The 113,105-nt window shown below is 70.0% G+C and carries 108 protein-coding genes, 1 tRNA gene, 2 pseudogenes and 1 riboswitch (1 of these 112 running past the window's edge); of the genes and pseudogenes, 55 read left to right on the top strand and 56 right to left on the bottom strand.

What is annotated here, in order from left to right; all coding sequences use genetic code 11:
* Positions 1-34 carry the 5' end (the start) of a fatty acid biosynthesis transcriptional regulator FasR gene (gene fasR / locus OO70_RS41375; RefSeq protein WP_043683852.1) on the bottom strand. The gene continues 1,172 nt to the left of window position 1, outside the view, so 34 of the gene's 1,206 nt are visible here — the first part of the coding sequence; it begins with the start codon at positions 32-34; its stop codon lies beyond the left edge, outside the window.
* A gap of 214 nt (positions 35-248) precedes the next feature.
* On the opposite strand from fasR, the gene OO70_RS41370 reads away from it, so the two are divergent.
* A complete protein-coding gene (locus tag OO70_RS41370) occupies positions 249-899 on the top strand; it encodes a pirin family protein (protein ID WP_106971857.1) in 651 nt (216 codons plus the stop codon).
* Here the strand turns inward: OO70_RS41370 and OO70_RS41365 are convergent.
* The gene (locus OO70_RS41365; RefSeq protein WP_043683850.1) at positions 896-1,711 is read right to left on the bottom strand and encodes a serine hydrolase domain-containing protein; all 816 of its coding nucleotides are present in this window, start codon (positions 1,709-1,711) and stop codon (positions 896-898) included. The genes OO70_RS41370 and OO70_RS41365 overlap by 4 nt on opposite strands.
* A gap of 19 nt (positions 1,712-1,730) precedes the next feature.
* Positions 1,731-2,198, bottom strand: a complete 468-nt coding sequence (locus OO70_RS41360) for a GNAT family N-acetyltransferase (RefSeq protein WP_043683848.1) — start codon at positions 2,196-2,198, stop codon at positions 1,731-1,733.
* 97 nt (positions 2,199-2,295) lie between these two features.
* On the opposite strand from OO70_RS41360, the gene OO70_RS41355 reads away from it, so the two are divergent.
* On the top strand, positions 2,296-2,757 hold the full coding sequence (locus OO70_RS41355) for a MerR family transcriptional regulator (protein WP_043683846.1): 462 nt from the start codon (positions 2,296-2,298) through the stop codon (positions 2,755-2,757).
* Complete coding sequence (locus tag OO70_RS41350; RefSeq protein ID WP_043683843.1) at positions 2,754-3,770, top strand: aldo/keto reductase; 1,017 nt, start codon at positions 2,754-2,756, stop codon at positions 3,768-3,770. Before OO70_RS41355 ends, OO70_RS41350 begins: the two co-directional genes overlap by 4 nt.
* 70 nt (positions 3,771-3,840) lie before the next feature.
* On the opposite strand, the gene OO70_RS41345 is transcribed toward OO70_RS41350, so the two are convergent.
* The 3 genes from OO70_RS41345 to OO70_RS41335 all read right to left on the bottom strand — a co-directional run bounded on the left by OO70_RS41345 (position 3,841) and on the right by OO70_RS41335 (position 6,698).
* Positions 3,841-4,689: a DUF4429 domain-containing protein gene (locus OO70_RS41345; RefSeq protein WP_043683842.1), complete on the bottom strand. Its 849-nt coding sequence runs from the start codon at positions 4,687-4,689 to the stop codon at positions 3,841-3,843.
* A gap of 75 nt (positions 4,690-4,764) precedes the next feature.
* Positions 4,765-5,979 carry an alpha/beta hydrolase gene (locus tag OO70_RS41340; protein ID WP_043683840.1) on the bottom strand — a complete coding sequence of 405 codons (1,215 nt, stop codon included), beginning with the start codon at positions 5,977-5,979 and terminating at the stop codon, positions 4,765-4,767.
* An 83-nt stretch (positions 5,980-6,062) separates the two neighbouring features.
* Positions 6,063-6,698 carry a TetR family transcriptional regulator gene (locus tag OO70_RS41335; RefSeq protein ID WP_043683905.1) on the bottom strand — a complete coding sequence of 212 codons (636 nt, stop codon included), beginning with the start codon at positions 6,696-6,698 and terminating at the stop codon, positions 6,063-6,065.
* A gap of 83 nt (positions 6,699-6,781) precedes the next feature.
* On the opposite strand from OO70_RS41335, the gene OO70_RS41330 reads away from it, so the two are divergent.
* Entirely contained in the window at positions 6,782-8,401 is a 1,620-nt protein-coding gene (locus tag OO70_RS41330; RefSeq protein ID WP_043683838.1) for an MFS transporter, read from the top strand.
* A gap of 270 nt (positions 8,402-8,671) precedes the next feature.
* Complete coding sequence (locus OO70_RS41325; protein WP_043683836.1) at positions 8,672-8,959, top strand: DUF4190 domain-containing protein; 288 nt, start codon at positions 8,672-8,674, stop codon at positions 8,957-8,959.
* Here the strand turns inward: OO70_RS41325 and OO70_RS41320 are convergent.
* A complete protein-coding gene (locus OO70_RS41320) occupies positions 8,942-9,703 on the bottom strand; it encodes a potassium channel family protein (protein ID WP_043683834.1) in 762 nt (253 codons plus the stop codon). The two genes, OO70_RS41325 and OO70_RS41320, sit on opposite strands and share 18 nt — an antisense overlap.
* Before the next feature lie 101 nt (positions 9,704-9,804).
* Positions 9,805-12,552 carry a pyruvate dehydrogenase (acetyl-transferring), homodimeric type gene (aceE, locus tag OO70_RS41315; protein ID WP_043683833.1) on the bottom strand — a complete coding sequence of 916 codons (2,748 nt, stop codon included), beginning with the start codon at positions 12,550-12,552 and terminating at the stop codon, positions 9,805-9,807.
* Between the two features lie 362 nt (positions 12,553-12,914).
* Between aceE and OO70_RS41310 the strand changes: the two genes are divergently transcribed.
* The 6 genes and pseudogenes from OO70_RS41310 to OO70_RS41285 all read left to right on the top strand — a co-directional run bounded on the left by OO70_RS41310 (position 12,915) and on the right by OO70_RS41285 (position 17,318).
* Positions 12,915-13,352: a DUF3052 domain-containing protein gene (locus OO70_RS41310; protein WP_019060358.1), complete on the top strand. Its 438-nt coding sequence runs from the start codon at positions 12,915-12,917 to the stop codon at positions 13,350-13,352.
* A gap of 138 nt (positions 13,353-13,490) precedes the next feature.
* Positions 13,491-13,949: a peroxiredoxin gene (locus tag OO70_RS41305; RefSeq protein WP_043683831.1), complete on the top strand. Its 459-nt coding sequence runs from the start codon at positions 13,491-13,493 to the stop codon at positions 13,947-13,949.
* A 113-nt stretch (positions 13,950-14,062) separates the two neighbouring features.
* Entirely contained in the window at positions 14,063-14,638 is a 576-nt protein-coding gene (locus tag OO70_RS41300) for a TerD family protein (protein ID WP_019060360.1), read from the top strand.
* Positions 14,639-14,782: 144 nt separating this feature from the next.
* Complete coding sequence (locus tag OO70_RS41295; protein WP_043683830.1) at positions 14,783-15,361, top strand: TerD family protein; 579 nt, start codon at positions 14,783-14,785, stop codon at positions 15,359-15,361.
* A gap of 102 nt (positions 15,362-15,463) precedes the next feature.
* Positions 15,464-16,474, top strand: a pseudogene (locus tag OO70_RS41290) (DUF475 domain-containing protein); the annotation flags it as partial.
* 109 nt (positions 16,475-16,583) lie between these two features.
* Positions 16,584-17,318 (top strand): TerD family protein, encoded by a 735-nt coding sequence (locus tag OO70_RS41285; protein ID WP_043683829.1) that lies wholly within the window; start codon positions 16,584-16,586, stop codon positions 17,316-17,318.
* Between the two features lie 71 nt (positions 17,319-17,389).
* Here OO70_RS41285 and OO70_RS41280 read toward each other — a convergent pair whose 3' ends face one another.
* Positions 17,390-18,187 (bottom strand): TerD family protein, encoded by a 798-nt coding sequence (locus OO70_RS41280; RefSeq protein WP_043683828.1) that lies wholly within the window; start codon positions 18,185-18,187, stop codon positions 17,390-17,392.
* Between the two features lie 176 nt (positions 18,188-18,363).
* Here OO70_RS41280 and OO70_RS41275 point away from each other — a divergent pair, with 176 nt between their 5' ends.
* From OO70_RS41275 to OO70_RS41265, 3 genes are read left to right on the top strand one after another with little or no spacing between them, the layout of a single operon-like run.
* Positions 18,364-19,530 (top strand): HpcH/HpaI aldolase/citrate lyase family protein, encoded by a 1,167-nt coding sequence (locus tag OO70_RS41275; protein WP_043683827.1) that lies wholly within the window; start codon positions 18,364-18,366, stop codon positions 19,528-19,530.
* 14 nt (positions 19,531-19,544) lie between these two features.
* Positions 19,545-22,106 carry a phosphoribosyltransferase gene (locus tag OO70_RS41270; protein ID WP_043683825.1) on the top strand — a complete coding sequence of 854 codons (2,562 nt, stop codon included), beginning with the start codon at positions 19,545-19,547 and terminating at the stop codon, positions 22,104-22,106.
* Complete coding sequence (locus OO70_RS41265; RefSeq protein WP_043683823.1) at positions 22,106-22,921, top strand: HAD family hydrolase; 816 nt, start codon at positions 22,106-22,108, stop codon at positions 22,919-22,921. The genes OO70_RS41270 and OO70_RS41265 overlap by 1 nt, the downstream gene beginning before the upstream one ends.
* A 62-nt stretch (positions 22,922-22,983) precedes the next feature.
* On the opposite strand, the gene OO70_RS53110 is transcribed toward OO70_RS41265, so the two are convergent.
* Positions 22,984-23,199, bottom strand: a complete 216-nt coding sequence (locus OO70_RS53110) for an FmdB family zinc ribbon protein (protein ID WP_078651753.1) — start codon at positions 23,197-23,199, stop codon at positions 22,984-22,986.
* A 481-nt stretch (positions 23,200-23,680) separates the two neighbouring features.
* Between OO70_RS53110 and OO70_RS41260 the strand changes: the two genes are divergently transcribed.
* Positions 23,681-29,752 (top strand): RHS repeat-associated core domain-containing protein, encoded by a 6,072-nt coding sequence (locus OO70_RS41260; RefSeq protein WP_158711578.1) that lies wholly within the window; start codon positions 23,681-23,683, stop codon positions 29,750-29,752.
* 1 nt (position 29,753) lies between these two features.
* A complete protein-coding gene (locus OO70_RS41255) occupies positions 29,754-29,936 on the top strand; it encodes a hypothetical protein (protein WP_043683821.1) in 183 nt (60 codons plus the stop codon).
* Between the two features lie 47 nt (positions 29,937-29,983).
* Here the strand turns inward: OO70_RS41255 and OO70_RS56320 are convergent, their stop codons facing one another.
* From OO70_RS56320 to OO70_RS41215, 8 genes are all read right to left on the bottom strand, one after another.
* Positions 29,984-32,074, bottom strand: a complete 2,091-nt coding sequence (locus OO70_RS56320; RefSeq protein ID WP_043683819.1) for a mannosyltransferase YkcB-related protein — start codon at positions 32,072-32,074, stop codon at positions 29,984-29,986.
* A 56-nt stretch (positions 32,075-32,130) separates the two neighbouring features.
* The gene (locus OO70_RS41245) at positions 32,131-33,204 is read right to left on the bottom strand and encodes an NlpC/P60 family protein (RefSeq protein WP_043683817.1); all 1,074 of its coding nucleotides are present in this window, start codon (positions 33,202-33,204) and stop codon (positions 32,131-32,133) included.
* A gap of 44 nt (positions 33,205-33,248) precedes the next feature.
* Positions 33,249-33,731 (bottom strand): poly-gamma-glutamate biosynthesis protein PgsC/CapC, encoded by a 483-nt coding sequence (locus OO70_RS41240; protein WP_043683815.1) that lies wholly within the window; start codon positions 33,729-33,731, stop codon positions 33,249-33,251.
* Positions 33,728-35,188, bottom strand: a complete 1,461-nt coding sequence (pgsB, locus tag OO70_RS41235; RefSeq protein WP_043683813.1) for a poly-gamma-glutamate synthase PgsB — start codon at positions 35,186-35,188, stop codon at positions 33,728-33,730. Before pgsB ends, OO70_RS41240 begins: the two co-directional genes overlap by 4 nt.
* A 15-nt stretch (positions 35,189-35,203) precedes the next feature.
* Positions 35,204-37,450 (bottom strand): HAMP domain-containing protein, encoded by a 2,247-nt coding sequence (locus OO70_RS41230; RefSeq protein WP_043683811.1) that lies wholly within the window; start codon positions 37,448-37,450, stop codon positions 35,204-35,206.
* A gap of 300 nt (positions 37,451-37,750) precedes the next feature.
* Entirely contained in the window at positions 37,751-39,094 is a 1,344-nt protein-coding gene (locus tag OO70_RS41225; protein WP_234337055.1) for an alpha/beta hydrolase family protein, read from the bottom strand.
* 306 nt (positions 39,095-39,400) lie between these two features.
* Complete coding sequence (locus tag OO70_RS41220; protein WP_043683809.1) at positions 39,401-40,810, bottom strand: hypothetical protein; 1,410 nt, start codon at positions 40,808-40,810, stop codon at positions 39,401-39,403.
* A 71-nt stretch (positions 40,811-40,881) separates the two neighbouring features.
* Positions 40,882-41,679 carry a DUF4097 family beta strand repeat-containing protein gene (locus OO70_RS41215; RefSeq protein ID WP_043683807.1) on the bottom strand — a complete coding sequence of 266 codons (798 nt, stop codon included), beginning with the start codon at positions 41,677-41,679 and terminating at the stop codon, positions 40,882-40,884.
* A gap of 238 nt (positions 41,680-41,917) precedes the next feature.
* Here OO70_RS41215 and OO70_RS41210 point away from each other — a divergent pair.
* A tRNA-Val gene (locus tag OO70_RS41210) sits at positions 41,918-41,992 on the top strand.
* A 14-nt stretch (positions 41,993-42,006) separates the two neighbouring features.
* On the opposite strand, the gene OO70_RS51460 is transcribed toward OO70_RS41210, so the two are convergent.
* On the bottom strand, positions 42,007-42,750 hold the full coding sequence (locus tag OO70_RS51460; RefSeq protein WP_158711577.1) for an HAD family hydrolase: 744 nt from the start codon (positions 42,748-42,750) through the stop codon (positions 42,007-42,009).
* An 86-nt stretch (positions 42,751-42,836) separates the two neighbouring features.
* Here OO70_RS51460 and OO70_RS41200 point away from each other — a divergent pair, with 86 nt between their 5' ends.
* Complete coding sequence (locus OO70_RS41200; protein WP_043683805.1) at positions 42,837-43,253, top strand: hypothetical protein; 417 nt, start codon at positions 42,837-42,839, stop codon at positions 43,251-43,253.
* A gap of 102 nt (positions 43,254-43,355) precedes the next feature.
* Entirely contained in the window at positions 43,356-43,730 is a 375-nt protein-coding gene (locus OO70_RS41195) for a hypothetical protein (RefSeq protein ID WP_043683803.1), read from the top strand.
* 88 nt (positions 43,731-43,818) lie between these two features.
* Here OO70_RS41195 and OO70_RS41190 read toward each other — a convergent pair whose 3' ends face one another.
* The 3 genes from OO70_RS41190 to OO70_RS55560 form a co-directional block, all read right to left on the bottom strand.
* Positions 43,819-44,214, bottom strand: a complete 396-nt coding sequence (locus OO70_RS41190) for a nuclear transport factor 2 family protein (RefSeq protein ID WP_043683801.1) — start codon at positions 44,212-44,214, stop codon at positions 43,819-43,821.
* A gap of 48 nt (positions 44,215-44,262) precedes the next feature.
* Complete coding sequence (locus tag OO70_RS41185; protein ID WP_043683799.1) at positions 44,263-44,619, bottom strand: hypothetical protein; 357 nt, start codon at positions 44,617-44,619, stop codon at positions 44,263-44,265.
* A gap of 79 nt (positions 44,620-44,698) precedes the next feature.
* Positions 44,699-44,914, bottom strand: a complete 216-nt coding sequence (locus OO70_RS55560) for a hypothetical protein (RefSeq protein ID WP_199827506.1) — start codon at positions 44,912-44,914, stop codon at positions 44,699-44,701.
* 213 nt (positions 44,915-45,127) lie between these two features.
* Here OO70_RS55560 and OO70_RS41180 point away from each other — a divergent pair, with 213 nt between their 5' ends.
* Both OO70_RS41180 and OO70_RS41175 read left to right on the top strand, forming a co-directional pair.
* Positions 45,128-45,568 carry a VOC family protein gene (locus OO70_RS41180; protein ID WP_043683797.1) on the top strand — a complete coding sequence of 147 codons (441 nt, stop codon included), beginning with the start codon at positions 45,128-45,130 and terminating at the stop codon, positions 45,566-45,568.
* Between the two features lie 49 nt (positions 45,569-45,617).
* Positions 45,618-46,118, top strand: a complete 501-nt coding sequence (locus OO70_RS41175; RefSeq protein ID WP_043683796.1) for a GNAT family N-acetyltransferase — start codon at positions 45,618-45,620, stop codon at positions 46,116-46,118.
* A gap of 9 nt (positions 46,119-46,127) precedes the next feature.
* Here OO70_RS41175 and OO70_RS41170 read toward each other — a convergent pair whose 3' ends face one another.
* Complete coding sequence (locus OO70_RS41170; RefSeq protein WP_043683794.1) at positions 46,128-47,033, bottom strand: ketopantoate reductase family protein; 906 nt, start codon at positions 47,031-47,033, stop codon at positions 46,128-46,130.
* A 122-nt stretch (positions 47,034-47,155) separates the two neighbouring features.
* Here OO70_RS41170 and OO70_RS41165 point away from each other — a divergent pair, with 122 nt between their 5' ends.
* Positions 47,156-47,380 carry a DUF2277 domain-containing protein gene (locus tag OO70_RS41165; protein ID WP_043683896.1) on the top strand — a complete coding sequence of 75 codons (225 nt, stop codon included), beginning with the start codon at positions 47,156-47,158 and terminating at the stop codon, positions 47,378-47,380.
* 216 nt (positions 47,381-47,596) lie between these two features.
* Here the strand turns inward: OO70_RS41165 and OO70_RS41160 are convergent, their stop codons facing one another.
* Positions 47,597-48,190, bottom strand: coding sequence for a DedA family protein (locus tag OO70_RS41160; RefSeq protein WP_106971860.1), 594 nt, complete (start codon positions 48,188-48,190; stop codon positions 47,597-47,599).
* A gap of 267 nt (positions 48,191-48,457) precedes the next feature.
* Here OO70_RS41160 and OO70_RS41155 point away from each other — a divergent pair, with 267 nt between their 5' ends.
* Positions 48,458-49,012, top strand: a complete 555-nt coding sequence (locus tag OO70_RS41155; protein ID WP_043683791.1) for a superoxide dismutase family protein — start codon at positions 48,458-48,460, stop codon at positions 49,010-49,012.
* Here the strand turns inward: OO70_RS41155 and OO70_RS41150 are convergent.
* From OO70_RS41150 to OO70_RS41140, 3 genes are all read right to left on the bottom strand, one after another.
* On the bottom strand, positions 48,984-50,903 hold the full coding sequence (locus OO70_RS41150; RefSeq protein ID WP_043683789.1) for an FAD/NAD(P)-binding protein: 1,920 nt from the start codon (positions 50,901-50,903) through the stop codon (positions 48,984-48,986). The genes OO70_RS41155 and OO70_RS41150 overlap by 29 nt on opposite strands.
* 86 nt (positions 50,904-50,989) lie before the next feature.
* Entirely contained in the window at positions 50,990-52,618 is a 1,629-nt protein-coding gene (locus OO70_RS41145) for an alkaline phosphatase D family protein (RefSeq protein WP_043683787.1), read from the bottom strand.
* A gap of 96 nt (positions 52,619-52,714) precedes the next feature.
* Complete coding sequence (locus tag OO70_RS41140; protein WP_043683785.1) at positions 52,715-53,359, bottom strand: HNH endonuclease family protein; 645 nt, start codon at positions 53,357-53,359, stop codon at positions 52,715-52,717.
* A 366-nt stretch (positions 53,360-53,725) separates the two neighbouring features.
* On the opposite strand from OO70_RS41140, the gene OO70_RS41135 reads away from it, so the two are divergent.
* Positions 53,726-54,307 (top strand): TMEM165/GDT1 family protein, encoded by a 582-nt coding sequence (locus tag OO70_RS41135; protein WP_043683783.1) that lies wholly within the window; start codon positions 53,726-53,728, stop codon positions 54,305-54,307.
* A 205-nt stretch (positions 54,308-54,512) separates the two neighbouring features.
* Positions 54,513-55,172 carry an HAD-IA family hydrolase gene (locus OO70_RS41130; RefSeq protein WP_043683781.1) on the top strand — a complete coding sequence of 220 codons (660 nt, stop codon included), beginning with the start codon at positions 54,513-54,515 and terminating at the stop codon, positions 55,170-55,172.
* A 259-nt stretch (positions 55,173-55,431) separates the two neighbouring features.
* On the opposite strand, the gene OO70_RS41125 is transcribed toward OO70_RS41130, so the two are convergent.
* Positions 55,432-56,412 (bottom strand): peptidoglycan-binding domain-containing protein, encoded by a 981-nt coding sequence (locus tag OO70_RS41125; RefSeq protein WP_043683779.1) that lies wholly within the window; start codon positions 56,410-56,412, stop codon positions 55,432-55,434.
* Between the two features lie 157 nt (positions 56,413-56,569).
* Here OO70_RS41125 and OO70_RS41120 point away from each other — a divergent pair, with 157 nt between their 5' ends.
* The gene (locus OO70_RS41120) at positions 56,570-58,651 is read left to right on the top strand and encodes an MDR family MFS transporter (protein WP_043683777.1); all 2,082 of its coding nucleotides are present in this window, start codon (positions 56,570-56,572) and stop codon (positions 58,649-58,651) included.
* Here OO70_RS41120 and OO70_RS41115 read toward each other — a convergent pair.
* The gene (locus OO70_RS41115; RefSeq protein ID WP_043683775.1) at positions 58,644-59,135 is read right to left on the bottom strand and encodes a GNAT family N-acetyltransferase; all 492 of its coding nucleotides are present in this window, start codon (positions 59,133-59,135) and stop codon (positions 58,644-58,646) included. The genes OO70_RS41120 and OO70_RS41115 overlap by 8 nt on opposite strands.
* A 129-nt stretch (positions 59,136-59,264) precedes the next feature.
* Here OO70_RS41115 and OO70_RS41110 point away from each other — a divergent pair, with 129 nt between their 5' ends.
* The 5 genes from OO70_RS41110 (at position 59,265) to OO70_RS41090 (ending at position 62,493) form a co-directional block, all read left to right on the top strand.
* A complete protein-coding gene (locus tag OO70_RS41110) occupies positions 59,265-59,984 on the top strand; it encodes a helix-turn-helix transcriptional regulator (RefSeq protein ID WP_043683773.1) in 720 nt (239 codons plus the stop codon).
* Between the two features lie 77 nt (positions 59,985-60,061).
* Positions 60,062-60,463, top strand: coding sequence for a nuclear transport factor 2 family protein (locus OO70_RS41105; protein WP_043683771.1), 402 nt, complete (start codon positions 60,062-60,064; stop codon positions 60,461-60,463).
* A gap of 91 nt (positions 60,464-60,554) precedes the next feature.
* On the top strand, positions 60,555-61,187 hold the full coding sequence (locus OO70_RS41100) for a hypothetical protein (RefSeq protein ID WP_043683769.1): 633 nt from the start codon (positions 60,555-60,557) through the stop codon (positions 61,185-61,187).
* Positions 61,188-61,192: 5 nt separating this feature from the next.
* Positions 61,193-61,918 carry a hypothetical protein gene (locus OO70_RS56315; protein ID WP_234337054.1) on the top strand — a complete coding sequence of 242 codons (726 nt, stop codon included), beginning with the start codon at positions 61,193-61,195 and terminating at the stop codon, positions 61,916-61,918.
* Between the two features lie 182 nt (positions 61,919-62,100).
* Positions 62,101-62,493 (top strand): FHA domain-containing protein, encoded by a 393-nt coding sequence (locus OO70_RS41090; protein WP_043683768.1) that lies wholly within the window; start codon positions 62,101-62,103, stop codon positions 62,491-62,493.
* Between the two features lie 34 nt (positions 62,494-62,527).
* Here the strand turns inward: OO70_RS41090 and OO70_RS41085 are convergent, their stop codons facing one another.
* On the bottom strand, positions 62,528-63,199 hold the full coding sequence (locus tag OO70_RS41085) for an O-methyltransferase (protein ID WP_043683767.1): 672 nt from the start codon (positions 63,197-63,199) through the stop codon (positions 62,528-62,530).
* 53 nt (positions 63,200-63,252) lie between these two features.
* Positions 63,253-64,410 carry a DUF2330 domain-containing protein gene (locus tag OO70_RS41080; protein ID WP_051742074.1) on the bottom strand — a complete coding sequence of 386 codons (1,158 nt, stop codon included), beginning with the start codon at positions 64,408-64,410 and terminating at the stop codon, positions 63,253-63,255.
* A 220-nt stretch (positions 64,411-64,630) separates the two neighbouring features.
* On the opposite strand from OO70_RS41080, the gene OO70_RS41075 reads away from it, so the two are divergent.
* Complete coding sequence (locus OO70_RS41075; protein WP_043683765.1) at positions 64,631-66,691, top strand: bifunctional glycosyltransferase 87/phosphatase PAP2 family protein; 2,061 nt, start codon at positions 64,631-64,633, stop codon at positions 66,689-66,691.
* Here OO70_RS41075 and OO70_RS41070 read toward each other — a convergent pair.
* A complete protein-coding gene (locus tag OO70_RS41070) occupies positions 66,645-68,276 on the bottom strand; it encodes a glycosyltransferase family 87 protein (RefSeq protein WP_043683763.1) in 1,632 nt (543 codons plus the stop codon). The genes OO70_RS41075 and OO70_RS41070 overlap by 47 nt on opposite strands.
* An 89-nt stretch (positions 68,277-68,365) precedes the next feature.
* On the bottom strand, positions 68,366-68,953 hold the full coding sequence (locus OO70_RS41065) for a hypothetical protein (RefSeq protein WP_043683760.1): 588 nt from the start codon (positions 68,951-68,953) through the stop codon (positions 68,366-68,368).
* 173 nt (positions 68,954-69,126) lie between these two features.
* Between OO70_RS41065 and OO70_RS41060 the strand changes: the two genes are divergently transcribed.
* Together OO70_RS41060 and OO70_RS41055 are read left to right on the top strand one after the other, a co-directional pair.
* On the top strand, positions 69,127-69,978 hold the full coding sequence (locus OO70_RS41060; RefSeq protein WP_324604901.1) for a hypothetical protein: 852 nt from the start codon (positions 69,127-69,129) through the stop codon (positions 69,976-69,978).
* Between the two features lie 6 nt (positions 69,979-69,984).
* Positions 69,985-70,284 carry a hypothetical protein gene (locus OO70_RS41055; RefSeq protein WP_043683757.1) on the top strand — a complete coding sequence of 100 codons (300 nt, stop codon included), beginning with the start codon at positions 69,985-69,987 and terminating at the stop codon, positions 70,282-70,284.
* Positions 70,285-70,294: 10 nt separating this feature from the next.
* On the opposite strand, the gene OO70_RS41050 is transcribed toward OO70_RS41055, so the two are convergent.
* Positions 70,295-70,711, bottom strand: coding sequence for an ATP-binding protein (locus tag OO70_RS41050; RefSeq protein ID WP_043683754.1), 417 nt, complete (start codon positions 70,709-70,711; stop codon positions 70,295-70,297).
* 92 nt (positions 70,712-70,803) lie between these two features.
* On the opposite strand from OO70_RS41050, the gene OO70_RS41045 reads away from it, so the two are divergent.
* Together OO70_RS41045 and OO70_RS41040 are read left to right on the top strand one after the other, a co-directional pair.
* A complete protein-coding gene (locus OO70_RS41045) occupies positions 70,804-71,643 on the top strand; it encodes a helix-turn-helix domain-containing protein (protein WP_043683751.1) in 840 nt (279 codons plus the stop codon).
* Complete coding sequence (locus tag OO70_RS41040; RefSeq protein ID WP_043683749.1) at positions 71,609-71,878, top strand: DUF397 domain-containing protein; 270 nt, start codon at positions 71,609-71,611, stop codon at positions 71,876-71,878. The genes OO70_RS41045 and OO70_RS41040 overlap by 35 nt, the downstream gene beginning before the upstream one ends.
* On the opposite strand, the gene OO70_RS41035 is transcribed toward OO70_RS41040, so the two are convergent.
* Positions 71,862-72,749 carry an SDR family oxidoreductase gene (locus OO70_RS41035; protein WP_043683746.1) on the bottom strand — a complete coding sequence of 296 codons (888 nt, stop codon included), beginning with the start codon at positions 72,747-72,749 and terminating at the stop codon, positions 71,862-71,864. The two genes, OO70_RS41040 and OO70_RS41035, sit on opposite strands and share 17 nt — an antisense overlap.
* A 139-nt stretch (positions 72,750-72,888) precedes the next feature.
* On the opposite strand from OO70_RS41035, the gene OO70_RS41030 reads away from it, so the two are divergent.
* Together OO70_RS41030 and OO70_RS41025 are read left to right on the top strand one after the other, a co-directional pair.
* Positions 72,889-73,773, top strand: coding sequence for a LysR family transcriptional regulator (locus OO70_RS41030; protein ID WP_043683743.1), 885 nt, complete (start codon positions 72,889-72,891; stop codon positions 73,771-73,773).
* A complete protein-coding gene (locus OO70_RS41025) occupies positions 73,770-74,315 on the top strand; it encodes a hypothetical protein (protein WP_043683740.1) in 546 nt (181 codons plus the stop codon). The genes OO70_RS41030 and OO70_RS41025 overlap by 4 nt, the downstream gene beginning before the upstream one ends.
* 123 nt (positions 74,316-74,438) lie before the next feature.
* Here the strand turns inward: OO70_RS41025 and OO70_RS41020 are convergent, their stop codons facing one another.
* A complete protein-coding gene (locus tag OO70_RS41020; protein ID WP_043683737.1) occupies positions 74,439-75,608 on the bottom strand; it encodes a steroid 3-ketoacyl-CoA thiolase in 1,170 nt (389 codons plus the stop codon).
* A 229-nt stretch (positions 75,609-75,837) separates the two neighbouring features.
* Here OO70_RS41020 and OO70_RS41015 point away from each other — a divergent pair, with 229 nt between their 5' ends.
* Entirely contained in the window at positions 75,838-77,073 is a 1,236-nt protein-coding gene (locus OO70_RS41015) for a cytochrome P450 (protein WP_043683736.1), read from the top strand.
* Positions 77,074-77,139: 66 nt separating this feature from the next.
* Here the strand turns inward: OO70_RS41015 and OO70_RS41010 are convergent, their stop codons facing one another.
* From OO70_RS41010 to OO70_RS40975, 8 genes are all read right to left on the bottom strand, one after another.
* Entirely contained in the window at positions 77,140-77,724 is a 585-nt protein-coding gene (locus OO70_RS41010) for a TerD family protein (protein ID WP_043683733.1), read from the bottom strand.
* 67 nt (positions 77,725-77,791) lie between these two features.
* A complete protein-coding gene (locus tag OO70_RS41005) occupies positions 77,792-78,496 on the bottom strand; it encodes a YoaK family protein (RefSeq protein ID WP_043683730.1) in 705 nt (234 codons plus the stop codon).
* Positions 78,497-78,565: 69 nt separating this feature from the next.
* Positions 78,566-78,982 carry an aggregation-promoting factor C-terminal-like domain-containing protein gene (locus tag OO70_RS41000; protein WP_043683727.1) on the bottom strand — a complete coding sequence of 139 codons (417 nt, stop codon included), beginning with the start codon at positions 78,980-78,982 and terminating at the stop codon, positions 78,566-78,568.
* 338 nt (positions 78,983-79,320) lie between these two features.
* Entirely contained in the window at positions 79,321-80,127 is an 807-nt protein-coding gene (locus tag OO70_RS40995; RefSeq protein ID WP_043683724.1) for an ECF transporter S component, read from the bottom strand.
* Positions 80,124-81,821: an ABC transporter ATP-binding protein gene (locus OO70_RS40990; RefSeq protein WP_043683722.1), complete on the bottom strand. Its 1,698-nt coding sequence runs from the start codon at positions 81,819-81,821 to the stop codon at positions 80,124-80,126. The genes OO70_RS40995 and OO70_RS40990 overlap by 4 nt, the downstream gene beginning before the upstream one ends.
* Positions 81,818-83,014, bottom strand: coding sequence for an energy-coupling factor transporter transmembrane component T (locus OO70_RS40985; protein ID WP_043683719.1), 1,197 nt, complete (start codon positions 83,012-83,014; stop codon positions 81,818-81,820). Before OO70_RS40985 ends, OO70_RS40990 begins: the two co-directional genes overlap by 4 nt.
* On the bottom strand, positions 83,007-83,627 hold the full coding sequence (locus tag OO70_RS40980; RefSeq protein WP_043683716.1) for an SCO2322 family protein: 621 nt from the start codon (positions 83,625-83,627) through the stop codon (positions 83,007-83,009). Before OO70_RS40980 ends, OO70_RS40985 begins: the two co-directional genes overlap by 8 nt.
* The gene (locus tag OO70_RS40975; protein ID WP_043683713.1) at positions 83,624-84,883 is read right to left on the bottom strand and encodes a prenyltransferase/squalene oxidase repeat-containing protein; all 1,260 of its coding nucleotides are present in this window, start codon (positions 84,881-84,883) and stop codon (positions 83,624-83,626) included. The genes OO70_RS40980 and OO70_RS40975 overlap by 4 nt, the downstream gene beginning before the upstream one ends.
* 117 nt (positions 84,884-85,000) lie before the next feature.
* Positions 85,001-85,131: riboswitch (cobalamin riboswitch) on the bottom strand.
* Positions 85,132-85,170: 39 nt separating this feature from the next.
* Between OO70_RS40975 and OO70_RS40970 the strand changes: the two genes are divergently transcribed.
* Both OO70_RS40970 and OO70_RS40965 read left to right on the top strand, forming a co-directional pair.
* Complete coding sequence (locus tag OO70_RS40970) at positions 85,171-85,902, top strand: phosphotransferase (protein WP_043683711.1); 732 nt, start codon at positions 85,171-85,173, stop codon at positions 85,900-85,902.
* A gap of 81 nt (positions 85,903-85,983) precedes the next feature.
* The gene (locus OO70_RS40965) at positions 85,984-87,021 is read left to right on the top strand and encodes a glutamate ABC transporter substrate-binding protein (protein ID WP_234337053.1); all 1,038 of its coding nucleotides are present in this window, start codon (positions 85,984-85,986) and stop codon (positions 87,019-87,021) included.
* Here OO70_RS40965 and OO70_RS40960 read toward each other — a convergent pair.
* Positions 87,009-87,874, bottom strand: a pseudogene (locus OO70_RS40960) (helix-turn-helix domain-containing protein). The gene OO70_RS40965 and the pseudogene OO70_RS40960 sit on opposite strands and share 13 nt — an antisense overlap.
* Positions 87,875-88,049: 175 nt before the next feature.
* Here OO70_RS40960 and OO70_RS40955 point away from each other — a divergent pair.
* Positions 88,050-88,775 carry an alpha/beta fold hydrolase gene (locus OO70_RS40955; protein ID WP_043683708.1) on the top strand — a complete coding sequence of 242 codons (726 nt, stop codon included), beginning with the start codon at positions 88,050-88,052 and terminating at the stop codon, positions 88,773-88,775.
* Positions 88,776-88,833: 58 nt separating this feature from the next.
* On the opposite strand, the gene OO70_RS40950 is transcribed toward OO70_RS40955, so the two are convergent.
* Complete coding sequence (locus tag OO70_RS40950) at positions 88,834-89,874, bottom strand: PP2C family protein-serine/threonine phosphatase (RefSeq protein WP_234337056.1); 1,041 nt, start codon at positions 89,872-89,874, stop codon at positions 88,834-88,836.
* 211 nt (positions 89,875-90,085) lie between these two features.
* Between OO70_RS40950 and OO70_RS40945 the strand changes: the two genes are divergently transcribed.
* Positions 90,086-92,200, top strand: a complete 2,115-nt coding sequence (locus OO70_RS40945; protein WP_051742072.1) for an ATP-binding protein — start codon at positions 90,086-90,088, stop codon at positions 92,198-92,200.
* Here OO70_RS40945 and OO70_RS40940 read toward each other — a convergent pair.
* Both OO70_RS40940 and OO70_RS40935 read right to left on the bottom strand, forming a co-directional pair.
* Entirely contained in the window at positions 92,194-92,640 is a 447-nt protein-coding gene (locus OO70_RS40940; protein ID WP_043683703.1) for a nuclear transport factor 2 family protein, read from the bottom strand. The two genes, OO70_RS40945 and OO70_RS40940, sit on opposite strands and share 7 nt — an antisense overlap.
* Before the next feature lie 59 nt (positions 92,641-92,699).
* Complete coding sequence (locus tag OO70_RS40935; RefSeq protein WP_043683700.1) at positions 92,700-93,725, bottom strand: MBL fold metallo-hydrolase; 1,026 nt, start codon at positions 93,723-93,725, stop codon at positions 92,700-92,702.
* 116 nt (positions 93,726-93,841) lie between these two features.
* Between OO70_RS40935 and OO70_RS40930 the strand changes: the two genes are divergently transcribed.
* Both OO70_RS40930 and OO70_RS40925 read left to right on the top strand, forming a co-directional pair.
* Positions 93,842-95,299, top strand: coding sequence for an aldehyde dehydrogenase (locus OO70_RS40930; protein ID WP_043683697.1), 1,458 nt, complete (start codon positions 93,842-93,844; stop codon positions 95,297-95,299).
* A 7-nt stretch (positions 95,300-95,306) separates the two neighbouring features.
* The gene (locus tag OO70_RS40925) at positions 95,307-95,540 is read left to right on the top strand and encodes a ferredoxin (protein ID WP_043683694.1); all 234 of its coding nucleotides are present in this window, start codon (positions 95,307-95,309) and stop codon (positions 95,538-95,540) included.
* A 22-nt stretch (positions 95,541-95,562) separates the two neighbouring features.
* Here the strand turns inward: OO70_RS40925 and OO70_RS40920 are convergent, their stop codons facing one another.
* Both OO70_RS40920 and OO70_RS40915 read right to left on the bottom strand, forming a co-directional pair.
* Entirely contained in the window at positions 95,563-96,186 is a 624-nt protein-coding gene (locus tag OO70_RS40920) for a maltokinase N-terminal cap-like domain-containing protein (RefSeq protein ID WP_043683692.1), read from the bottom strand.
* A gap of 7 nt (positions 96,187-96,193) precedes the next feature.
* Positions 96,194-96,820, bottom strand: coding sequence for a TetR family transcriptional regulator (locus tag OO70_RS40915; protein ID WP_043683689.1), 627 nt, complete (start codon positions 96,818-96,820; stop codon positions 96,194-96,196).
* Positions 96,821-97,042: 222 nt separating this feature from the next.
* Between OO70_RS40915 and OO70_RS40910 the strand changes: the two genes are divergently transcribed.
* From OO70_RS40910 to OO70_RS40900, 3 genes are read left to right on the top strand one after another with little or no spacing between them, the layout of a single operon-like run.
* Positions 97,043-98,515, top strand: coding sequence for a glycosyltransferase family 4 protein (locus tag OO70_RS40910; protein WP_043683686.1), 1,473 nt, complete (start codon positions 97,043-97,045; stop codon positions 98,513-98,515).
* Entirely contained in the window at positions 98,509-99,252 is a 744-nt protein-coding gene (locus OO70_RS40905; RefSeq protein ID WP_043683683.1) for a class I SAM-dependent methyltransferase, read from the top strand. The genes OO70_RS40910 and OO70_RS40905 overlap by 7 nt, the downstream gene beginning before the upstream one ends.
* Positions 99,249-100,316 carry a prenyltransferase/squalene oxidase repeat-containing protein gene (locus OO70_RS40900; protein WP_043683680.1) on the top strand — a complete coding sequence of 356 codons (1,068 nt, stop codon included), beginning with the start codon at positions 99,249-99,251 and terminating at the stop codon, positions 100,314-100,316. The genes OO70_RS40905 and OO70_RS40900 overlap by 4 nt, the downstream gene beginning before the upstream one ends.
* Positions 100,317-100,440: 124 nt before the next feature.
* Here the strand turns inward: OO70_RS40900 and OO70_RS40895 are convergent, their stop codons facing one another.
* Complete coding sequence (locus OO70_RS40895; RefSeq protein ID WP_043683677.1) at positions 100,441-100,734, bottom strand: hypothetical protein; 294 nt, start codon at positions 100,732-100,734, stop codon at positions 100,441-100,443.
* A gap of 126 nt (positions 100,735-100,860) precedes the next feature.
* On the opposite strand from OO70_RS40895, the gene OO70_RS40890 reads away from it, so the two are divergent.
* Complete coding sequence (locus OO70_RS40890) at positions 100,861-101,439, top strand: hypothetical protein (RefSeq protein ID WP_043683674.1); 579 nt, start codon at positions 100,861-100,863, stop codon at positions 101,437-101,439.
* On the opposite strand, the gene OO70_RS40885 is transcribed toward OO70_RS40890, so the two are convergent.
* From OO70_RS40885 to OO70_RS40875, 3 genes are all read right to left on the bottom strand, one after another.
* Complete coding sequence (locus OO70_RS40885; RefSeq protein WP_043683672.1) at positions 101,436-102,440, bottom strand: LLM class F420-dependent oxidoreductase; 1,005 nt, start codon at positions 102,438-102,440, stop codon at positions 101,436-101,438. The two genes, OO70_RS40890 and OO70_RS40885, sit on opposite strands and share 4 nt — an antisense overlap.
* A 119-nt stretch (positions 102,441-102,559) precedes the next feature.
* Entirely contained in the window at positions 102,560-103,342 is a 783-nt protein-coding gene (locus OO70_RS40880) for a DUF5336 domain-containing protein (RefSeq protein WP_199827505.1), read from the bottom strand.
* An 86-nt stretch (positions 103,343-103,428) separates the two neighbouring features.
* Positions 103,429-104,370, bottom strand: a complete 942-nt coding sequence (locus OO70_RS40875; RefSeq protein WP_078651750.1) for an N-acetylmuramoyl-L-alanine amidase — start codon at positions 104,368-104,370, stop codon at positions 103,429-103,431.
* Positions 104,371-104,489: 119 nt separating this feature from the next.
* On the opposite strand from OO70_RS40875, the gene OO70_RS40870 reads away from it, so the two are divergent.
* Positions 104,490-105,467: an alpha/beta fold hydrolase gene (locus OO70_RS40870; protein ID WP_043683666.1), complete on the top strand. Its 978-nt coding sequence runs from the start codon at positions 104,490-104,492 to the stop codon at positions 105,465-105,467.
* A gap of 2 nt (positions 105,468-105,469) precedes the next feature.
* On the opposite strand, the gene OO70_RS40865 is transcribed toward OO70_RS40870, so the two are convergent.
* Both OO70_RS40865 and OO70_RS40860 read right to left on the bottom strand, forming a co-directional pair.
* The gene (locus OO70_RS40865) at positions 105,470-106,120 is read right to left on the bottom strand and encodes a class I SAM-dependent methyltransferase (protein ID WP_043683663.1); all 651 of its coding nucleotides are present in this window, start codon (positions 106,118-106,120) and stop codon (positions 105,470-105,472) included.
* 116 nt (positions 106,121-106,236) lie between these two features.
* Entirely contained in the window at positions 106,237-107,970 is a 1,734-nt protein-coding gene (locus OO70_RS40860) for an MFS transporter (protein WP_043683661.1), read from the bottom strand.
* Positions 107,971-108,191: 221 nt separating this feature from the next.
* Here OO70_RS40860 and OO70_RS40855 point away from each other — a divergent pair, with 221 nt between their 5' ends.
* The 5 genes from OO70_RS40855 to OO70_RS40835 form a co-directional block, all read left to right on the top strand.
* Positions 108,192-109,388 (top strand): lipid-transfer protein, encoded by a 1,197-nt coding sequence (locus OO70_RS40855; RefSeq protein ID WP_043683658.1) that lies wholly within the window; start codon positions 108,192-108,194, stop codon positions 109,386-109,388.
* Between the two features lie 64 nt (positions 109,389-109,452).
* Entirely contained in the window at positions 109,453-111,048 is a 1,596-nt protein-coding gene (locus OO70_RS40850; protein WP_234337052.1) for an MFS transporter, read from the top strand.
* A 51-nt stretch (positions 111,049-111,099) separates the two neighbouring features.
* A complete protein-coding gene (locus OO70_RS40845; protein WP_043683652.1) occupies positions 111,100-111,648 on the top strand; it encodes a SigE family RNA polymerase sigma factor in 549 nt (182 codons plus the stop codon).
* A gap of 29 nt (positions 111,649-111,677) precedes the next feature.
* The gene (locus OO70_RS40840; protein WP_234337051.1) at positions 111,678-112,481 is read left to right on the top strand and encodes a hypothetical protein; all 804 of its coding nucleotides are present in this window, start codon (positions 111,678-111,680) and stop codon (positions 112,479-112,481) included.
* A gap of 240 nt (positions 112,482-112,721) precedes the next feature.
* Positions 112,722-113,105 (top strand): class I SAM-dependent methyltransferase (locus OO70_RS40835; RefSeq protein ID WP_234337050.1); only part of this gene is annotated, 384 nt, incomplete at its 3' end.

Raw genomic sequence — 113,105 nt, 5'->3', positions numbered from 1 at the left:
GGGCTGAGGGTCTGGTGGTTTCGGGTTCGGGCACGGCACAAGACTGCCCTATCCGGGCAGGGGTGTGCGGTGCGGGTGTCTGGGCCGGGGTTTCGGTCGCCGTCCCCGGGGGCTCCGCCCCCAGACCCCCATTTCCCACCCACCTGTCCGAATCGGTGGGCTCAGAGGTGGGCCACGGGCAGACTCGGCGGACCGAGAGGTGCACCAGCGCTCGACCCGGTGTCCGCAGGGCTACCGTTGTGGGCGTGATGGACGTACGGCGCTCCGCCGAGCGCTACCCCGGAGGGGACCCCGAAGCCGGTATCGAGTCCTGGCACGCCTTCTCCTTCGGCCCGCACTACGACCCCGACAACCTCCGGTTCGGCGCGGTCATCGCCTGCAACGAGGAGCAACTCGCCCCCGGCGCCGGTTTCGGCGAACACCCGCACAGCCACACGGAGATCATCACCTGGGTCGTGGAGGGGGAGTTGAGCCACCGCGACTCCACCGGCCACCTCACCCACGTCCGCCCCGGTGACGTCCAGCGCCTCAGCTCGGCGGCCGGCGTACGGCACGTCGAGCGCAACGACACCGACTCGCCCCTGACCTTCGTGCAGATGTGGCTCGCCCCGCTGGAGCCCGGCGGCGAACCGTCGTACGAGATCGTCCACGGCATCGCGGACTCCACGCCGTACGCGGTGCCGGAGGCCGGCGCGATGCTGCACGTGCGGCGGCTCACCGCGGGCGAACGGACGGCCGTACCGGACGCGGTGCATGTGTATGTGCATGTGGTGCGCGGTGAAGTGCGCCTGGGCGGGGAGAAGTTGGGGCCGGGGGACGCGGCGCGGATCACGGACGCGCGGGACCTGGCGGTGGAGGCGGTGACCGGGGCCGAGTTGCTGATGTGGGAGATGCTCTAGAGCTCCGCGAGTACCGCGTCCGTGAACGGCGGCCACGCCTCCACCGCCCACTCCCCGAACGCCCGGTCCGTCAGCGCCACGCACCCCACCCCCGCGACCGGGTCGATCCACAGGAACGTACCGGACTGCCCGAAGTGGCCGAACGTGCGCGGGGAGGACGAACTGCCCGTCCAGTGGGGGGACTTGGAGTCGCGGATCTCAAAGCCGAGGCCCCAGTCGTTGGGGTTCTGGTGGCCGTAGCCCGGCAGGACGCCCTTGGTGCCGGGGTACTGGACCGTCATCGCCTCGGCGACCGTGCGGGGGTCGAGGAGGCGGGGGGCCTGGAGTTCGGCCGCGAAGCGGAGCAGGTCGTCGACCGTCGAGACGCCGTCCTTCGCCGGAGAGCCGCTCAGGGAGGTCGAGTTCATGCCGAGGGGGTCGAGGACCGCCTGGTGCAGGTACTCCGGGAACGGGATCTCCGTCGCCTTCGCGAGGTGGTCGCCGAGTTGCTCGAAGCCCGCGTTCGAGTACAGGCGGCGCTGTCCGGGCGGAGCCGTCACGCGGTGTTCGTCGAACGCCAACCCCGAGGTGTGGGCGAGGAGATGGCGGACCGTGGAGCCGGGCGGGCCCGCCGGTTCGTCCAGTTCGATCGCGCCCTCCTCGTACGCGACGAGGGCCGCGTACGCCGTGAGCGGCTTGGTGACCGAGGCGAGCGGGAAGCGGTGGCCGGTCGGGCCGTGGGTGCCGAGGACGGTTCCGTCGGCTCGTACGACACCTGCCGACGCGGTCGGCACCGGCCAGTTCTCGATCAGCGCGAGGCTCTGCAAGGACATGCCGTCGAGCCTAAGTGGTTCAGAGCGTCAGCCCCATCATGGGGTCGGGCTTGCGGGTGAAGCCGAGGGCGGCGTAGAGCGGCTCGGCGTCGGGGGAGGCGGTGAGGAGGACCTGGCCGGCGTCGCGCTCGCGGAACCACTGGAGCAGCTCTTCCATGCACGCGCGCGCGTACCCCCGGCGCCGTGCGTCCGGGTCCGTGGCCACGCTGAAGACGAACCCGACCCTGCCATGCGGGTTCTCCGCCTTCCCGATCCGGTAGTCGACTGTCCCGACCACCAGCGCCGCCAGCGTCCCCGGCCGCTCCGGATGGTCGACGACGAAGGCCCCGAAGTCGTCGTCCGCGTCGAGCCGGTCCCGTAGCGTCGGCAGGGACGCGGCGTGCCAGTCCGCGGAGAAGTCCGAACCCGGCAACGCGTCGATCATCACCTGGCGCAGTCGCAGCAGTTCGGCGGCGTCATCGGGAGTTGCCCGTCGTACGAGACTCATGACCCGCACGCTATCCAGCGCGCCCCGGCCCCGTCCTGCCGATTTCTTACCGGTTCCGCTTGCTTCGAGTGCACTCCAAGGCCATAGCGTGGTGGTCATGACGGTGATGGAGACCACGGGTACCAGGACCGACAGCTGCGCGGGCCCGCCGCAGGCCGAGCGGCGTCCGGACGGCGCGGACAGCTACACCATCAGCGAGGTCGTCGCCTTCACCGGCCTGACGGCACACACCCTGCGCTGGTACGAGCGCATCGGGCTGATGCCGCACATCGACCGCTCGCACACCGGCCAGCGCCGCTACAGCAACCGCGACCTCGACTGGCTCGACCTCGTCGGCAAGCTCCGCCTGACCGGCATGCCGGTCGCCGACATGGTCCGCTACGCCGAGTTGGTGCGCGAGGGCGACCACACCTACGGCGACCGTTTCGAACTCCTGGAGGCGACCCGACGGGACGTCCTGGCCAGGATCGCCGAACTGCACGACACCCTCGCCGTGCTCGACCGGAAGATCGCCTTCTACGGCGACGCCCACGCATTCGAGAAGGAGAAAGCCGGATGACCGACAGCACGATCCCGACGGACCGCCTGGGCACCGACGGCCCCGAGGTCGGCGTACAGGGGCTCGGCTGCATGGGCATGAGCTTCGCCTACGGCCCCGCGGACGCGAAGGCGTCGCGGGCCACCCTGGACCGGGCGCTGGAGCTCGGCGTGACCTTCTACGACACGGCGGACGTGTACGGCGTGGGGGAGAACGAGCGGTTCCTGTCGCCGTTCTTCAAGGCGCACCGCGACGAGGTCGTCATCGCCACCAAGTTCGCCATGTCCGTCCCGCCCGGCGAGCCCACCCGGCGCGTCATCCGCAACGACCGCCCGTACATCCGCCAGGCGGTCGAGGCGAGCCTCGAGCGACTCGACATCGACGTCATCGACCTCTACTACATGCACCGCCGTGACCCGGCCGTCCCCATCGAGGACACCGTCGGCGCGATGGCGGAGCTGGTCCGCGAGGGCAAGGTCAAGCACCTCGGGCTCAGCGAGGTCACCGGCGCGGAGCTGCGCGCCGCACACGCCGTGCACCCGATCACCGCCGTGCAGTCGGAGTGGTCGCTCTTCAGCCGTGACGTCGAGATCAGCCTGGTGGGCGCGGCCGTCGACCTGGGCGTGGCGGTCGTCCCGTACTCACCGCTGGGCCGAGGCTTCCTCACCGGCTCCTTCACCAACGCCGAACAGGACCTGACCGAGGGCGACTTCCGCCGCAACCAGCCCCGCTTCACCGGCGAGAACGCGGCCGCCAACGCCACACTCCTGGACCCGATCCGCACGGTGGCCGAAGCCCACGGCGCCTCCCTGGGCCAGATCGCCCTCGCCTGGGTCCAACAACGCGCCCAGGTCCACGGCCTCCCGGTGATCCCCATCCCAGGCACCACAAAGCCCACCCGAGTGGAGGAGAACACAGCGGCGACCCGCATCATCCTGACGGATGACGAGCTGACCCTCCTGGAGCCGATCGCGGGGAAGGTTGCGGGCGACCGCTACCCGGACATGACCTTCGCGTCGACGAGCCGGGAGTAGTAACTCCGTGGACTGCAGCGCCCCGTCAGGGGCGCGGGGAACTGCGCGAGCAACCCCCACCGGCCCGCAGTCAAAGCTCTGCCAGCAGCTCCGCTTTCTTCACGGCAAACTCGTCATCCGTCACCAACCCCGCCTGATGCAACTCCCCGAGGTGACGAATCCGCTCAGCAATATCCGCAGGGTCGCGCCGAGCAGCCGGAATCACAGCAGAGGGACGGGCCGAGCGAACCGCAGAAAGCACCGCCGCCGCGAACGGCAACGACTCATGGACCGGCCCGTACCCCAACCCGAACACCACAGCCGCGGGATCCTGATCAACAGGCAACGGCGGCGCAGCCCCCCGCAACAGCCGTAGATGCCCCTCAAAAACCTCGGGCGACCGCCACTCGACCCCGTTCAGGCCGGCGACCGGAAAGCTCTGGTCGCCGGCCTTCCACTTCGCGGACGACGCTCCCGTCCAGAACCACCGGAAGGACACCGTCTTCCCGTCGAAGGTCGCCTTCCCGTCGTACGCCTTGAACCGCAACGGCACCTCGGGCGCGGAAACCAGAAACCGCTCGGCAGGCCCATCGGCCCGCTTCAGCTGCGCACGCAACTCGTCGGCGTAGTACTCGGCGAGGGTCTCGCGCTCGGCGGGAAGCACCAGGCGATAGGGGTCGCAGGCTTCCTTCAGCTGACCGGCGGCGGCCTCCATCAGGGGGTCGGCCCCCGCCCGGGGTTCCGCGCGGAGCACGACCGTGCCGCGCTTGCCGGGGGCGAGCGTCACCGTCTCGATCGCCTCGAAGGGGATCCGGCGTTCGCCGAGCGCCTGGAACAGCTTGGGTGTTCGTATGCCCCGTTCGTAGCGGATGAGCACAGAGTCGGACTCGAACTCCCAGGCGGCATGAAATCCGGCCAGTACGTCACCCATGCGGCTCATCGTAGGCGGCACACGCTCCTCCGTCCCATCCCCGCGCAGACCGCACTTCCTGCTGTTTCTACGCGCGTCCGGCTCCTAGGTGCCGGACAGACCCTCCCGGCAGGTGTCGCCCTCGTGCGCGCATGTCACCGAGCGGTACGCGCCAACCCCGATGTCGGCGAAGTTGGTGAGGCTGTCCGTGCCCGTTACGAAATACCCGGTGTGGCCCTCGGCGTCCTTCGCGGACAGAACCCGCGCGCCGAACGCGTTCGACACCGGGTCCTCGCCGTGGCCGAGGCCGCCGACCTCCATGTACGGCACGTCCTGGATCCAGTCGTCGGCGTCCCGCATCGCCCATACCCGGGCAGTGGTGTGCAGGTGGGAGGCCTTCGAGGTCCGCATACCGGGGCTGCCGGCCACCGCTATGTCGGTCACCCGCGACGGCAGCGCGTGCGCGGCGACCCCGCACACCACCGAGCCGTAGCTGTGGCAGAACAGGGCGACCTGAGAGCGGCCGGGCAGCGCCCGCAGGAGCGCGTTCAGTCGTACGGCGCCGGCCTCGGCGCGCCCCGCGGTCGCGGAGTCGATGCCCAGGCCGCCGGGCGCGGTGTAGTCGGCCCAGGCGATGACGGCCGTCCGCGTGCTGGTGGTGTCCGTCGCGGACTTCGCCGTGTTCTCGGCCGCGTACAGGTTCTGGGCCATGCCGACCGGCGCCGAGTAGTTCTTGTTCGTCTTCTGGAAGGTCAGCAGGTCGGTGTCGACACCGGGGACGATGATCGACACGCGCTGCGCGGTGTCCAGGTCGCCGAAGACCTCGGCGATGCGGCCCGAGCCCTCGGGGTCGAAGGACAGGATGTGGCGGTCCCCGCTCATCAGCGCCTCGAAGCGGTGCATGAGACGGCCCGCCTCCTGCTTGCCGTAGGGCGTCAGGCGGCTGTCGTGCATGCGCTTCTTCTCGACCTTGCGGGCCTGGTCGAGGGCGATGTGGTTGGCGCGGTAGCGCAGCGAGACCGGGGCGCCGTTCATGTTGCCGACCGCGAGGGGATAGCGGTGCGCGAGGCGCGTGCGCTGCTGCGCGGTGAGCGAGGCGAAGAAACGGGCGAGCCGGCCGGCGGAGGTGTCCGCGTCGGGCAGCTCGCGCCCGTCTATATGGCCGTGCTCCCATGCGGACAAGGAGGCCTGGAGCGCCGTTTTCCCCGGGTGGCTGCGGACCGCCGTCCAGCCGGTGGTCGCCAGCATCACGAACACCACGGCCAGCGCGAGCAGTGCGCGCCAGGCGTTCAGCGTGGGGGAGGAGTCGAAGGAAGTCACTGGGAGGACACACTAGGAGAACAAGAGGGTCTCGCGTTAACCGAGTGACGGGGATCACGTTTCAGCGGTACGTGATGAGGAACTCAGTACGACTGACTCGCGCGCCAGTTCCCGGCGAGCGCCGGTCCGACCCCGTCCAGGTGGGCGGCCGTCAGCTCCCGCATCGCCTCGATGCTGAGGTCGTCCCCCGCGATCCACATCCGCTCCACCACCCGCATCACTCCGCCGAACACGGCCACGACCAGCCGCGGCCGATGATCCGTGTCCACGTCGAGCCCCTCACGCCCGGCGACGATCCGCGCCAGCTCCTCCTCCAGCTCCATCGAGCGTCGCAGATGCGCGGCGAGCAGCGCGGGCGTCGACTCGATCACCCGGTAGGTGCGCATGTGCAGCTCCAGCGGTACGACCTGCTGGATCGCCTCGTTGATGGTGTCCCAGCTCTCCAGCACGGCCCGGCGCAGCGCCTCCAGCGGGGCCTCGTGCGGCGGGCGGGCGCGGACGGCCTCGACGAAGTGGGTCTCCGTGAGCCGGGGCACGAAGAACGCGGCCTCCTCCTTGCTCGCGAAGTAACGGAAGAAGGTGCGCTGCGAGACGTCGACGACCTCGGCGATCTCGTCGACCGTGGTCTGTTCATAGCCCTTGGTCGTGAACAGCTCCAGGGCGGCGTGCAGCAGCGCGTCCCGCGTACGGGCCTTCTTGCGCTCGCGCAACGTCTCCATGCTGTTCTCCTCGTGATTGTTGACAGTGGCCGACATCTGAATCTGTTTGTCAACTGTCAGCGGCTGACATTAGCCTCGAACGCATGACTAGTCAGACCACCATCAGCGCGACGGGGCCGGGGGACAAGGCACCAGCCGCCCCGTCCGACCCGACGCCGCCGCAGGGGCTGCGCGGCCACCCGTGGTTCACCCTCATAACCGTCGCCGTCGGCGTCATGATGGTGGCCCTCGACGGCACCATCGTCGCCATCGCCAACCCGGCCATCCAGAAGGACCTCGGTGCCAGCTTCGCCGACGTCCAGTGGATCACCAACGGCTACTTCCTCGCCCTCGCGGTCTCCCTCATCACCGCCGGCAAGCTCGGTGACCGCTTCGGCCACCGCCAGACCTTCCTGATCGGCGTGAGCGGCTTCGCCCTCGCGTCCGGCGCCATCGGCCTCTCCCACAGCATCGCGTTCGTGGTCACCTTCCGCGTGCTCCAGGGCCTGTTCGGCGCGCTGCTGATGCCGGCCGCGCTCGGCCTGCTGCGGGCCACCTTCCCCGCCGAGAAGCTCAACATGGCCATCGGCCTGTGGGGCATGGTCATCGGCGCCTCCACCGCGGGCGGCCCGATCCTCGGCGGCGTCCTCGTCGAACACGTCAACTGGCAGTCGGTGTTCTTCATCAACGTGCCGGTCGGCGCCATCGCGCTGATCCTCGGCCTGCTGATCCTGCGCGACCACCGCGCGGAGAACGCCCCCCGCTCTTTCGACATCCTCGGCATCGTGCTGCTCTCCGGCGCGATGTTCTGCCTCGTCTGGGCCCTCATCAAGGCGCCCACCTGGGGCTGGGGCTCCGGCACGACCTGGACGTTCCTCGCCGTGTCCGTGCTGGGCTTCGCCCTGTTCGCCTTCTGGGAGCAGCGGGTGAAGGAACCCCTCATCCCCCTGGGCCTGTTCCGCTCGGTCCCGCTGTCCGCGGGCGTCGTGTTGATGGTCCTGATGGCGATCGCCTTCATGGGCGGCCTGTTCTTCGTGACGTTCTACCTCCAGAACGTGCACGGCATGAGCCCGATCGACGCCGGTCTCCACCTCCTCCCGCTCACCGGGATGATGATCGTCGGCTCCCCGCTCGCCGGCGCCGCGATCACCAAGCTCGGCCCCCGCATCCCGCTCGCCGGCGGCATGGCGGCCACCGCGATCGCCATGTTCGGCATGTCCACCCTCACCTCGGACACCGGCAGCGCCGTCATGTCGATCTGGTTCGCCCTGCTGGGCCTGGGCCTCGCCCCCGTGATGGTCGGCGCCACCGAGGTCATCGTGGGCAACGCCCCCATGGAGCTCTCCGGCGTCGCCGGTGGTCTCCAGCAGGCCGCGATGCAGATCGGCGGCAGCCTCGGTACGGCCGTCCTCGGCGCCGTCATGGCCTCCCGCGTCGACAGCGACCTGGCCGGCAACTGGACGGACGCGGGCCTGCCCAAGCTCACCCAGCCCCAGCTCGACGCGGCCGCCGAGGCGGTCCAGGTCGGCGTGGCCCCGATCGCCCCGAACACCCCGGAGGCCATCGCCGCGAAGATCACGACGGTCGCCCACGACACGTTCATCTCCGGCATGAGCCTCGCCTGCCTCGTCGCCGCCGGCGTCGCGGTGGTCGCGGTGTTCGTCGCACTCCTCACCAAGCGCGGCGAGAACGCGGAGGCGGGCGCGGGCGCCGCGCACATCTGACGGCCATGCACATCTGACCCTGATTCAGGGCGAGTTCGCCTATCAGGGTGACTGCGCTAAAGATTCCTGGCGCCCGGTACGCGCCGCAGGTCACAGTGGGTCAAGTCCTCCGCAGGGCAGGGAGGACGAGTGGTCTGCGGCGCGCTGCCGGAGGGGGGCAGCGCGCAAGCAGGCTTTTTTCTTGCGTACGCGGGTATCCGATCGTCGTAACCGAAATTGGCCGCACCAGCTGAACCGGCCGAACTGGCATGGACGCCCAGGGAGTTGACGATGACGGGCTTCGGCAACGGAACGCGCAGGAACCCCCGCTCGCGTGGCCGCATGGGGCAACGGAACGGGCCGGACCGCGCGACCCTCGCCATCGTCGGACTGGTCTGCGCGATCGCGGGCTTCTTCCTGGCGGGGAACCTGGGGATCGTCCTCGGCCCGATCGCGGTGATCTGCGGCTGGCTGGCCATGGGCCGCAGGTGGACGGGCTCACGCCGGGTGATGGCGTTGGTGGCCCTCGTCCTGGGCGCGATCGACACGGTGGCGGCGGTGCTATGGACGTTCTTCTGAACCGCGGCTGACCAGGCTCGGCGCCCCCGACAGGGCGGCCACCTCCGCCCGCAGCGCCCGCACCTCCGCCGTCAGCGCCTCGATCGCCTGCGTCTGGCGCCGCTCCTCCACGTCGTCCTTCTCGAACCGGGCGATGAACCACGTGGCGATGTTCGCGGTGACGACACCGAGCAGCGCGATGCCGGACAGCATCAGCCCGACGGCGATCATCCGCCCGAGCCCGGTGGTCGGCGCGTGGTCCCCGTACCCCACCGTCGTCATCGTGGTGAACGACCACCACACGGCGTCACCCAGCGTCCGGATGTTCCCGTTGGGCGAGTCCCGTTCGACGGAGAGCACCGCGAGCGAGCCGAACATCAGCAGCCCGATCACCGCGCCGGCGACATAGGTCGTCAGCTGGATCTGCGAGGCCATCCGGGCGCGCCGCCCGACGAGTATCAGCGTCGACACCATGCGCAGCAGCCGCAGCGGCTGGAGTATCGGCAGCACGACCGCGCACAGATCCATCCAGTGCGTCCGCACGAACCGCCGCCGGTCCCGCGACATCGCGAGCCGCATCAGATAGTCGACGGCGAACGCCGCCCACACCACCCACTCGACCGCCGTGCACACCGCCGTCAGTGAATGCCCGGCGGTGGTGTCCACGATCGGCACGGCATAGGCAACGGCAAACCCAACGGCGAGCGCCAACAACGGCCGCTGAGTCCGCTGCTCCCAACGGACTTGCGCCGACAGTTCGTTCATGCCCGCATGGTAGGGCGCTTAAAGGCGCCCCGAAGGGGCCGCCTTTAAGGGGCGCGGGGAACTGCGCGACCAGCCCCCACGCACCCGCACCCGAAAAACGACTATGCGTCCCCGCCAGCCGCACCCGGATCAGCCGAAGCGACATCCAGCAACTGATACCGATCGATCGCCTGCTTCAACACAGACCGATCAACCTTCCCCTCCCGAGCCAGTTCCGTCAGCACAGCCACCACAATCGACTGCGCGTCAATGTGGAAGAACCGCCGAGCAGCCCCCCGAGTGTCCGCGAACCCGAACCCATCGGCCCCCAACGACTGATAAGTCCCCGGCACCCACCGAGAAATCTGGTCAGGAACCGACCGCATCCAGTCGGAAACAGCCACGAACGGCCCCTCCGCCCCGCTCAACTTCCGCGTGACATAAGGAACCTGCTGCTCCTCCTCGGGATGCAGCAAGTTGTGCCGCTCCACCTCGACCGCCTCGCGCCGCAGTTCGTTCCAGGAGGTCGCGGACCACACATCGGCCCGCACATTCCACTCCTCGGCGAGAATCCGCTGCGCCTCGATCGCCCACGGCACAGCGACACCCGACGCCATGATCTGCGCCGGAACCGTCCCCGCCGCGCCCCGACTGATGCGGTGGACGCCCTTGAGGATGCCCTCGACGTCGACGTCCGCGGGCTCGGCCGGGTGCTGGATCGGCTCGTTGTAGACGGTGAGGTAGTAGAAGACGTCCTCCCCGTGCGGGTGTTCCGCGTCCGAGCCGTACATCCGCCGCAGCCCGTCCTGCACGATGTACGCGATCTCGTACGAGTACGCCGGGTCGTAGGCGACACAGCCCGGGTTGGTGGACGCCAGCAACTGCGAGTGTCCGTCCGCGTGTTGGAGACCCTCACCGGTCAGAGTCGTACGTCCGGCGGTCGCGCCCAGGACGAATCCGCGCGCCAACTGGTCGGCCATCTGCCAGAACTGGTCACCGGTGCGCTGGAAACCGAACATCGAGTAGAAGACGTAGACCGGGATGAGCGGTTCGCCGTGCGTCGCGTACGCCGAACCCGCCGCGATCAGCGAAGCGGTACAGCCCGCCTCGGAGATGCCGTCGTGCAGCATCTGCCCGGTCGGCGACTCCTTGTACGCGAGCAGCAGTTCGCGGTCCACCGACTCGTACTGCTGGCCCAGCGGGTTGTAGATCTTCGCGCTCGGGAAGAACGAGTCCATGCCGAACGTGCGGTACTCGTCCGGCGCGATCAGCACGAACCGCCTGCCGATCTCCTTGTCCCGCATGAGGTCCTTGAGCAGCCGTACGAACGCCATGGTCGTGGCGATCGACTGCTGACCGGAACCCTTCTTCACACTCGCGTACGTCTTGTCCTCCGGCAGGACCAGCGGCTTCGAGCGGACGACACGCGTCGGGACGTAGCCGCCCAGCGCGTTGCGCCGGTCGTGCATGTACTGGATCTCCTCCGAGTTCCGGCCCGGGTGGAAGTACGGCGGCGCGCCGGACTCCAGCTCCTGGTCGGTGATCGGGAGGTGCAGCCGGTCGCGGAAGCCCTTGAGGTCGGCGACCGTCAGCTTCTTCATCTGGTGCGTGGCGTTGCGGCCCTCGAAGTTGGGGCCCAGCGTCCAGCCCTTGACCGTCTGGGCGAGGACGACGGTCGGCTGGCCCTGGTGCTGCTTGGCCGCCTCGAAGGCCGCGTACACCTTCTTGTGGTCGTGCCCGCCGCGTCCCAGGTGCAGGATCTGGTCGTCGGTCATGTTCTCGACCATCGCGCGCAGCCGGTGGTCGTGCCCGAAGAAGTGCTCGCGGATGTACGCGCCGGTCTCCGTGGCGTACGTCTGGAACTGGCCGTCCGGCGTGGTGTTGAGCTGGTTGACCAGCACGCCGTCGCGGTCCTGGGCCAGCAGCGGGTCCCAGGTGCGGTCCCAGACCAGCTTGATGACGTTCCAGCCGGCGCCCCGGAACTGCGACTCCAGCTCCTGGATGATCTTGCCGTTGCCGCGCACCGGCCCGTCGAGCCGCTGGAGGTTGCAGTTGACGACGAAGGTCAGGTTGTCCAGACCCTCGCGCGCCGCGATCGACAGCTGGCCGAGCGACTCCGGCTCGTCCATCTCGCCGTCCCCGAGGAACGCCCACACGTGCGACCTGGAGGTGTCCGCGATGCCGCGCGCCTCCATGTAGCGGTTCATCCGCGCCTGGAAGATCGCGCCGAGCGGGCCGAGGCCCATGGACACGGTCGGGAACTCCCAGAAGTCCGGCATCGACCGCGGGTGCGGATACGAGGACAGCCCGTACGGCGCCTTCGACTTCTCCTGGCGGAACGCGTCGAGCTGCTGCTCGCTGAGCCGGTCCAGGAGGAACGCGCGGGCGTAGATGCCCGGCGAGGCGTGCCCCTGGAAGAAGATCTGGTCGCCGCCGTCGCCCTGGTCCTTGCCCCGGAAGAAGTGGTTGAAGCCCACGTCGTAGAGCGAGGCGGAGGACGCGAAGGTGGCGATGTGGCCGCCGACCCCGATACCGGGACGCTGGGCCCTGGACACCATCACCGCGGCGTTCCAGCGGGTGGCGTTCAGGATGCGGCGCTCGATCTCCTCGTTGCCGGGGAAGAACGGCTCGTCCTTGGTGGCGATGGTGTTGACGTAGTCCGTGCTGCGCATCTCGGGCACGGCCACGCGCTTCTCGCGGGCCCGCTCGATCAGCCGGAGCATCAGATAGCGGGCCCGCTCACGGCCGCGCTGGTCCACGGCGGCGTCGAGCGAGTCGAGCCACTCCTGGGTCTCTTCGGGATCGAAGTCAGGAACCTGACTCGGAAGGCCGCCAATGATGATCGGATTGCGATCGGATCCGGAAGCCACGCTGTTCCTTACCTGTCAGAGGGAGCTGGGTGAGGGGGCTGCACCGTTCCCCATGGTCTACCGCAGGGCGGCAATCGTCATCTCTACCGTGAGGTAACCGTGACTCGTTTAGCAAAGCCATTCGAGTCGCGTACCCTCGGAGGGTTCTCAAACGTGCAAACCGGGCAGAACGCTGTGGTGTACGTCACCGGCGGCCGCGATAGCGTGCCTGGAGTTGCGGCGACACGGCCAGGATCGTCACCGTTTCGGCGTTCCGAATCGCCGGGTACTTGCGCGATCCGGCCCGTCCGTGTGGACTACGGCCAATGCTTCGCGCACGCGCGTGGCTGGACATTCATCAAGACATGATCAGGAGGCAACCCGTGAGCGCGACCGCGGACCACGCGGAGGAGCGGACGAACCCTGCCGTCAGGCTGGGGTTCCAGCCCGAGCAGGTGGTCCAGGAGATCGGCTACGACGACGACGTAGACCAGGAACTCCGCGAGGCCATTGAAGAAGTCATCGGCAGCGACCTGGTGGACGAGGACTACGACGACGTCGCCGATGCCGTGGTGCTGTGGTTCCGCGACGAGGACGGCGACCTGACCGACGTGCTGGTGGACGCCATCTCGTACGTCGAGGAGGGCGGCTCGATCCTGCTGCTGACGCCGAAGACCGGCCGTGACGGCTACGTCGAGCCCAGCGACATCTCGGAAGCCGCCACGACCGCGGGCCTTTCCGCGGCCAAGAGCGTCAGCGTGGGCAAGGACTGGAGTGGCAGCCGGCTGGTGACGCCCAAGGCAGCCAAGTCCAAGAGGTAGTCCACGGAGGTACCTCGATCGTCGAATCACCGGACGGGCTGGCCACGCCAGCCCGTCCGTCCGCATGCGGTGATCGCTGCGTAGGGTGGTCGCAGGGTGGTCTCACCCGAACAGCCCCACCGAAGGGATTCAGGACGAATGGCGATCCAGGTCGGCGAAAAGGCCCCCGATTTCGAGCTCAAGGACAACCACGGCGCCACCGTGAAGCTCTCCGACTTCCGGGGCGAGAAGAACGTGGTGCTGCTCTTCTACCCCTTCGCCTTCACCGGCGTCTGCACCGGCGAACTGTGCTCCCTGCGCGACAACCTGCCGCAGTTCACCGACCGCGACACCCAACTCCTCGCGGTCTCGAACGACTCCATCCACACCCTGCGCGTCTTCGCCGAGCAGGAGGGCCTGGAGTACCCGCTGCTCTCCGACTTCTGGCCGCACGGCAACACTTCGCGCGCGTACGGCGTCTTCGACGAGGACAAGGGTTGCGCCGTGCGCGGAACCTTCATCATCGACAAGGAGGGCGTCGTGCGCTGGACCGTGGTCAACGGCCTGCCGGACGCGCGCGACCTGGGCGAGTACGTGAAGGCGCTCGACACCCTCTGATTGTTAGGTTCCAGGGCCTGCGAGGGTCGGGAACCCGTCACTAGGATCGAGACGTTGATCCGATACCGACGCACTACGGGGCATCCCCGCCCCTGGACACCAATGGAGGACTCGTGGGAGTCAGCCTCAGCAAGGGCGGCAACGTTTCACTGACCAAGGAGGCCCCGGGCCTGACCGCGGTCATCGTCGGTCTGGGGTGGGACGTCCGCACCACCACCGGTACCGACTTCGACCTCGACGCCAGCGCACTGCTGCTGAACAGCGCGGGCAAGGTCGCGAGCGACGCCAACTTCGTCTTCTTCAACAACCTCAAGAGCCCCGACGGCTCCGTCGAGCACACCGGTGACAACACCACCGGTGAGGGCGAGGGCGACGACGAGGCGATCAAGGTGAACCTCGCGGCGGTCCCGGCCGACGTCGACAAGATCACCTTCCCGGTCTCGATCTACGACGCCGAGAACCGCCAGCAGTCCTTCGGCCAGGTCCGCAACGCGTTCATCCGCGTGGTGAACCAGGCGGGCGGCGCCGAGATCGCCCGCTACGACCTCTCCGAGGACGCCTCGACCGAGACGGCCATGGTCTTCGGCGAGCTGTACCGCAACGGCGCGGAGTGGAAGTTCCGCGCCATCGGCCAGGGCTACGCCTCGGGCCTGCGCGGCATCGCCCAGGACTTCGGCGTCAACGTCTGACGTACGAAGTCCGACGTACGGACATCTGCCGTACGACAGCTTCACCGCCCGGCGCCGCACGGTTCGCGTGCGGCGCCCGGGGGGTCCCCCGCTGGGGGAGCGCACGACAACCAAAGAAGCATCGCCTCGGGGAGGACCAGCACTATGGGCGTCACGCTCGCCAAGGGGGGCAATGTCTCCCTGTCCAAGGCCGCACCGAACCTCACGAACGTACTGATCGGGCTCGGCTGGGACGCGCGTTCCACCACCGGAGCCGACTTCGACCTCGACGCCAGCGCACTGCTGCTGAACAGCGGCGGCCGGGTGCTCGGGGACGAGTGGTTCGTCTTCTACAACCAGCTCAAGAGCCCGGAAGGCTCGGTGGAGCACACCGGCGACAACCTCACAGGTGAGGGCGAGGGCGACGACGAGTCGATCCTGGTCGACCTCCTGAAGGTGCCGGCCAACTGCGACAAGATCACCTTCCCGGTCTCCATCCACGACGCCGACAACCGCGGCCAGACCTTCGGACAGGTCAGCAACGCGTTCATCCGCGTCGTCAACCAGGCCGACGGCCAGGAGCTGGCCCGCTACGACCTCTCCGAGGACGCCTCCACCGAGACGGCCATGATCTTCGGCGAGCTCTACCGCTACCAGGGCGAGTGGAAGTTCAGGGCGGTCGGTCAGGGGTACGCGTCCGGACTGCGGGGCATCGCGATGGACTTCGGGGTCAACGTCTCGTAAAGGGCGCTGGTCCCGCCCGGCTGTCCCGGCCGGGGGAGTCTCCCTCTAGACTCTGTGCTCGAAGTCAAATTTTAAGTAAAGCCGAGTACGGCGCGGGGGAGCAACGCGGTGGTCAACGCCGGGATCCTGAAGAAGATGTCCGCCTTCTGGCAGAAGATCTTCCTCACGGTGGGCGTCCTGATCGCCGTCTTCGGCATGCGGCTGGTGTTCCCTGTCGTGATCGTCGCCGTCACCGCCAAGATCGGCCCGATCGACGCGGTCGACCTCGCGCTCAACAACAAGGACCACTACCAGCAGCTGGTCACCGACGCCCACCCGGCGATCGCGGCCTTCGGCGGCATGTTCCTGCTGATGATCTTCCTCGACTTCATCTTCGAGGACCGTGACATCCAGTGGCTGCGCTGGATCGAGCGCCCGCTCGCCAAGCTCGGCAAGGTCGACATGCTGTCGGTCTGCATTGCCCTGATCGTCCTGCTGATCACCTCCTTCACCTTCGCGGCCCACGCCCACCAGCACGGTGGCGCCCACGCCGACAAGGCGCAGACGGTCCTGATCGCCGGTATCTCCGGACTGATCACGTACATGATCGTCGGCGGACTCTCCGGCTACTTCGAGGACAAGCTCGAGGAAGAAGAGGAGCGGGAGCACGAGGAGGAGGAAGAGGCCGCGCGCACCGGCAAGCAGCGCTCGGCGGTCGTCCTCGCCGGCCAGGCGGCGTTCTTCATGTTCCTGTACCTGGAAGTCCTGGACGCGTCCTTCTCCTTCGACGGCGTGATCGGCGCCTTCGCCATCACCAACGACATCGTCCTCATGGCCCTGGGCCTGGGCATCGGCGCGATGTACGTCCGCTCGCTGACGGTCTACCTGGTCCGCCAGGGCACCCTCGACGACTACGTCTACCTGGAGCACGGCGCCCACTACGCGATCGGCGCCCTGGCCGTGATCCTCATGGTCACCATCCAGTACCAGATCAACGAGGTCATCACCGGCCTCGTAGGCGTCATCCTGATCGGCTGGTCCTTCTGGTCCTCGGTCCGCAGGAACAAGGCCCTGGCGGAAGCCGAGGGAAAAGCAGGCTCGGACGAGAAGACTGAGGTCTCGTCCGGGGTGTGACAAGCTCCCTGGTAAGGGAACGCTCTGTTCGGGGCGGCAGACAGAGGACATGCCCTCGGTCCGCCGCCCCGACAGCTTTGTCGTGAGTCATGTGGACGTGGGGGCGGGAATGGGCTTCTTCGACGGAATCTGGCGGCGCGAGATCGACTTCGACTCGGGCAGCGCCGCCAGCAACGCGATCGAACTGACCAAACGGCACCACCAGGTCTCGCTCACCAAACAGGGCGCGGCCACCGGCAACCTGCGCGTCAACCTCACCTGGCGGATGCGGACCTCCGACATCGGCGGCCTCCAGCGGGAAAGCCTGCTCCGGCACCCCTTCAAGGCCCTCAAGCCCCCCGAGGTCATGGGCCACAGCCAGAGCATGGTCAACGTCGACCTCGACCTCGGCTGCCTCTACGAGCTCATGGACGGCACCAAGGGCGTCGTCCAGCCCCTCGGCGGCCTCCTCGGCGACGTCAACTCACCGCCGTACGTGAAACTCAGCGGCGACGACCGCTTCGGCTCCGCGTCCGGCGAGACGATGTACGTCAACCTCGACCACCGCGACCAGATCAAGCGCCTCCTGGTCTTCGTCTACATCTACGACCAGACCCCGGCCTTCGACCGCACCCACGCGATCGTCACCCTCTACCCCAGCAACGGCCCCCGCATCGAGATAGGCCTGGACGAACGCCACCCCCAGGCCCGCTCCTGCGCGGTAGTGATGATCGAGAACGTCAAGGGCGAGCTGGTAGTCCGCCGAGAGGTCAAGTTCGTCTACGGCTTCCAGGCAGAACTGGACAGGCTGTATGGGTGGGGACTGCAGTGGGGGCGGGGCTACAAAACAAAGGTCGAGCGATAGTTTTTTAGGGGCGCGGGGAACTGCGCGACAAGCCCCCACCGGCTCGCACCGAACGAACTACCGACCCCACGTCAGATGAACTGCGGCCCCTGCGGAGGCAACCGAAAATCCGGATCCGGCGCGGCAGCCACAGGCACCGGTTGCGGATACCCATACGTCCCGGCGGCAGCCGCCTGCGGATACCCGTACGCCGGCTGAGTCGCAGGCTCCTGCGGATACCCGTACCCGGACTGCACAGGAACCGCCGGAGGCAACTGCACAGGAACCGCCGGAACCGCCGGAGGCAACGGCTGGGCAACCTCGGAAGTCGCGGGCGCAGACGTCTCCGACTCGTCCACCGTGATACCGAAGTCCATGGCCAGCCCACGCAGCCCGTTCGAATACCCCTCGCCGAGCGCCCGGAACTTCCACCCCTCACCGCGCCGGTACAACTCGCCGCAGATCAGCGCGGTCTCCTCACCGGTCTCCGGCTTGATGTCGAAATACAGCAGCGGCTCACCCTCGGCGACGGCCGCGTCGTACAGCAGGATGCGCAGGCCCTTTACGCGGTCGAAGGTGACCTCGTCCGCCGAAGCGACCACGAGAATCCGGCTGACTTCGGGCTCGACACCGGCGAGATCTGTCTGGATCGTGTCGGTGGGGCCCTCCGCGACACGCTTCTTGCCGAGCCACCAGACCTTCCCGGAGGGGTGTCGGGGCTGGTTGTAGAAGACGAAGTCCTCGTCGGAACGCACCTGACCGGCGGGGCCGAGGAGCAGAGCCGAGGCATCCACGTCCGGGACCCCCTGCCCGGGCGTCCAGCGCAGCACGGCACGTACCGTGGTGGCCTCCAGCGGGACGTTCGACCCCTTCAGCATCGCGTGCGTCATGCGGTCATCCTGCCCTCTCGGTCCTGGTCACGACAACGTGGGGGTTCGGACACCGACACGGCCGAGTTACCTGAAGTTCATGCCCGGCGGGAACTCCTGACATGGATTTGTACGTACTATTACCGGCCACCTATCGAAAATATTCACGGACCACATCGTCACCACGGGGGAGCTTTATGCGTCATTTCGGGCACATTGCCCCTGAGGTACGGCAGCGTCTCTTCTTCCAGGAGCCGTGCGAGTTCGACGCGGACTCACCGGCCCGGCTGCTCGCCGCGGCCCTGGGCGCGACGCTCTACAGCCCTGCCACCCGGCCCCGGCTCGCCGACGACATCGTCAAGCTGGCGGCGCGCGGTGTCGTGTCGATGGTGCTGTGCCTGGAGGACTCGATCGGCGACGAGGACGTACCGGCCGCCGAGGAGAACCTGGTCCAGCAGTTCACCGAGCTGGCCGCCCGCCCGGACACCGAGCTCCCACTGCTGTTCATCCGGGTCCGCGTGCCCGAACAGATCCCCGATCTCGTACGCCGCATGGGCCCGGCCGTAAAGCTCCTCTCGGGCTTCGTGATGCCCAAGTTCACCGAGGAGAGCGGCACACCCTTCCTGGAGGCGCTGGCCGCCGCGGAGGCGGCGAGCGGCCACCGGCTGTTCGGCATGCCGGTCCTGGAGTCGCCCGAGCTGCTCTACCGCGAGTCGCGCGTCGAGACCCTGGAGGGCATCTCCCGCGCGGTCGACAAGTACCGCGACCGCGTCCTCGCCCTGCGCTTGGGCGTGACGGACTTCTGCTCCTCCTACGGCCTGCGCCGCGCCTCGGACATGACGGCCTACGACGTCCAGATCGTCGCCAGCGTGATCGCCGACGTGGTGAACATGCTGGGCCGCGCCGACGGCACCGGCTTCACGGTGACCGGCCCGGTGTGGGAGTACTTCCGGGTCCAGGAGCGCATGTTCAAGCCGCAGCTGCGCCGCAGCCCCTTCCTGGAGGGCCAGGCCGAGGAGCTGCGCGAGGCGCTGATCGAGCACGCCATGGACGGACTGCTGCGCGAGATCGCCCTCGACCAGGCCAACGGGCTGATGGGCAAGACCTGCATCCACCCCACCCACGTGCTGCCCGTGCACGCGCTGTCCGTGGTCAGCCACGAGGAGTTCTGCGACGCGCAGGACATCCTGCGGCCCGAGCGGGGCGGCGGGGGCGTGCTGCGCTCGGCGTACACGAACAAGATGAACGAGGTGAAGCCGCACCGCGCCTGGGCCGAGCGGACCATGCTGCGCGCCGAGATCTTCGGCGTCGCACGCGAGGACGTCGGCTTCGTGGAGCTGCTCGCCGCCGGAATCCCCGGCTGAATCGCAAGGGACGTATGAACAAGGCAGTGAACGACGGGGTCTGGTCGGGCAGTTGGGTCGCGGAGCGACTCGGCGTCGAACTCCTCGGCGACACCGAACTGACCGACCTGCTGGGGCTCGCCTTGCGGCGCAACCCAAAGCGGGCCCACCTGCTGGTGTCGAACGTGCTCGGCAAGCACGTCCCCCAGTCCCCGTCGATCGTCTACGGCTACGGCTTCACCCTGGGCCGCAGAGTCCGCGACCTCCTGGGCCCCGACGAGTCCGCTCGTGCAGTGGTCCTCGGCTACGCGGAAACCGCCACGGGTCTGGGCCACGCGGTCGCCGACGGCATCGCCGTCGCCCCCTACCTCCACTCCACCCGCCGCCCCGTCCCCGGCGTGGCCACGGCGGGCGGCTTCGAGGAGTCCCACTCCCACGCGACGTCCCACCTGCTCCTCCCGGAGAACCCCGAACTCCTGGCCGGCGAGGGCCCGTTGGTCCTGGTGGACGACGAGTTCTCCACCGGCAACACGGTCCTCAACACCATCCGCGACCTGCACGAGCGCTATCCGCGGGACCGGTATGTGGTGGTCGCCCTGGTGGACATGCGTTCCCCTGCCGACGCGGGCCGTCTGGACGAGTTCGCGGCGGAGATAGGCGCGAGGGTGGACCTGGTGGCGGCGGCGTCGGGCACGGTGCGCTTGCCGGAGGGGGTGCTGGAGAAGGGGCAGGAGTTGGTGGCGAGGTACGAGACAGGTCGTGATTCGTCTGCAGCGCCGTCGGGGCTGGTCGCGCAGTTCCCCGCGCCCCTGAAAGACGAGGGCATCGCAGTCGACCCGAGCCTTGAAACTGCCCCGAACCCCCACCCCCTAGGGGCGCGGGGAACTGCGCGACCAGCCCCCACCGCCCCGCACTCGACCCACAACCGAACCACCCGAGTCGAACTCCGCTGGCCCCGAAACCTCCCCGACGGCGGACGCCACGGCTTCACCCCCCACCACCGAATACGCCTCGAAGCCGCCCTCCCCGCAATGGCCGCCCGCCTCGCCGAAGCCCTCCCCTCAAAAGCGCACCGCGTGCATATCCTCGGCTTCGAAGAGCTGATGTACGCCCCGCTGAGACTCGCCCGCGAGCTGGAGCAGGTAGTAGACGCCGACGTCACCTACTCGACCACCACCCGCTCACCCGTCCTCGCGGTGGACGACCCCGGTTACGCGATCCGCACCCGCCTCACCTTCCCGGCCCACGACAACCCCGCAGACGGCCCGGGCGACCGCTACGCCTACAACATCGCCGGCGCCGGCTTCGACGCGGTGGTCGCGGTCGTCGACTCCCGCGGGGACACTCCCGAACTGCGCGGCCTGCTGGAGCAGTTGGCCGCGCACACCCCGCACGTCGTCCTCGCGGTGATCCCCTCGTACGTCCCCGAAAGGCCCCCCATGCTCCCCGAGCCCCTCCGCGGCCCCGCCTTCTCCTCGTACGCGCCGGAAGAGGTCGGCTGGCTGCTCCAGGACCTCTCGGACGTGACGCTGGAGGCGCCGACCGAGGAGCGCGAGGAGGCGATCCAGAGCGGTGGGGCGCACTACGCGGAGTCGTTGCCGGTGGAGTACCAGCCGAGCGAGCAGTACCAGGAGCTGTTCCACACCGCGCTGGACGAGGCCGCCGGACGTCTCGCGCTGGCGGTGGGGGCGGTCACCGAACTCGTCCTCGCCGAGCGTTCACCGCACCCCGTGCTCGTCTCCCTCGCCCGCGCCGGCACCCCCGTCGGCGTCCTGATGCGCCGCTGGGCCCAGTACCGGCACGGTCTCGACCTGCCGCACTACGCCGTGTCGATCGTGCGCGGTCGCGGTATCGACGCCAACGCGCTGCGCTATCTCGCCGCCCACCACGACCCCGCCGACGTCGTGTTCGTCGACGGCTGGACCGGCAAGGGCGCCATCACCCGCGAACTCGCCGACGCCATCAAGGAGTTCGAGGAGTCCGACGGCATCACCGGCTTCGACCCGGAGATCGCGGTACTGGCCGACCCCGGCTCCTGCGTGAAGACGTACGGCACCCGTGAGGACTTCCTCATCCCCTCCGCCTGCCTCAACTCGACGGTGTCGGGGCTGATTTCGCGTACGGTCCTGCGCTCCGACCTGGTCGGCCCGCACGACTTCCACGGCGCGAAGTTCTACCGCGAACTCGCCGGCGCGGACGTCTCGGTGGACTTCCTGGACGCCGTGGCCGCCCGCTTCCCGGAGGTCTCGGACGCGGTGACCGTCCTCGCCAAGGAACTGCTGGCCGCCGACCGCACCCCAACCTGGGAGGGCTGGGCGGCAGTTGAGCGGATCAGCGAGGAGTACGGCATCCATGACGTGAACCTCGTCAAGCCCGGCGTCGGCGAGACCACCAGGGTGCTGCTGCGCCGGGTGCCCTGGAAGATCCTCGCGCGGGCCGGTGCGGGTGCCGACCTCGACCACGTCAGACTGCTCGCCGAACAGAGAGGCGTACCCGTCGAGGAGGTCGCCGAACTGCCGTACACCTGCGTGGGGTTGATCCACCCCAAGTACACGCGCGGCGCGACCGGTGCCGACGGCAAGGCGGTGGCGGTCTGATGCCGGTACTCGTCGCGAGCGACCTCGACCGTACGCTCATCTACTCCTCGGCCGCCCTCGCCCTGACCATGCCGGACGCGCGGGCGCCCCGGCTGCTCTGTGTCGAGGTGCACGAGAGCAGGCCGCTGTCCTTCATGACGGAGACGGCGGCCGGACTCCTCACCGAACTCGGTGACGCGGCCGTGTTCGTCCCCACGACCACCCGCACCCGCAAGCAGTACCAGCGCATCAGCCTGCCCGGCCCGGAACCGAAGTACGCGATCTGCGCCAACGGCGGCCACCTCCTCGTCGACGGCGCGACCGACGAGGACTGGCACGCCGCAGTACAGGCGAAGCTGGCCGCCGAGTGCGCCCCGCTGGAGGAGGTCCGGGACCATCTCGCGGCCTCCGCCGACCCGGCCTGGGTACGCAAGCACCGCATCGCCGAGGACCTCTTCGCCTACCTCGTCGTAGAGCGCGAACTACTCCCCGAGGAGTGGGTGAAGGAGCTCGCGGTCTGGGCGGAGAACCGCGGCTGGACGGTGTCGTTGCAGGGCCGCAAGATCTACGCCGTACCGAAGCCCCTCACCAAGAGCGCGGCCATGCGCGAGGTGGCCCACCGCACCGGCGCCACCCTGACCCTGGCTGCGGGAGACTCCCTCCTGGACGCCGACCTACTGCTCGCCGCCGACAAGGGCTGGCGCCCGGGCCACGGCGAACTGGCAGACGAGGCGTGGACGGCCCCACAGGTCACGGCCCTACCTGAGCGGGGAGTACTGGCGGGCGAGCGCATCCTCCGGGAGTTGTTGAAAGTGACGCGAACCCCAACCCCCTAGGGGCGCGGGGAACTGCGCGACCAGCCACAGCGCACCCGCACCCAACAACGCACAGGGCATGCCTAGCCGCAGCACCCGCCACCGCAACACCCGCCCCCGCCGCCAGCTGCTCCGGTCGCGGGGGCAGCGGACGTACCCCCCACCGCCACGGCAGACAGCAACTTCACCGTGTCGTCATGCCCGGAGGGGCACGCAGCCGGCGCGGAGGACTCCGCCATGGGGCGGCTGACTTCGAAGGTGTCTCCGCACGTGCGGCAGCGGTACTCGTAGCGAGGCATGAGGACAGGCTAACGGGAGTGACGGGCACGGCATGCGGCCGCTCAGGACCAGCCCATGGGGCGTCTTTGCCCGAACATGACCTGATGGCGATTCGCCCTTGGTGTCGAGCGTGCATTTGTGACCCTGTGCGACCGAATACTTTGGATTTTGTTTCCATCCGAGTGCGCATATGAGTTTAGCGCTCAGTTTTCGTCATAATTGCTCGGCTTTGGCGGCCTGAAATAGGTCTAGACCGTAAAGTTTCCGGCGGGTATCTCTTGTGTGATCATGGGCGCCGCCTGCGCCCTGACATACCTGAGGAGTCCCGTGAGGACCAGTCGCACAGGCCATTTCCGAAGAAGCGCAAGCCATTTCCGAAGAAGACCGAACGGCGGACCCCTGTCCGTCTCCCCTCGGCAGCTGGCAACGGCAACGACACTGGCACTGTTACTCGTCGCCGAAGCGGCCGTAACGCTCTCGACCACTGGTCAAGCCTTCGCCGTGTCCACCCAGAAGGCGCGCACCCCCTCGGCGGCGAAGCCCCGCCCCGCCACCACCGGGCCGCTCTCGGCTCCTGACGCGGCGTCGGCATTCGCCACGGCGCGACTGCGGAAACGCAAGGTCGAGATTCTCGACCAGCTCACGGACAAGACCACAACCTGGGCAAACCCGAACGGCTCGCTGACCACCCGGTCGTATGCGGCGCCGATCCGCTTCAAGCGGGCCGGGAAATGGGTTGATGTCGATACAACCCTGCATATGAATGCCGATGGCGCCGTGACGCCCAAGGCCCAGCCGAATGGCCTGGTTCTCGCGCCCGGTGGCAAGAATGCCGTGCTCGCCGGCATGGGATCGGGCAAGCATCGGGTAGCGGTCGGCTGGAAGGGCACGCTTCCCAAGCCGTCCCTCAAGGGCACCACCGCCACCTACGCGAACGTCACACCGGGCGCGGACGTGACCGTAGAGGCGACCCGGACCGGCTTCGAGGAGAACGTGATCCTCAAGTCGCGCCCCAAGGCCGGTTACACGGTGACCATTCCCGTCTCCGCGAAGGGGCTGACGGCCAAGCAGCTCAAGAACGGCTCGATCACCTTCACCGATGCCCACCACAAGGTCGTCGGCACCATACCGGCGCCGATGATGTGGGACGCGCAGGTCGACGTCAGATCCCTGGAGCACCCCAACCGCGCCCGGCTGAAGATGACGATGTCCCAGTCCGGTGACACCGTGAATCTCACCCTGACCCCGGACGCGAAGTTCCTGGCCGACCCCAACACGCAGTACCCGGTCACGGTGGACCCCTCCACGAGTCTTTCGCCCCTGCTGGACACGTGGGTGGAGAACACCGACACGGCCCCGGAGTACACGTCCACCGACCTGAAGCTGGGCACCTACGACAGCGGCACCGACGTAGCCCGCTCGTTCCTGGAGTTCCCGGTCCTCCTGCTCGACAACACGCAGATCCTGTCCTCGTCACTGAACCTGTACGAGTACTGGGCCGGCGGCTGCGTCCAGTCGCCTTGGGAGCTCTGGGAGTCCGGAGAGTCCTCCACGGACACGGTCTGGTCGAACCAGCCGGTCTGGAAGGCGAAGTACGCCACGACCTCCCAGACCAAGGGCTACTCCAGCGACTGCACCACCTCCAGCGCGGAGGGCTGGGTCTCCATCGACCCCTCGACCTTCCTCCAGTACGCCGGTGACAACGGCTACGACGTCGCCTACCTGGGCCTGAGGGCGTCCGACGAGACGGACAGCAACAGCTGGAAGCGTTTCTACTCCGCCAACGCCTCCGCCAACGTGCCCTACCTGTCGGCGACCTACAACTCGTACCCGATGCCGTCCGCCCCCACAGTGGCGCCCGGTGTCTCCTCGGTCTCCGGCTCCACCACGACGCTCTACACCAACACGACCACCCCGCAGCTCCAGTCGACGGTCACCGACGCCGACGGCGGCAACGTGATGGCCCAGTGGAACGTCTACGACACCACCGGTGGCGCCAGCACCAAGGTCATCTCCAACCTCAACGGCAGCTGGACCGCCTCCGGAGGTATCTCCAGCGCGTCCGTCGCCGCCGGAACACTGGTGAACGGTCACACCTACACCGCGTGGCCCTACGGGTACGACGGTTCCCTGTGGTCGCGGCAGACCGTCCCGAACGGACTGGTCTTCACGATCGACACCACCAAGCCCGGCGCGCCGACGGTCGCCTCCACGGACTACCCCTCCGGTGGCTGGGCCAAGGGCGCCGGACAGAGCGGCGCGTTCACCATCACCCCGCCCTCCGGCGGCACGGACACCTCCGGCGTCGTCTGGCAGCTCGACTCCGGGGCCCAGAACTCCGTGGCGACCAGCGGTGGCGCCGTGAGCGTCGGCGTCACCCCGGCCGCGGACGGCCCGCACACCCTGACCGTCGCCACCCGCGACAATGCCGGCAACCTGTCCGCGTCGACGGTCTACAGCTTCAACGCGGGCAACGGCGCCGTCACCTCGCCCACCGACGGCACCAGGACCGCGCGGCGTGTCACGCTGACCGCCGCCGCGGCGGCGTCGACGTGGCAGTCGGTGAAGTTCCAGTACCGGCGATCCGCCACGGACAGCTGGACCACCATCCCGGTCGCCGACGTGACGTCCGGCGGCAATGCTGTCAGCAGCTGGCCGGTGGCCGTCACCAGCGGTGCCAACTCCCCGCTCGTCTGGGACGTTTCCAGCACCTTGGGCGACGACGGCTCGGTCCAGGTCCGTGCCGAGTTCACGGACACTTCCTCGGCGAGCCACGACACCTCCGCCGTCACCGCCACCCTGGACCGCGCGGCCACCCAGACCGCCACCGCCGCGGTCGGCCCGGGCACGCTCAACCTGTCGACCGGCAACTACACCCTGTCCGGCCCGGCAACCTCCGTCCTCGGAATGTCGGTCGGCCAGACACTCGATTCCCGCACCCCCCAGGCGACCCCGCCGGCCGGTCAGACCGCGCCCTTCGGGCCCGGCTGGCAACTGGCGGGCGCTTCCGCGACGGCGCTGACGGACTTCACCGAGATCCGTCCGGTGACCTCCACCGCCGTGCAACTCGTCGGGGCAGCCGGCACACAGGTCTCGTTCACCAAGACCAGCAGCGGGTCCTGGACTCCGGAGCCCGGCGCTGAGGCATACACGCTCAGCTACAGCAGCTCCGCGGACACCTATACGCTGACCGACACCTCGGGAACGACGACGGTCTTCGCCAAGTCCGCCACCACGGCGGGAGTGTGGGCCGTCGCTTCGACGAGCCCGCCGGGCAGCGGCACCTCGGTGCGCTACCGCTTCGACTCCGTGACCAGCGGCAGCACCACCACGATGCGCCTGGCCCGGATGGCCGCTCCCGTGTCCGCGATCTCCGACACCAACGCGTCCTGCCTCACCCCGACGACGCCGGCGGTGGGCTGCCGGGTCCTGCAACTGAGCTATGCCACCGCGACCACCGCGACGGGTACGACCAGCGGTACCTTCGGTGACTACACCGGCCAGGTCAGCATGATCAGCATGTGGGCCACCGACCCGGCCACGGGTACGGAGACGTCCAAGGTCGTCGCCCAGTACGCGTACGACTCCACCGGCGCCCTCCGCCAGGAGTGGAACCCGCAGATCACGCCCAGCCTCGTGACCGCGTACACCTACACCTCGGCCGGCCGGGTGGCCACACTCACGCCTCCGGGCCAGCTCCCCTGGACGTTCACCTACGGCACCGCGGGCACCAACGGCGACACCAACGCGGGACGCCTGCTGAGCGTCTCCCGCCCGACCCTCACCCCGGGCTCCGCGTCGACGACCAACGGCACGGCGACCACCACCGTCGTCTACGACGTGCCCCGCACCACCGCGGCGGGCGGCCCCTACGCGATGGGCGCTTCGGACGTGGCCTCGCTGGCTCAGGCCGACGCGCCGACCGACGCCACGGCGATCTTCCCCGCCGATCAGGTTCCCACCTCCAACACCGGGTCCGGGAACCTCACCTCCAGCTCCTACACCCGCGCCGACATCCACTACCTGGATGTCAACGGGCGCGAGTCCAACACCGCCACTCCCGGTGGGCACATCACCACCGTCGACTACGACGCTCTCGGGAACGCCGCTCGCCAGCTCAGCGCCGCCAACCGCGAACTCGCCCTGGCCGCGAGCACCAACACCGAGCTCAACGTGCTCGGACTGGCAGCGATGACCACCGCGCAGCGTGCCAACCTGCTGTCCACGGTGAACGTCCGCGACAGCAGCGGTCAGCTCCTGACCGACATGTACGGCCCGCTGCACCAGGTCACTCTGGAGCACGCGTTGGCCGCCTCGGGTACCAGCGCCGCCCGTGCGGCCGGCTCCGTCGTCGCCGCCCGGACACACATCCACAACACCTACGACGAAGGCCGTCCCACCGACGGCTCAGCGAACGCGTCCGGCCTGGTGACCACAGCCGTCACCGGCAGCACCATCGCGGGCTACGCCACGGACGCGGACACGCGCACCACCAAGACCGTCTACGACTGGACGCTGGGACAGGCGACCAGGACCACGGTCGACCCGGCAGGCCTGGCGATCACCACCGCGACGGGGTACAACTCCGCCGGCAAGGTGATATCCAACTCCCAGCCGTCCTCCACCGGCTCCGACGCCGGTGCCACCACGACCACCTACTACACCGCTACCGGAAGCAGCCCCTGCGGAGGCCACCCCGAGTGGGCCGACCTGGTCTGCCAGACCGCTCCCGCCGGCGCCATCACCGGTGGTGGCTCCAACCCGAGCCAGCGGACCACCACGACGACCACGTACAACCTGTACGGCTCGCCGAGCACGGTGACCCAGACCGCCAACAGCGTCACCCGTATCAGCACCACCACCTACGACGCGGCGGGCCGCAAGAGCACGGTCGCGGTCTCCGGCGGTGTCGGCCAGGCGGTGCAGACGACGACCACGGCATACAACGCGAGCAACGGTCAGCAGTCCAAGGTCTCGACGCCGGACGGCGCCTCGAACACCTGGAGTTACGACCAACTCGGCCGCGGCATGTCGTCGACCGACGCGGACGGGAACACCGTCGCGGTCCAGTACGACGCACTGGACCGCCCCACGCAGACCACCGACACGGCACCGTCGACCACCACCTACACCTACGACACCAGCAAGGACCCGCGCGGTGTGCCGACGACGCAGACCGACTCCAACGCCGGGGCCTTCGGCGCCACTTATGACGCCGACGGCAACCTGACCACGGAGTCCCTGCCGGGCTCGATCACCCTCAAGACCACCACGGACGAGACCGGACAGGCCACCTCCCGGGTCTACACCGACGCGAACGGGAACGTGCTGCTCTCCGACCAGGCGGGGTACTCCGGAGCCGGGCTGGAGGTCAGCCGGGCCCAGTCCACCACCGGAGGCCTCGGCGTCAACAACACGTACGCCTACGACGCCGCGAGTCGCCTCTCGGACGTCAGTCAGACCGTTCTCACCACCAGCGCCACCACTGGCGCGACCAGTACCTGCACCACGCGGCACTACGCCTTCGACAAGGACTCCAACCGCACGGGTCTGACCACGGCCGTCGGCGCCGCCAAGGCGGCCTGCCCCACCAGCGGTGGAACCACGGTCAGCCACAGTTACGACAGTGCCGACCGTCTGGTCGACAGCGGGTACACCTACGACGCCTTCGGCCGCACGACCGCTGAGCCGAGTGGGACGACGACCGCGTACTACGCCAACGACCTGGCCTATCAGCAGACCTCCGGCACCAGCCGCGTCACCTGGCAGCTGGACCCCGCAGGTCGCATCCGGTCCTCTACGTCGGAAACCAATACGTCCGGCAGTTGGACCCAGAGCGCGGCCCGCACCAACCACTACGACGGAACCTCGGACTCGCCCGCCTGGATTCGCGAGAGCACGAGCGCCTACACGCGCAACATCAACGACATGGCCGGAGACCTCAGCGCCATCTACTCCTCGGCGACGGGGCACTTCCAGCTGCAACTCACCAATCTGCACGGTGACATCAACATGGTGCTGCCCGTCAACGACAGCACCACCCCGGTCCTGGTGATGGCGGCCGACGAGTACGGCAACCCGCTCACCGGTACCAGCACCTCGCGTTACGGCTGGCTGGGCGGCAAACAGCGCTCCAGCGAGACGCCCACCGGAGACATCCTCATGGGCGCCCGCCTCTACGCGCCGACCACAGGGCGGTTCCTTTCCACCGACCCGGTCTTCGGAGGCAGTGCCAACGCCTACGACTATGTGGGCCAGGATCCGGTCAACGCCCTTGACCTGAACGGCTTGTTCAAGATCTACAAGAGCAAGCCGTACATCTCGGTGGTCCTGAACAAGGCCGACCAGCGTGCGATCGCGCAGGGCGCGGTCTGGGGCATCGCCGGAGGGGTGGCATCCAAAACCGGGCTCCTCGGCGCCATCATCGCGGGCATCGTCGCGGGCGTCCTCAGCTCGTACATCGGCGACAACTGGTCGCCCCGGCAGAAGGTGTTCATCTTCAAGTACGGGACTCATCGCAAGTGGGGCGTTTCCTGGCCCTACATCTTCCTCGTCTACTACGGATACTGGTGACGTGACGATGACATCCAGTGCTGGACGCATCCTGCTCTTCGTACTGGCCGGTGTCTGTGGCGCTCTGGTCGAGGGCTTCATCACCCACAGGGGACTGCCGTCGACGCGGTCGCTCCTCGTGTGCCTGTGCGGCGGCGCGGTGGCGGGCGGCGTGGCGGAGCTGATCCGTCACCTGCGTAGTTGACCGGGACGGCCCGGGAAGATCTCGTCTTCCCGGGCCGTCCTCGTTGCTCACCCTTGAGGCCTGCAGTCGTAGAGCGTGAAGCTCCCGCCGGTGCGGCGGCCGTAGGAGGCCGGCGGGATGCGCGTGCAGTTGGACTTCACCCAGGTGGTCGTGGCGGTGGTGGGGCGCTGGGTGGTGAGCAGGGCGTAGCGCAGCTGGTGGTTGGTGACTAGGCCGGCGAGCTGCGGTGTGGTGGGGAAGGGGGTGTTGCCGGTGAAGCCGCCCATGACGAGGACGGGTTCGGACTTCGCGCGCAGCAGAGGCTCGGCGCCGTAGGCGGTCTGCGTGGCGAGCAGGTACTTCTCGCCGTGGCGGTGCGTGGTGAGGTAGTCGAGCAGTGCGGTGTCGCGGGCGCTGGGCCGGTCGAGCCCTATCCGCCGCGGAGAGTGGTGTTCACGGAGGCTGTTGTAGTACGCGTTGCCGACCGGACCTGCGATCGGCGCGGTGGAGGCGCCCGCGTAGAGCGGGTCGAGGCTGGAGACGGCCCAGCCTGCCGGTACGACCAGGGTGGCCGCGATCCCGGCGGCGAGGGCGCCCTGGACCTTCCTCGGGGAGGTGCGCGGCCCGCGGCTCCACAGGCCCACCACTCCGCACAGTGCGAGCATCACGGCGATCGGCAGCAGCCAGTCGACGAACCGGGTCGGCCAGTCGAGCACCAGCGCCCACACCACCGTCAGCACGATCGCCGCCGGCAGCGCCCTGTGCCGTCGGTCGCCCGACTTGTCCTCCGACGTGTTCTCCGATTCGTGCTTCGCTTCGTTCGCCGACCAGGGCTCCGACGGGTGCGCCGACACGTACGGCGACCAGGGCTCCGGCTCGTGTTCCGGCTCCGGTTCCGGGTCCGGCTTGTGCTCCGGCTCGTGTTCCCGCTCGTGTTCCCGCTCGTGTTCCGGGCTGTGCGCCGACTCGTACTCCGATCGGAAGAGCGCGAGTCCGCCGCCGGTCAGCGCGGCGAGCGCCGGGGCGATGACGGCCATGTAGTAGGCGTGGTTGCCGTTCGAGGCGCTGAACACCAGGGCGTGCACGGCCAGCCAGCCGCCCCACAGCAGAAATCCCGCGCGCAGCATGTCCGTTCGCGGTTGCCGGGTGCGCCAGACGACGCCCAGGACCGCGGCGAGTACGGCGAGCGGCAGGAACCAGGCGACCTGCGGGCCGACCGTGTCGTTGATCAGCATGTTCCAGCCGGTGTTGCCGGTGGTGCGGCTGTTGGCGGTGCCGGCGACGGCGCCGAACGCGGTGGAATCGCTGCTGAAGCGGCTCAGGCCGTTGTAGCCGAAGACCAGGGCGAACGGATTGTTGTCGGACGTCCCGTCGAGGTACGGGCGGTCGGCGACCGGTGTCGCCCAGGCGATCAGCACCCAGAAGCAGGAGACCGCCAGCGCGACCGCACCGCCCAGCAGAAAGCGCAGCGCCCGCTTCAACGGCGTGCCGGGCGCGGCGATTTGGTACACGACGGCGAAGACCGGCAGCACCAGCCACGCCTGCAGCATCTTCGCCTGGAAGGCGAGCCCGACCCAGATCCCGCAGGTGATCAGGGGCAGCAGCCGCTCGGTGCGCACCGCCTTCTGCAGCGCTCCGGCGGCCGCCACCAGGAGCAGGGTGAGCGCGGTGTCCGGGATGGTGGCCCGGTTGAGGACCACGGTGACCGGGGTGAGGGTGAGGGTCAGCGCGGCGATCAGCGCGGCGAACGGCCCGGCCCAGGCCCGTACGATCCGGTGCAGCAGCCATACCGTCAGCACGCCCTCGACGACCTGGGGAAGAGCGGCCGCCCAGGTGTGCGGGCCGAAGATCCAGACGGAGACGGCGTCGGGCCAGAAGGCGCCGGGGAGCTTGTCGATGCTGATCGAACCGCTGGTGTCGAGCCCGCCGAAGAAGAAGGCACGCCAGCCGCCGGCCATCGAACGTATCGCCGCACCGTAGAAGGGGTGGAGCGCGGCGTTCCCCATGCCCCAGGAGTACAGCACCGTGGCGACGGCCAGCACCGCGGCGAGCGCCGGGCGCTCCCAGCGTGGGGCGTCTTCCGGCAGGCCGGATCGGCGGTTCGCCGCCCGGCGGCCTCGGTGCGCTCCGGTGGGCCGGGCGGCGGAGATGGCGGTCATGGCAGTGGTCCTCGGATCAGCAGGTCAGGTGGAGCTGCGGTGCACTGGTGGCGGGATCACAGGCGGCGGGCCGACCGGAAGCCGCGGGCGTAGAAGTCGGTGCCGTCCAGCAGCGCGTGGCCCGAAAGGTCGCCCATGGTCGGGCCGTTGGCGGCGGAGCGGCTGGAGTAGAAGCGGTGGCGACCCTGGTCGTCGAGGCCCATGTAGATGCCCACGTGGTCGATGAAGTCCGGCCGGTCCTTGATGATGGCGAAGAAGACCAGGTCGCCGGGTTGCAGGATGCTCAGGTCGGTGGCCTGCTTCGTGCCGGTGTGGGGGATCACCACTTGGCCGGGACCGTAGGCGGCGATGGCGTAGGCGCGGCGCGGCAGACCGGTGCCCTTGGTGTTGGTGTTGTGCATGGGGAAGCCCATGCGGTAGCCCCACACCAGACGCTGGAAGCCGGAGCAGTCGACGCAGCCGTAGCGGGCCTGCTCCGGCTGCACGCGCGTGCCGTCGAAGTCCCAGGGAACGCCCAGATAGTCGTAGAAGTCGGACTGTTCGTCGTAGTAGGCGAAGTCCAGCGGGTTGGCGACCTTGGAATTGCGCGGGCCGAAGTGCGCGGTGCCCGCGTAGCGCACGTCGTCGGCGTTGTGCTTGGCGGGCGCCCCGGCGCTGCTGTACTGGAACGCCACCGCGAAGACGTCCGCGCTGGTGTCGCCGAGCGTCTTGCCGAACCAGCTCTTGAACCAGGCGGACTTCTCCATGCCCTGCTGCCATGTGTGCGGCAGCACCCGCACCCAGGCGTCCGTGGTCACCTTGGACTCGGTGGTCCGCCGCTCGCTGAAGGTGCGGGTGGGCCCGGTGAGTACGGCCGTACGGGCTCCGTCGGTGAACGTGGCGAGCGTGCCGCCGTCGGAGCCGCGGACCACGGTGCGGTCGGGGGAGGACAGCCGCTCGAAGGTCTGCTTCCCGGTGTTCGAGCCGGTGCCCGCGCCGTCGGCGGTCGTGCCGCCGTCGTCGCCGCTGTCGTGGCCGAGCCGGTTCCAGGCGTACCCGCCCGTCGCCCCGACGGCCGCCACGCCCGCGATCGTCCCGAGCAGGGCGCGGCGGGTCGGGCGGCTGCTTCTGCCGGCGGAGTGGGAGTGCATGGCCGATCCTCCTGGAAGTACGGGGTGAGAGCGCGGTGGGCGGGTCAGCCGGTGGGCAGGACGCCGATCAGGAGACCGGAGACCAGTACCACGTACGTGGCCAGCGTCACCGCCGTGGTCGAGATGAGCGTGGCAGCCATCGGCTGACGGACCATCTGGTAGGAGACCAGACCGGGGACGATGAAGCCAAGGGTCTGTGAGGTGTACAGCAGCGGGAACTCGTGATTCAGGGCGAGCATCACGGTGGTCTGTATCAGCACCGCGGTCAGCACCACGGCGGCGAACAGCCGTTTGCCGTAGAGAATCACCGTGCGCTGGAGCAGTTTCGTCGTGAAGTACGTGAGGGTCGCCACACAGACCATCAGCCCGGCCAACTGCACGTCGGTGACGAGCGTGAGGGCGATCCAGCCCGGGGTGATCATTCCGCCCGGGGAGAGGTTGGTGGTCAGATAGCAGACGAGCGAGAAGACCAGCCCGAGGGCGATCCCGAGTGCGGCGGTCTGTGCGGTGAGGTCGGCGGGGATCACGGGTTCCTCGTGAGCTGGGACGGATCGTAGGAGTTCTGCGGGTCGCCTTCGGCGTGCTGGCCGTCGGGCCGCCCGTGGCGGGCGGCGAAGCGGCGGGCGAGTTCGCGCTGCTCCGGGATGTGGATGCTCTGGGTTGTCTCCAGCGGTGCCACCCAGCTGTACGGCTCCGGCTCGGGCGGCCGGCCCATCGCGACCTGTGGCCGGACCAGCACGATCTGCATCGTCTCCTGGTCCAGGCCGTCGCCGTGCGGAACGGCGTCGAGCGATTCCTCGGGGTCGTCCAGCGGCAGCCCGGCGAGGCATTCCAGGAACAGCTCGCCCTGGCCGTGGATGTTGCCGATCGCCACCAGCGAGGAGGACGGGCCGAGTTCCGCGAGGATCGCCTCGGTCACCTCCTCGGGGTCCCGGCGGTCGCCGCCGAGATCCACCACCCGCCCGGTGAAGCCGGCCGGAATCGCGTCGCGGGCGCTCTTGGTCGGGTGGCCGATCAGGAACACCGTCTCGGCGGCGAGGGCGGGCACGATCGCGCCCATCTGTCCATTGCGCTCGACCCGGTCCGGGCGGCAGTTGATGACGACGTTGACCGGCTGTCGGATCGCGCCCAGCTCCTCCAGCTGCCGGACGTTCATCAGCGTCGACTCGGGGTCGTTGGCCGCGAAGACGTTGGCGAACCGCAGCCGCTTGCCCTCGGGGGTGACATAGCGTTCCACCGACAGCACGCCCGGGTCGGGCGGCGCGTCCCACATGCCCTGCATCGCGGTCTGCCGCTCCACGCCGAGCAGTTCGGCGACGGCGAGCGCGATCGCCACGTTCTCCTTGAAGGTGAACCAGCTGAAGCCGCGCAGCTCGGAGTCGGTCACCGACTCCGGATCGACCGCGATCAGACGGCAGTTCCGCTTGTCGGCCTCCTCCTGGAGGATGTGCAGCCGGTCCTTCTCCGCCGTCACGCACACCCCGCCCACCGGCATCGAGCGGGAGAGCGAGCGGGCGACATCGTCCAGCGTCGGCCCCATCTCCTCCAGATGGTCCTCGCGGACATTGCACAGCACGCCGATCGTGGAACGGATCAGCTTCTCCTGATTGATCTCCTGCAGCGCGGGCATCACCGCCATGCACTCGATCACCAGCGCGTCCGGCCGGTAGGTCGCCGCCCGCCGCACGATGCCGATCTGCTCGACGATGTTGGCCAGCCCGAACTTGCGGTACACCGGCTCCTCGGTGGCATCCGGATGGATGAACCGGGCCGCGGTGCCGGTGGTCTTGGCCACCGTGACCAGGCCGCCGCCGCGCAGCGCGCCCGCGCAGAGCCGGGTGATCGAACTCTTGCCGCGGATGCCGTTGACCAGCACCCGCGTCGGTATCTGCTCCAGCGAGGCGAAGTGCCGCCGCTGCTCGACGATTCCGGCGACCCACAGCCCGCCGCAGCACAGCAGGACTATGACATAGAGGAAGAGCACGCCGATTCCGTCCTTCTACCGCTGGAGGGTGGTCTGACGCAGGGACGGGGAGGGCCCGGCGGCGTGGCCGGATCTGGCCATCCGGTCGCGTTCCGCCAGGGCCTGGCGGATCAGTTCCAGGCTGCGGGTGACCGAGCCGACCTCGTCGTGGTTGACCGGATGCAGCACGGTACGGCGGTCTCCGCCGGCGAGCCGCTCGACGAGCACCGCGACCGAGCGCAGCGGCCGGATCACCACGACATACAGCCAGCCCAGGCAGGCCGAGCCCAGGGTGAGGCCCAGGATGCCCGCGAGCGTGGTGCGCTGCTCGGCCTGCACCGCGGGAATTTGGAGCGCGGCCGCGGGTTCCGCGGTCACCACGTGCCAGCCGAGGTGGGCCGTCGGGCCGCTCTGTGCCAGCGGCGCGGCGGCGTCGACCGACGGCCCGGAGGACGTACGGAGTACCCGCGAGGTCGCGGTACCCGCGGTCCCCGGGGCGCCCTGGGTGGCGCGGGCGAGACGGCTCAGGCCGGAGTCGGGCAGTGACTGGAAGGCGCGGTAGCCCACACTCGCCGCCAGCACCTTGTCGTCGCCGTCCGTCACCCAGACGCTGCCCAACTTCGGCCTGGGCAGTATGGAGTTGAGGGCCTTCACGTCGATCTCGCCGAACAGGACCACACCGGCCGCCGGGGCCTTGCCCTTGGCAGCCCCCACCTGGGCGTAGGCGGCGATCGCCGGGATCCGGCCCGAGGTGTTGACAGTGGTGATCCCGCCGCCGTCGGGCACGTGGACGAGGGTGCGCAGCGGTGTGCCGCCCACGCGCAGCGTGATGTCGCCCGAGCGGTCCAGGAGATACAGCGAGCGGAACTGCTTGTGGTCGGCGAGGGTGTTCCGCAGCACCTTGGTCTGGGCGGCCCGGCTCGTGCCCGGCAGACTCGCGGTCACGTCGCTCAGGTCTGTATACAACTGGTCGAGGGACTGCCGGATCCGGTTCGACGCGATTTCGGTGCGCGTCTGCTGGACGGCGAGAACCGGAGCCGGAACCGCGGTAGTTGTGTCCGCCCGGTTCAACACGAAGATCATCGGTACGGTCCAGCAGACCACCACCAGCACGCCGACCCAGGCCAGCGCCCGGTAGCCCGGTCCGCGCCGGACCGGGAACTCCTGCGGGCCGCTCTCGCCGAGCAGTTGCCGGCGCAGTGACTCCAACGCCCGCCCGGTCCGGGCCAGTTCACCGATGCCGTTCACCGGCACCGGCCGGGACAGCTCCTCCCACGCGGTCGGCCCGTCCTCGGTCGCGCCCCGGGCCAGGCGGCCGGCGGACAGGTAGAGCCACAGCAGCGGCCGCTGCAGGAAGAAGTGCAGCGCGAGCCCGAGCAGCAGCGCGAGCACGACCAGCGCCCCCGCGGCCTGGAGCGCGAAGCCCGAGTAGTCGACGGCGGTGGTCGTGAGGGGCACCGCGCGGAAGGTGAGCACCACCAGACCGAGGTCGTCGGTGTCGCCCGGACCGGTCGTCGAAGCGACCTGGGCCCAGCCGGCCACCGTGCGCCGGCTGTCCGTGGCGGCGCCCAGCAGGCTTCCCGAGGCGTCGCTGTCACTCCCCGACCCCTTCGCCGCGCGGGTCGCCGCCGAGGGCAGACCGCTGTCGGCTGCGGCCGGCGACGCCGTGCCGTGGGTCGTGGTGGCGAGCGCGGTGCCGCTCGCGTCCAGCACTCGGGCGGTGCGTCCGTCGCCGTACACCGTGGGGGTGGGGAGCGCCTCGGAGACCACCAGCAGCCACTGCCGTTGGGTCGAGACCTGGTTCTGGTCCTGGTTGGCGTCGTCCTGTTGCGCGGGCAGCGTGACCCTGGCGAAGTACAGCAGTTGCCGCGTGCCGCTCGACGTCACCAGCCGGGCCGGGATCGCCCCGTGCCCGGACGCCGTCCTGACGACGTTCACGCCGGCCAGCTGCACGGTCCGCCCGCCGGCCGCCAGCAGTTTGCCGGTGTGCGGGTCGAGCAGCGCACTGCCGAGGATCGCCTTCCTGGCGGAAGTCAGTCCTTTGAGCGCGTTCGCGGGGGTCGATGCGCCTGTCGCCGGGTAGGCGTTGGCCGTACGGCGTACCGTGCGCGCCTCGGCGTCGATCGTGGTGCGCAGCGACAGTGCGGTGTCCGCGGCGATCTGCTGCTCCCCGTCGGACACGGCCTGCGGGACCCGTCCGGCGTGGATGCCGTCGAGGCTGATCACGGTCAGGGCGGCGACCACCAGCAAAAGTACGACGAGTGCGGCGACCGGCGGGCGCACCCCGCCAAGTATCGGCATATCGGCGCGGCGGCGGATGCGGTGTCGGCGCGGCGCCCGGGGGGCGGAGGGCAGGGCGGGGGATCCTTCCTCAACTGGCACCGGGCGCCCGATTGTTCGATAAGTCGAACGTTCTAGCCTTGCGCCCTGGCGCCGTCACATTACCATCACACAATCACCCCAGTGTCGTACGTGTGAACGGGCCACTGGGCGGCCGGGAGGTGCTGGGGCACCACTCCCGACACGTCGAAGGGCGGACCCGTGAACGGGAACCGCCCTTCGGATGTCCGATCGGTCGTCCGGTCAGGGGACGAACGAGATCTCCGGGTACTTGCTGCTGGTCCCGTCGAGCAGGGTGCTGTGCTTCTTGAGCAGCTCCTGGTCGAAGAAGGCCGCGAGATAGACGCGTTGGACCGCGATCGCGCGGGTCGGGTCGATCGTGCCGTACTGCTGCTGGAGCTGCGCCTGGGAGAGCCCGAGCAGGCGCGCCTCCTGGGTCACCATCCACTCGTTGTCGCTGAAGGACAGGTGCGCCGCGCCCTTGAGCTTGATGTCGACCTTGTATCCCTTCAGGTGCGACCACAGCGTGCGCCACGACGCGTCGTTGTTGCGGTTGTGGGTGCCTGAGCTGAAGAGCATGAAGGGGCGCTTCAGGTCCTTGCTCGGCGCCGTCCCGAAGAACTGGCCGTCCAGGTTGGCACCGGCGGCGATACGGCTGTCGAGCTGCATGGCGGTGTCGACCGCCGCGCCGCCCAGCGACCAGCCGAACATCCCGATCTTCGTCATGTCGACGTCCTTCGCCAGCCCGGTGGGGAGCGTGGCGTGGCCGGCGTCCGGGTTGCCGCCCGTGCTGAGCGTCTTGAGCTGGTTGATGACGAACTTGATGTCGGCCGCGCGCACCTTGAGCGTGTCGGAGGAGTGCGTGCCCGCCGGCATCTTGTTGACCTCGAGCCGGTTGCCGGGGAACTGCACCTCGTTGGCGTCATGCGTGTGGTCGACGGTGACGACGAGGTAGCCGCGGCTGGCGAGATCCTGGACGAGCGCGGTGCCCGTCGCACGGTCCGAGTGCAGCCCGGTCGAGTAGAGCAGGACGGGCAGCTTGCCGAGCGCGGTGTTCACCGGGGCGAGAACATGACCCGCCGTGGCCGGCAGGGTCACCAGCTGCGGCGACAGCCCGCGCGAGGCGAGGAAGTGGGCGCCGGAGATCGACGGCATCCACGGCGCCTGGTAGTGCCCGGACGTGGACTTGGCCGGATACCAGAGCGAGACCATGAGCTCGCGGGACGTGCTGCCGGACACATACGGATCCGGACGGGACTTGTCGACGAGGTGCAGGCCGACCATGCCCACGCTGTACTTCCCGCTCGGTGCGGGGATCTTGAGCTGCAGAGCGGCCGAGGCCGTGCGGCCGGCCGCGAGCGTCTTCGGGTGTACGGTCTTCTGGTTGCCCAGCGGCTTCTCGTCGTTCTCGGGCGCCCAGGGCGTGGTCGGGGCGGACGAGGACGCGGTGGGCGCAGGCGTGGCGGACGACGACCCGGAGGCCATCGCCGAGGTCAGTCCCACACCCAGCAGGACGGCCAGCGCACCCGCCGAACCGACCGATATGGCGATCAGTCTGCGACGGTGGCGCGGGCGGCGGTGAATCATGAAACCCCCTTGGTGGTCAGCGATCGCAGAACGGGCGATCGACTGCCGCACACCGTACCGTGCCGGCGATCGACCGATCCGCGCGCCCCGGACGACCTCGCAGTGACCCCGCGCGGCGGACACCGTACACTCGGCCCCGACCCCAACTGGCCTCTACAGCAGCCGAGTTGACGGCAAGTTGTGGCTGACCACCATACCGACGCGGACCGAGAACAACACCGTGTCCGCCCTGCACGACGACCCCGTCTCCTGCGGGAGTCCGCCGACACCACTGCGGGAGGTACTGGCAGTCGCGCTCGGACGACCTCAGTGCCCGGCGGCGGTCCCGCGCTCCTCGCGGATCTGGCCGACCACCCGCGCCACGGACTGCCGTACGGCCTCCGTCTCCGTCAGGAAGTGCCAGTAGTCGGGGTGGCGGCCCTCCAGCGTGGTGATCGCGCGGTCGAGGCGGGCGACGGCGTCGTCGAGGGGGCGGGCGTGGCGCGGTTCGGGGGTGGTGCGGCCCGTCATCGCGAGGCGTTGGGCGTCGCGGATCGCGAAGCGGGTGCGGTCGATCTCCTGCTGGGGGTCCTTCTGTACGGCGTTCAGTCGGCGCAGCCGGTCACCCGCGGCCGACACGGCCTCGTCGGTGGTGTTCAGCAGCGCCCGTACGGTCGACAGCAGTGACGTGGCGTCCGGCCAGCGCTGCGCGTCCCGGGCCGCCTGCGCCTCCTTCAGCTTCGCCTCGGCCTGCCGTACGTTCTCGCCGGCCTGGTCCGGGACGTGCTGGAGGTCCTGCCAGCAGGCGGCGGAGAAGCGCCGCCGCAGCTCGCTCAGCACCGGGTCGACCTGGCCGGCGCGGGTGGTCAGCGCCTGGGCGCGGGTCCGCAACGACACCAGCCGGTGGTCGATCTCGGCGGCCCGCTCGGGCAGCCCGTCGGCCTCGGCCCTGATGGCCTCCGCCTCCCGGGCGACCTGCGTCGCCCGCTCCAACGTCTGCGGTACGCCGTGCTGCCCGGCGCCCTGGTTCAGCTTCGTCAGCTCGGGGCCGAGCGCGGCGAGCCGGGCGGCGAGCGCGTCGGCCCGCAGCCCCGATGCCCGTACGGCGTCCAGGGCGTTGCTGGCGGCGAGCAGTGCCTGCCGGGCCCGCTCGACGGCCGGTGCCAGCCGGGCCAGCTGGGTCTCCGCCTTGCCGAGCAGCGGCCCGAGCCCGCTCTCGAACCGGTCCAGCTCCTGCTTGACCTGGCCCAACTGGTCCTTGGCGGCGGTCAGTTCGGTACGGGCGCGGTTCGCGGCGGCGGCCTCCAGGTCATCGCGGTCGAGGTCGTGCGCGTCGACGGCGTTGATGTACCGCCCGCTCGCCTCGTCGATGCGCCGGCCCAGCGCCTCGAAGTCGGTCACTGCGCGCCGGGCGGCCGGCGAGTCGTCGACCGCGGTGATGGTGTCTATCGAGATCCGCAGATCCCGCTGGGCGGTGTCCAGCTCGTAGAACGCGGCAGCCGCCGCGTCCTTCGCCGCCTGCGCCTCGGCCCGCTGGCTGTCCGCCCGCCCGCCGAACCAGCGCCGGGTGCCACCGCCCGCGAACGCGGCGGGCAGCGCGAGCACACCGACGAGCAGCGGGAGGCCCATCACCGTGAGGGTGTCGAGAACGGCCCTGGTCGTACGGGCACGCTCGGCGGCGGAACCGCGCCGGGGCCGTGTGAGCGGCGAATACGGCTGCGCTGGTGTCGCCGTCACATCCCTCTCCCGTGTCTTTCGTCCTGACCGCTGTCATTCTCCCACCGGTAGAGGACGAACACACGGGCCGGTCAGTTCGCGTTCCGCACCGTGACTTTCCCGTCGCCCGTGTGGGCGGTCACCACATGAGAACTCGACGAGTCCCGAGGCACGGACACATCCACCCCTCCGTCCCCGGTCTTGGTCGTCACGCGGTACTTGGCCGCCCCCTTGGGCAACGCGATCGTCACGGACCCGTCGCCGCTGCGGGACTCCACCAGGTCCGGTACGGCGCCGAGTTCGAGGTGCACGGACCCGTCACCGGTGGTCGCGTGCACCTGCCGGGACGACACCTCGGCGTGCACGGACCCGTCCCCGCTGTGCAGCGTCAGCGGCCCGGTGGAGTCGGTCACGTGCACGGACCCGTCGTGCGTACGCACACTCAGCGCGTCCGTGAACCCCCGCGCCCGCACGCTCCCGTCCCCGTCCTCCACCTTGACGGCGACCCCGCGCGGCACCTCGATCCGGTGCTTGACCGAACAGTCGGCGATCACACCGGAACACTTCATCCGCAGCTTCAGCCGGTCGCCGTCCATCGCCCAGGTCACCTTGGGATCCGAACCGATCGCCACGCTTCCCTGCCACCACCGGGTGACCTCGATCTTCCCGGCCGGGTTCGAGTCCGCGGCGACGATCTCGAGCGCCGAGTCGTCGGAGTCGATCGTGAGAGTACGGCCGGGCAGCGCGAAGGCGCGGTGATCGGGATGCTTGTCGTCACCGGCGGAGGCGGTCCCGCAGGCGGTGGCGCCGAGGAGAAGCAGGGCGAGGGCGGTGGTCGCGGTGAGGGCGCGGGTGGCGCGGGTGCGGCCACGGGTTCGGGTGCGGGTCACGGTGATTTCCCCCTGGGACGGACGCGGAGTCCCGGTGACTCCTACGGCTCCCTACGACCGTAGGGAGCGGCGGTCCGCGGGGGCATCCGGTGCGCTCCCGGACCGGGGGTGGGGTAAACCCCCGACAGTGCCCTGACCTTCCCCTCGACGTTCCCCTGACCTCCCCCTTGACCTTCTTCCGTGGCGATACGGGTTTGCAGGACAGGCCCCCCGGCAATGTAGGCTGTCGACTCGTCCTGGGCGCGTAGCTCAGGGGTAGAGCGTCGCCCTTACAAGGCGAATGTCGGCGGTTCGAAACCGTCCGCGCCCACCAGGATAAGCAGCAGGTCAGAGGCCTTCCGGAGAGATCTCCGGGAGGCCTCTTCCCGTGCTCGAAGTCCCCATGGAGTCCACATCCCCGTCGAGGACGCGCCGTACGGCCGGTCGCAGCCCGTCGTCATGTCCCGCGCGGATGAGGATGCCGGGGATTCCGACGGCCCGGGCGCCGGCGACATCGGCCACCGGGTTGTCGCCGACCATCCAGACCCGCTCGGGATATCCGGCCCGCTCCAACGCCACCTCGAAGATCCGCCGGTGCGGCTTCTCCCAGCCGACGAGCGAGGAGTTGACGACAGCCGTGAAGTGTCCGCCGAGCCCGAGATCGTGCAGCAGACCGTCGAGCTCCGGCACATGGTTACTGACGATGACATGGAGCCAGCCGGCCGCGGCGAGTTCCTCCAGTGCGGCGACACTGTCGGGGAAGACGGTCCAGCGGCTCGCGTCGGTGTAGTGGGTCCGTACGCCCCGCGCGGCGCGGGCGGCGAGCCGGGCGTCGACGCCCGCGTCGACGTACGCCTTCACGAAGAGCGGTTGAAGCGCGTCCCACCAGGCGTCGGGGGAGCCCAGCTCGGGATGCCCGGTCTCGGGCCGATGCCAGGGAAAGCCGTCGCGCAGCCCGGGCCGCACATCGGCACCGACTACACCGAGCCCGGGCGCGACCTCGCTCAACGCCTCGACGAGGCACCCACGCCACATGCCGTCCCGGAACGCCAAGGTCCCGTCGAAGTCCCACAGCACGACGCTTCCGGTCATGCGCGGCATCGTACGGAGGATCAAGTCGGTGGCTGCCTGATGCGCGGTTCTGTACCTTGCCCTCATGACCTACAACCGAAAGGGCAGTGCCGCGTAGGCGCCCGTCCGCCCTGCGGGGCGAACTCCCCCTCCGGCACGGGAGTCGACGACGCCACCCGTGCATCGACCGCCTGTCAGGCTCCTGCGCGGCCGATCTGCGCCGACTCGAACGCTCCCGCTTCCCGCCCGGCGAAACAGCGGATGCGTTCTGGCACTGGAAGGCCCTCGCCCACGGCCCGCTCAGGCTGATCGCGGACCCGGTGACCGCGATCCGGTGCGGCATCCCCGGCTGTTGTGACGTGGCGTACTTCCGCGATCACCTCGAAGCGGTTCTGCACGCTCTGCCCACGAAGAGTGCACGCGAACTGCGCGCCCTTGTCTCCGCCCTCGACGACAAGATCATTGCGAGGGCCAAGAACATCATGATCGGCGATCTCGGCGTGCCGTGGTGGCATCAGCTCTGAAATCCCTGCTACTGCCCTTCCCGGCAAGGGCAGTTGGAGAGCCCCGGGCTCAACTCGTGCGCCGGTGTCGCGATTCCCGCCGTTGATGGGCAGGATGGATTCATGACTGAACCCGGCGCCACGCCCTCCGTCTCCGTGCTGTCCCTGTGGTCGCACGACTCCGTGCTGTCGATCGGCTCGGTGGGGTCCGTGCTGTCCATCGGGTCCGTCGGGTCGGCCCTGTCCGTCGGGTCGATCGGGAGCGCGCTGTCGGTCGGGTCGATGGGCTCGGCCCTGTCGATGGTCTCGGCCGGGTCGTGGCTGAGTACGGGGTCCGTGCTGTCCGCGCAGTCACGGTGGTCGGTGCTGTCCTGGCGTTCGACGCGCGGCTTCCGGGCCGCCGGCGCCGATGCCGGTGCCGGCGGGCTGGCGGTCGTAGGAGCCGTGGGGGCTGTGGTGGCTCTGTTCGCGGCCCAACGGGCTTTGCGGAAGCCTTAGTTCGGGGCGAGTCGGAGCGAGTCGGGGCGAGTCGGGGCGCGACCAGGACCCTGGGACCAGGACCCTGGGAACCCCTGACGCCAGGACCCTAGGACCAGAACTCGTTCGATTTGTCGATGTCCTCGACGCACTCGTCCAGGTCCGTGATCTTGTCGCCGAGGATGCGGAAGACGATGCCTCCGGTTTCGTCGATGCGCTTGCCGTCGCGCTCGGCCGTGACCTGGTGGAGCGTGACCGCGTGGCCTCGGCCGTCGACCAGGACGGTGCGGAGGTCGACGTGCAGGGTGCCGTTCGTCTGCGCGAAGAGCTGCCCGTACATGTCGATGGCCGCGTCCTGGCCCTTGAAGTCACCGGACAACGGGTGCGTGCCGGGGACGTGGTGCGTGACGTCCGAGGACATCAGTCCGCGCAGGGTGTCCATGTCCCCGCGGACGAAGGCGTCGTAGCCCTTGCGGACGAGGAGTGCGTGCGGGTGGTCAGCCATGGTTGATCGCCGCCTCTCAGCTGTTGCTTCGGCGATATGGGGCTTCTGCTAGCCATTGTCCGCCCGTTCGTCCTCGAATGGCGCCTCGTGGGCGTGCTTCAGCCTCATCCGGGTGTCCACGCGCTCCGTCGCCGTCACCTCCGTCCAGAAACGGTGGCCGCTGACGAAGACCGCGAGCTCGTGCTCCCGCTGCCGGAGCTTCTCCACCTCGGCCTGTTCGTCGGGCGTCCAGCCGGGTGAGGCGGGGCGCTCCACCTTGCGCCAGCCGCCCGTGTCGCTGAACCCGTCCAGGGGCTCGACCGACCAGGGCAGCCGCTTCAGCAGGGCCGACAGCTCGGCCCGGACCTGATGCAGCTCCTCCTGACCGGCGAGGAGGTCACTCGGGAAGTCATAGGTCGTAGCCACGCGCTAATGCTACGCCTGTTCGAATTTGAGTCGCGAGTTCCTTCCGGGACTTCATGCGAACGGGTGTGGGTGTCCTGCGTCACCGGGACGTGGACGTGCGCCATCGACTCCGGGGCGCTCGGGGGATCGGGCGGGGGTCAGCCTGCGGCGAGTGCGGGGTGCAGGTCGGCGTCGGAGTCCAGTCCGGTGCGCCGGGCGAGGATGCGGTGATCTCTGCCTGCCACTGCGACTGCCGCTCCAGGTAGCGGGCCGGCAGGGCCGGTGTGTCGAGGATGAGCGTGATCTGCCGCAGCATCTTGTCCGTGTGGTCGATGCTCAGACATCGTGATCGCCGCCGGCGTCATGGTCCTGACCCTCGTCAATGCCGACCCCCGCCGCGCATCGGCCGATCCGCTCACGGACGAGGGACCGGAAACCCAGGTGGGAAGAATGTCGAGAACGGCCCCACGGCTCCGTCCCAGGGGTGGATACGGCCACCATGGCCACACCGCACCAAGGAGGAACCGGCATGACGATCCAGCGGATGGACAACGTCCTCATCGTGGTCGACGACCTTGACGCCGTTGTCGCGTTCTTCGTCGAACTCGGCATGGAGCTGGAGGGCAGGATGCCGGTCGAGGGGCGTTGGGTGGACCGGGTCATCGGGATCGACGGGGCCAGACAGGACGTCGCGATGTTGAGGACCCCGGACGGCCACAGCCGGCTCGAGCTGACGAAGTTCCACACGCCGGAGGCGATCACCGCCGAGCCGGCCCACGCACCGACGAACACGCTGGGCATCCGGCGCATCATGTTCGCCGTCGACGACGTCCAGGAGATCCTTGCTCGACTACAGGCCCATGGTGCCGAACTGGTCGGCGAGGTGGCGCAGTTCGAGGACAGTTACCTGCTCTGCTACGTCCGCGGCCCCGAGGGCATCCTCGTCGGACTGGCCGAGCAGCTCGGCTGAGGGTCGCCGAAACCGAAGGGTGTCAGTGGGGGCGCCTAGTGTGCTCGGCATGGACGTGGAACAGGTGGGACTCCGGCCGTGGGGCGACGGTGACTTCTGGTTGTTGGAGCGGCTCAACAGCCCTGAGATGACCGAGCACTTGGGGGGTCCCGAGAGCGAGGCGCAGCTCGTTGCCCGGCATCGGCGGTATGTCGAGTTGGGGCGGGGGTGCATGTACCGGGTCGAGTCGGCGGGGAGTGGGGAGACCGTCGGCTCGATCGGGTTCTGGGAGCGGGAGTGGCGGGAGGAGTCGGTGTGGGAGACCGGGTGGGGCGTGCTGCCCGAGTTCCAGGGGCGCGGGCTCGCTGCCCTTGCGGCCCGCGCCGTTGTCGAGGTGGCGCGGGCCGACGGGCGGCACCGGTATCTGCACGCCTTTCCGAGCGTCGGCCATCACGCGTCCAACTCGGTGTGCAGGAAAGCCGGGTTCACCCTGCTCGGTGAGGTGGAGTTCGAGTACCCGAAGGGGCACTGGGCCGCCTCCCACGACTGGCGGGTCGACCTCGCAGGGTGACGTGGCCTGTCAGTCGGTGGGCGGTGTCGCCAACTCCCTTACCAGCCTTGCCGTTACCGGCACCGCGATCCCCTGTCGCTCCGCCGCCCGCAGCAACGCCCCGCCGATCGCGTCCAGTTCGAGCGGGCGGCCCGCCTCCGCGTCACGCTGCATCGACGACTTGGTCTGCGGGGGGAACGTGTCGTACCGGGCCAGCGCTCCCGCCGGGTCCGACGGGCCGCCGTAGGACAGGCTCACCGCCGCAGTCTCCTCCAGCAGGGCCGTCAACTCCTCGCGGTGGCGTGTGCGTACGTCGCCCAGGGGGAGGCCGTAGCGGGTGGTGAGGAGTGCGAGGGGGGCGAGGAATGTCATCTTGGCCCACAGGGTCGCCGTCTCGTCGGGGAGGACGCGGGTGGTGGGGCCGGCTGTTCGCAGTGCCGCTGCGAGTGCGTCCAGGCGTTCGCGGGGGACCGGGTCGCCTGTCAGGTCGATTTCGGCGAATGGGCTGCCGTGCTCAATCACCCCTGGGGCCACGCGAGTTGACTCGACCCGGATGGCGGCGGGGGCGACCTGGGTGGGCGTGTAGCGGGCGCGCAGGTGTGCCGGGTGTTCCACGCCGTTCAGGAACGGGACGAGGAGGGCGTCGCCCAGTGCGGTCGCGGGGACGCGGGTGAGTGCCGTGTCCAGGGCCGTTGCCTTGACCGTGATCAGGCAGGCGTCGACCGGTTCGCGCAGTTCCGTGTCCGCCTCCACCGGTGCGGTGAAGTCGCCGAAGCCGGCGCTGCGGACCTGGATTCCGTCTGTACGGAGGGTGTGGGCCGTTTCTTCTCCGGCCAGGCAGATCACCCTGTGGCCGGCCCGGGACAGCAGTGCCGCGAGCAGGCCGCCCACGCCGCCGGGGCCCAGTATCGCCACGGTCAGTTCGTTGTTCGCCATGTTCTTGGTCCTCTCGTCGGTCGGCCCCGTGCGTGGTGACGGTGGCCGCCTCGGAGGTGATCATCGCAGGTGTGTTCGGGAGAGGGGCGGCGGTATCGCTTTTGGCGCGCGAGACTGTGTGTATGTGCCGCAGCATCAAGACTCTTCGACCGCCTGCCCTGCCCGACGAGGCCACGGAGGAGGAGGTTCGCGCCGCCGCGCTGCAGTACGTGCGGAAAGTCTCCGGGTTTCGGGTGCCTGCGGCGCACAATCGCGAGGTTTTCGACCGTGCGGTGGACTTGATTGCGGAGGCTACGGGGGAGTTGTTGGCGGGGCTTGAGGTTCGGGGAGCTTCGCGGGGAGCGTAGTGATGAAGGCGCGGGGCGGTGGGGGCCGGTCGCGCAGTTCCCCGCGCCCCTAGGGGTGGTCGACTTCGTCGCCCAACCCCTAAGGAGCGGTTGCCTTCGTCTGCGGGTCGGTGGGGGCTGGGCGCGCAGTTCCCCGCGCCCCTTAGGGGCCGGCGCCTCCGGCGCCTGGCCCCTGGGGCGCGGCCGTTACTCCCGGCCCCCACGTCCCCAAGCCACCTACGGCGCCGTCGCCTCCGCCGCCACCCCCGGCTGTCTCCGCATCACATACGCCGCCCCCGCCCCCGCCCCGAACAGCGCCACCAACGACACCCCCGTCGCCAGCCAGCTCGTGCCCAGCCACTGGGCGCCGAAGTAGCCGAGGGCCACGCTGTAGCCCGCCCAGGACAGGCCCGCCAGGGCTGACCAGGGGAGGAAATCGCGGGCGCGGCGGTGGGCCGCGCCGGCGCCGAGGGAGACGACCGAGCGGCCGGCCGGGGCGAAGCGGGCCAGGATGACCAGGGCGCCGCCGCCGCGGGCCAGGGCCTGGCCGAGACGTTCCTGCGCGGTGGTGAGGCGGCGGGAGCGGGAGATCGCGCGGTCCAGGCGTTCGCCGCCGCGCCAAGCGAGGCGGTACGCCACCAGGTCGCCCAGTACGGACGCGGCGGCGGCGGACGCGATCAGGGCCAGGATGCTGGGGACCTCGTGCGGGACGGGAACGGCGTCGGTCGCCGCGCCGGTGCCCGCTGCCGCCGCCGTGGCCGCCGCGATGACCAGGACCCCGCTCGGCAGTACCGGCAGGAACACATCAAGCAGTACGGACAGGGCGATCATGGCGTAGATCCATGGGCTGCCGGTCAGCGACCCCACACTCTCGAACAACGCGGCTCCCCGTGAACTCCCCCGTGGGCCGCGGCAAGGACGGCCAGTGACAGCCATACAGCGTACGCCTGGGCAGTGACAGGAGATTCACGGGGGGCGCGTGTGATCGGCACAGCTTGTTCACTCGGCTGCCCCGTCCCGAGGGGCGGGGCGGGCTCGCATCCCGTAGCAACGTAAAGGGGCTCCGAGTACACCTGAACGTGAGGAACGGTACACATCATGGTGGCAGGCATATGCGCGGGCGCCGTCGTCGCGGCACTGCTGGCGAGCGGGACGGGTGGTGCGGGTGCCGTGGGAGGCGTCGGCGCCCCTGACGGGTACTGGATGCGGACGGACGCCAAGTTCGCGCCGGTCGGCGCCCTCGTGCCGTCGGCGGCGGTGACGTACGACGCGAAGCTGGTCCCACCGGCCGCGTGGATCCAGGTGAGTCAGCACACGGCGGCGAGCGGTGCTACGACCGTGAAGCTCCGGGTCGACGGGATGGTGCCGGGGCACGCGTACGCCGTCCATGTGCACCAGAAGCCGTGCGGCGCCGACCCGGCCGCCGCGGGCGGGCACTTCCAGCACAAGCCGTCCACGGACCCGGCCGACGTCACCGCCGACAACGAGGTCTGGCTCGACTTCACGGCCGACGACACCGGCGCCGCCGAGGCGAGTGCCCGACACGACTGGGGCTTCCGGCAGGGCGAGGCGTCCTCCGTCGTGATCCACGACATGCCGGGCAGCCGCGTCCGCGCCGCCTGCTTCACCGTGCCGTTCGGCTGGTCTCCCTGACCTGCGGATACGTCCAGGAGCGGGCGGCTACCGGCGTCCGCTCCGGCGCCGCCGCCGCACGGAGCACCGCTCGCGCCACCGCGTCCGCGTCCGACAGCGTGACCGAGTCCACGCCCGGTCGGGCGCCCGCCGCGGTCACCCAGTGCACGCCCTCCGTGGGCACCCCGAACGCGAACCGCCGTGCGTGGGCGCGCCCTTGACGGTCCATCAGGCGATACGGGCGCGGGGTCACGTCCAGCCCGCCCGACTCGTAACCGTCCACCGTGTGCGGCCGGCACCGGCCCGTCTTCAGCAGCCGGCCGAGCAGTTCGTCGGCGGTGCGGCGCAGGTCCGGTTCGGGGAGGCGTGCCTCGATGAGGGTCGTCACCCGCACCGCCGAGCCCGGCACCGCCGGGGAGCGTGCCACCCAGGCGCCCTCCGCCTCCCGCACCTCCAGCCGCGGCCCGAGCACCTCCACCACGCCCGCCTCCACCAGCGCGGCCAGTTCCTCGATACGGCGCCGGGGCGGGCCGATGGACAGGAACGCGTTGAGCGGGGTGTACCAGCGGTCCAGGTGGTCGCGGCGCGAGGCACCGGCGAGACCGCCGTGGTCGACGACCAGCCGGAGTTCGTTGCGCAGGTCGCGCAGCACGTCCAGGGCCGCCTTGACCGGGCCGTCCACATTGCCGAGCGCGGCGTGTTCGGCGTCCTCGCGCAGATACGACAGCAGCCAGTTCCGCCATGCCGCCGGGTGGGCGAGATCGCGTTCGGTGTACGGGCGGGACAACCGGTCCCAGCTCCAGCGGGCGGCGCTCGGGACCCCGAACTCGTCGAGTATCAGGGCTTCTTGGGGGTCGTGGTGCGGGACGCCGAGAAAGCGCTCTGCGAACTCCGGGCGCCGGGAGGGTCGTAGCAGAGCGGTGTAGTAGACCGTCTCGACCTCCTTCGCCACCAACGGCCATATCTCCGTGAGGAAGTCGGGTGCCTCGCCGGAGTCGGCGCGTTTGCGGAAGGCGGCGATGGCCTCCGGGGTGAGGACGCGGGGAGTGTGGCGGCCGTGCGGGCCCTTCGCGTTGTCGCCGCGGGCCTGGTACGGGATGCCTCGGCGTGAACCGGCGTACAGGCGGGGCTCGTTGCCGGAGGGGATGTAACGGAGACCGTTCCCCGTGCGGACGAAGCGGCCTCCCCTGCCCGTCGTCAACAGGGCTGTGTGGTCGAAGAAGTTGAGGCCGAGGCCGCGCAACAGCACTGGTTCGCCGGGGCGTACGACGGTCAGGTCGACGTCGGCCGGGTTGGCCGGCGGGAGGTGGCACAGGCCGTGCCGGTCGGCGTAGGAGGAGAGGTGGCGCTGGGCGGTGTCTCCGACCGTCGGGAGGTGGCCCTGGGCCAGGACCACGGCCGAAAGGGCGGACAGGGTACGGCCGTTGTCCAGGGTGAGGGCCTGGTGGCCGTCGGGTGTGTCGTCGAGGCGTACGGCGCGTGCCCTGTGTGTCGCGACCTGGACGGACTCGGGCGCCTCGCGGACCGTGCGGGCGAACACCCACTCCAGATAGCGGCCGTAGTGGGCGCGGGTGGGGTAGTCGTCCGGGCCCAGTTCGGCGGGTGCCCACTCGTGCAGGCTGGGTCCGGGGCGGATCGGGCCCGAGCAGTCGACGCTGGCGTCGGTGAAGAGGGTCACCTGCGAGGCCACGGTGTTCATCAGCAGCTCGGGCGACTGCGCGGAGCGCCAGACCCGGCCGGGGCCCGGGGGCGCCGGGTCGACGACGTGGACGGTGAGCCGGGTGCCGGGCGGGAGGAGTTCCGGCGCGGAGGCGCAGAGGCGTTCCAGGACGCTGGTGCCGCGCGGACCGGCGCCGACCACGGCCACGGAAACGCATGCCGGTTCGCCGTCGAACGCGTTCACTGCAGACAAAGGGGGGACTCCCGGGCGTGTGGGGCGCAATGGAGCAGACCGCCCACCGGAAGCGGACGGTCCGCATCATCATGCCCGCAGCGAGGTCACGGGGGTGTGAGGGGGGACTCCTCCACCGTCTTCAGGGTTCCGTCCGCCCGTGCCTGTTCCAGCCGCAGCTTCGCCGAACGGCCGTGCAGCGTAAGGGTCATGAGCTGGTTGCCGAACCAAGGGCCGCCCGTCCTGCGCCACTTGACCGACGGGTGGGGGCAGTGGCCGTGCCGGGCGAGGCGGCGGCCCAGACCGCGGGCGACGGCGCTCCAGGCGAAACGGAAGCCGACCCGTATGTAAGGGGGGATGGAGTTGTGGACGGGGGAGCAGGTGAGCTGGAGGACGCGGGAACTCGGCTGTCCTGTCCGCCACTTGGGCTCCGCCATGTAGGCGTGATGCACGTCCCCTGACAGCACGAGCACCGACGCCGGTGCGCCGTCCCCCGAGCCCACCTCGGCGATCAGTCCTGCCAACTCCTCGAAGGACTCCGGGAAGGCCGCCCAGTGTTCCAGGTCGGCCGCGCGGCGCAGCTTCTCGCCGAAGTCGGCCCAGCGGGTGCCCCGTTCGCCCCGGCACAGGGCCGCGTCCCAGGACTCGGCGTCGTGGATGAGATGGGGCAGCAGCCAGGGGAGCGAGGTGCCGATGAGGAGGTGGTCGTAGGAGGAGGGGTCCGTGAGGGCCTGGGTGCGCAGCCAGTCGGCCTCGCCGGGGTCGAGCATCGCGCGGTGCTGCTCGTCGAGGACGCGGGCCGCCCTGCTGTCCACCATCAGCAGCCGTACGCGGCCGAAGTCGCGCCGGTAGCTCCAGCGGACGGAGGCCGGGTCGGCGTCGGCGCGGCAGGCGAAGGCGCGGAGTTCGTCGGTGCCGTCGGGGGTGTCGCGGACCGCCAAGTAGAGGGGATCGGCGGTGAGTTCGGCGGGGGAGAGGTTCCCGAGGTGCTGATGGACCCAGTACGACATCAGGCCGCTGAGCAGTCGCTCGCGCCACCACGGGGTGGCCCGCATGTCGGTCAGCCAGGCGGCGCTGGTGTTCCAGTCGTCGATGACGTCGTGGTCGTCGAAGATCATGCAACTCGGCACGGTGGACAGCAGCCAGCGGATCTCCGGGTCGAGCCAGGACTCGTAGTAGAGGCGGGTGTACTCCTCGTAGTCCGCGACCTCGCTGCCGGGCGGCTCGCGCAGATCGCGGCGGGCGGAGAGCCAGCGGCGGGTCGCGTCGGAGACCTCGTCGGCGTACACCTGGTCGCCCAACAGGAGGAGTACGTCCGGCCGTTCGGACTCCGGATCGCGGGCGATGCGCGAGGCCAGTGTGTCCAGGGCGTCCGGGCCCACCGGATCGTGGTCGTCGGCGGGCGGCGCGGCCCAGCGGCAGGAGCCGAACGCGACGCGGACCGTACCGTCGGCGTCCGGCGTGTGGATCACGGACGGCGGGAACGACGAGTCGGGCAACGGCCATACACGCGTGCCGTCCAGGAACACCTCGTACGGCGTCGACGTCCCGGGCGTGAGGCCCTCCACCGGCACCAACGCGTAGTGGTGGCCCGCCACTTGGAAGGTGCGGGACGTGCCGCGGGCGCCGTCCGCGCAGCGCACCTCGGCGGTACACGGACGGCTCGCCTCGACCCATACGGTCGCGGACGAGCCGTCGGCGTAGCGAAGCAGTGGTCCAAGACTCAGTCCGGCCACGGGTGATCACTCTCCTCCGTCGCCCCGTACGGTACGGAACGACGGAGGCCGGCGCCTAGATCTCCAGGGAGATCTCCCGTGGGGGGACAGGGGTGATCAGCAGCCGCTGAGGACCGAGGTCAGCTTGGCCTTCTCGGCCGTGTCGACCGACAGGTCGTAGTAGTACTTCACCTGGACCCAGGCACGGACGTAGGTGCAGGCGTACGAGGCGAGCGGGGGCATCCACTCGGCCGGGTCCTGGTCGCTCTTGGACTGGTTGACGTTGTCCGTGACGGCGATCAGCTGCGGCCGGGTGATGTCGTTGGCGAAGCCCTGGCGCGCCGCGGTGGTCCAGTTCCGGGCGCCGGAGTCCCAGGCCTCGGCGAGCGGGACGAGGTGGTCGATGTCCAGGTCGGAGGCGGCGGTCCAGGTGGCGCCGTCGTAGACCGAGTACCAGCTGCCGCTGGTCGCGGTGCAGGCGGAGTTGGTGACGACGTTCGTACCGTCCCGCTTGAGGACGTACTCACGGGTGTTGCAGGTGCCGCTGATCGTGATCCAGGTGGGGAACAGGTCACGGTCGTAGCCGGTCCGGACCTCGGTGGCCACGGTGAGGGAGGCGAGGTAGGTGCGGGCAGTGGCGGCGCTGACCGGGGTGGGGAGGGCGGCGGAGGCGGCCGGGCCGTTGAGAATTCCCGCGAAAGCCATGAGTCCGGTAAGAGCCGCGAGTATGCTCAGCCGTCGACGCGCGTAGAACTTCGGCATACGAACTCCCTTGTGGTGTGGGGGTTTTGGAGTGCGAGCGAAGGAATGCTTGCGGTGCCGTGTTGCGGCCGGGTGTGCGTTGGGTAAGAAGTTAGTGACGCGAGCATGACAAGGCAATGCTTTGGTGGTCACGTACGATGAATGACGCAGAAGGGGAGTAGCTCTTCGCCGGACCGTCGACATACTGCTCAGCTCGTCTGAGCCGGCGCCCGGAGGCAGATCCACCGCTTTGAAGTGGACGGATCGGCCAGCGAGACCTTCGGTAAGCAGTGCACCAGTGATTTTTCCGTGTGCGCTGCCGTGCCGAGGTGTCCGCGGACAGCAATCACACTCTCGGTGGGGCAGCGCCCGACCGATTGAGGAACCTTGATCAGCATCAGTGTGACGGCGCTCGTTTTCGGCGTCGTCCTCCTTGCCGAACTCCCCGACAAGACCGCGCTCGCCGGGCTCGTCCTCGGCACCCGCTACCGCGCCTCGTACGTCTTCGCCGGGGTCGCCGCCGCGTTCCTGCTGCATGTCGTGCTCGCGGTGGCGGCGGGCAGCGTGCTGACCCTGCTGCCGCAGCAGCTCGTGCACGCGATCACCGGTGTGCTCTTCCTCGGCGGCGCCGCCGTACTCCTCATGAAGAAGGACGAGGACGAGGAGGAGATCCGCAAGCCGGAGGACCAGTCCTTCTGGAAGGTCGCGGGCGCCGGGTTCATGCTCATCCTCGTCGCCGAGTTCGGGGACTTGACCCAGATCATGACCGCGAACCTGGCCGCACGTTACGACGACCCGTTGTCCGTCGGACTCGGCGCGGTGCTGGGGCTCTGGGCGGTCGCAGGTCTCGGCATCGTGGGCGGAAAGGCGCTGATGAAGCGGGTACCGCTGAAGCTGATCACGCAGGTCGCGGCGGTGCTGATGCTGGCGCTGGGGGCGTGGAGTCTGTGGGAGGCGGTGGCGGGCTGAGCGGGTCCGAGCGGTCGAGTGAGCTGAACGGTGAGTGAACTGTTTCCGGGGGAGGTGGCGCGATGCCGGTCCGGTTTTGTACCGTAGAGAAACAAAGTGGCTCCCGTCCGTTTTCCCTGACCGGCGGACGGGGCCGCCTTGTCCCTCCGGGGGTTGACCGACGTACTACCTCTCCCGAGCCTTTCTCGTGCCTTGGAGCCTGCCGATGACGGCCACCACCGTGCTCACCGCCCGCGCCCTCCTGTTGGACATGGACGGCACCCTCGTCGACTCGCACGCCGTCGTCGAGCGGATCTGGCGGCGCTGGTCCGACCGGCACGGGCTGAACGCGGACGAGGTCATGAAGGTCGTGCACGGCCGGCAGGGGTACGCGTCCATGGCGCTGCTGCTGCCCAGCCGGCCCATGGAGCAGAACCACGCCGAGAACGCCCGCATGCTCGCCGAGGAGACCGCCGACGTCGAGGGCGTCGTCCCGATCCCGGGCGCACCGGAGTTCCTCGCCTCGCTACGGGGCCTGCCGCACGCGCTCGTCACCTCGGCGGACGTCGCCCTGTCCACCGCGCGGATGGGTGCGGCGGGCTTGGAGTTGCCGGAGGTCCGCATCACCGCCGAGTCCGTCGGCGCCAGCAAGCCCGACCCCGAGGGTTTCCTCAAGGGCGCCGCCGAACTGGGCATCGCGCCCGCGGACTGCGTCGTCTTCGAGGACTCCGGGGCGGGGATCGCGGCGGGGCGCGCCGCGGGAATGCGTGTGGTGGGGGTCGGGCCGCAGGCCGGGTTCCACCGGGCGGACGTGGTGGTGCGGGATCTGCGGGAGGTACGGGTCGAGGCCCTGGGGGGCGGGGAGATTCGGCTGCACGTGGGGTAGGGGTGGGGGTCTACGGGCGTGGGCCTACGGCCGTTGGCCCACGGTTGTTTGCCTACGGCTGTGGGTCGCCGAGGAGGTGTCTGGCCGGTGCTGAGCGGATTGCCGGGAGGGGTGTCCTTCAGCTCGGGCGCCCGCCTCGGCCCGGAGCCTTTCAGCTCCGGCGCCCATTAGTCAGGGTGTCTTTCATAACACCGGCTTCCTTCAGGCCCGGCGCCTCGCGCACCCCGGCACTTTCAACCCCGCCCCAGCCGGCGCAGCGTCACGGCTCGGTCGTCTCCGACTCCAGTCGCGCCCGGGTCGCCGTGCCGTAGACCCCCAGCTCGTCGGACTGGATGCCGCGCGCGAGTTGGTACGTGCGTACCGAGGTCTGCACCTGTTTGTCGAAGACGCCGTTGTCGGGGCCGGTGTAGAGGTTCAACTGGGCCAGGCGGAGCTGGAGTTCGGTGACCTCGGGGCCTTCGTCGCCGCGTTGCAGGATCGCGGAGGGGCTGCTGTTGCCCTGGCGGTCGGTGGCGGAGGCGGTCGAGGTGGTGGCGGTGGGCGTCGGGGTCCGGCTGGGGGTCGCCGATTTTGACGTCGTGGGGGACGGGGGCGACGACGCCGACGGTGACGGGTTCGTGCTGAGCGACGGGGTCGGGGACGCCGACGTCGGCTGCGCGGACGTAGAGCCGCTCGTGGACGGTGTCACCGACGCCGCGCTCTTCGACGCGGTAGGGACGCTCGCCCGTACGTCCTGAGGGGCCGCCTCGTCCCGCGACGGCGTCTTGTACGAGAACAGGCCGCTCGCGAAACCGGCCGCCGCGATCACCACGACCACGGCTCCCGCGACGGCGAGCAGCACGGTACGGCGGTGGCGGCGCGGGGGGTCGGTGTGCGTGGGCACTTCCGAGGGGTTCCCGCCGGCCGCCTCGAACAGGCTCAGGTCGGTCGGGTCGGGAGTCGGTAGCGTCACCGCGCGCAGCGGCATCGTCTCCTCGACCGCCGGCAGCCGCTGTGTCTCGCCCTCGGGTCCCACCGGTGCCGACGAGGGGACTGCGGGCGCCTGCTCCTGCGGGTTCCCGTCCAGCTCCACATACGGTCTGATCCGCAGCGGGTCGAAGTCCTCCGCCGCTGCCGCCTCCGCCGTGCGCGCGTCACGCAGCGCGTCGGACGCCCGTTGGGTGCAGGCGCACGACGGGGAACCGTCGGCTGCCCGGGGCGCCCCGCACTGCGGGCATATGTGGCCCTTCGCCTCGTTCACGTGTTCGTCCCTCCCCGTGGAACTCCAGAGGTTATGCGGATCTCCTTCACGCCGTCTCCTCCGACCCCCGGAATGCGGGCTTCCAATCGGACTCAACAGGCCGTAACGGGGCACACCGATCACCATGGATGTGTAACGAGAGCCTCGGGAGGTCTTCATGGCCGGCGATGCGCACGGTATGACAGGGAATGTGCACGACGCGCAGCCACCGGAGAAACCCCCGCGGCGGGGCAGTGCCGCCCAGGAACACGTCTCGGGCAACGTCCTCGTCTCCATCGGGGCGCTGCTCCTCGGGCTGCTGCTCGCCGCCCTCGACCAGACCATCGTGTCGACCGCGCTGCCGACGATCGTCAGCGATCTCGGCGGGCTGGAACATCTGTCGTGGGTGGTCACGGCCTATCTGCTGGCCTCGACCGCCGCGACTCCGCTGTGGGGCAAACTCGGCGACCAGTACGGGCGGAAGAGGCTGTTCCAGATCGCGATCGTGATCTTTCTCGTCGGGTCGGCGCTGTGCGGTGCGGCCCAGAACATGCCCCAGCTGATCGGCTTCCGGGCCCTCCAGGGGCTCGGCGGCGGCGGGTTGATCGTGCTGTCGATGGCGATCGTCGGCGACGTCGTCTCACCGCGTGAACGCGGGCGCTACCAGGGGCTGTTCGGCGCCGTCTTCGGTGCGACGAGTGTCCTCGGGCCGCTCCTCGGCGGGCTGTTCACCGAGCACCTGAGCTGGCGCTGGGTCTTCTACATCAACCTCCCCGTCGGAGTCGTCGCCCTCGCCGTCATTGCGACCGCCCTGCACATCCCGCGCAAGTCGACCCGGCACGTCATCGACTACCTCGGCACCTTCCTCATCGCCGCCGTCGCGACCTGCCTGGTGCTCGTCGCCTCGCTGGGCGGCACGACCTGGGGCTGGGGTTCGCCGCAGATCATCGGGCTCGCGGTGCTCGGCGTCGCCCTGATCGCGGCGTTCGTGGCCGTCGAGCAGCGCGCCGCCGAACCCGTCCTGCCGCTCAAGCTGTTCCGCGTCCGCACCTTCTCGCTCGCCGCCGTCATCAGCTTCATCGTCGGCTTCGCGATGTTCGGCGCGATGACCTATCTGCCGACCTTCCTCCAGGTCGTCCAGGGCATCTCGCCGACCATGTCCGGCGTCCACATGCTGCCGATGGTGTTCGGCATGCTGATCTCGTCCACCACCTCCGGCCAGATCGTCAGCCGCACCGGCCGCTGGAAGGTGTTCCCCATCGCGGGCACCGGCGTCACCGCCCTCGGCCTGCTGCTGCTCCACCAGCTCGACGAGAACAGCTCCACCGGCGAGATGAGCGCCTACTTCTTCGTCTTCGGACTCGGACTCGGCCTGGTCATGCAGGTGTTGGTGCTCATCGTGCAGAACGCCGTCTCCTACCAGGACCTCGGCGTCGCCACCTCCGGCGCGACCTTCTTCCGGTCCATCGGCGCCTCGTTCGGCGTCGCCATCTTCGGCACGATCTTCGCGAGCAGACTCGGCGACAAACTCACGGACGCCCTTCGGGGCACCTCGTTGCCGCCGGGCGTCACACCGGACGGCCTCGAGTCCGACCCGCGCGGCATCTCCCAACTCCCTTCCGCCGTACGCCCGGAGGCCCTGCACGCGTACGCGTCATCGATCACCGACGTCTTCCTCTACGCCGCCCCCGTCGCCCTCGTCGGCTTCGTCCTCGCGTGGTTCCTCAAGGAGGACAAGCTGCGCGGCTCGGTCACCGCACCCGACGTCACAGAGACCCTCGCCAGCAACCCCGTCCAACGCTCCTCCTACGACGAGGTGTGCCGCGCGCTGTCCGTGCTCGGCACCCGGGAGGGCCGCCGCGAGATCTACAAGACCATCACCGCCAAGGCGGGCTACGACCTTCAGCCGGCGGCGAGTTGGCTGCTGCTGCGCATCAAGCGGTACGGGTGGGCGGAACCCGGTGTGCTGGCCGAGCGCAGCTCCGTGCCGCTGCCTGTCATCCTCGCGGCCGTCCGGCAGGTCGAGGAGCGACGGCTGGCCGTGCGCGAGGGCCTTGATCTCCAACTGACCGACCAGGGAAGGGAAGTTGCCGAACGGCTGGCGCAGGCCCGCGAGGAGTCCCTCGCGGAGACCCTGGGCGACTGGTGGGGGCCGGACCGGCCCACCGATCTCATTCAGCTCGTGAAAGAGCTGAACGGGGAGTTGTGCGGGTCGGACCGGGAGCAGCCGCACAACGGGACGGCGGCTGCGGTCAGTTGAGGTTCTTGCGGAACCAGTGCTCGGCGTACCTGTCGTCGTTGTGCGGGTCGGTCTCCTCATAGCCGAGCCGGGCGTACAGGGCGCGGGCCTCCACCAGGTCGTGCCGGGTGTCCAGGATCATCGCCTTGGCCCCCAGGTCGCGGGCGGCGTCCTCCGCCGCCGTCACCAGCCTCGGGGCACCGCCCCGGCCGCGCAGCTCTTCACGGACGAAGACCCTTTTCAGCTCGGCGGTCGTCGGGTCGAGGAGCCGTACGCCCGCTGACCCGGCCGCCGTGCCCTCGTGCCGGGCGATCAGCAACCGGCCGTCGGGCGGGGCGAGTTCGGAACCGGTGCGGGCGGCGATCTCGCGTTCCAGTTCGGCGGGGTCCGTGCGGCGGCCCTCGTGAAGGAGGTAGTAGCGGTCGCTGACCTCTGTGTAGTACGCCCGCCAGAGTGCGGCGGCGACGGGGGAGTCGAAGGGTTCCGGGGCGATCGTCCACATCATGCGGGCATTGTCAGGAGGTGGGCGGGAGGCGGCGCAACCGAATATGGGTGGCCTCGAAGGTGACCTCGAACAGGCGCCGGCCGCGCCGAATCGACACGTCGGTCCCATGGATTCCGGAGACTGGTTCCCATGAACCGCACCGACCGGCTGTACGCCCTGGTGGAGGAGTTGCGTGCCGCCGCACCCCGGCCGCGCAGCGCCCGTACGCTCGCCGCCCGCTTCGAGGTCAGCGTCCGTACCGTCGAGCGGGACCTCGCGGCGCTTCAGCAGTCGGGAGTGCCGGTGTACGCCGAGCCGGGGCGCAGCGGCGGATACGTCCTGGACCGGCGCCGGACCTTGCCGCCGCTGACCATCACGCCGGCCGAGGCCACGGCCCTGGCGGTCGGGCTGCACGCGCTCGCGGGCACGCCGTTCGCCGCGGACGCGCGCAGCGCGCTGCACAAGGTGCTCGCGGTGATGCCGGAGCGGGAGCGGGCCGCCGCCGCCGAGATGGCCGGGCGGGTGCGGCTGCTCGTACCGGTGGCCGGGACGGCGCGGTCCGCCGAGCCCGTCGTACCGGCGGCGTTGCGCGAGGCGCTGACGGCCGGGCGGGTGCTGCGGCTGGAGTACACCGACGCGGAGGGGACCCCCACCAGCCGTGAGGTGGAACCGGTCGCCTTCCTCGGGGGCGACGAGCACTGGTATCTGGCGGGCTGGTGCCGGCTGCGGGAAGCGCCGCGCGGGTTTCGGCTGGACCGGATCAGGGTGGTCGAGGCACTCGACGAGAAGGTTCCGACGCGGGCCGTCGACCTGTCCGAACTGGACACCCTGGGCTCGGACTTGGTGCCGCTCGCCGAGTTCGGGGCGTGAGGATCTCGCGGGAGGGGGTGAGTGTGACGGCAATCACCGACAGGGGGTTGTCGCCGACGGAAGCCAGGCTGGGCCGCATGACCACAGAAACAGGCACAGCCACAGACACATCCATCGCCCTCTTCGCACGCTGGACCGCCCTGTGGAACGGCGACTTCAGTGACCCGGAGAGCTTCCTCGCCCCCGACTTCCGTATCCGCTTCGGCAGCAATCCCGAGGGGGCGCCGGACACCGACGCGCTCCGCGGCCCCGCGGGCATCGTCGATCTCATCGCCCGCCACCGTGCCGAGAGTCCCGGACGCCGGTACGCCGTCGAGGGCGTCCCGGTCGTCGACGCTCGCCGGGGCCGGGTCGCCTCCTGCTGGTACGTCACGCGCGCGGACGGTTCCCAGAAGAGCGGCATCGATCTCTTCGAGGTCGTGGACGGCCGTATCGCCACCGTGTGGTCCGTAACAGGGCTGCGCCGCTTCGCTGCGTGACGACGGCCGTTTGAAGGGTGTCTTCCGGGCAACCCGGTAGAGGAACCGACCGACTACGAGAGCCGGTTGACCAAGAACCCGGAAGGCACTCATGTCCACAGGCGTGATCATCGTTTTGATCGTGATCGTGGTCGGCGTGGTCGCTGCCGCGGCCGCCCTGGCGCTGCGTGCCCGAGGCGCGACCGGCGGCTCGGGACTGAAGCGCCGCTTCGGGCCCGAGTACGACCGCACCGTGGCCCGGCACGACGGCGACGCGAAGGCCGCCGAGCAGGAGCTCGACGCACGCGTCCAGGAACACGGTTCGCTGCACGAGCAGCCGCTGGAGCCCGCGGCCCGTGAGCAGTACCAGGCCCGCTGGGCCGCCGCCCAGGAGCGCTTCGTCGACTCGCCCCGCGAGGCCATGGCCGACGTCGACCAGTTGCTCGGCGAGGTGGCCGGCGCCCGGGGCTTCCCCGATGTCGCCGAGTACGACAAGCAGTTCGACGCGCTGTCCGTGCACCACGCGGACCACGTCCACGGCTACCAGCGCGTGCACGGCGTCGTCACGACGCCCACGAACGGCACACAGGAGAGCCAGACCGGCACCGAGGAGATGCGCGAGGCCATGCTCGAAGCGCGCGCCCTCTTCGACGACCTGGTGAGCACGGACAACGGCAGCGACCGGGGGCGCACCGGACGCCACGCGCTGGGCTCATTCAACAGGCAAGCAGTGAAGGGGAGTTGAGCCGCATGACTGATGTGACACGACCGAACGGCGACACGAGCGACGAGCGCAAGGGCACCGACACGGGTACCGAAGGCCGGGGGACCGGCATGGGTACCGAGGGCCGGGGGACCGGTACAGGTACCGAGCGTCGGGACACCGGTATGGGTACCGACCGCCGGGACACCGCCACCGGTACCGACCGGCGCGAGAACGCCATGGGTACCGACCGGCGCGACCCGGCGAAGGTTCCCGGCCAGCAGGACGCCTCGAAGGCCGCCGATCAGCGGGAAGCCACGAAGGTGACCCCGGTGGTCCCGGCGACGACCCCGCGCGAAGCCGACAAGGCGACGACACCGGGCGAGGAGACGGCCCGCGGTGACCAGCAGTCGGCACGGCCCGTGCACGCCCCCGAGCCGCCGCCCTCCTCGCCCGGCGCCGGCGTGGCCACCGACAAGCGGCACGGCTCGAACGGCTCCGGGAACGGCAGCCTCATGCCGCACGACGAGAGCGACAAGTTCAGCCTGCGGCTGCAGCACGCGGTCACCGGGTTCGTCGACGAGCCCCGCTCCGCCGTGGAGGAGGCCGACCACGTACTGGAAGAGGTCGCCGCCCGCTTCACGGAGGCCGTCACCAAGCGCCGCACCGCACTGCACGGCTCCTGGGAGTCCAAGAGCACGGGCGACACCGAGCAACTCCGCCTGGCCCTGCGGGACTACCGCGAGCTGACGGAGCGGCTTCTCCACATGTGACGTACATGTGACGTACCTGACCTGGCACTTCCGTGTGATCCGCTCCGAAGGGGCCGAGTACGCCGTGACAAGGGCGTACTCGGCCTCCTTGCGTCGGACGAGAGTCGAGTACGCCGGACGCGGCGCGGCCGGGCGATTTATCATGCGGCGGCTGTGTAAGGACACTTCAAGGGGGAGCGCACGTGCTCGAACTCACCATGGCCTCGGTCTCCGGGACGGACGCGGGAGCGACCGCCGGCATGCTGATGGCCGAGGCGCCCAGTGAACCGGGCGCGGTGCTGCGGGTGGGCCGGGACGAGACGGTGTGCCGGCTGGTGACACCGGACGACTGGCTGTTCATCTCGCGGGTCCATCTGGAGTTCCTGTGCGGACCCGAGGGCGTCTGGCAGGTGAGCTGGCTGCGCGGCTCCCAGCCCGACCCGTCGTCCGAAGTACGCCTGATCGTCGGCGAGTACGCCCAGACCGTCGCCTACGGCGGGAGCGTGCCGTTGCCCCGGGGCGGCAGTGGCGAGATCGTCATCCAGGACCGCACCGGGCCGCGCAGCGTCAACGTCGGCTTCTATCACGAGAGTTGAGAAGCCCTGAGTGAGAAGCCCTCGGCAAGGATGCCTAGTCGAGGACCCTCGCCAGCGCGAAACCGTCGTAGCCCTTCCTGCCCACCGTCTGGATGGCCGTGCCCGACAGGCGCGCGTGCGAGCCGATCAACTCGATCGCGGTGCGCGTGCCCTGGACGTCCGGCGATGTGTCGGACGGGTCGGCGACCCGGCCGCTGCGGACCACGTTGTCGATGATGATGAGGCTGCCGGGGCGGGTGAGATTGAGGGCCCACTCGACGTAGTGCGGGTTGTTGCTCTTGTCGGCGTCGACGAAGACCAGGTCGAAGGGGGCCGGGTTCTCGTCGGCCAGTTCGGCCAGGGACTCCAGGGCCGCGCCCACCCGTACCTCGACGACCTTGTCGAGGCCCGCGCGGGCGATGTTGCGGGTGGCGACCTCGGCGTGCCTCGGGCTGTACTCCAGGGTGACCAGCCGGCCGTCGGCGGGCAGGGCGCGGGCCAGCCAGATCGTGCTGTAGCCGCCGAGGGTGCCGATCTCCAGGACGCGGGTGGCGCCCTGGATCGTGGCCAGGAGGTGGAGCAGTTTGCCCTCGGCGGCGGACACCGCGATCTGCGGGAGTCCGGCGGCCTCGCTGTCGCGCAGGGCCGCCGTCAGTACCTCGTCCTCCGGGGCGAGATGGCTGATGAAGTAGTCGTCGACGTCGTCCCAGAGCTGTGACTCGCTCATGTGCTTGTGCCTTTCGTGTTTCCGGTGTCCATCACCATCTGGACGATCACTACCTACCCGGAACCGCGCGGCCGGTGCGTCGGCGGCGGGGGAATCACCGGTGGCGGCGGGATCGCCGGCCGCCGTGAGCGTCGTACGGCCAGCAAGGCGGTGGTCGTGACCAGGGCGGCCAGGCCGCCGACGATCGTCAGCAGCCAGGCCGGGACGCCGGCCACCACGCGCAGATGGTCCTCGTAGATCACCTGCTGGAACGTGGCGTCCGTGGCGGTGCGGCTCAGCAGATGGTCGCCGGTGATGCGGGAGGGGTCGGGGAACTCCTGGTTCACGGCGGTCAGGAACGGGGTGCCCTTGGCGAGGGCGGCCAGCGGGCCCGAGGTCGCGGTGATCCGGCCGGCGTAGGCGACCTGCGGCTCGTCGCCGCCGATCGTGCTGCTGGGTTCCATGCGGTGGGCGGCCAGGATGTACAGGCCCAGCGACTGCGGGGTGGGGGCCAGCCGGGACAGGCGCATCGGGTAGACGGGGGTCTCGGCGGCGAAGGTGAGGTGGAGCGGGTCGAGGGCGCCGGAGAGCGGGGTGCCGGCGGTCGCGGGGGCGAGGCGGATCGCCACGTACTCCCAGCGCTGGTCGACGTACGGCTGGAGGGCCTGGTCAAGGCGGGCCGGCGACACGAACCCGTTCGTGTGCAACCAGTCGCCGAGTGCGCTCGGGTCGGTGGCCGTCAGCCGCGCCACGTCGAAGGGGCCGAGCCGCTCACGGCCGACCACGCCGACTCCGGGGGGCGGGACGGCGCCGGGCGGCGTTTCGCCGCTGCCGCCGCCGGAGACGAGCGGCCAGTCGTCGTCCTGGGGCCAGAAGTGGTGGCGGTCGCGGTGCACGGGCGCGGTGAGCGCGTCCAGCGTGTCGAAGAGGGCGGGGTCGCCGAGCGTGGCCGTCGCCCGGTGCGGCACCGGCATGATCCACGCGGCCTGCCGCGCGTCCCCGGAGACGGTGAGCCGCATCACGATCTGTTCCTGGCGTCCGTCCCAGCGCACCACGGACGCCTCGCGACCCACCGCGAGCTGCTGCGACGCGCTCGGCACCAGAGCGCCGCAGCCGCACGCCCAGGCCGGTGACACCAGCGATCCGAGCTGCAGGGCGAACAGCGCCAGTACGACGGCCGTCACGCGGGCGCGTGCCCGTCCCCGCCTCAGCACGATCAGTAAACCGATCATGTCCACAAGTTATCGGGCCCGGTCGGAAGCGCGCAGTTATTTGCTGTGCCCAGGCAACCCGAGGCCGACTATCGTCATCCGGACAAAAGGAGGGCGGCCGTCAGGTGAAGAGGGGGTTGCCTGCGTCCCTCCCCCAGGGGGTGCGAAGCTCATAGGGTTCGCAGAGGGAACAACCACGCGTGCGACGCGTGGGACGAGCGGGGCGGGAGGCCTACGAGGCGTGGCGAACGTGGAGCACAGCGGGCGACCGGCGGGAGCCGCGGGAGCTTTCGGGTCGAGTGCCGCCGGGACGGCCAGGGCACGGCTGCGCGCGGCGCGCCTGGGCCTGTGGCTGGTCGCCGCGGTCCTCGCCGTACGGCAGGTGGCCGTGGTCCTCAGCACCCCGCAGGGGGAGCGGCTGACCGACCTGGAGACCTGGGTCGGACCGAACGGCGTGCTGCATGTGAAGGGCTCGTTGTACGACTCGACGCAGTTCACCGGCACCCCCTTCGGCGGGCTCGTCCTCAAACCGCTGACCCGGGCTGCCGAACAGGCACTCGGCTGGGGCTGGACCTTCGGCACGCTGCTGCTCGTCGTCGCGCTCGGCCTGGTCGTCTCCCGCGCGCTGCCGCAGCCCGTCACCCGCCGTGCCTCGCTGCTCGCCGCGCCCGTCGCGATCAGCCTGCTCATGCTGTCGCTGCCGGTGCGCAACACGCTCTGGCTCGGCCAGACCAGCATCATCCCGGTCCTGCTCGTGCTGCTCGCCTGCTTCACGGTGCGCGGCGAGCGGGCCAGCGGCGTGCTGATCGGTCTGGCCGCCGCGCTCCAGCCGACGGTGCTGCTGTTCGCGCCGCTGCTGTGGTTCACCGACCGGCGCCGGGCCGCCGTGACCTCCGTGCTCACCTTCGCCGCGAGCGTGGCCATCGCCTGGGCGGCGATGCCGCACGACTCGTACACCTACTGGGTGCACCACATGGCCGGTGCCGGTCTCGGCGGCGCGGCGGACGGCCTCGGCAACCAGTCGCTGCACGGCGCGCTGCTGCGCCTCGGCCTCACCGGCCCGCTGGAGATCGGCCTGTTCCTCTCGCTCGGCGCGGCCGTCACCTGCCTCGGCCTGCGCCGGGCCGTGCGGTACGCGCGCGACGGCCAGCTGCTGCTCGCGGTCGCGGTCACCGGCTGCGCGGCGATCGCCGTGTCGCCGACGACCTGGCAGCACCAGCTGCTGTGGGTGCTGCTCGCGGTGGTCGGCCGGGTCGGCAAGCGGGCCTCGGACCGGTACGTGTGGCCGGTGGCGGTGGTCCTCGTCGTCACGCTGCCCGCGAAGATGATGCTGCCGAACATGGCGTCCCTCTACCCGCTGCGTGACAACGTCGTCCTGCTCATGGCGCTCGCCGCCGCGACCGCGATCCCGTTCCTGTCCCGCACCTCGGAGTACTACCGCCGCCCGATCCCCACGGAGTACGCCGAGCCGGTCCCCACGCGCTGGAAGCACGTCCCGCTGCTGCCGTTCCTGCGCCGGGTCCTGACCCGCCCGAACCTCCTCCTCGAACTCCTCCTGATCCGCGTCACCTACGCCGCCTACCAGCAGGTCCGCCTCGCGGCGACCGGCGGCACGAACGCGGGCGGCCGGGTCACTGCCGAACACCACGGCCACGAGATCCTCTCCATCGAGCGGTTCCTGCACATCGACATCGAGCACGCGGTCAACCACTGGGTCGTGAAGGTCGAGTTCCTCAAGGACTTCTTCAACTTCTACTACGAGTCCTTCCACTTCGTGGTCCCGCTGACCGTCATGGCCGTCCTGTACTGGCGCCGCCCGGTCGACTACCGCTGGGCCCGCGCCTCCCTAGGCTTCGCCACGCTCCTCGCCCTGGTCGGCTTCTGGCTCTACCCACTGGCCCCGCCGCGCCTGCTGCCCGGCCTCGGCATCATCGACACGGTCCACGGCGTCCAGGACTTCTCCAAGCCGGACTACGGCACCCTCACCGCCCTCACGAACCAGTACGCGGCGATGCCCTCGCTGCACTTCGGCTGGTCCCTGTGGTGCGGTGTCGTCATCGCGATCATCGCCCCCAAGTGGTGGATGAAGGCCCTGGGCCTCCTGCACCCCTTCTTCACCGTCTCCGCGATCGTCGCGACCGGCAACCACTGGGTCCTGGATGCGGCGGGCGGCGCCGCGGTCGTCGCCGCCGGCTTCGGCCTGTCGTACCTCTTCCAGGGCCCGCGGGCCCGCTCGCTGACCAGACCGGTGGAGATCAACACCGAGTTGGAGCCGGCGACGAGCGGCCGTATTCGGAGCTGATGCGGTACTCGCCGGGCGCGGGCACCGTAAGCCGGGTGAAGTCCCCGTCCTTGGCGAGGCAGGCGCCGTCGGCGCGCAGCCACGGCGAGTACGCGACGCGGACGGTGACCGCCCCGGCCCGGGAGACGCGGACGACGAGATCGGCGCTGGTCGTCCGCACGACCGTCCCCGGCTCCGACACCAGCGGTACGGCGTCACGCACCCGGTAGACCCGCCAGTGGGCGTCACGCCAGACGGGTTGCAGCCAGTCGGGCCGTCGGTAACGGACAAGAGCCGCCTCGTCCTTGGCGTAGCCGTCCGGAGTGGCTTCCGGCAGGACGACGAAGCCGACGGCCCAGTGGTCGAGCCACGCCCGGTAGGTGCTCGCGGAGAACGTGCCGTCGTAGAAGAGGCGGGCACGTTCCATGTCGAGCTGGCGGTTCCAGCCGCGGGCGAGGTTGATGTGCGGGGCGAGTTCGGCGGCCTCACGATGGTCGCGGGCCGGAACGGCCTCGACCCGGGTGCGCCCGGAACCGAGCCCTTCCAGGGTGTGCACGACAGGCTGCGTGTCGGTGGCCCAGGCCGGCACGGCGGTGGAGACCTCCAGATCGTCGGCGGTCTTCATGCCGACCCAGATGATGGAGAAGACGAGCGCGGCCATCAGCAAGTTGCGGCCAAGACACCGGAGTTGGGGCGCGGTCAGGAGTACGGCGAGCAGGACGGCCGGGGCGAACAGTTCCGCGAAGCGTTCCACGTTCGTGCCGACGGGGGACGGGACGAGGTACGTGACGACGGTCCCGGCCGCGTACACCACCCCGCTCCACCGGGCGATCCGCCACCCACGCGGGGCCAACGCGGCGATGGCGAGACCGAGGACGACCGGTGGCCAGGTGCGGCCCGGGGACATCAACTGTTCGCCGGCGAACGGGAAGAAGAGGGTCGTCGCGCCGACGACGAGCGCGGGCGGCGCCATCAGCCCGGCCGCCCGCCGCCAGTCCCGTACGGCGAGGAACGCGGCGCCTACGACGGCCAGGAACAGCCCGGCCACCGGGCTCGCCATGGTGGCGAGGCCCGCGTGGGCCGTGCCCAGGACGAGCCGCCGCTCACGGGTGAGCAGCACGCACGCGGCGAGGCCGAGGGCGATACCGAGCGCGAAGGTCGTGCGGCCCGAGGCGACGTCGCACCAGAGCGCGAGCGACGCGAGCAGGGCCGGTCCGAGGGGGTGACAGATGCCGGTGCGGGTGACGAGGACAGCCGCCAGCCAGGAGGCGGCCAGCCCCGACACGACGCTCACCGTGCGGACACCCACCGCCGCCATCAAGTACGGGGAGATCAGGCTGTAGTTGGCGGTGTGCATCCCGCCGTACCAGAACAGGTTGTACGCCGAACTCCCGTACCGTGCCGCGAAGTTGGCCCACGCGTCCTGGGCGGCGAGATCACCTCCACCGGTCGCGAGAAACGCCCACCAGACCGCGTACAGGGGGAGTGCGGGGAGCGTCGCGAGGAGCGGTAAGCGGTGGCGGGCACAGAAGTTACGGAGGTGTTGGTTCCGCTGCACGGCCGTGTTCACCGGCCGGACCAGGGTGTGGTGTTCGGCGGGCGGCATGTGAACGGAGACGCGAAACCTGGCGGAAACGTTCAGTGGGGGCGGCGGGAGTCACCGGGATGAGTGAACCTGCCTCAGCGGTGCGCGCCTCAGCACGCCTTCTTTCTGGTTTCCACGCTGAGGCCCATGACGTTGTGCCAGCGGTACTTCTTGCCGCCGACGTGGTAGTCCACCGTGATTCCCTTCATCCGCACGTGGGCGGTTCCGGTCACGCGGATCGCCACCACGAGGTTGTGCGTGGCCTCGGACGTGGCGGGCTGGGGTGCGATGGTCGCTCCCGCGGCGGGCCGCCGGTGCTGCCAGCCCGTGCCGACGGAGGCGAGGCTGAACTTCGACGGCGGATAGTGGTTGTCGTAGCCGATGAAACTCGTTGTCGCGGGGACGAGGACGGCGTCGGCGAAGCGCAGCCCGTGCGGCTCGGTGAGGGCGATGCTGTCGACGACCACCTTGCTCTTGCCGTAGTTGTGCAGTTCGTCCCCGCCGAACGTCACCGTGGCACCCTGTTTCGCCGGCAGGCAGACCTCGCCCGATCCGGCGTCGGAGTAGTCCGGCCCGTTGAGCGGGCCGTCCCCCGCCGGGGTGTTGGGCGCCGACGAGCAGCCCGTCCCCAGTGCGAGTGCCAGCGTCAGTGCGCAGGCCCGCCCGAGCAGGGCCCGCGGGGTCGAAGTGATATTCACGGAGTCACGGCAACATCAAACCCTGCCGGTTGCTTATTACTTGAGCGTCAATTTGCCGTCCCTGCATAAGATCGCATTCTTGATCGAGTTCTTGACCGAGGCGAACACGCCTGATTCCGGGGGGAATTGTGAGGATTCTGACGCGCGACTCCATACCGCGCAGAGCTACGGGCGTGGCATTCGCCGCCGTCGTACTGCTCGGTGGGGGAGCGGCCGGCTGCGGAGGTGACTCCGCGAAGGAGGACTCGGCCAAGTTGGCGCCTACGGCGGCCGTGGCGAAGGTCGCGGAGAACTCCGAGGACATCACCTCGCTCCACTACCGGGTCACCGGGACCGTGCCCGAGAGGGGGCGCGTGACGGCCGAGGCGTCCATGAAGACGGAGAAGGCGAAACCGACGGCCATGACCATGAAGATGACCGTGGCCGGAGCGCGTGCGAAGGGCGGGCTGGACATCCGGTTCGTCGACAAGGCGATCTACCTCGGCGGCAGCGACCTCGACCCGGCGACGTCGGGCGGCAAGAACTGGGTCAGGGCCGAGCCTGCCGTATGGGGGCGTGGCGCGTCGAACAACAACTCCTATCGCGTGCTGCCCCGTTCGATGGAGGTGAGCCCGGTCGTGCAGTCCACGTTCCTGGCCGGCTCCAAGGACGTGCGGAGGCTCGGCACCGAGACGGTCGACGGCACCAAGGCCGTGCACTACCGGGGAACGGTCACCAGCCGTGAGCTGCGCGCAGCCCAGAGCGCCGCCAAGGGCAAGGACACGTGGGACGCCCGCACCGAGCGGGTGGACCAGTTCGTGAACCTCGGGATCGACGGCGCCCTCGCCATGGACCTGTGGGTCGACGGCGACGACCACCCCGAGCAGTTCCGGGTGCGCGGCAAGACCTACGCCACGCAGAACGACACCGACGGCGGCACGCTCGACCTGACGGTCACCTTTCTCGACCTGAACAAGCCCGTGACCGTCAAGGCCCCGCCCGCCGCCGACACCACCACGCTCGCGGCCGACGCGCAGGAAGGCTGAACCGTCGTGTCGTACACGGTCATGACACTCGCGGGAGCCGACACGCCGGGTGAGCACCTCCAACTGGCGGCTTTCACAGCGGTGGCCGCGGCCTTCTTCATCTGGGTGGGCCGGAAGCAACGTCGCACCGGACGTGGCGCCTTCATACCGGGCAGGACCGTCAGGGTGGGCGACTCCCTGATTCCACCGCGGCCGTCGACCCGCGTCCAACGAGGCGCCGGATGCGCCTACATCGTCTTCGGCTGCATCTTCGTCCTGCCGGCGGTGGTCAACACCGGGATGGCGATCTACGAACTCCTCGGCTGACCACCCGAGTTCACGAACACTCGAACCACACCGTCTTCCCGCCCCCGGCCACCCGCGTCACCCCCCACTTGTCCGTCACCGCGTCCAGGATCACGAGCCCGCGCCCGTTCTCCGACTCGGCGTCGAACTCGGCGTGCAGGTCCGGGAGTTCGGAGGAACTGTCGCTCACCTCCACCCGTACGCCCGCCGTCTGGCGCAGCAACAGCAGTCCGCACCGCCGGTCCGGAACATGCCGTACGACATTGGCGACCAGCTCCGTCACGGCCAGTTCGACGGCGTCGGACAGGTCCGGGACGCCCCACTCCAGGAGGAACGAGCGGACGATACGGCGGATGTGCCGGGCCGAGTGTTCACCCACGGTGAGGTGCATGACGTACTGCCGGCGGAAGGGAACGGCCAGCAGGGGCGGGGGAATTGGTTCGTTCACACTACGAGAGTGATGTCTCGCCGCTACCCTCGGCAACGGTACGAATACAACCCGTTCGCGGGTGGACAGAGTTGGGAGACAGGGGGCTCAGCGTGCACATCAACATCCTTGATCCGGGGGCGTCACCGCTCGACTACTACGGCTTCGAGCTGCGCCGCTATCGGGAGGCCGCCGGTCTCACCCAGCGGCAACTCGGGGAGATCATCAACTACACCGGGTCACTGATCGGCCAGATCGAAACGGCCAGGAAGCTGCCCACGCAGGCGTTCAGCGACGCGGTTGACGCTGCGCTGGGTACGGGGGGCTTGTTGTCCCGGTTGCTCGACCTTGTGCTGCGCAGTCAACTCCCCGCGTGGTTCCGGCAGGTGGGCGAACTGGAGGCGCGGGCCGTCGAGATCTGTTCCTTCGAGGCGCAGATGATCCACGGTCTCCTCCAGACCGACGAGTACGCGCGTGCTGTGCTCGGCACGTTGGACCAGAGCAACCTGGACGATCGGACCGCCGTACGAGTTGCTCGTCAGCGCATCCTCGAGAAGGAGACTCCGCCGGTCTTCTGGGTGATCCTGAGCGAGGCGGCGTTGTATCTGGAGATCGGCGGCCGGGAGACCATGAGGAACCAACTGGCCCGCATGTTGACCCACGAGAACAATCCCCGGGTCAACATCCAGATCCTGCCGTTCTCGGCGGGAGCACACGCGGGACTGACAGGCTCGTATGACCTCTATCGCTTCCCGAGCGACCCACCCATCGTCTACACCGAGGGCTACGGAAGCGGGCATCCGAGCGCCAACCCAGACACTGTCAACGACTGTTCGCTCCGTTACGATCATCTTCAGGCCGCCGCCCTTTCCCTCAGGGACTCGGCGGAGCTGATCCGGCGTGTGATGGAGGAACGTTATGGGGAAGTGGCGCAAGTCCAGCTACAGCAGTGATCAGGGCGGCCAGTGCATCGAGTGCGCGCCGATCGGGCTCCTCGCCTGGCGCAAGTCCTCGTACAGCAGCGACCAGGGCGGTAATTGCGTCGAGATCGCCGAAACCCCCTGCCCCACCACCCCCACCACCACTCTCGCCATCCGCGACTCCAAGACCCCGGCGGGGCCGATCCTCACCCTCGACCCCGCCGCCTTCACCACCTTCGTCAACTGGACCGCTACGACGGCTGGTTGAAGTAGTAGTCGTGGTCGAGGTCGGCCAGCAGGCCGATCCGGGTCGGTGTCCAGCCGAACCGCTTCTGCGTGAGCGTGCTCGTTCCCGTGAGGTCGGACGCGACGAAGTGGCCCAGCCAGCCGAAGTGGTCCCCGGCCTCCTCGGTCGGCACGCTGGCCACCGGTAGGTCCAGCCGCTTGCCGATGACTTCGGCGATCTCGCGTACCGGTACGCCCTCGTCGCCGACCGCGTGCAGGACGGAACCCGCCGGGGCGTTCTCCAACGCCAACCGGTACAGCACCGCCGCGTCGTCACGGTGGACGGCGGCCCAGAGGTTGGTGCCGGCGCCTACGTAGGCGGAGACGCCCTTGGCGCGGGCGATGTCGATGAGGGTGGGGACGAAGGCGTGGTCGCCCTCGCCGTGCACCTGGGGCAGCCGTATCGCCGACGTGCGCACGCCCCGGTCCGCTGCGGTCAGGGTCGTCAACTCGGCTGCGAGGCGCGGTAGTTCAGGGTGGGTGGCGAGGTCGGGGATCTCGTCCTCGGTGCGGCCGTGGCTCATCACGGAGCTGATGACGAGGGGGCGGTCCGAACCCGCGAGGGTCTCGATCAGCGTCTCCACCGCGCTCAAGTCCGTTGCCACGCACGGGCCGTAGTTCGAGAAGTCGTGGATGAAGCCGGTGTGGATCACACCGTCGGCGGCGGACGCGCCCGCGCGGAGGGCGTCGAGGTCCTCCAGGGAACCCCGGTGGACCTCCGCCCCGGTCGCGGCCAGCCGTTCCGCCGAGGTGTCGGAGCGGGCCAGGCCGAGGACCTGGTGCCCGGAGTCGAGCAGTTCGCGGACGACCGCGCCGCCCACGAATCCGGTCGCGCCGGTGACGAAAACACGCATGACGAAATCACCCCAGGTGGGTCGGGAAGTGGTGTGCTTCCAGCCTGCGCCCGCCCGGGCCCGCCCGTCCAAGACCGACTCCGGAAGACGTGATTCAGTTCCGGTATCACCCCAGCTCCTACGGACGTACAGTCGATGTATGACTGACCTGGACCTGCGGCTGGTGCGCTGTTTCACCGTCGTAGCCGAGGAACTGCACTTCGGCCGGGCGGCGGCCGTACTGCATCTCGCGCAGCCGTCCCTGAGCCGTCATGTCCGGCGGCTTGAGGGCGAGTTGGGCGTGCGGCTCTTCGACCGGACCACGCAGGGCACCCAACTCACCGAAGCGGGGGCGGCGTTCCTGCCCCGGGCCGAGGCGCTGCTGCGGTCGGCGGCGGAGGCGACCGCCGTGGCGCGAGCGGCCGGGGCGCCGAGCCGGATCGTCATCGGGTACATGACCGGGCTCATCGTCACCCCGGCGGTGCGCGCCCTGCGCGGGCGCTACCCGGACGCCGAAGTGCACCACTCCTTTCTCGGCTGGGGCGAGATGCCGGCCGCCCTGCTGGAGCACCGGGTGGACGTGGTGGTGGGCCGATTCCCGTTCGCCACCAAGGGGTTGAGTGTGACGGTCCTCTTCGAGGAGCCCCGGGTGCTGCTGGTACCGGTCGGCCATCGGCTGGCCGGCAAGGAGTACGTCACCCTCGACGACATCGCGGACGAGCCCGTACCCCGGTTCCCCGACGAGGAGTTCAACGCGTTCTGGCGCGTCGATCCCCGCCCGGACGGACGGCGGGTGCCGGACGGTCCGCTCGTCGAGAATCTGGAGGACAAGCTCGAAGTCATCGCCGCGGGCGAGGCGGTCGCGCTCGTTCCGGTGGGCGCCATCAGGAAGGGCCTGCGGCCCGATCTGACCACGGTCCCGCTGGAGGGCGTGGATCCCATCCCGGTCGTCCTGGCCATGCGCGCGGGTGAGGAGAACCGCCCCCTGCTCGCGGCCTTCCGCGCCTGCGCGGAGGACCAACTGACTCCCTGTGCCGAAGCGTGACGCCGCTGCCCGATCTGCCTCAGAACGCGGCGCTGCTCGACCTGTTGCGGCAGGAGGGCGTTCCGCAGGAGAGCGGTGCCTATGCCTACGAGGGGTGGGAGCTGCATACCCACCCCGATCTGGTCGAGAGACTCGAGGACCTTGCTCCCGAGTGGCCCGTCCTGGCGACGTTCGGGGTGCCGGTGCTCGCGGCCAAGGGCATCGCCGCCGTCGTCGCCAAGGGCACGGACACCCTGTTGGTGCGCCTTCCCGAAGCGCCGGCCGAGCCCTTGAAGGCCGCGGAGCCCTGCCCGCCCCTGACGGATCCGGGCGAGGGCTGGTACGCGCTCGGCCCCTGGCAGAGCGAGCTTCCCTCCGCGGAGTCCCAGCGTCTGTTGTCGCTGGTGATCCAACACGCGCTCTCGTACGCGGCGAGCCTGTCGGGGGACGACGACAGCACCGACTGGCGGGGGCGCCCGGCGCAGGCTCCGCGCGGACGGCAGCGCGGACGCGGACGGGGGAGGGGACGCGGACAGCGGAGGGGGCGCGGACGACGGCGCTAGGGTGCGGTGCGGACCGTGCTCGGGGTTATGGGCCGTACCCGCCGATCGGCAGGTACGGCCCGATGAACTCCCGCTCCTCGTCAGTCAGTTGCCCTCGCGTCACGCATGGCGAGATCCACCGGTTCAGAGCCGCTGGATGATCGTGCCCGTCGCCAGCGCCCCGCCCGCGCACATCGTGATGAGCGCGAACTCCTTGTCGGAGCGCTCCAGTTCGTGCAGCGCGGTGGTGATCAGCCGTGCTCCCGTCGCCCCGACCGGATGGCCCAGCGCGATCGCACCGCCGTTCACGTTGACCTTCTCCAGGTCCTGTCCGAAGACCTGCGCCCAGCTCAACACCACTGACGCGAAGGCCTCGTTGATCTCGACGATGTCGATGTCCTTGAGCGTCATGCCGGCCTTGCCGAGTACGGCCCGCGTCGCGTCGATCGGACCGTCGAGGTGGTAGTGCGGGTCGGCGCCGACCAGCGCCTGGGCGACGATCCTTGCCCTCGGCCTGAGCTTGAGCGCCCGTGCCATCCGCTTCGACGCCCACATGATCGCCGCCGCGCCGTCGCTGATCTGCGAGGAGTTGCCCGCCGTGTGAACGGCCGTCGGCATGACCGGCTTCAGTCGCGCCAGCGCCTCCATCGACGTGTCGCGCAGCCCCTCGTCGCGGTCGACGAGCCGCCACATGCCGTGGCCCGCGCGCTGTTCGTCCTCCGTCGTCGGTACCTGGACGGCGAACGTCTCCTTCTTGAAGCGTTCCTCGGACCAGGCGATCGACGCCCGCTCCTGCGAGATCAGGCCGAGCGAGTCGACGTTCTCGCGGGTCAACTGACGGTTGCGGGCGATGCGTTCGGCGGCCTCGAACTGGTTGGGCAGGTCCACGTTCCACTCGTCCGGGAACGGCTTCCCCGGCCCGTGCTTCGACCCCGACCCCAGCGGCACCCGAGACATCGCCTCGACACCGCAGCTGATCCCGACGTCGATGACGCCCGCCGCGATCATGTTGGCGATCATGTGCGAGGCCTGCTGCGAGGAACCGCACTGACAGTCGACGGTCGTCGCGGCCGTCTCGTACGGCAGGCCCATGGCCAGCCAGGCCGTGCGCGCGGGGTTCATGGACTGTTCGCCGGCGTGGGTCACCGTGCCGCCGACGACCTGCTCGACGCAGTCGGCGTGGATGCCGGTGCGGCCGAGGAGTTCACGGTAGGTCTCGCCCAGCAGGTAGGCGGGATGCAGGTTGGCGAGCGCTCCGCCGCGCTTGCCGATGGGAGTGCGTACGGCTTCCACGATGACGGGTTCCGCGACCATGGGACACGTCCTCTCCTCGTCCACCGCGCGGCGCGGGCGTCCCGGCCACCCGCCACGCAGAACTAGTACGCGTTCTAGTTCTGTGTGCAGTCTGCTGACAGGCCGTCCACAACCGCAAGGGTCGTGCAGGGAATTCGGCTTGCCGCACCTCTTGCGACTTCTAGAACCCGTTATTACCTTCACGGCAGCCGGGTTCCTGATGGACCGTCAGATGACGGGAGTTGCGCCGATGCCCTGTCCAGCGTTGCCCGAGGGGTTCGACTTCACCGACCCCGATCTGCTCCACCACCGCGTCCCGCTACCGGAGTTCGCCGAACTGCGCGCGGCCGAACCGGTGCGCTGGATACCGCAGCCCGCCAACATCGCGGGGTTCCAGGACGAGGGCTACTGGGCCGTCACCCGGCACGCCGACGTCCGGTACGTCTCCACCCACCCGGAGATCTTCTCCTCGACCCTCAACACGGCGATCATCCGCTTCAACGAGCACATGAACCGCGACTCGATCGACGCCCAGCGGCTGATCCTGCTCAACATGGACCCGCCCGAGCACACCCGCGTCCGCCAGATCGTCCAACGCGGCTTCACCCCACGGGCGATCCGCGCCCTGGAGGACCGCCTGCGCGACCGCGCCCAGTCGATCGTGGCGAACGCCCGCGCCCACTCCGGCCCCTTCGACTTCGTCACCGAGGTCGCCTGCGAACTGCCCCTCCAGGCCATCGCCGAACTCATCGGCATCCCGCAGGACGACCGCGTCAAGATCTTCGAGTGGTCCAACAAGATGATCGCGTACGACGATCCCGAGTACGCCATCACGGAGCAGGTCGGCGCCGAGTCCGCCGCCGAACTCATCGCCTACGCCATGGGCATGGCCGCCGAACGCAAGCAGTGCCCGGCCCACGACATCGTCAGCACGCTGGTCGCCGCCGAGGACGAAGGCAACCTGAACTCCGACGAGTTCGGCTTCTTCGTGCTGATGCTGTCGGTGGCGGGGAACGAGACCACCCGTAACGCCATCACCCACGGCATGCACGCGTTCCTCACCCACCCCGACCAGTGGGAGCTGTACAAGCGGGAGCGCCCGTCGACCGCCGCCGAGGAGATCGTCCGCTGGGCCACCCCGGTCAACGCGTTCCAGCGCACGGCGACTCAAGACACCGAGCTGGGCGGCAAGTTGATCAGGAAGGGCGACCGGGTAGGCATCTTCTACGCCTCCGCCAACCACGATCCCGAGGTCTTCGAGAACCCGGACGTCTTCGACGTGATGCGCGATCCGAACCCGCATCTGGGCTTCGGCGGCGGGGGACCGCACTACTGCCTCGGCAAGTCCCTGGCGGTCCTCGAAATCGACCTGATCTTCAACGCGATCGCCGACGCGATGCCGAACCTGACCCTGACCGGCGACCCGCGCCGGCTGCGCTCCGCCTGGATCAACGGGGTCAAAGAGCTTCAGGTGACCGCCGGTTGAGGTGAACGCACAGCTCGGGCCGGCGGCATCCCGGCGCCGCCGGCCCGTCCTCGTTCACCGCTGTGCTTACTTCCGTACCGCGAACTTCATGAGCTCCCGCTCGTCCCCCTGCTTGATCCTCCCGGTCTCGTTGATGACCTGGAGCTTCCAACTGCCGCCGTCCCGGACCGCCTTGGCGACCGCGCAGCTGTTGTGGTCGCTGAGCAGGTTGGGCCAGATCTCGGCGACCTGCTGGGTGCTGCCGCCCGTCGCGTCGTACACCTTGAAGGCGATGTTCCGTGCCTTCTGGAAGGAACTGCCCTTCTTGTAGGCGGCGGCCACGAAGACGATCGACGTGATGTTGGTGGGTATCCGCGCGAGGTCGACGGTCACCGTCTCGTCGTCGCCCTCACCCTTGCCGGTCTGGTTGTCCCCGCTGTGCACCAGCGAGCCGTTGCCCAGCGGGTCCACGGAGTCGAGCCCCGCGAGCCGTACCGGGTCCTGGCCCTGCATCGCGATGGCGATGAGATCGAGGTCCGTACCGGCCTTCTGACGCAGCTTCCCGATGAAGCCGCCGCTGCTGCCGACGGTGGGGTCCCAGGACGCCCCGATCTCCAGATGGGTCACTCCGTCCAGATCCGCCGGACCGTCTTCCTTCGTGAGCGTGATCATGTGTGATCGATCCTCTTGATCGTGGGACTAAGACGCACGAATTCTGCCTTCTTGGCCGGGCTTTGGGCTACTCCCGTCCGGATGCCGTCGCGGCGAACAACCCGGCGGCCAGGGCCGCGATCAGGAGTGGGTAGCGCAGACCGTGATGCAGAGTGAGCCAGGCGCCGAGGAACGCGCCGGTGACCATCGCGACGACCGCGAGGACGCGGCGCAGCGCGCCGGGGCCGGAAGTGGCGCCCGAGACCGAGTCGGCGACCAGACCGGTCATGGTCATCGTCAGGACCGTGGTGGTGGAGAAGTTGGAGACCTTGAGCTTGCGGACGGTCGCGTTGCGCAGGCCCATCGCGAAGGCGGTGAGGGCGATCAAGGGGTACGTGATGCCGCTGTCGCCCGGTGCCGCGAAGGCGATCACGGCGGCCACGCCCACGAGCAGTGCCTCCGCGCCGAGACTCACCCGGGCCCAGGTGCGGCGCGAACCGGTGTCCATCCGTACCGCGATCCGGCCCCCGGCCACCGCGCCCACGAGAAAGGCGCCGAGGGAGGTGAGGGTGTGCGACACCGAGAAGCCGGGCGCTCCGGCGGCGGCGAAGCCGAGGACGACCACGTTGCCGGTCATGTTCGCGGTGAAGACATGGCCGAGGCCCAGATAGCTGACGGCGTCGATGAGCCCGCTGACCACGGTCAGCCCCAGCAGCACGACCACCAGCCGCACGCCGCGCGCCTCACGGTCGTAGGAAGGGGGCGGGGTGTTCTGGTCCGTGTTCTGGTCCATGAACGCAATGTAGCGGCGGCCCCCGGAGAGCCGGGGACCGCCGCTAGGTGCGTGTGTGTGGGCCGGTGATCAGTACCAGCCGTTGGACTGCCAGAAGCTCCAGGCCGCGGCGGGGCTGCCGTAGCGGGAGTTCATGTAGTCCAGACCCCACTTGATCTGCGTGGCGGGGTTGGTCTTCCAGTCGGAGCCGGCCGAGGCCATCTTCGAGCCCGGGAGGGCCTGGACCAGGCCGTAGGCGCCGGAGGAGGAGTTCGTGGCGGTGACGTTCCAGCCGCTCTCGTGCTCGACGATCTTGCTGAACGCGTTGTACTGCGCGGCGCTCGGGATCATCTTGTGCGCGATCGACTGAGCGGAGGAGGCGGAGGTCGTCGCGGCCTGAGCGGGGGCCGAGGTCAGCACCATGCCGGTGGTGGCGGCGGCCAGAGCGACGGCGGTCAGGGCCTTCTTCGGGGAGGCGATGCGAGCGACGATGCGGGAGACGGACACGGAGAACCTGTTTCTTCGGGGACAGAGACGTCGTACGCCTGCCGGTGTCACGCGGTGCGCGGCGGTGGCAATGCGTCGGCGCCGAGGCCCGTGAGGGCTCGTCGGCGCCGTGCGACTGCTCCAGAGAAGCACTCTCGATCCGTGTCCGCAAAGACCCCTTTTACTAGTTGTGGTCGCATGTGGGTGAATGGTGAACTGTGTGACGTGGCTCTCAAGCCCCAGGTCAGAGGGGTGGAGGATGCGTACATGTCACCCATATCGGCTACTACTCCCCATCGTTGGTGACATGGGTCATGTGGGGTGCTTCACCACCTCTGTGACGGTCGGCGTACGCCCCCTCACACAGGGGGTCCGTCGAACGTGACCGGCGTCTCGAACGCGGCCCGTCGCGTGGCCCGGCGCAGCGCCCTCAGCAGCGTCGGCCCGAGGGTGAGCGTGAGCACGACGGTGACGACGGCACGCCCCAGGTCCCACCCCAGGGAGGTGGCCAGACAGTAGGCCACGAAACGCGCCAGATTCGCGGGGACGGTGCCCTGCGGGTCGAAGGCGACGGACGAGGCGAGCGCCCCCATGAAGGGCCATCCGGCCAGGTTCATCGCAGTGCCATAGCCGAACGCGGCGACGAAGCCGTAACAGGCGAGAACGACGACCTCGCTACGACCGCGCAGTCGGCCGGGGATCGGCAGCAGCCCCGCGCCCATCGTGAACCAGCCCATCGCCAGCATCTGGAACGGCATCCATGGGCCGACCCCGCCGGTGAGCAGCGCCGACGCGAACATCGTGACGTTGCCGAGCACGAACCCGAAACCGGGTCCGAGGACGCGTCCGCTCAACAGCATGAGGAAGAACATCGGCTCGATACCGGCGGTACCGGCCCCGATGGGGCGCAGGGCGGCGCCGGTGGCGGCGAGGACGCCGAGCATGGCCACGGCTTTCGGGCCGAGTCCCGACTCCGAGATCGCCGCGGCGACGACCGCGACGAGGAGGACGAGCAGGCCCGCGAACAGCCAGGGAGCGTCCTGGGAGTGCGCGGCGACTTGCGAGGCGGGCGGGGCGAGGAACGGCCAGGTGAAGGCCGCGATGCCGGTGGCGGTGACCAGGGTGAGGGCGGCGGTGGAGCGGGGGGTGAGGGGGATCGGCCTCATGCCAGGGCCTCGCGGACCTCGGACACCGTCAGCCACTGCTGCGGGGCCAGGATCTTCGTCGTCTGCGGGGCGAAGGACGGGGACGCCACGACCACCTCGGCGGTCGGGCCGTCGGCGATCACCTCTCCGTCGGCGAGCAGGACGACCCGGTGGGCGAGTTCGGCCGCCAACTCCACGTCGTGGGTGGCCAGGACGATCGCGTGGCCCTCGGCGGCGAGCGCGCGCAGGATCGTGACCAGGCGGGACTTGGCCGCGTAGTCGAGGCCCCGGGTCGGCTCGTCGAGAAGGAGTAGGGGTGGGCGGGCCGTCAGGACGATCGCCAGCGCGAGGGCGAGGCGCTGGCCCTCGGAGAGATCGCGGGGGTGGATGCCGTCGGTCACCCCGGGGAGGAGCTCGGAGACGAGCGCACGACACGTGCCCGGTGCGGCGCCCGCGTCCGCGTCGGCGGCCGTGCACTCGGCGGCGACCGTGTCCGCGTAAAGCAGGTCACGCGGTTCCTGCGGGACGAGACCCGCGCGGCGTACGAGGTCGCGGGGCGCGGTGCGGTGCGGGGTGAGGCCGCCTACCCGGACCGATCCGGAGGTGGGGGTGACCAGGCCGACGAGGGTGTTGAGGAGGGTGGACTTGCCGGCGCCGTTGCGGCCCATGAGGGCGATGGTCTCGCCGGGGGTGATGGTGAGGTCGATGTGGTGCAGGGCTTCCGCATGGGCGCGGCGGACGGTGAGGACGCGGACTTCCGCCGTCTGTACGGGAGTTGGGGTCGCTGCCTGTACGCGAGTTGAGGTCGCCGTCTGCTTGCGTACGCGCCAACGGGAGGTGCTCGGGCGGGGGTTGGGGAGTGACCCGGTGACGGGGGTGGCGCCGCGTGCCGGTTCCCGTCCCGCGAGCCGCTCCCGCAGGTCTCCCGCCCGTCGCCGCGCGTCCCGGACCGTGAGGGGCAGCGGGGTCCAGTCGGCGAGGCGGCCCAGGCCAACCACCGGTGGGTACACGGGAGATACGGCCATCACCTCCGCCGGGGTGCCGAGGACCGGTGGTGCGCCGGGAGCCGGGAGGAGGGCGACCTGGTCGGCGTACTGGATGACGCGCTCCAGGCGGTGTTCGGCGAGGAGGACGGTCGTGCCGAGGTCGTGGACCAGGCGTTGGAGAACCGCGAGGACCTCCTCGGCGGCGGCCGGGTCGAGTGCCGAGGTCGGTTCGTCGAGGACCAGGACCCTGGGGTGCGGGGTGAGGACCGAGCCGATCGCGACGCGTTGCTGCTGGCCTCCGGAGAGGGTGGCGAGGAGGCGGTTACGCAGTTCGGCGAGGCCCAGGAGGTCCAGGGTCTCCTCGACGCGGCGGCGCATCACCTCGGGGGCGATGCCCAACGACTCCATTCCGTAGGCGAGTTCGTCCTCGACCGTGTCCGTCACGAAGTGGGAGAGAGGGTCCTGGCCCACCGTGCCCACGACATCGGCGAGTTCGCGCGGCTTGTGGGTGCGGGTGTCGCGCCCGGCGACAGTCACCCGGCCGCGCAGGGTGCCGCCCGTGAAGTGCGGGACCAGTCCGCTCACCGCGCCGAGCACCGTGGACTTGCCGACACCCGACGGGCCCACCAGCAGCACGAGTTCGCCTTCCGGCACCTCGAAGTCGACGCCCTGGACGGCGGGTTGGGCCGCCCCGTCGTACGTCACGGAGACATCCTCGAAGCGGATCACGACGGCTCCCTGGGGGACTTGGAGGGCTTGGAGGGCTTGGAGGTGAGGAACGCGGGGGCCAGGCCCAGCAGTACGGCAGCCGCCGGCCAGAGGGGGAGGGTCGGTGCGACCAGGGGGATCACGCCGGGGTTCAGGGCGGCGGGGTCGCGGGTGGCGGCGAGGGTGAGTAGCGCCGCCACGGATACCCCCGAGCACGTGACCAGCCAGGCCCGCAGGTCCCACGCGTCCGGGCGGTACCGGGTGCGGAGCGTACGGCGGCCACCCAACCGCAGGCCCGCCAGCGCGGCGACGACCCCGGCGAGCAGCAACGGCAGCCCGTACGTCCCGCCTTCGGCGGTGAGCAGCCCGTACGTTCCCGCGCAGACACCGAGCAGTCCGCCGAGGGTGAGGGCGGCGGTCGTACGGCGTACGGAGGCGGGGACTTGGGCCGTACGGCCGTAACCTCGCGCGTCCATCGCGGCGGCGAGGGCGACCGAACGCTCCAACGCGCCCTCCAGGACCGGGAGTCCGACGTGCAGCAGGCCGCGCAGGCCACGGTCGGGGCGGCCCCGGAGTCGACGGGCTGCGCGCAGGCGTTGGGCGTCGGCGATGAGGTTCGGGGCGAAGGTGAGCGCCACGACCACCGCGACGCCGGTCTCGTACAGGGCGCCGGGCAGGGACTTGAGGAGGCGGGCGGGGTTCGCGAGGGCGTTCGCCGCGCCGACGCAGAGGAGGAGCGTGGCTAGTTTCAGGGCGTCGTAGAACGCGAAGGTCAGACCCTCGGCGGTGACCTTGCCGCCTAGGCGGATGCCTTGCGCCCAGTGGGGGAGCGGGACTTGGGGGAGCGTGAGGAGTACGTGGGTGCCGGGGATGGGGGAGCCGAGGATTGTTGCGAAGGCCAGGCGGATGAGGAGTACGGCGAGTCCGAGTTTTGCGAAGGCGGTGTAGGAGTGGGAGCTGGGGGTGGGGGTGCGGTGTGTTGCTACGACGTAGGCCGAGACCGTGATCAGGAGGGATAGGAGGAGGGGGTTGGTGGTGCGGGTGGCGGCGGTGGCGAGGCCGAGGGACCAGGTCCACCAGGCGCCGGGGTGTAGGGAGTTCGGGGGGTTGGGGGCGCCTGAGGATGTGCCGCTGTGTGTCGTTTGGCGGGTGCGGCTGCGTCGTGGCTGGGCGCGCAGTTCCCCGCGCCCCTTTGGGGCGCCTTCCTCAGGCATGTTTGCGCCTTCGGGTCTGCCATATCGCTGCCATGCCCAGGAGTGCGACCGCCGCCGCGCCCGCTAGCAGGCCCACCGAGGGGCCGTTGTGAGGTGGCGCGGTGTTCTTCGTGATCTGCTCTCCGCATCCCTGTTGCGGATATCCCTCGATCGCGCACAGCAAGGCGTTCGTGTCGTAGCGGAGGGGCTTTGCGACCGTTGCCAGTGCCTCTGCCGTTGTTGCGTCGGGGGGTACCGAGGCGCAGGCGGTGCGGAGAGCCGGTGGGGTTTCGCCGGACGGGGCGTCGGACGGCGTGCCGAAGTCGATGACGAGCGCGATGCGCTTCTTGCCCTGCGTTGATGGGGAGTTGGCGCAGATCTTCGCGAAGTCGGGTGCCGGGGACCGAGGTTGTTGCGCGTCCGCCGAGTCTTCGCTCACCGCGAAGCGGAAGCCCTGGACGGTGCCGTCGTCGGGGTGGGTGGTGGAGGGGCCCTGGGTGGCGTAGGTCCAGTGGGTGCCGGTGCGGTCCCAGAAGGACCAGTAGCGGTAACCGGACGCCTGCGCCTGGGTGTTGGCGGTGAGGGTGAGCAGGAGGGTGGTGAGGAGGAGGATGAGGGAAGGGCGGCGGGTCATGGCTGCTGCTCGCGCTTTCGGCCTCGGACGGTGAACACGACGCCGGCGATCGCTACGACGAGGAGGGCGCCGCCGACCGCCCAAGCGACGTTCAGGGAACCGTCGTTGTCGTCGGAGGCCGTGTTCTGGGTCGGGCCCGCGGTGAGCGGGGCCTCGATGTCCTTGGGGGTCGGGCCGGTCGCGTTCAGCAGGGTGACGAGGTCCTGGCCGCCGAAGTCGTGGACGTCGGCGCCCTTCGCGGTGGTCGCCACGAAGACGAGTTGGGCGTAGGCGGCCGGACCGCCCTGTGCGGCCCACGCCTTGGAGTGGGTCTCCAGCCAGTGCAGGGGCTTGGCTGCCTGGTCGTGCAGGCCGAGGGACGACAGGGCGACGATCGCGTCGGCCGTGTTGCCGTAGTCGGGCTGGGGCTTGGCGCCGGGGAGCGCGGAGGTCAGGTGGCCGTCCTTGGCCATGGCCTGGGTGAGCCAGCGGGCGCCGTTGAGGCTCAGCGCGATCTCGGGGACGTCGGTATCCGGGTTCGTGCAGTCCGTGGGGGCCTCGGCGTCGTTCTGTGGGTTCCCGGGCAGTGAGTCGCCGTCCAGGCCGAGCACGGCTGCGGCGGTCGCGTCCGCGTTGGCGACGAGCTTGCCCTTCTTGTCGGGCTGGTAGGCGAAGGCGCCCGCGTCGGGGCCGTTGTCGCAGGGCAGCGCGAGCTTCCGGAGCGCGTCGTAGGGGGACTTTCCGTTCTTGCTGATGTTCGGCACGGTCAAGCCGGCGTCGCCGAGCGCGCCCATCACGACGGCGGTGGAGTTCGCGTCGCTGGCTCCACCGGGGGAGTAGCCCCAGCCGCCGTCGGCGTTCTCGACTGACTTCAGCCACTTGACGGCCTTGGCGACTTGGGAGTCGTAGGTGATCGTCAGCGTCGAGAGTGCCTGTACGGCGGCGGCCGTGCTGTTCGTGTCGACCATGAGCTTGGCGTCGCACGCCTTGCCGGGGTCGGCCCGGAACGCGGCGAAGGCGCCGTTGGCGCACTGCTGCCCGGCCAGCCACGCCACCGCCTTGTCGGCGGGGTCCACGCCGACGGCGTTCTGCGCGAGCAGGGCGAGGGACTGACGCCAGACGCCGTCGTAGGTGGGGTCGGAGGTGCCGTAGAGCCCGTCGGGTATCGCCACGGACGGCGACGGGGACGGACCGGCGGCTACTGCGGCGGGTGTTGCGGCGATCACGGTGACGGTGATGCCGGCGGCCAGGGCCGCGGCCTTGCGGCGGACGTTCATGATCGGCGGGTGCCTTCCCCTGTGGGGAGCACGGCGGCGCACGGGATCACCCCCGGGCGGCTCGGCTCCGTATTCCTCGACGGTGCGTGTGAGCCGGTCACGTGCCGTGCGGGGCGGTCCGGCTCACCGGTCCTGGCGGGGATCGGTTTACGGTTGCGGGTCAGCGCCGGAATTGCACCGGCTTCCCCCCGTACGGGTGTGATGACGACCCGGCCACTGTACGGGCAACCTGGGCGCCCGCTGTGGGTGGGGGTTGCCCGGTCCGGCGGGCCCGATAGGTTCTGGCCATGTCGGTGACGGGGAAGCTGATCGGGTCCGGCCGCACCGCGGACGTGTACGAGATCGACGAGGCCTGGGTGCTGCGCCGCAACCGGGAGGACTGGGGGGACGCGGCGGCCGAGGGCGCGGTGATGGAGCATGTGCGGGCCTACGGCTATCCCGTGCCACGGGTGCGACCGGGCGATTCGCCGAACTCGCTTACCTCGCGCACCTCGCGCACGGATCTTGTGATGGAGCGGCTCGCCGGGCCGACCATGCTGGAGGCGTTCGTCGCGGGCGCGATCGACGCGCGGGAGGCGGGGACCGTACTCGCCGCGCTGCTACGGCAGTTGCACGCGATCCCCGGTCGGCGCCCCGGCACCCGGGTGCTGCACCTCGACCTCCACCCGGAGAACGTGCTGCTCACCGCCGACGGTCCCCGCGTCATCGACTGGGGTACCACTGAGGACGGTGACCCTGCTCTCGACTGGGGTCTCTCCGCGATCATCCTCGCCCAGGTCGCCGTGGCCGGCGAACCCATCGCCGGTCCGGCCCGCGCGATGCTCGCCGCACTCCTCGCCGAGCCCTCCGATCTCACGGAGGCGGGGCTGGAGGAAGCGCGGCGGAGGCGTGCGGCGAATCCGACCATGACGTCGCGTGAGGTCGAACTGCTCGGTGAGGCCGAGGAGTTGGTCCGGTTGCTGGCGTTTCTGCCTGGGCATGGTGTTCTGCGCGACGAGGGGAACCGCGAGTCGACGTGAACGCGTCACCGCCGACGAGTGGGTGACGGGCCGGGGCGCCGGACGGCGTCTTCGGTTGGGTTCCGAGGACTGCGGGGCAGTGTGAGGGAACTTCGGGCACGTGGAGAAGAGGGACATTCGTCGGTCGTCGCGGCGACCCGCCGGGCCGCGCTCCGCCACCGGCTCCTTCCCGCGCTCGTGGCGTCGCTGGCCGCGATGACGCTGACGGTGTCCTGCACGAACTCGTCCGCTCCGCACGGGCGTTCATCCGCCGGGGCGTCCGTACCCGCCGCCAGTGCGTCGGCGAGTGCCTCGGCCGCGACCGGCGAGAACTGTGATCGGCTGCGGTCGCTGAAGCCGCCGGCCCACATGCCGGCGGCGGGCGGCCGGATGCCGAGCGGTACCGCGATGGAGAAGATCGTCGCGCGCGGGCGGCTGATCGTCGGAGTGGACCAGAACACCTATCTCTTCGGCTATCGCGACTCCGATACCGGTGAACTGGACGGGCTCGACATCGACTTGGTGCGAGAGATCTCCCGCGCCCTGTTCGGGCGGCCGGACCGGGTGCAGTTCAAGACCGTGCCGTCCGCACAACGCGTCGAGATACTGGAACGCGGCCAGGTCGACCTGGTCGCGCACTCGATGACGATCACCTGCGAGCGCATGGAACGGGTGCTGTTCAGCAGCGACTACCTCGATTCCGGCCAGCGTGTCCTCGTCACCGACACCTCCCCGGTGCGGAACCTGGCCGATCTCGCCGGACAGAAGGTGTGCACGGCCCAAGGCACCACCTCACTGGCCGAGTTGCGCCGCGCCCGCCCGGCAGTGCGGCCGGTGACCGTCTCCGACTGGACCGACTGTCTTCTCCTGTTGCAGCAGGGCGACGTGGCCGCCGTGTCGACCACGGACAACGTCCTCGCCGGACTGAGCGCCCAGGACCCCGCCACCCGCATCACCGGCCCACGGTTCACCTACGAGCCGCACGGGATCGCTGTCGCTAAGAAGACACCGGAACTGGTCCGCTTCATCAACGGTGTGCTTGCGCAGTTGCGTGCGTCGGGCAGGCTTCGCGCCCTGCACGAACGGTGGTTGGGCCCGTACGGCGACTTCTATCCGCCCGCGCCCCGTTACCGCGACTGACGCGGTGCCGGTGCCGGTGTCTGCGCCGGTGTCTGTATCGCTGACGCGAGCAGCGCCAGCTTGTCGGCCGCGTCCGTGCCCGGGTCCGGGTGGTAGATGACCAGGGTCTGGCCCGCCGTGCCGTCGATGCTCAGTCGCTCGCGGTTGAGCTGCAGGCCGCCGACCTGGGGATGGTCGATGTACTTCGGGGGGCTTCGCATGCCTGGACGTCGTGGCGGGCCCAGAGGCGGCTGAACAGCGGGCTGGCGAGGGAGAGTTCACCGACCAGCTCGATGAAACGGGGATCGTCCGTGTCCGTGCCGACGGACTCGCGGAAGCCCGCGACCATGCCCCCGGCGGCGCCCTCCCAGTACGGGTAGAGCGCCTGCTCGGCCGGGTCGAGGAACAGGGACCGGAGGCGGTTGGCGCCCGCCGTGAAGCGCGGGGACAGCGCGGTCGCCAGGGCGTTGGCGGCGAGGACGTCGAAGTAGCGGCCCTCGACCAGTGCGGGGAGCGGGAGCGTGGCGAGGAGCTTGGTGATGCCCGGCGGGACGGTCTCCTTGCGGGGACGAGGGCGGCGGCGGTGGCGTCGGGGGCTGTCGGCGCCCAGGCGCAGCAGGTGGGCGGTCGCGTCGTCGTCGAGCAGCAGGACGCGGGCGATGGATTCCAGGACCTGGACGGAGGGGTGGCGGTCGCGGCCCTGTTCCAGGCGCAGGTAGTAGTCGGCGCTGATGCCGGCGAGCATCGCGACCTCTTCCCGGCGCAGGCCCGGTACCCGTCGTACCCCGAAGACGGGGACGCCGGCCTGTTCGGGGGTGACGAGTTCGCGGCGGGCGCGCACGTACTCGCCCAGCGGGTTCGGTTCGTCGGCCATTTCCGCACTGTAATTCGTGTGTCTCACGCGTGCCTGGTCCTGTCGCCCCCAGGGTCGCCGGGGCCCTGGCTGGGGCGGGGGCCGGGCGGCAGCGTCACCGGTGGCCGGCCGAGGGCGTGCTGTTCCTGTTCAGCGACGCCGGCCATCCCGACGACCACAACGAGGAGCTACAGCCATGTCCACATATCTACTGGTTCACGGTGCCTGGCACAGCGGGCAGGCCTGGGAGCGGTTGGTCCCGCTGCTGACCGCGGCCGGGCACCGGGTGCTCACGCCGTCGCTGACCGGCCACGGCGACAAGGCGCACCTGCTCGGCCCCGAGGTGGGGCTCGACACGCACGTCGACGACGTCGTCGGGCTGATCACTGACGAAGGCCTCACCGAGGTGGTCCTCGTGGGGCACAGCTACGGCGGGCTGGTCATCTCGTCCGTGGCCGACCGGGTCCCGGACCGGATTGCCCAGCTGGTGTATCTCGACGCGATGGTCCCGGAGGACGGCGAGACCGCGGCCGACATCCTGCCCGTGACCCAGGTCCTGATCGACCTCGCCGCGCAGTCGGACACCCCCTGGCGGATTCCGCCGCTGCCCGAACTCCCGCCGCCCGGCGGCCTGTTCGGGGTCACCGACCCGACGGACATCGCCTGGCTGCGCACGACGCTCTCCGACCAGTCGGCGCTCACCCTCCGGCAACCGGTCCGGCTGGGGAACCCCGCCGCGCACGCGATCCCCCGGACCCACATCCACTGCGTGGGCAGCGAGCCCGAGGGCTTCGAACGGCGCCCGGTCCCCGCGACCCAGCCCAACGGCACCCCGGCACAGGTGTGGGAACTGGAGAGCGGCCACGACTGCATGATCACCGTGCCGGGCGAGCTGGCAGAGCTGCTGCTCAAGCTCGGCTGAGCCGGGACGGACGGGCTCGGACTCGCGGACAGGTTTTGGCCCAGACCCGCGACAGGCCTCAGACCCGCACCGGCGCCGTCACCCCCGTCGGCTGGCACAGGACGAGTGCCAGGTCGTCGGTGGGCGGGCCGCCGGTGTGGGCGAGCAGCCGCTCGTACAGGGCGTGCAGCGCCGCGTCCGGCATCGGTTCGCTGAGGGCCGTCGCCGACTCGGTGAGGAGCGCGAACGGGGTGCCGTCGGGGGCGCGGGCCTCGGTCAGGCCGTCGGTGTAGAGCAGGAGGCGGTCGCCGGGCTGGAGCCGGACCCGGTACTGGCGCGGTTCCGGGTGCAGGCCCAACGGCAGGGAGGGCACCCGGGGTTCGAGGAGTTCCAGGCGCTGCCCGGAGCGCAGGGGCGCCGGATGACCGCAGTTGACCAGCCGCACCTCGCCAGGACCGAACTCCGCCAGCACCGCCGTCACGAAGTCCTCGGCACCGAGGCCGGGGGACAGCCGGGCGTCCAGTGCCCTCGCCAGGGTCGCCAAGTCCGTTGCCGTATAAGCGAGTTCGCGGAACATGGTGATCGTGTCGGCCGCCGTCCGCAGCGCGTCGAGCCCGTGCCCGCGCGCGTCCCCGACGAGGACCCGCAGTCCGTACGGCGTCACCGCGAGGTCGTACAGATCGCCGCCGACCGACGACTCACGGCTCGCGCAGTGGTAGCGGGTGCTGACGTGTGTGCCGGAGAGGGTGCGGGAGACGGGCCGCAGGATCGCCTCCTGGGTGATCCGGGCCACCTCCCGCGTCTCCGCGAGCCGCTCCCGCAGCCGGCCGCGCTGCCACGCCGCGTACACGCTGCACGCGCAGCCCACCAGCAGTCCGCCCCAGCAGGCGGCGAACCCGGCACTCAGCTGTGTCCCCGCACCGAGACCCGCCGCCAGCGCGAGCAGCACCGTCCAGCAGCAGACCAGGACCGTACGGCGGGCGCCCAGGAAGGTCGCGGCCATCAGCGGGCCGATCGCCAGCAGCGGCAGGATCGGCTGCACCCGGCCGATCAGCAGTCCCGGCGTGGCCGCCAGCAGACAGCCGACCGGCGCGACGAGCAAGCGGTGTCCCCCATCCATCGCGTTCACGCAACGACGATCGCGGAATTCCGCTCTCCGCACCCGCCGCAATGGGGAGTTGACCAGCTCTCGATCGCAACACGTCGAACCCGGCCCGTGAGTGATCGGAAATCAATGTCATTTCGGTGGCATCGCGACTCTTCCGGGCAGCCCTGGGCCTGCTTCCGGGACCCGCGCGTGGAGCCGGTGACGTACGGACACACTGGGCCTCGTGCCGGACACGACTCACCCGAACCCCGGGAACCTCGGGAATCTGCCGCCCGAGACGCACAGTTTCGTCGGGCGGCGCGCCGAACTCGCCCGGCTCCGCGCCGCGTTGGACCCGGACGTCGGCCGGGCCCGGCTGGTGAGCGTCGTCGGGGTCGGCGGGGTCGGCAAGACCCGGCTCGCCCTGCGCGCGGCGGCGCAGGTCCGGGACGCATACCCCGACGGCGTCTGGCTGACCGAACTCTCGCCCCTGCACACGGCCGGACTCGTCGGCCTCGCCGTCATGGAGACCCTCCGGCTCGCCGACCAGTCGACCCGCCCGGTGATCGACGTCATCACCGAATGGGCCGACGGCAAAAGGCTGTTGCTCGTCCTCGACTCCTGCGAGCACCTCCTCGCCGACTGCGCGAAGCTGGCCGCCGCCCTGCTGGCCCGCCTGCCCGACCTGCGCATCCTCCTCACCAGCCGGGAACGGCTCGCCCTGCCCGGCGAGGACGTCCTCCACCTCGAACCGCTGCCCGTGGACGGCCGCACCGGAGACCTCGCCGAAGTCGGCGACGCCGTCGCCCTGTTCGCCGAACGCGCCGCAGCCGCCGGACACCCCGTGGACGAGGCCGGCCGCGCCACCGCCGCCGCCGTCTGCCGCCGCCTCGACGGCATCCCCCTCGCCCTCGAACTCGCCGCCGCCCGCCTCGCCGACCTCACCCTCGACCAACTCCACACCCGGCTCGGCGAACGCTTCCCCTCGCCCCTGGACCTGCTCGCCTCCGACACCGGCGAAGGCCCGCCACGGCACCAGACCCTGCGCACCGCCATCGGCTGGAGCCACGAACTGTGCGCCCCGCTCGAACGCCTGCTGTGGGCAAGACTCTCCGTCTTCACCGGCGGCTTCTGCGCGGAGACCGCCCAACAGGTGTGCGCGGGCGGCCCGTTGGCCCCGGAGCGGATCGCCGGGCTCCTCGACCGGCTCGTCGCCCAGTCCATCGTCCTGCCCGACCCCCTCATCTCGGCCCGCTACCGGATGCTCGACACGGTCCGCGAGTACGGCACCGACTGGCTGTACGCGCTCGGTGAGGAACGCGCCGTACGGCGACGCCACCGCGAGCACTACGCACGCCTCGCCCACCAGGGCTGCGCCGAGTGGAACACCGGACGGCAGGTCGCCTGGTGCGAGCGCGTCCTGAGCGAACACGCCGACTTCCGGGCGGCAGTGGAGAGCGCGCTCGCCGAACCGGACCGCGGGGCGGCCGTGGAGATGGCGGGCCATGTCGGGTTCCTGTGGCGGCACTGCGGCTACCTCCGCGAGGCCCAGCACTGCCTCGACCAGGCCCTCGCCGGCGACCCACCGCCCGGCCACGGCCGCACCCTCGCCCTGTGGTCGCGCGGCGCGGTCGCCATCCTCCAGGGCGACCAGGAGGCGGCGGCCAACTGGGCGGTGCGCTGCGCCGACGCGGCCCGCGAACAGGGCTCCCCGGTCGCGCAGGTCGCCGCCGTCTACCTCAGGGGCGGCCAGCTCGCCCTCACCGGCCGACAGGCGGAGGCGATCGACGTCCTCGCCGCCGCACCCCGACTCACCGTCCAGGACGACGCGTTCGGCGCCGCCCAGCTCCAGGTCCGGCTCGCGCTCTCCCTCGCGCACATACTGCGCGGCGCGTACGAGCCCGGCCGCGAGGTCGCCGACGAGGTGCGCACGGCCAGCCGGAAACAGGGCGAGTGCTGGGCCGGGGCCTACGCCGACTACCTGATCGCCGAGGCGGACCTGGGGCGCGGTGACATACCGGCCGCGATACTCGGCGCCCGCACCTCGATCGCCGGTCACGCCCTGCTGCACAACACGGCCGGCGCGGCCATGTCCCTCGACCTCCTGGCCACCGCCGTCGTCGCCACCGGCGACGCCCACCGCGCCGCCCGCCTCCTCGGCATCGGCACCCGCCTCTGGGAACTCACCGGCCGCGCCCAGCTGGACTCCCCCGACCTCATCGCCACCCGCCGCACCTGCGAACTCCGCGTCCGCGCACACCTCGGCGACGCCACGTACGAGACGGGATACCGGGCGGGCCTGGCGATGTCGTACGACGAGGGAATCGCCTACGCGACGAGCCGCCCGGACGCTCAGTGACGCGGAGTGGGACCGCCGAACGGCAGGAACAGCGTGCGGGTGGAGATCAGCCAACTCCCGTCCACCTGACGGAAGGTGTCCTCGTAGTGGCCGACCTGGACCGGGGGACCGGCGGGCACCTGGCCGCCGTGATAGCCGTCGATCCGGTACGTCGTGAAGTACGCCGTCGAGATCGCCGCGTCGGGTGAGGTGAGGGTGACGAGGACGTTCGACATCAGGCGGCGCGAGAGCCGGTCGGCGGGACGCGACCCGAAGTACTTCCGCAGCGCCTCCCGCCCCTCGATCAGCCTCTTGCCGTCGGGCCACTCCCAGGTGCCGTCCTCGGTGAACAGCTCGGCGACGGAGGAGGGTTCACCGAGATCGAGCCGGCGGACGAAGTCCAGGACGGCGCGCTCACAGGCGCGTTCGGCGAGAAGGCGTTGCAAAGGGTCCAGGTCCATGCGGACGTTGGTACCAGCCGCACCCTCCGTCCCACGACTGAATTACCCCCACGACGGAGCTACACCGCCACGTACGTCACCGGCTCGCTCCCCGTCACCGACTCCGCCTGCCCCAGCTTCACCAGTCGCCGCAGATGCGCCTCGGCCTCGGACACCGCGATGTTCCGTGACTGGTAAGGGATTTGGGCCCAGGGCCGGTTCCACTCCATCCGCTCCGCGACCTGCCAGGCGGTGAGTGGCTCCGACAACAGTGCGAGGAGTCCGGTCAGCCGGTCCTCGTGATGCGCGAGCAACTCCCGTACGCGGCCGGTCGCGTCGGTGAAGGTGTGCTGGTGGGCCGGGAGCACCTCGGCGGGGGCGAGGCGGCCGATGCGTTCCAGGGAGTCGAGGTAGTCGCCGAGCGGGTCGGCGATCGTGGTGTCGTCCGGGTCCTCGTACAGGCCGATGTGCGGGGTGATCTCGGGGAGCAGGTGGTCGCCGGAGAACAGCCGCCCGTGGCCCGGGAGTTGGGCCGGATGCTGCTCCTCCAGGTGCAGGCAGACGTGCCCGGGGGTGTGGCCCGGCGTCCAGATCGCGCGCAGTCGGCGCCCCGCCAGGTCGAGGAGTTCGCCGGGGACGATCTCCCGGTCGGGCAGCGCGGGCGCGAGACCCGGCACGCTGCGCGGACGGGCCGCACGCAAGGGCGCGAGGTGCTCCTCGGGGGCGCCGGCCGCCGTGAGCTTCGCGGTCATGTACGCCAGCCAGCGGCCCGGTTCGGTGGAGCGGGCCCGCCGGACGATCGCCGTGTCCGCCGCGTGCATCGCGAGCCATGCCCCGGACGCCTCGCGCACCCGCCCGGACAGGCCGTGGTGGTCGGGGTGGTGGTGGGTGATGACCACGCCGTGCACCTCGCCGACCGACGTACCGCAGGCGTCAAGACCCTCGACGAGGGTGTCCCACGACGCCGGGTCGTCCCAGCCCGTGTCGACCAGGACCGGACCGCGGTCGGTGTCGACGACGTACACGAGGGTCGTGCCAAGTGGGTTGTCGGGGATGGGGACTTCGATCGAACGCACGCCGCCGCCGTGGTCGTGGACCTGAGCCATGGACTCCCCAATCGCCGCCTTCCGGCCACTATACGTGGACTCCATCGACCGGAACTGGTATTCAGTCTTCGTATCTGATGGATCGTCAGACGGCAGTACCGGGGAGGCAATCGGCCATGACAGAGCTCGTGGAACACCGACAGCTGTTCATCGGCGGGGAGTTGACCGACCCCCTGGGCAAGGACGTCATCGAGGTGATCTCCCCGCACACCGAGGAGGTCATCGGACGGGTACCGCACGCGTCCACGGAGGACGTGGACCGGGCCGTCGCGGTGGCCCGCCGGGCCTTCGACGAGGGCCCCTGGCCGCGCATGACGCTCGACGAACGGCTCGCGGTCGTCACCCGCATCAAGGACGCGATCGCCGTACGGTACGAGGAGATAGGCCGCGTCATCTCCTCCGAGAACGGGTCGCCGTACTCCTGGAGCATCCTCGGGCAGGCCCTCGGCGCGATGATGGTGTGGGACGCGGCGATCACCGTCGCGAAGGGCTTCACCTACGAGGAACAGCGGGACGGGGTCCTCGGCAAGATTCTCGTCCGCCGGGAGCCAGTTGGGGTGGTCGCAGCCGTCGTCCCGTGGAACGTCCCGCAGTTCGTGGCCGCCGCGAAGCTCGCGCCCGCGCTGCTCGCCGGCTGCACGGTGATCCTGAAGCCGTCGCCCGAAACGCCCCTGGACGCCTACCTGTTGGGCGAGATAGCGAAGGAGGCCGGCCTGCCGGAGGGAGTGTTGTCCATCCTCCCGGCCGACCGCGAGGTCAGCGAGTACCTCGTCGGACACCCCGGCATCGACAAGGTCTCCTTCACCGGCTCGGTCGGGGCCGGCAAACGCGTGATGGAGGTCGCCGCCCGTCATCTCACCCGCGTGACACTGGAGTTGGGCGGCAAGTCGGCGGCGATCGTCCTGCCCGACGCGGACATCACGACGTCCGTCCCCGGCATCGTCTCGGCGGCCTGGATGAACAACGGCCAGGCATGCGTGGCCCAGACCCGCATCCTCGTACCGCGCTCGCGCTACGACGAGTTCGCGGACGCGTTCGCCGCGGCGGCGAGCGCGCTGGTGGTCGGCGATCCGCTCGACCCGGCCACCCAGGTAGGCCCGCTGGTCGCCAAGCGCCAACAACAACGCAACCTCGACTACATCCGCATCGGCCAGGAGGAAGGCGCCAAAATCCTTACGGGCGGCGGCCGTCCACCGGGCCTGGAGCACGGCTGGTACGTGGAGCCGACCCTCTTCGGAGACGTCGACAACTCCATGCGGATCGCCCGCGAGGAGATCTTCGGCCCGGTCATCTGCCTCCTCCCGTACGGCGACGAGACGGACGCCGTGAAGATCGCGAACGACTCCGACTACGGCCTCAGCGGCAGCGTATGGACCGCCGACGTGGCCCACGGCATCGACATCGCCCGCCGGGTCCGCACCGGCACCTACAACGTCAACACCTTCAGCCTCGACATGCTCGGCCCCTTCGGCGGCTACAAGAACAGCGGCCTGGGACGGGAGTTCGGGCCCGAGGGCTACTCCGAGTTCCTCGAACACAAGATGATCCACCTCCCGGCCGGCTGGGAGGGGTGAACAGAGGATGGGCGACCGCTGGCAGGTAGAGGTCGACCGCTCCATCTGCATCGGCTCGGCCCAGTGCGTCCACCAGGCCCCCGACCGCTTCCACCTCGACTCGGCCATGCAGTCCCACCCGGCCGAGCCGGAAACCGACGCCAACGAGCAGATCCTCGCGGCTGCGGAGGGCTGCCCGGTGGAGGCCATCATGATCACGCTGCTGGGGAGCGGGGAGCCGGTGTTCCCGCCCGAGGAGTAGCAGCAGTGGGGGAGTTGGGGTCCTAGAAGTCCTGGACGGCGGCGAACAGTGCTCGGGTACGGGTGCCGTCGGCCTGTGCCCAGGCGCCGGTGACCTGGCCGAGCGCGCCCTCGGGGGCGGCGGAGCCGGGAGTCAGCACCCGGTGCAGCCGCAGGGTCGGACCGTTCGGTACGGCGAACTCGGTTGTCTCGTCAGTGTCGTTGGGGGCGCCGAGGGCGGGGAGGGGTGCCGCGCCGGTCCAGGAGCGGGCGACCTCCCGGTCCGGGGTGTCGGTGATGCTCTGCGCCTGCGCCTTCGCGCGCCCCTCGATGAGCGCGGCCAACTCGGCGGTCAGCACCGGGTCGTGGCAGCCGTCGTAGGCCCAGCGCGGACCGAGCACGCCGTGCTCCATGGTGCCGACGAGGGCGTGCTCGGCGCCGGGGAGCGGGGCGCCGCGGTAGGTGAGCGGCACGAGGTAGGCCCCCGAGCCGTCGGTGACGACCATGAACTCGATGCCGACCTCGCCCTCGGGGTCGTCGAGCCGGAACCCGCCGGACTTCACCAACTCCGGTTCGGCGGGGCCGTGATACCAGGGGCGGGTGGGCAGCCAGGTGGTGAGGAGTTCGAGTTTGGTGGGCTTGACGTGGGTCTGGTGGATGACGGCCATGCGGGGATTATCGGTCCGCGTCCGGTTCCGTGAGGTCGATGAGGCGGCACACCGTCTCGATGTCGATCTTCACCTGGGCGATGGACGCGCGGCCCGAGAGCCAGGTGATCAGGGCCGAGTGCCAGGTGTGCTCGATCACGCGGACGGCGGAGAGCTGCTCGGGCGTCGGATGGTCCAGGCCCATCGCGTCCAGGATGATCACCGTGGTCTGCCGGGAGACCTGGTCGACCTCGGGGGAGACGCTGCGGTCCGCGAAGGTCAGGGCGCGGACCATCGCGTCGGCGAGATGCGGCTCGCGCTGGAGTGCGCGGAAGGCCCGCATCAGGGTCTCGGCGACCCGCTCGGCCGCCGTCTCGCCGCCCGGCGGCTTCTTGCGGAGCGTGCCGTGCATGTGTTCCAACTGGTCCTGCATCGTGGCCACCAGCAGATGCACCTTGGACGGGAAGTACCGGTACAGCGTGCCGAGCGCGACCTGCGAGGACTCCGCGACCTCCCGCATCTGCACCGCGTCGAAACCGCCCCGGCTCGCCAACTGCGCGCTCGCGTGCAGGATGCGGCGCCGCCGGGCCTCCTGCCGCTCGGTGAGGGGCGGCGAGGTCCGCGCAGTGGCTTCGGGCTTGGCTTCCACCGGCATGGCTCCCGTTCCGTGACTGTTCCCGTGACTGTCGGTGAGGGCGGGTGATCGGACCGATCATGGCAGTGTCTCGGCCGTGGTGTGAATCACCTGATCCACTTCTCACAGCGCCCGTACCGGCCGGTAGATTCAGAACCTCCTGGACGATCAAGTCTGAAACTTGTTCTAGATTAGCGTCCCGGCGTAATCTCGCGGGACAGTGCAGGCAGAAGGGGGCTCAGAGTGACCGCTGAGGCCAGTCAGGCGGGTCCCCAGGAGGACTCGGCAGCCGACGGCGAGCGACCGCTCCGTATCGCACTCCTCACCTATAAGGGGAACCCGTTCTGCGGGGGCCAGGGCGTCTACGTCCGCCACCTCTCCCGCGAACTGGCCCGCCTCGGGCACCGCGTGGAGGTCATCGGCTCGCAGCCGTACCCCGTGCTCGACGAGGGCTACCCCGGCATCTCCCTGACCGAGCTGCCCTCGCTCGACCTGTACCGCTCCCCGGACCCCTTCCGCACCCCGAAGCGCGACGAGTACCGCGACTGGATCGACGCGCTCGAAGTGGCGACGATGTGGACCGGCGGCTTCCCCGAGCCCCTCACGTTCTCGCTCCGCGCCCGCCGTCATCTCCGCGCCCGGCGCGGCGAGTTCGACATCGTGCACGACAACCAGACGCTGGGTTATGGGTTGTTGGGGGATGTCGGCGCCCCGCTCGTCACGACGATCCACCATCCCATCACCGTGGACCGGCAGTTGGAGCTGGACGCGGCGGAGAACTGGCGCCAGCGGATGTCCAAGCGCCGCTGGTACGCGTTCACGCAGATGCAGAAGCGCGTCGCCCGCCGCCTCCCCTCAATCCTCACCGTCTCCGGTACCTCGCGCCAGGAGATCATCGACCACCTCGGCGTCCGCGACGACCGCATCCACGTCGTCCACATCGGTGCCGACACCGACCAGTTCTCCCCGGACCCCGCCGTACCCCAGGTACCGGGCCGGATCGTCACCACGTCCAGCGCGGACGTCCCCCTCAAGGGCCTCGTCTTCCTCGTCGAGGCCCTCGCGAAGGTCCGCACCGAACACCCCGAAGCCCACCTGATCGTCGTGGGCAAACGTCCCACCGAGGGCCCGGTCGCCCAAGCCGTCGAGCGCTACGGCCTCGAAGGCGCCGTCGACTTCGTCAAGGGCATCACGGACGCCGAACTCGTCGACCTGGTCCGCTCGGCGGAGGTCGCCTGCGTGCCCTCGCTGTACGAGGGGTTCTCGCTCCCGGCGGCGGAGGCGATGGCCACGGGCACGCCCCTCGTCGCCACGACGGGCGGAGCGATCCCGGAGGTCGCCGGACGCGACGGCGAGACCTGCCTCGCGGTACCCCCGGGCGACCCGGACGCGCTGGCGACCGCCCTGAGCCGCCTGCTGGCCGACCCGGAGTTGAGAGCGCGACTCGGCCGGGCCGGGCGCGAGCGAGTACTGGCGCGGTTCACCTGGTCGCGAGCAGCGGAGGGCACGGTCCAGCGCTACCGCGAGGCAATGACCGGCTCCGCCGCCAAGCCCTTGGTCAGCTCCGCCGCCAAGCCCCTGGCCGGCTCCGCCGCCGACACCCTGACCGGCTCCGCCGCCAAGCTTCCCGGCCGCTCCGCGGCCTCTCAGGAGGTCGACCCCACGACCCCGACAAGTGACACCGGTGTCTATCCCGAAAGCAGGGCCACGTGCTGACCGTCGACTTCTCCCGGTTCCCGCTCGCCCCTGGCGACCGTGTCCTGGACCTCGGGTGCGGTGCCGGGCGGCACGCGTTCGAGTGCTATCGGCGAGGGGCACAGGTCGTCGCCCTCGACCAGAACGCCGAGGAGATCCGCGAGGTCGCCAAGTGGTTCGCGGCGATGAAGGAGGCCGGCGAGGCCCCGGCCGGCGCCACCGCCACCGCGATGGAGGGCGACGCGCTCCAACTCCCCTTCCCCGACGAGTCGTTCGACGTCGTGATCATCTCCGAGGTCATGGAACACATCCCGGACGACAAGGGAGTGCTCGCCGAGATGGTCCGGGTCCTGAAGCCCGGCGGCCGGATCGCCATCACCGTCCCGCGCTACGGCCCCGAGAAGGTCTGCTGGGCGCTGTCCGACGCCTACCACGAGGTCGAGGGCGGCCACATCCGCATCTACAAGGCGGACGAACTCCTCACGAAGATCCGCGAGGCCGGCCTCAAGCCGTACGGCACCCACCACGCGCACGCGCTGCACTCGCCGTACTGGTGGCTGAAGTGCGCGTTCGGCGTGGACAACGACAAGGCGCTGCCGGTGCAGGCGTACCACAAGCTCCTGGTCTGGGACATCATGAAGAAACCCCTCGCCACCCGGGTCGCCGAACAGGCGCTGAACCCGCTGATCGGCAAGAGCTTCGTGGCCTACGCGACCAAGCCGCATCTGCCCGGCCTCGCCGAGGCGGCCACCAAGTGACCACCCCCCGGACAGAACACCTCGTCCTGCCCGGGGTCCTCACCGCCGAGCAGGCCGCCGCGACCGTCGCCGGCATCCTCGCCGTGCAGCGGGAGGACGGGGCGATCCCGTGGTTCCGGGGCCATCACCTCGACCCGTGGGACCACACCGAGGCCGCGATGGCACTCGACGCGGCCGGCGAACACGAGGCCGCCGAGCGGGCGTACAGCTGGCTCGCCCGGCACCAGAACGAGGACGGCTCCTGGTACGCGGCCTACGCCGACGGCGACGCGCACGACGTCACCGACCGGGGGCGCGAGACCAACTTCGTCGCCTACATAGCCGTAGGCGTGTGGCACCACTACCTCGCGACCGGCGACGACACGTTCCTGGACCGGCTGTGGCCCACGGTCTTCGCGGCGGTCGAGTTCGTGCTGCGGTTGCAGCAGCCGGGCGGGCAGATCGGCTGGAAGCGCGAGGAAGACGGCACGGACACGTCGGACGCGCTTCTCACCGGCTCCTCCTCGATCCACCAGGCGCTGCGCTGCGCGCTCGCGATCGCCGAACAGCGTGAAGAGCCGCAGCCGGACTGGGAGTTGGCGGTCGGCGCGCTACGGCACGCGATCCGCCGCCATCCGGAACGGTTCCTGGACAAGGACCGCTACTCGATGGACTGGTACTACCCGGTCCTGGGCGGCGCGTTGACCGGTACGGAGGCCAAGTCCCGGGTGGAGGACGGCTGGAGCCGCTTCGTCGTGCCCGGGCTCGGGGTGCGGTGTGTCGTCCCCAACCCGTGGGTGACGGGGGGTGAGTCCGCCGAACTCGCCCTGGCGCTCTGGGTGTTGGGGGAGTCCGATCGGGCGTTGGAGATTCTTCAGTCCATCCAGCATCTGCGTGACGCGGAGACCGGGTTGTACTGGACGGGGTATGTCTTCGACGACGATGCGGTGTGGCCGCGGGAGTTGACCACGTGGACTGCGGGGTCGTTGCTGCTTGCGGTGGCGGCGCTCGGGGGGCATGACGCGACCTGTGCGGTCTTCGGTGCCGAGCATTTGCCGTTGGGGTTGGATCCGGATTGTTGTTAGGTGCGGGCCCGGTGGGGGCTGGTCGCGCAGTTCCCCGCGCCCCTAAAAACTCCGGCCCGCTGTTTCTTTTAGGGGCGCGGGGAACTGCGCGCTCAGCCCCCACCGGGCCCGCAGCCGCCAGCCTTCAGGAGCGGTGTACCCGGTTGGCGATCGCGTGGCCGATGAACAGGTACACCACCGCAGCCAAGCCATAGCCGCAGACAACCCTCGCCCACGCCTCGTCGAAGGTGAACAGGTCGCGGGACCAGCCGGCGAGCCAGTTCGCCGCGCGGTGGACGAACTGCACGAGGTCGTTCGCGCGGTTGGCGTCCAACAGGTACATGAGAATCCACAGGGCCAGGATGAGGGCCATGATGTCGGCGATGATCACGATGACATTGCCGGCGGAATTCGAACCACGTCGGTAGTAGGGGGACATGCCAAGCGGATTGCCGCATCCGACCGGATGAAACCCGAACGGCGTCCCCCGGGTGGCGCAACCGCCCCGGCCGGGTGAGGCTGCCGGGGTAAGGACACCCACTCGGGGAAAACCCCGGAGGATTCCGTGCCCGTACCGATACGGCGCCTCTTCGTGGCGCTCACCCTGTGCTGCGCCCTGCTCGCCGGTGCCACGGCCTGCGGCAGCGCCACCGAAGACGCCACGCAGGACACCGCGGCCGTAGTGGCCGCCGCTGCCGCTGCCACCCCGAGCCCCAGCACCTCCGCCGAACGGCAGAAGTTCGCCAAGACCCGCTTCGTCGCGAACGCGGGCATCGCCGCCGGTGCCACCTACCAGTGGATCGTGAAGCCCTGGAAGGCGGGCAAGTTCAAGAAGGGCGCGAGCGGACGCAGGTTCGCGCTCGTCAAGGCGGGTCTCGCGGGCGCGTTCGCGTACAACCGGCTCAAGGCGGCCACCAAGAACGCCAAGGGCGACCCGACACTCGCCAAGGCGGTCGCCCCGCTCAGCGCCGGCATCGACTCCCTCAAGGACCTGCCGTCCAAGCTCCGCAAGGGCGACTCGACCGACGCCACGGCGAGTTCCTTCGACGACATCATCAACAAGGTCAAGGACGCCGGGAAGAGCGCGGGCGCCGAGGTGACCGACAAGGTGCCGTCGGCAGGCCAACTGGCGGGCGGCTCCTAGGAGTTCAGTTCGGCCAGCACCCGCAGCGTGTGCGGGTCGGGCGCAAGGGCCAGCAGATCCGTCACCGGGCCCTTGCGCCACAACTCCAGCCGCTCCGCGATGCGTTCACGCGGGCCGACCAGCGAGATCTCGTCGGCGAACGCGTCCGGCACGGCGAGCACCGCCTCTTCGCGGCGCCCGGCGAGGAACAACTCCTGTATCCGCCGAGCCTCTTCCTCGTACCCCATGCGCGCCATCAGATCGGCGTGGAAGTTACGGGCCGCGTGCCCCATTCCGCCGATGTAGAAGCCGAGCATCATCTTGACCGGCAGAAGCCCTTCGCCGACGTCGTCACAGACCTTCACCTGAGCCATCGGAGCGACGAGGAAGTCGTCCCGGAAGTCGGTCGTCCCGTACACCTCTGGTCGGCTCGGCGACCAGTACAACGGCAGCCACCCGTCCGCGATCGCCGCCGTCTGCGCCACGTTCTTCGGCCCTTCGGCGCCCAGAAGGATCGGTAGGTCCGAACGGAGCGGGTGGGTAATGGACTTGAGCGCCTTGCCGAGCCCCGTACCGTCCTCCCCCCGGTACGGATGCGCGTGGAACCGCCCGTCCACCTCGACCGGCGCCTCCCGCCGCAACACCTGCCGTACGACCTCGACGTACTCCCGGGTCGCGGTGAGCGGCGACTTGGGGAACGGCCGCCCGTACCACCCCTCCACCACCTGCGGCCCCGACAGCCCGAGCCCGAGCAGTACCCGCCCGCCGGAGAGATGGTCGAGGGTGAGCGCGTGCATCGCGGTGGTGGTCGGCGACCGCGCCGCCATCTGCGCAACCGCCGTACCCAGCTTGATCCTTGAGGTCTGCGCGGCGATCCAGGTCAGCGGGGTGAAGGCGTCGGACCCCCACGACTCGGCGGTCCACACGGAGTCGTACCCGAGCCGCTCGGCTTCCTGGGCCAAAGGCACATGGTCGGCGGAGGGCCCGCGCCCCCAGTACCCGAGTGCGAGACCGAGCCGCATATCGCCTCCACAGTCACAGATCTGACGGACCGTCAGTCAATGGGCGGACGGCTGCGACTGTACGACAACGGCCCCCCGCCCGGAAGGGCGAGGGGCCGTGACAGGAACTGTCGGAAGCGTCAGCCGCGCTGAATCCCCGAGGTGTCCTGCAGTACGCCACGACGGCCGTCCTGCGTCTGCGCGACAAGCGCCGGACCGCGCTGCTCCACGGCCAAGTACCAGGTGCCCGGCGCGAGTTCGGCGATCGGCGCCGGTGAACCGTCCTCCGCGAACAGCGGCCGGGCCACCGGCACGGCGAACCAGAACGGCGAGAAGTCCCCGGCGGGAGCCGGAGCCGGCTGCGGCTGCCCGAACGGCTGCCCGGCCTGCGCCTGCTGGGGCGGGGTGCCGTACGAGGGCTGCGGCGCACCGGCGCCGGCACCGGGGTAGCCGTAACCGCCGGGCGGCTGCGCGCCGTAGGGCTGCGGGGCGATCGGCTTGGGGGCGGGGATGAGGGCGACCTGGAGGGCCGGGACGAGGGGGGTGGCGATGGCGCCGCCGGCCAGGACGAGGGCCGCGATGAAGCCGAGGATGAGGCCGGCGGCGGCGCTGGCGCCGGTCGGAGTGTCCACCAGCGTCCAGAACAGGCTCCACGCGACGAGCACCGTGAAGGCCGCGCCGACCGTACCGAGGTCGAGTCCGGCCACCTTGCGTGGTTGCGGCAGGCTGCGGTTGACGACGATCAGCGCGGCACCGATGACACCGCCCACATAGAGGCCCAGACCGGTGCCGAGGTCGTCCCACGCATTCTGGTCCAGGTTGTACCCGTCAACGGAGTAGAACTTGAGGAACGACGCGATGAAGAGCAATACCGCTGCCCCGATCACCACGCCGTCGCCTCGTGTGAGGGAGCGGATATTCACTTCAGGTCCTTCGTAGGTCGTCTCGTCGTCGGTAGACCCTATCGTCCACCCCGTCGGGATGTCCGCCCGGATCAGCCCACTGATCGCTACCCGCGCAGGAAACTCACGATTCCCTCAGAGATCCCCTGCGCCGCCTTCTGTCGCCAGGCGCTATTCGTCAGCAGTGCAGCATCATTGCTATCGCGCATGTTGCCGCACTCGATGAACACCTTGGGAACCGTTGACAGATTGAGACCGCCCAGGTCCTTACGTGTGACGAGACCGGTGCCGTCGCCGACGTAATTGGAGGGGTGTTCGCCCGTCGCGCGAAGGTAGTTGCCCGCGATGCTCCGGCCGAGGGCGGCGGAGGGGGCGACGATGGCGCGGGTGTCGGCGCCGCCGGCGTGGACGGACGCGGGCAGGATCACATGGAAGCCGCGGTCGCCGACTGGTGCGCCGTCCGCGTGGATGGAGATCGCGGCGTCCGCGTGCGCGTTGTTGCCGATGCGGGCGCGCTGGTCGACGCAGGGTCCCCAGGCCGGGGAGTGGCCTTCGTGGGTCAACTTCACCGTGGCGCCCTGCATTTCGAGGAGCGCCTTCAGCCGGTAGGACACGTCCATCGTGAACTGGGCTTCCGTATAACCCGCGTTGGTCGACGTCCCCGTCGTGTCGCACTCCTTCCAGTTCGTGCCGATGTCCACCTTGCGGTTGATCTCGGCGGTGTGCTGGAAGTTGGTGATGTTGTGCCCCGGGTCGATGACGACGACCTTGCCCTTGAGGGGGGTGGGGTTCGGTGGCTTGTCGTCGTTCGACGCGGTGGCGGAGGGAGCGCCGGGCGCGCTCGACGACGTAGACGATGAAGACGTGGACGACGAAGAGGACGCGCTGGCCGCCGCACTGCCCGACCCGCCCCCCGGACCACCCACCGCCTCATACACGAACCACCCGATCAGCGCCCCCGGGACCAGCGCGGCCAGCGCCACTGTCAGGGGCCCTCGGCGGGGACGGCGGGCCTGCGGGGGATCGAAGTCCGGACCTACGTACGACACGGAAGCCACCCTAGCCTTCGCTCGGACCCGGTTTGCTGAAGCGGCAACAAGAGTCGTGGGTGTGCCGGGCCGGGGCGCAGGATCGTGGGACCAGCCCCCGTCACGGAGGACTCACGACCATGGTCAAGGACGTCACCCACCGGCTCGTTCCCGGCCCCGCGGGCCGCATCCACCTCGTGGAACAGGGCAGCGGCCCCCTGGTCCTCCTGGTCCACGGCTTCCCGGAGTCCTGGTACTCGTGGCGCCACCAACTCCCGGCGTTGGCCGCGGCCGGCTACCGCGCGGTCGCCGTCGACGTACGCGGCTACGGCCGCTCGTCGAAGCCCGAGGACGTGTCGGCGTACCGGATGCTCGACCTCGTAGAGGACGCCGTGGCCGTGGTGCACGCGCTCGGCGAGCGGTCCGCGGTGATCGTCGGCCACGACTGGGGCGCGGGCATCGCCGCCCACTCCGCCCTCCTCAGGCCGGACGTCTTCCGAGCCGTAGGCCTGCTGAGCGTCCCTTACGCGCCCCGCGGCGGCCCGCGCCCCGGCGAGATCTTCGCGGGGATGGGTGGGGACGAGGAGTTCTACGTCTCCTACTTCCAGCGACCGGGCCGCGCCGAGGCCGAGATCGAACCGGACGTACGCGGCTGGCTCGCAGGTTTCTACGCCGCCTTCTCCGCCGACACCATGCCCGCACCCGGCACCCCCGACCCGCACTTCGTGAGCCGGGAGGGAGGGACGTTGAGAGCGCGGTTCCCGACGGAGGCCGGGCTGCCCGCTTGGCTGAGCACGGCCGAACTCGACGTCTACGCGGGGGAGTTCGAGCGAACCGGCCTGACCGCCGCCCTGAACCGCTACCGCAACATGGACCGCGACTGGGAGGACATGGCCCCCTTCGACGGGGCACCTCTCACCCAGCCGTCCCTGTTCCTCGGCGGCGCCCTGGACGCCTCCACCACCTGGCTCTCCGACGCGATCGCCGCGTACCCGACGACCCTGCCCGGCCTGCGCGGCTCGCACATCCTGGAGGGCTGCGGGCACTGGATCCAGCAGGAGCGGCCCGCCGAGGTCAACCAGCACCTGACGGAGTGGCTTGCCGGGCTGCCGAGTTGAGGTCAGACACCGGCACCTGTGCGCCGTAGGACACGCAGCGAGTCGGTCACCGACACCTCTGTGAACGCGCCGGACTCCAGGGCCCGTAGATACACGCGGTAGGGCGCCTGCCCGGTGAACTCGTCCTCGACGACCGGGAACACGTCATGGATGACGAGCAGCCCGCCCTCGGCGACGTGGGGCGCCCAGCCCTCGTAGTCACCGTTCGCGTGCTCGTCGGTGTGCCCGCCGTCGATGAAGACGAGGCCGAGCGGCGACCCCCAGACCCGGGCGACCTGCGGCGACCGCCCGACGAGAGCCACCACGTGCTCTTCCAGCCCGGCCTTGTGCAGAGTGCGCCGGAACGTGGGCAACGTGTCCATCAGCCCGATCTCCGGGTCGACCGTCTCCGGGTCGTGATACTCCCACCCCGGCTGCTGCTCCTCACTGCCCCGATGATGATCGAGCGTGAGCGCGACGACACCGGCCTCACGGGCAGCATCGGCGAGAAGAAGGGTGGACCGCCCGCAGTACGTCCCCACTTCGAGCAACGGGAGTCCGAGCCGCCCGGCTTCGACAGCAGCGGCATACAGAGCGAGCCCTTCACCGACCGGCATGAATCCCTTGGCGTTCTCGAACGCGGCGAGGATTTCGGGCTTGGGCGCCGGAGACATGGGGCGGTCCCTTCGGTACGGGGCGAGTTCGTGAGCGCGGCCAGGCTACGTTCGTTTCAGGGGCGCGGGGAACTGCGCGACCAGCCCCCACGCACCCGCAGTCAAAGAACTACCGACTACGCGCTAACAGTCTCACCGGGCAACGAAAGATCCAGGTCAACCGCAACCTCGTCCCCCGCGTGCGTCGCAGACGAGGCCAGCGGCCCATGCCCACTCGCCCGCGCGGCCAACACATACGCCCCCTCGGACGGCACAGCGAGCACATAACTCCCGTCCTCGGAGGACAACGTGGCTCCCGCCTGCCGCCCCCGCCGATCGATCAACGTGACCTTCGCCCGGGCAACAGGCGACCCGTCGGCACCAAGAACACGCCCCCGGAACCCCCGAAGAACCTCCTCCGCACGCTCAAGGTTCGCCTCCTCCTCGCTGCTGAAGTTCAACCGCGGCGCCCGATCCGGCTTGGGAAGGAACAGCGCCATCAACAGCCCAACGGCAACCGCACCGGTCGCGATCAGGAACGACACCCGGAATCCGTGCATGGTCGGGACAGCAACCCCACCCACATGGTTCGCGGTGTTGGCGAGCACCATCCCGATCACCGCGCTGGAGACGGACGTACCGATGGACCGCATAAGGGTGTTGAGCCCGTTCGCCGCACCGGTCTCCGACGCCGGCACCGCCCCCACGATCAGCGCGGGCAGCGACGAGTACGCGAGACCGATACCCGCACCCAGCACGACCGCGATGACCAGGGACTGCCAGGCCGCGCTCATCAGCCCGAGCCCCGCGCCGTAACCGATACCGATGATCAGCATGCCGAGGATCAGGGTGACCTTCGGCCCGTACTTCGCCGACAGACGGGCGTAGACAGGCGCGGTGAACATCATCGTCAGACCGAGCGGCGCCACCAGCAGACCGGCGGTGACCATCGACTGCCCGAGACCGTAACCCGTGGCCTTGGGCAGCTGGAGGAGCTGGGGCAGGACGAGCGAGACGACGTAGAAGGAGACGCCGACCATGATCGAGGCGAGGTTGGTGAAGAGGACCGCCGGGCGGGCCGTGGTGCGCAGGTCCACCAGCGGGGCCTTCAGACGCAGCTCCATCACGCCCCACAGGAGCAGGACGACGGCCGCCGCGGCGAACAGGCCGAGCGTGGTGCCGGAGGTCCAGCCCCAGTCGCTGCCCTTGGTGATGGGGAGGAGGAAGAGGACGAGGCCGGCGGAGAGGCCGATCGCACCGAGCACGTCGAAGGTGCCCTCGGCGCGCATCGGGGACTCCGGTACGACGAGGAGGGTGAGGACGATGGCGAGGACACCGAGGCCGGCGGCGCCGTAGAAGAGGGCGTGCCAGTCGGCGTGCTGGGCGACCAGGGCCGCGAGCGGCAGCGCGAGACCGCCGCCGACGCCGATCGAGGAGCTCATCAGGGCCATGGCCGAGCCGAGCTTCTCGCGGGGCAGCATGTCGCGCATCAGGCCGATGCCCAGCGGTATCGCGCCCATCGCGAAGCCCTGGAGCGTACGGCCCGCGATCATCGTGAGGAGATCGCTGGTGAGGGCGCTGACGAGGGCGCCGACCACCATGATGGCCAGGCTGGTGATCAGCATCCGCCGCTTGCCGAAGAGGTCGCCGAGGCGGCCCATGATCGGCGTGGCGACGGCTCCGGACAGGAGCGTCGAGGTCAGGACCCAGGTGGCGTTGCTGGGCTCGGTGCTCAGCAGCTGCGGCAGGTCCTTGATGACCGGGACGAGCAGGGTCTGCATCACCGCGACAACGATGCCCGCGAAGGCGAGCACCGGCACGACGGCGCCGGACGGCCTCCGTGCGGGCTGGTCGGTCGACGTGTGCGTCATGGAGTTGGGCCTCCAGGCCGTAGGTGTGGCGTGATCCGTGCGGGGCGGACTGATCCGTGCGGGTGCACTGATCCGTGCGAGATAAGTGCACGGTAAACCTCGTATGCATGGGCAACTATTCCGATGCTTCGGCGTACTAACGAATCCTTGACCGTTCCATGAATATCTGACGCGTCGTCATGTCTGGCCATTCGCTAGAACGTGTTCTAATCTCACCCGCCATGAAGGCCTATGTCGCCGGCGTCGGGATGACGAAGTTCGAGAAGCCCGAGACCCGGGAGTGGCAGTACTGGGACATGGTGCGTGAGGCCGGCAACGCCGCCCTCGCGGACGCCCGGATCTCCTACGACGAGGTGGAACAGGTTCCCATCGGCTACTGCTTCCAGCCCTCCACCGCCGGCCAGCGCGCCGCGTATGAACTAGGTCTCACCGGCATCCCCGTCTACAACGTCAACAACAACTGCGCCACCGGCTCGACCGCCCTCATGCTCGCCCGGCAACTCGTCGAGGGCGGAGCCGCCGACTGCGTGCTGGCCCTGGGCTTCGAGAAGATGAAGCGGGGCGCGCTGGGCGGGGGCGCCGACGGCGGAGACTTCGCGACCTCCCCCGTCGCCCGGCATTACGGCATCATGGCCGCCCGCCACGGCTTCGAGATGACCCCGCCTACCGCCCAGATCTTCGGCGACGCGGCCCGCGAACACATGGAGAAGTACGGCACGACCGAGGCACAGCTGGCCGCCGTAGCCGCCAAGAACCACCGGCACTCCGCGCACAATCCGTACGCGCAATTCCAGGACGTGTACGACGTCGACGACATCCTCGCGGCCCGCGTCGTCCACCACCCGCTGACGAAGCTCCAGTGCTCACCGACCTCGGACGGAGCGGCGGCGGCGGTCGTGGTCTCGGAGCGGTTCGCGGACGCCCACGGGCTGTCGTCCCGCCCGCTCGTCGAGATCGTCGCCCAGGCCATGACCACCGACACCGAGGACTCCTTCGCGTCCGGCTCCTGCGTCGACGTCGTCGGACAGCCCATGTCCCGGGCCGCCGCCCGCCAGGTCTACGAACGGTCCGGACTCGGCATCGAGGACGTGGACGTCGTAGAACTCCACGACTGCTTCTCGATCAACGAGCTGCTGACCTACGAGGCCCTCGGCATGTGCGAGCCCGGGGAGTCCGGGAAGCTCGTCGAGTCCGGGGGGACGACGTACGGCGGGCGGTGGGTGGTGAATCCGTCCGGTGGGCTGATCTCCAAGGGGCATCCGCTGGGGGCCACCGGGATCGCCCAAGTCGCCGAGTTGGTGTGGCAGTTGAGGGGGACGGCGGGGGAGCGGCAGGTGCCGGGGGCCGAGGTGGGGCTCGCGCACAACATCGGGCTGGGCGGGGCGGCTGTGGTGACGTTGCTGCGGGCGGCGGCGTAGGTCCTGCGGCGGTGGTACGGCTGGGGCGAAATGCCGATGCAAGGGGCGCGGGCCGGTTGAGAGGATGACAACCATGCCCCGAGCCGCTGACGCCTCACCCTCCCGGATATCCCGCCCGTACCGTCGGGGCTCGGCACCGCCCGCCGCCTGGGTGGTCGTCGCGCTCGCGTGTGCCGGGCAGTTCCTCGTCGTCCTCGACGTGTCCGTCGTCAACGTCGCGTTGCCGTCGATGCGGGCCGACCTGGGGATGAGCGCGTCCGGGCTGCAATGGGTGGTCAACGCGTACGCCATCGCCTTCGCCGGGTTCATGCTCCTCGGCGGCCGGGCCGGCGACCTCTACGGCCGCAAGCGGATGTTCCTGGTCGGGCTCGCGCTGTTCACCCTGGCCTCACTGTGCGGCGGGCTCGCCCAGGACGGCTGGCAACTGCTCCTCGCCCGGGCCGTGCAGGGACTGGGCGCCGCGGTACTGGCACCCTCGACGCTGACGATCGTCACCTCGGCGGTGTCGGAGGGCGCGGCCCGCGCACGGGCCATCGCCACCTGGACGGCGGTCGGCGCCGGCGGCGGGGCCGCGGGCGGACTCGTCGGCGGAGTGCTCGTCGACACCCTGTCCTGGCGCTGGGTGCTCCTGATCAACGTGCCCGTCGGCGCGGTCGTCCTGCTCAGCTCCCTGCGCTGGCTCCCGGAGAGCCGCGCCGGCGACGGCCGACGACTCGACCTGCCGGGCGCCGTCCTGGTCACGGCGGGGCTCGGAGTGCTGGCATACGGCATCTCGCAGACGGAAGCGGAGGGGTGGACGGCCGCCGCCACCTTGCTCCCGCTGGCCGCCGGACTCGCGCTGATCGCCCTCTTCCTCGTCGTCGAGGCGCGCACGGCGGCTCCGCTGATGCCGCTCGGACTGTTCCGGGCGCGGGCCGTGTCGTCGGCGAACGCGGCGATGTTCGTGAACGGCTCGGCGATGTTCTCCATGTGGTTCTTCATGACCCTCTACGCCCAGAACGTCCTCGGCTACACACCACTGGAGGCGGGACTCGCGCTGGTGCCGAGCTCCCTGGCCGTCCTCGTCGGCTCCAAGTCGGCGCCCCGTTTCATGCCGGCATTCGGCGCGCGCAACGTGGCGGTGCTCGGCACGGTGATCGCCGCGACGGGCTTCGGCTGGCAGTCCCTGATGACGGTGAAAGGCGACTACCTGACCGAGATCATGTTCCCCGGCATCCTGATGATGCTGGGCGCGGGCCTTACGGCCACCCCGCTCGCCGCGCTCGCCACGTCCGGGGCCGCGCCGGGGGAGGCCGGTCTCGTCTCCGGGCTGATCAACACCTCGCGCACGATGGGCGGTTCGCTGGGTCTCGCCGTGATGTCGACGATCGCGGCGGCGCGTACGGCGAGCGCGACGAGGAGCGGCGGCGGTACGGGGGAAGCGCTGACGCAGGGGTACGCGCTGGCGTTCCGGACGGGGACGGGGGTGCTGCTCGGTGCGGTGGTGCTGATGGTGGTGTGGCTGCCTTGGCGAAAGGCGGGGGCGCCGTCGGCCGTGGCCGGGGCGGCGGGCGCGGAACCGGCGGTGGCCGGGGAGGCGGGTCCGGCGGTGGTCGGGGACGCGGGGGATGCGGCCTCCACGAGTGCGGAGGGCGCGGCTTCCACGAGTTTTGAGAAGTGAGGCAACGGTTCGAGCGGCTCATGGACTCCTTTAGACATCTAGGAGGTGCCCATGGGGGAGCGCAAGGAGGCTCGGGAGACTCGCGATGACGAGTTCCAGAGCTTTGTCATCGGCCGCTGGCCGAGGTTGATGCGGACGGCATTTCTTCTCACGGGGGAACAGCACGCCGCGGAGGATCTGGTCCAGTCGACGCTCGAACAGACCTTTGTGGCCTGGCGAAAGGTTGGCGCGGCCGACGATCCCGAGGCGTACGTACGGCGCGTGATGATCAACGCGCACGCACGCAAACACCGCAGACGACTCAAGGAGTTCCTGGCTCCCAAGGACGACTCTGGCCTGGTACGCGAGATCGCCGACACCGGTGACCGCATCGCCCAGGCCGAGGACCGCAGCGCCCTGCTCAAGGCACTGGCCCAACTGCCCCCGAGGCAGCGGGAAGCGGTGGTGCTGCGGTACTGGGAGGACCTGACCGAGACACAGACGGCCCAGGCGATGGGCTGTTCGGTCGGCGCGGTGAAGAGCAACGCGGCCAAGGGGATCGCGAAACTCCGCGCCATACCGGGACTCGCCGAGATGGTGACGCAGGGAGGGCGGAAGTGATGAGCGCGGACCGGGAGACGAACCACACCATGACGGACAGAGACATCGCCCTCCTGCTGGCCGACGCCGCGGACGAGGTCGAGATCGGCATAGCCCCCTACCAGGCGGTGCTCCGCGGCGGCCGCCGACGCCGGGCCCGCCGCTGGGCACTCGCGACGGCCGCGGCACTGGTGATCACCGGCACGACCGGCACGCTCGCGCTGGCCTCGCTCCGCGACGGGAGCGGGGTGGAGGTGTCACCGGCGGTGACACAGCAGTCGACCCCGCCGTCGACGCCGGAGGAGCGGCATGTGTATCAGCCGCAGGAGACCCTGATCGGCACGGGCAACGTCGGCGGCAAGGAATGGTGGGTCAGCGTCGACGAGTGGGGTGCCCCGCGCGACGAGGGGGAGGCCTGGGCCCAGCTGCAGTCCATGAAGAGGTACGGCGAGGTGCCGGTGGACGTGAGCAAGTCGTCCCAACTGGTCGGCAAGTCCTCGTACTTCACGCGCCGGAGCATCGGGGACGGGGAGCCCGTCGTCCTCACGGAGAAAAGGGTCGACACGAAGGACAAGATGTCGGGCGTGGACCTCGAGTCGGTCGCACTCTCCCTGGACCCGAAGCACACGATGCCCCAGCGCCTGGTGATCGGCCAGGTCGCCAAGACCGCCCAGGAGGTCACGTGCACCTGGAAGGACGGCAGCTCGACCGTCGTCCACCGGGTCGCGGAGGGCGCCGACGTCAACAGCGACGAATCGGCGATCCGACCGGTGGCCGGCTCATCGGCCAACTGGTTCGTCTGCATCGCGCCGGAGGGGACGACGTTTGATTCGGTGAAGGTGACCTCCGACTAGGGCTGAGGCGGGACGCGCTCCTCGGAAAGTGCGGTCGGCGTGGCCGGTACTGCCGTCCTGGGGGCTCTCGGGCGGGGTGCCGGCAAGGGTTCACCGTGGTCCTGGTATGACGTCCTTCCGGTGTCAACTCCGGCCCCGCACAAGGGCGTTGACGGCATCCGCGTGAGCGTCCCGGATGTCCGCTGAGCTGGGCTTCCGGGCCGCCCAGTCCTACGCTCGACGCCTCGGAGAGGGGACCGGATGGACGGGATGGGCCGGATGGACGGGACGGACCGGCTGGACGGGAACCAGCGCGGGCGGGACATACGCACCGTCGATGACGTACTCCGGCTTCTGGACGGGCTGTTCGTGCCGGAAGCCGATCGTTGGAGTTCTCGGGGTGCCTCCTGGTGGGACGGGTTCTATGCCGACCGTGACAGGCCGGTGCCGTTCTTCGTGGAGAAGCCGGACGAGAGTCTGGTCGGGTATCTCGACCGGGGGTTGATAGGCGGGGGCGGCCGTGCCCTGGACCTGGGCTGTGGTCCGGGGCGCAACGCCCTCCACCTGGCCGCTCGGGGTTTCGAGGTGGACGGGGTGTATCTGTCGCCGACGGCTGTCGCTTGGGCGGAGGAGCGGGCGTGGGAG

The sequence above is a fragment of the Streptomyces xylophagus genome, assembly GCF_000716435.1.
GTDB lineage: Bacteria > Actinomycetota > Actinomycetes > Streptomycetales > Streptomycetaceae > Streptomyces > Streptomyces xylophagus.
The sequence above is the reverse complement of the archived record's forward strand: the minus strand, read 5'-3'. Positions and strand labels throughout refer to the sequence as shown.

Bases quoted from the DNA above. Each gene is read 5' to 3' on its own strand.
- OO70_RS41370 (WP_106971857.1), top strand. From the start codon at position 249: ATGGACGTACGGCGCTCCGCCGAGCGCTACCCCGGAGGGGACCCCGAA.
- OO70_RS41365 (WP_043683850.1), bottom strand. From the start codon at position 1,711: ATGTCCTTGCAGAGCCTCGCGCTGATCGAGAACTGGCCGGTGCCGACC.
- OO70_RS41360 (WP_043683848.1), bottom strand. From the start codon at position 2,198: ATGAGTCTCGTACGACGGGCAACTCCCGATGACGCCGCCGAACTGCTG.
- OO70_RS41355 (WP_043683846.1), top strand. From the start codon at position 2,296: ATGACGGTGATGGAGACCACGGGTACCAGGACCGACAGCTGCGCGGGC.
- OO70_RS41350 (WP_043683843.1), top strand. From the start codon at position 2,754: ATGACCGACAGCACGATCCCGACGGACCGCCTGGGCACCGACGGCCCC.
- OO70_RS41345 (WP_043683842.1), bottom strand. From the start codon at position 4,689: ATGAGCCGCATGGGTGACGTACTGGCCGGATTTCATGCCGCCTGGGAG.
- OO70_RS41335 (WP_043683905.1), bottom strand. From the start codon at position 6,698: ATGGAGACGTTGCGCGAGCGCAAGAAGGCCCGTACGCGGGACGCGCTG.
- OO70_RS41330 (WP_043683838.1), top strand. From the start codon at position 6,782: ATGACTAGTCAGACCACCATCAGCGCGACGGGGCCGGGGGACAAGGCA.
- OO70_RS41325 (WP_043683836.1), top strand. From the start codon at position 8,672: ATGACGGGCTTCGGCAACGGAACGCGCAGGAACCCCCGCTCGCGTGGC.
- OO70_RS41320 (WP_043683834.1), bottom strand. From the start codon at position 9,703: ATGAACGAACTGTCGGCGCAAGTCCGTTGGGAGCAGCGGACTCAGCGG.
- OO70_RS41305 (WP_043683831.1), top strand. From the start codon at position 13,491: ATGGCGATCCAGGTCGGCGAAAAGGCCCCCGATTTCGAGCTCAAGGAC.
- OO70_RS41295 (WP_043683830.1), top strand. From the start codon at position 14,783: ATGGGCGTCACGCTCGCCAAGGGGGGCAATGTCTCCCTGTCCAAGGCC.
- OO70_RS41285 (WP_043683829.1), top strand. From the start codon at position 16,584: ATGGGCTTCTTCGACGGAATCTGGCGGCGCGAGATCGACTTCGACTCG.
- OO70_RS41280 (WP_043683828.1), bottom strand. From the start codon at position 18,187: ATGACGCACGCGATGCTGAAGGGGTCGAACGTCCCGCTGGAGGCCACC.
- OO70_RS41275 (WP_043683827.1), top strand. From the start codon at position 18,364: ATGCGTCATTTCGGGCACATTGCCCCTGAGGTACGGCAGCGTCTCTTC.
- OO70_RS41270 (WP_043683825.1), top strand. From the start codon at position 19,545: ATGAACAAGGCAGTGAACGACGGGGTCTGGTCGGGCAGTTGGGTCGCG.
- OO70_RS41265 (WP_043683823.1), top strand. From the start codon at position 22,106: ATGCCGGTACTCGTCGCGAGCGACCTCGACCGTACGCTCATCTACTCC.
- OO70_RS53110 (WP_078651753.1), bottom strand. From the start codon at position 23,199: ATGCCTCGCTACGAGTACCGCTGCCGCACGTGCGGAGACACCTTCGAA.
- OO70_RS56320 (WP_043683819.1), bottom strand. From the start codon at position 32,074: ATGACCGCCATCTCCGCCGCCCGGCCCACCGGAGCGCACCGAGGCCGC.
- OO70_RS41245 (WP_043683817.1), bottom strand. From the start codon at position 33,204: ATGCACTCCCACTCCGCCGGCAGAAGCAGCCGCCCGACCCGCCGCGCC.
- OO70_RS41225 (WP_234337055.1), bottom strand. From the start codon at position 39,094: ATGATTCACCGCCGCCCGCGCCACCGTCGCAGACTGATCGCCATATCG.
- OO70_RS51460 (WP_158711577.1), bottom strand. From the start codon at position 42,750: ATGACCGGAAGCGTCGTGCTGTGGGACTTCGACGGGACCTTGGCGTTC.
- OO70_RS41195 (WP_043683803.1), top strand. From the start codon at position 43,356: ATGACTGAACCCGGCGCCACGCCCTCCGTCTCCGTGCTGTCCCTGTGG.
- OO70_RS41190 (WP_043683801.1), bottom strand. From the start codon at position 44,214: ATGGCTGACCACCCGCACGCACTCCTCGTCCGCAAGGGCTACGACGCC.
- OO70_RS55560 (WP_199827506.1), bottom strand. From the start codon at position 44,914: ATGCTGCGGCAGATCACGCTCATCCTCGACACACCGGCCCTGCCGGCC.
- OO70_RS41180 (WP_043683797.1), top strand. From the start codon at position 45,128: ATGACGATCCAGCGGATGGACAACGTCCTCATCGTGGTCGACGACCTT.
- OO70_RS41175 (WP_043683796.1), top strand. From the start codon at position 45,618: ATGGACGTGGAACAGGTGGGACTCCGGCCGTGGGGCGACGGTGACTTC.
- OO70_RS41170 (WP_043683794.1), bottom strand. From the start codon at position 47,033: ATGGCGAACAACGAACTGACCGTGGCGATACTGGGCCCCGGCGGCGTG.
- OO70_RS41165 (WP_043683896.1), top strand. From the start codon at position 47,156: ATGTGCCGCAGCATCAAGACTCTTCGACCGCCTGCCCTGCCCGACGAG.
- OO70_RS41160 (WP_106971860.1), bottom strand. From the start codon at position 48,190: ATGATCGCCCTGTCCGTACTGCTTGATGTGTTCCTGCCGGTACTGCCG.
- OO70_RS41155 (WP_043683791.1), top strand. From the start codon at position 48,458: ATGGTGGCAGGCATATGCGCGGGCGCCGTCGTCGCGGCACTGCTGGCG.
- OO70_RS41140 (WP_043683785.1), bottom strand. From the start codon at position 53,359: ATGCCGAAGTTCTACGCGCGTCGACGGCTGAGCATACTCGCGGCTCTT.
- OO70_RS41130 (WP_043683781.1), top strand. From the start codon at position 54,513: ATGACGGCCACCACCGTGCTCACCGCCCGCGCCCTCCTGTTGGACATG.
- OO70_RS41120 (WP_043683777.1), top strand. From the start codon at position 56,570: ATGGCCGGCGATGCGCACGGTATGACAGGGAATGTGCACGACGCGCAG.
- OO70_RS41115 (WP_043683775.1), bottom strand. From the start codon at position 59,135: ATGATGTGGACGATCGCCCCGGAACCCTTCGACTCCCCCGTCGCCGCC.
- OO70_RS41110 (WP_043683773.1), top strand. From the start codon at position 59,265: ATGAACCGCACCGACCGGCTGTACGCCCTGGTGGAGGAGTTGCGTGCC.
- OO70_RS41105 (WP_043683771.1), top strand. From the start codon at position 60,062: ATGACCACAGAAACAGGCACAGCCACAGACACATCCATCGCCCTCTTC.
- OO70_RS41100 (WP_043683769.1), top strand. From the start codon at position 60,555: ATGTCCACAGGCGTGATCATCGTTTTGATCGTGATCGTGGTCGGCGTG.
- OO70_RS56315 (WP_234337054.1), top strand. From the start codon at position 61,193: ATGACTGATGTGACACGACCGAACGGCGACACGAGCGACGAGCGCAAG.
- OO70_RS41085 (WP_043683767.1), bottom strand. From the start codon at position 63,199: ATGAGCGAGTCACAGCTCTGGGACGACGTCGACGACTACTTCATCAGC.
- OO70_RS41080 (WP_051742074.1), bottom strand. From the start codon at position 64,410: ATGATCGGTTTACTGATCGTGCTGAGGCGGGGACGGGCACGCGCCCGC.
- OO70_RS41070 (WP_043683763.1), bottom strand. From the start codon at position 68,276: ATGCCGCCCGCCGAACACCACACCCTGGTCCGGCCGGTGAACACGGCC.
- OO70_RS41040 (WP_043683749.1), top strand. From the start codon at position 71,609: ATGGGGAAGTGGCGCAAGTCCAGCTACAGCAGTGATCAGGGCGGCCAG.
- OO70_RS41035 (WP_043683746.1), bottom strand. From the start codon at position 72,749: ATGCGTGTTTTCGTCACCGGCGCGACCGGATTCGTGGGCGGCGCGGTC.
- OO70_RS41030 (WP_043683743.1), top strand. From the start codon at position 72,889: ATGACTGACCTGGACCTGCGGCTGGTGCGCTGTTTCACCGTCGTAGCC.
- OO70_RS41020 (WP_043683737.1), bottom strand. From the start codon at position 75,608: ATGGTCGCGGAACCCGTCATCGTGGAAGCCGTACGCACTCCCATCGGC.
- OO70_RS41015 (WP_043683736.1), top strand. From the start codon at position 75,838: ATGCCCTGTCCAGCGTTGCCCGAGGGGTTCGACTTCACCGACCCCGAT.
- OO70_RS41010 (WP_043683733.1), bottom strand. From the start codon at position 77,724: ATGATCACGCTCACGAAGGAAGACGGTCCGGCGGATCTGGACGGAGTG.
- OO70_RS41005 (WP_043683730.1), bottom strand. From the start codon at position 78,496: ATGGACCAGAACACGGACCAGAACACCCCGCCCCCTTCCTACGACCGT.
- OO70_RS40995 (WP_043683724.1), bottom strand. From the start codon at position 80,127: ATGAGGCCGATCCCCCTCACCCCCCGCTCCACCGCCGCCCTCACCCTG.
- OO70_RS40985 (WP_043683719.1), bottom strand. From the start codon at position 83,014: ATGCCTGAGGAAGGCGCCCCAAAGGGGCGCGGGGAACTGCGCGCCCAG.
- OO70_RS40980 (WP_043683716.1), bottom strand. From the start codon at position 83,627: ATGACCCGCCGCCCTTCCCTCATCCTCCTCCTCACCACCCTCCTGCTC.
- OO70_RS40975 (WP_043683713.1), bottom strand. From the start codon at position 84,883: ATGAACGTCCGCCGCAAGGCCGCGGCCCTGGCCGCCGGCATCACCGTC.
- OO70_RS40970 (WP_043683711.1), top strand. From the start codon at position 85,171: ATGTCGGTGACGGGGAAGCTGATCGGGTCCGGCCGCACCGCGGACGTG.
- OO70_RS40955 (WP_043683708.1), top strand. From the start codon at position 88,050: ATGTCCACATATCTACTGGTTCACGGTGCCTGGCACAGCGGGCAGGCC.
- OO70_RS40950 (WP_234337056.1), bottom strand. From the start codon at position 89,874: ATGGATGGGGGACACCGCTTGCTCGTCGCGCCGGTCGGCTGTCTGCTG.
- OO70_RS40940 (WP_043683703.1), bottom strand. From the start codon at position 92,640: ATGGACCTGGACCCTTTGCAACGCCTTCTCGCCGAACGCGCCTGTGAG.
- OO70_RS40935 (WP_043683700.1), bottom strand. From the start codon at position 93,725: ATGGCTCAGGTCCACGACCACGGCGGCGGCGTGCGTTCGATCGAAGTC.
- OO70_RS40930 (WP_043683697.1), top strand. From the start codon at position 93,842: ATGACAGAGCTCGTGGAACACCGACAGCTGTTCATCGGCGGGGAGTTG.
- OO70_RS40925 (WP_043683694.1), top strand. From the start codon at position 95,307: ATGGGCGACCGCTGGCAGGTAGAGGTCGACCGCTCCATCTGCATCGGC.
- OO70_RS40920 (WP_043683692.1), bottom strand. From the start codon at position 96,186: ATGGCCGTCATCCACCAGACCCACGTCAAGCCCACCAAACTCGAACTC.
- OO70_RS40915 (WP_043683689.1), bottom strand. From the start codon at position 96,820: ATGCCGGTGGAAGCCAAGCCCGAAGCCACTGCGCGGACCTCGCCGCCC.
- OO70_RS40895 (WP_043683677.1), bottom strand. From the start codon at position 100,734: ATGTCCCCCTACTACCGACGTGGTTCGAATTCCGCCGGCAATGTCATC.
- OO70_RS40885 (WP_043683672.1), bottom strand. From the start codon at position 102,440: ATGCGGCTCGGTCTCGCACTCGGGTACTGGGGGCGCGGGCCCTCCGCC.
- OO70_RS40870 (WP_043683666.1), top strand. From the start codon at position 104,490: ATGGTCAAGGACGTCACCCACCGGCTCGTTCCCGGCCCCGCGGGCCGC.
- OO70_RS40865 (WP_043683663.1), bottom strand. From the start codon at position 106,120: ATGTCTCCGGCGCCCAAGCCCGAAATCCTCGCCGCGTTCGAGAACGCC.
- OO70_RS40860 (WP_043683661.1), bottom strand. From the start codon at position 107,970: ATGACGCACACGTCGACCGACCAGCCCGCACGGAGGCCGTCCGGCGCC.
- OO70_RS40855 (WP_043683658.1), top strand. From the start codon at position 108,192: ATGAAGGCCTATGTCGCCGGCGTCGGGATGACGAAGTTCGAGAAGCCC.
- OO70_RS40850 (WP_234337052.1), top strand. From the start codon at position 109,453: ATGACAACCATGCCCCGAGCCGCTGACGCCTCACCCTCCCGGATATCC.
- OO70_RS40845 (WP_043683652.1), top strand. From the start codon at position 111,100: ATGGGGGAGCGCAAGGAGGCTCGGGAGACTCGCGATGACGAGTTCCAG.
- OO70_RS40840 (WP_234337051.1), top strand. From the start codon at position 111,678: ATGACGGACAGAGACATCGCCCTCCTGCTGGCCGACGCCGCGGACGAG.